We start from the raw sequence: 115,343 nt of genomic DNA, 5'->3' as shown, positions 1-115,343 counted from the left end.
CGGCGCAAACGATCAAGTCGCATCACAATGTCGGCGGACTTCCTGAAGATATGCAGTTTGAACTGATCGAGCCGCTGAACACCCTTTTCAAAGACGAAGTGCGCGCGCTTGGCACAGAGCTCGGCCTTCCGGATGATATCGTATGGCGTCAGCCGTTCCCGGGCCCTGGACTTGGCATCCGCGTACTCGGCGAAGTAACGGAAGAAAAACTTGAAATCGTTCGTGAATCAGACGCGATTCTGCGTGAAGAAGTGGCGAATCACGGCCTTGAGCGCGACATCTGGCAGTACTTCACGGTTCTTCCTGACATCCGCAGCGTCGGCGTCATGGGAGATGCGAGAACGTATGATTACACAATCGGTATCCGTGCCGTAACATCAATTGACGGCATGACATCTGACTGGGCGCGTATCCCTTGGGATGTGCTTGAAGTGATTTCTACACGGATCGTCAACGAAGTGAAACACATCAACCGCGTCGTGTATGACATTACGAGCAAGCCGCCTGCAACGATTGAGTGGGAATAAATGAAGATAAAAAACGTCTCTTTTTAAAAAAGAGGCGTTTTTTTTTATCTTTTTGAAACCGTTTTGCCCCGATTTATATCTAACAGCATAGGAGGTGGATAAGGTGAAGGAAGAACGATTGATCAAAAAGGCGAAAAAAGGCGATGCCGCAGCCTTTGAAAAACTGATCACAGCACACCAGGATACTTTATATAAAACAGCTTATCTCTATTTGCATCACAAAGAAGATACGCTGGACGCAGTGCAGGAAACGGCTTACAAGGCTTTTCTTCATATCGCGCAGCTGAAGGAGCCGAAATATTTTAAAACGTGGCTGATCCGGATTCTGCTTCATACGATTTTTGCGATGAGGAAAAAGCACGGAGACGTCATTCCGTTTGAGCCGCAGCATGATACGCGCGCGGAGAATAAGAACATTGAAGAATACATAGATCTTCGGAATGCCCTTGAAACGCTTGACGAACATATACAGCTGACCATTCAGCTTTATTATTTTCAAGATTTCTCGATTGCTATGATCGCTGAACAGACCGGTATGGCGGAAGGCACTGTAAAAACGCATCTCCACAGGGCGAGAAAAGCATTGAAGCAGGAACTGGAAAAGGAGGATAAACACATATGGAAAAGCATCAAATGAAGCAATTGTATCAGGACATTGACGTGCCGAAAGCTGAGTTGAAAAATGTGATACACAGCGCTGCTGTCCGTGCCGGAAAAGAAGGCGCCGTCAGACGGAGATGGGGACGAAAAGTGATAAACGGCCTCGCGGTTGCTGCTGCTTTGTTTATTCTGTATCTGTCCTCAGGCTTGTTCATGCCCTCCGTTAACACGGCTATGGGAAACATTCCTGTTGCCGGACAAATTTACAGTCTGTTTCAGGATAAGGCAGGTTCTGCGCTGTTTAAAAGCAATTTGGTGACAAAACTGAACGAAAAAGCGGAATCACGCGGAATCACGGTGACAGTGAAAAGTGTGTATTACGACAGCGGACAGCTCGTTTATAACTTTATCGTTGATAATTTGAAATCAGATGAGGAGAGCATCTCTTTTCAAGTCGATTATAAAGATCCACGGAATATGTTAGCAGAGGATTATGACAGCAGTGATATGAAAAAAATGAAAGACGGGCGGTACGCGGGGCAGCTTCGCCTGTTCATGGACGGCTCAAAGCTGAAAGACGGTGATAAGCTTCCGCTTGTCATTACACAAATCAAGGATATCCCCGGAAACTGGCGCTTTACACTCCCTATTAAAAAACAAAAGTCCGTTTCTCTTGAAGGAACGAAAGCTGTGAATGTAAATCACGGATTATACCGCTTTTTCGATATCCGGGCGGAAAACGGAACGATGGGATCGGCCCTACTGTATTCTATCGACTTCTATGATGCAGCCAAAAATGATGCCATCTCGATTTACGAAGCAACGGATGATGCTGGAAACCATTATGAAATGACGATGTCGAATATTGAACTTGGCGGCAGGAAGAATCTTCCCGGCGGTGGGAAAAGAATACGCGGCCAAACTCAATTCAGCAAACCGATAGACCCGAAAGCGAAAACACTTTTCATAACGGGCGATATAAAAACAGAATCAGAGCCGGGAGAAATCGTGCCTCTGAAAACAAAACTGCCCGTCAGTTATAAAACGAAACATCATCATGTCGGCATCACCATCAAAAAGATCAAACAGCAAGACAGACGGGTGATCGTCGATTATCAATTCACAGGAATTAATTACAGCAAAGCGGATAAAGATCAGCTGATGAATGTCGGTGAATCAATCGGTCTCGGCAATACGAAAAAAATGAAAACTTGGCCATCGCTTAATGAGTATGAAAAAGGCTATTATCTGAAAGGGAATAAGGCGAAAGTCACGAATCTTAAAACGGGTGAAATGGAATCCGTTTTTGAATTGGATGATTCATCAAATAAAGATTATTCATTGCGCGGTTTCTCATTCGATTCATATGCTTTGTACGTCAATCAAACGGTTATGAACTTGCTGGCGGATGACAAGGGGATTACATTCGCGGTGCCGGTTCGGCCTGCGGACGGAAAATGATGCCGGGAAGGCGGCTTTTGCCGTCTTCCATTTTTGGTCAATTAACGAATAAACCAAATTTTTTTAACGGGATTGTTCGTTTTTTTTATTGAGTTTTCAAAATTGAATTGATACAATAGACTCAGAAATCAAATATGCAGATATCGTATAATGGCGGGGATATGGCCCGCAAGTTTCTACCAAGCTACCGTAAATGGCTTGACTACGGATCAATCTCAATCGTTTGATATAAATAATCCATTCTTATTTATTCAGACTGAACGTATGTAGTCAAGCGTCCCAAAATGTTATTTGGGGCGTTTTTTATTTGGCGGATAACGGGCAGAATAAATGGGAGAGAATGAAGGAGGCAATTGGCTTGAAGCAATTTTTTCAGTTTGATGAGCTGGGGACAAGCTATCGTAATGAAATCATCGGCGGTTTAACGACCTTTTTGTCAATGGCGTACATTCTGTTCGTCAATCCGCTGACATTGTCTTTAAACGGTGTGAAAGGATTTCCCGAAGCATTGAAAATTGATCAGGGCGCGGTGTTCACCGCTACAGCCTTGGCATCTGCGGCCGGCTGTATTTTAATGGGGCTCATTGCAAAGTATCCGATCGCGATTGCGCCGGGTATGGGATTAAATGCGTTTTTTGCTTTCTCTGTCGTACTCGGCATGGGGATTTCATGGCAGGCTGCGCTTTCCGGCGTCTTGATTTCCGGAATTATCTTCGTGGCGCTTTCACTGACGGGATTGCGGGAAAAAATCATTAATGCGATTCCGCCTGAGCTGAAATTGGCGGTCGGCGCGGGTATCGGTTTGTTTATCACATTTGTCGGTTTGCAGGGTTCGGGCATTATTGAAGCGAACTCATCGACTTTGGTGTCTATCGGCAATATTCACAGCGGCCCTGTGCTGCTGACGGTTTTCGGTGTTATTGTGACGGTCATTCTGATGGTGCTTCGCGTAAACGGCGGCGTGTTTATCGGAATGCTTCTGACGGCGGTTGCCGGTATGATCTGCGGGCTGATTCCGGTTCCGACACACATTGTCGGCAGCGTGCCGAGTCTTGCGCCGACTTTCGGACAGGCGTGGATGCACCTTCCGGATATCTTCTCCGTACAAATGCTGATTGTCATTTTAACTTTCCTGTTCGTCGGATTTTTCGATACGGCCGGTACGCTGGTAGCTGTAGCGACACAGGCCGGACTGATGAAGGAAAACAAACTTCCGCGCGCGGGAAGAGCGCTTCTGGCAGATTCAACATCAATCGTTATCGGAGCCGTGCTCGGTACGTCTACAACGACTTCTTATGTTGAATCCAGCTCAGGCGTTGCGGCGGGGGCGCGCTCCGGCTTCGCGGCTGTTGTGACGGGCATTCTCTTTTTGCTGGCGATGTTTTTCTCGCCGCTTCTGTCAGTTGTTACCACGAATGTGACGGCTCCGGCTTTAATTATTGTCGGCGCGCTGATGGTGGCGCCGCTCGGTAAGATCGCCTGGGATAAATTCGAGGTGGCTGTTCCGGCATTTTTAACGATGATTATGATGCCGCTGACGTACAGTATTGCGACGGGGATTGCGATCGGTTTTATTTTCTACCCGATTACAATGATCTGCAAAGGAAAAGGAAAAAGCGTTCACCCGATTATGTACGGGCTGTTCGTCATCTTTATTCTGTATTTCATCTTCTTGAAATAACGGAAAAACCGGCTGAGGACAGCCGGTTTTTTGTTTTTGTCCTATTCCGTAAAACCAATACATACTATAAAACGTCATGTGGGTGTCCGGGTGAAGAAAACCGCTTGACTGTTTAAGGCCGCTTCGGTACCTTATATAAGTGTTTTATTTTCTTGCTAAACAAATTCCGCCGTATTTTTTTGATAGGAGTTGCTGACATGACGGAAGAAAGAAAAGAAACGTTGGAAGAAGAAAAACAGCATCAGGGAACTGATGAAGAACCGCTGTCGAGAATGTCCAGAAATGCGGGACGTTATCAAAAGCAAAAGAAAAAAGAAAAGGAACGGCGCCCGGCTCCGGCTTTTACGGAAAAACTCGCTTCTGCATGGGCCGCGGTCAAACGTTATTGCCGTTTCGCGCTGCGCATTTTGACATCACCGGTGAAGGTCGTTGGGGAAGACGGCTTTTCCCGCTTTAAATATGCTCTTATTTCAATGCTTGTATTCAGTATCTTTTTCTCAATCGGAAATTGGTTTCAGCTGAGGGCAAGCCAGCAAAGGCCTCTCGGATACGGGGAGCGGCATCATACGTTTTTTGACGGCTTTACCGTCGTTCTCGTGTATACGCTCGTCTTTTTTGCCGCTGCGGCGGGAGCGGTCTGGCTTGTATCACGTTATATGATGAAGCAGAAAATTACGATGCGGGATGCGGCCGCGGGGGTCGGATCGCTTTTGGTTCCGGCTGTCGCCTGCTCTATCGTGTGGATGATTTTCGCGATATTGAATCTGCCGGTCATCACCGTGGTGTTTACGGCGCTGACCTTGTTTCTGGCCGCCTCGGCGATGGTGCAGTTTGTGCAGATTCTATACAAATCGGCTGAAAAGCCTGCGGCTGACGTGATGTACTGTATTTCCGCGGCGGTCATCATCATGCTCGTTTTTACGGCTGTGACATGGCCGCTCATTTCCGAGTACTTTACTGCTTCGCTGATTCCTTTATAAGTCGAAATTTGTCTTTCACAATGTTTACAAATTTTTCTAATGAAGCGTGTTGTTTTGAGGACCCGGCCGAGATATGATGAGAGCAACAGCAATTCGAAAGCGGCACTACTCTTTATGATTCGGAAAGGGATGATGAAGATGGCCCCGTTGTTGCGAGAAGCCATTAATCGGAAAAAACAGCACCTGAGGACAAAACTGATCCGCTCTGGGTTTTATCAAGACCATGTTCAGGAACTGTCCGGATACACGCTGAGTGAACTTGAGAAGGAATATGAAGCTGTCAAACGATTGAAAAAAGCCGAGCTTCACTGATAAGAGCTTGAAAGTCTGCCTTGCGGGGCGGGCTTTTTTTTCTTTTGAAAATGATGAAAAGAGGGTAAACTATCCTTAATTGAAAGATTGGCTTTTCAAAGTCAGAGGAGGGGAATCAGTGATGCAGACAATTTTATCCAACAGTATAGGTATGGTTCTCATTATTCTCATCATTAACATTATATATGTCTCTTTCTTTACGATCAGGATGATTCTGACATTAAAGGGACAGCGCTATTTCGCCGCAGGCATCAGTACGATTGAAATCCTTGTGTATGTGACCGGCTTGAGTCTCGTTCTCGGCAATCTGAATCAAATTCAAAACGTCATTGCCTATGCGCTCGGCTACGGCCTCGGCGTCATAGTGGGAATGAAAATTGAAGAAAAACTGGCGCTCGGCTACATAACAGTCAACGTCATTACGAAAGAGCTTGATCTGGACCTGCCGAAACAGCTCCGGGAAAAAGGATACGGTGTTACAAGCTGGGTTGCGGGCGGACTTGAAGGAGACCGGACCGCCATGCAGATTCTGACGCCGCGCAAATATGAGCTTCAGCTTTATGATACGATTAAAACGCTTGATGAAAAAGCGTTTATCATCGCCTTTGAGCCGAAAACGATCCACGGCGGATTCTGGGTGAAAGCAGTGAAGAAGAGGAGAATTAAGGAATGACAAAGCCAAAAAAGAAACGGTTTGAAGTAACGGAAGATGAAACGATTGACACCATTCTCACTTTAATGAAGGAAGAGGGTTATATGCCCGTCCGGCGGATGGAAGAGCCGATCTTTACAGAAAAGAAAGAAAATGGATCAATTCAAGTCGTTCCTTGCGGGAAAAAAATCGTATTTGAAGGGAAATTGATCTAAACACGAACATTAAAAGAAAGAATTTTTATATCGTTCGATAATGTCGTTGACATTATCCAAGTCCGTTGTTAAGATAAACATGAAATCAAAACACGACCTCATATAATCTTGGGAATATGGCCCATAAGTTTCTACCCGGCTGCCGTAAACGGCCGGACTATGCAGGAAAGTGATAAACAGCTGACATGGATATCGCAGAAGCGAACGACTGACGATACGCGCGCCATGCCCGGTTTGTATTGCTTCCTCATAGTTGCAATATAAGCCGGGCTTTTTTTTCTGAAAAACAAAGCATGAGAAGGTGGGAACAGAATGCAGCCGCTAGCAGGAATCATCATGGGAAGCACCTCCGATTGGGAGACAATGAAACATGCATGCGACATACTTGACGAACTTCACATTCCTTATGAAAAACAGGTAGTATCCGCGCACCGGACGCCTGATTTGATGTTTGAATATGCAGAAAGCGCCAGAGACAGAGGCTTAAAAGTCATTATTGCCGGAGCCGGTGGAGCGGCGCATCTGCCGGGTATGACGGCGGCCAAAACGACACTGCCGGTGATCGGCGTACCGGTTCAGACAAAATCGCTTAACGGGCTTGATTCTCTTCTGTCTATCGTACAGATGCCCGGCGGCGTGCCGGTCGCGACGACGGCGATCGGAAAAGCGGGCGCAGTGAACGCGGGTCTGTTAGCCGCGCAAATTTTGTCGGCATTTGACGGTGACATTGCGGATAAACTAGAGGCGAGAAGAAATGCGACAAAACAAACGGTGCTGGAAAGCAGTGATCAGCTTGTCTGATAAAAAAACGATTTATCCCGGCGCCGTCATCGGCATTATCGGAGGCGGACAGCTCGGAAAAATGATGGCTGTCGCCGCAAAACAGATGGGCTATAAAGTCGCAGTCGTCGATCCCGTGAAAGACTCGCCATGCGGACAGATCGCCGATATTGAGATTACCGCCCAGTATAATGACCGTGAAGCGATTCAAAAATTGGCCGGAGTCAGTGACATCATTACGTACGAATTTGAAAATATCGATTACGAGGCGCTCAACTGGCTCAAAGAACATGCATATCTTCCCCAGGGAAGCGAGCTGCTGCTCATCACCCAAAACAGGGAAACGGAAAAAAAGGCGATCCAGTCAGCAGGCTGTCAAGTCGCTCCTTATCGGATCGTGAACAGCGGACGGGAGCTTGAGGAAGCTGTTCAGGCACTGGGGCTCCCGGCTGTGCTGAAAACATGCCGCGGCGGATATGACGGCAAAGGCCAATTTGTCATTAAGGAAGAAGGACAGACAGACGAAGCGGCCGCGCTGCTAGAAAACGGCACGTGCATACTGGAAAGCTGGGTATCATTCCGGATGGAGCTTTCCGTTATCGTGACGAGATCGGTGCACGGTGAGATTTCAACCTTTCCGGCTGCTGAAAATATCCACAAAAATAATATTCTGTTCCAAAGCATCGTGCCCGCGAGAGCGGAGGAAACGGTTCAAAAGCGGGCAGAGGCGCTTGCCGTCCAGCTCGCGGAGAAATTGGAGCTTGTCGGGCCGCTTGCGGTGGAAATGTTCGTCACGGAAGACGGAGACCTTTTGATCAATGAACTGGCGCCGCGTCCTCACAACTCCGGGCATTATACGCTCGACCTTTGTGAAACGAGCCAGTTCGAACAGCACATCAGAGCGGTCTGCGGACTTCCTCTCGGCAGAACCGATCTTCTCAAACCGGGAATGATGGTGAATCTGCTCGGTGATGAAGTGAAGCTTGCGGAGGAGCATACGGAGCTTTTAAAAGAAGCCAAACTGTACCTGTACGGAAAACATGAGATTAAAAAAGGCCGCAAAATGGGGCATATGACATTTTTGCGGAAGCCTGATGAAACATGGATTCAGGACATCACGAACATATGGATGAAAAGAGACGGAGGACGAGCATAATGATCGAACGTTATTCAAGACCTGAAATGTCCGCGATCTGGACGGACGAAAACAGATACCAGGCATGGCTGGAAGTCGAGATTTTAGCCTGTGAAGCCTGGGCTGAGCTTGGCGTCATTCCGAAAGAAGACGTCAAGGTCATGCGCGAAAACGCGTCTTTTGACATCAACCGCATTTTGGAAATCGAGCAGGATACGCGCCATGACGTCGTTGCATTTACCCGGGCGGTTTCAGAATCATTAGGCGAAGAAAGAAAATGGGTCCACTACGGCCTGACGTCAACAGATGTCGTGGATACCGCTCTTTCCTATCTATTAAAACAGGCGAATGAGATCTTGCTCAAGGACATTGAGAGATTTGTTGACATTATAAAAGAAAAAGCGAAAGAACATAAATACACGGTCATGATGGGCCGCACGCACGGCGTACACGCGGAACCGACGACTTTCGGCCTGAAACTCGCGCTTTGGCACGAAGAAATGAAACGCAACCTTGAACGTTTCAAGCAGGCAAAAGAAGGGATCGAAGTCGGGAAGCTTTCCGGCGCGGTCGGCACATATGCAAATATTGATCCGTTCGTAGAGCAGTATGTCTGCGAAAAGCTCGGCCTGAAAGCGGCGCCGATTTCCACTCAGACATTACAGCGCGACCGTCATGCGGATTACATGGCGGCACTGGCTTTGATCGCGACGAGCATTGAAAAATTCGCAGTGGAAATCCGCGGTCTGCAAAAGAGTGAAACACGTGAAGTGGAAGAGTTTTTTGCAAAAGGACAAAAAGGCTCATCGGCTATGCCTCATAAACGGAATCCGATCGGGTCGGAAAATATGACGGGCATGGCGCGCGTGATCCGCGGGTACATGCTGACGGCATACGAAAATGTACCGTTATGGCATGAGCGTGATATTTCTCATTCATCAGCTGAGCGCATCATTCTTCCTGACGCGACAATCGCGCTGAATTACATGCTGAACCGATTCAGCAACATCGTCAAAAACTTAACGGTATTCCCGGAAAATATGAAACGCAACATGGACCGCACACTCGGTTTGATCTATTCTCAGCGCGTGCTGCTCGCTTTAATCGACACGGGTCTGCCTCGTGAAGAAGCATATGACACGGTTCAGCCGAAAGCGATGGAAGCGTGGGAAAAACAAGTGCCGTTCCGCCAGCTTGTCGAAGCGGAGGAAAAAATCACGTCCCGCCTCACACCGGAACAGATTGCCGATTGCTTTGACTACAATTATCATCTGAAAAACGTCGACTTGATCTTTGAGCGTTTAGGTTTATAGAAGAAGCCAGCCGGAGGCGGCTTCTTCAGCCGCCGCAGATTGAATATTCCCAACATTCGGGTTAGGAGGCCTTCCGTGAATATTGTGAACAATAATCTTCTTTATGAAGGAAAAGCGAAACGAATTTATCAAACTGAAGACGAACAGATTCTCCGCGTGGTCTACAAGGATTCCGCAACAGCCTTTAACGGTGAGAAAAAAGCGGAGATCAGCGGAAAGGGCCGTCTGAACAATGAAATTTCAAGCCTGATTTTCAAACATCTGCACGCCAAAGGAATTGACAACCACTTTGTGGAGCGTGTTTCAGAATCAGAGCAGCTCATCAAAAAAGTGAGCATCATTCCGCTTGAAGTCGTGGTCAGAAACATTGCCGCCGGAAGCATGTCGAAACGTCTCGGCATCCCGGAAGGAACAGAGCTTCCGCAGCCGATTATCGAATTTTACTACAAGGATGACGCACTGGGCGATCCGCTCATCACAGAAGATCATATCCGGCTCTTGAAAGCTGCGGCTCCTGAGCAGGTCGAAACGATCAAATCGATTACAAACCAGGTGAATCAAGAACTGCAGCATATTTTTGAAGACTGCGGCGTCAGATTAATAGATTTTAAGCTGGAATTCGGCTTAGACGCAGAGGGACGGGTGCTTTTAGCGGATGAAATTTCTCCTGACACGTGCCGTCTGTGGGACAAAGACACAAACGAAAAGCTCGATAAAGATTTGTTCAGACGGAACCTGGGAAGCTTAACCGACGCATATGAAGAGATTTTCAAAAGACTGGGAGGCATTTCATAATGTATAAAGTGAAAGTTTATGTCAGCTTAAAAGAAAGTGTGCTCGATCCTCAAGGAAGCGCAGTGCAGCATGCATTGCACAGCATGACCTACAATGAAGTGCAGGATGTGCGCATCGGAAAATACATGGAGCTGACGATCGAAAAATCTGACCGCGATCTTGACGCGCTCGTGAAAGAAATGTGTGAAAAGCTCCTTGCCAATACAGTCATTGAAGACTACCGATATGAAGTTGAGGAGGTTGTCGCACAGTGAAATTTGCGGTGATTGTGTTACCCGGCTCCAACTGTGATATTGATATGTTCCACGCCGTAAAGGACGAACTCGGCGAAGAAGTCGAGTATGTCTGGCACGAGGAAACAAGCCTTGACGGATTTGACGGCGTGCTCATTCCCGGAGGGTTTTCATACGGCGACTACTTGAGATGCGGCGCCATTGCCAGATTCGCAAACATCATGCCGGCCGTGAAAAAAGCGGCTGCCGAAGGAAAACCGGTTCTCGGCGTCTGCAACGGATTCCAGATTCTGCAGGAGCTCGGACTTCTGCCAGGCGCGATGAGACGCAACAAAGATTTAAAGTTCATCTGCCGCCCGGTTGAATTAATCGTGCAGAACGGCGATACGTTATTCACATCTTCATATGAAAATGGACAATCGATTACGATTCCGGTTGCCCACGGCGAAGGCAATTTCTACTGTGATGACGAAACGCTTGAAAGATTAAAAGAAAACAATCAAATCGCCTTCACATACGGCGGCGATATTAACGGAAGCGTCAGCGGCATTGCCGGCGTCGTGAATGAGAAAGGCAACGTATTAGGCATGATGCCTCACCCTGAGCGCGCAGTCGATGAACTGCTCGGCAGCGCAGACGGTCTTACATTGTTCCGGTCTATCGTGAAAAATTGGAGGGAAACTCATGTCGCTACTGCTTGAACCAAGTAAAGAACAAATAAAAGAAGAGAAACTCTATCAGCAAATGGGTGTCAGTGATGACGAGTTCGCACTCATTGAATCTATTATCGGAAGATTGCCGAACTACACGGAAATCGGGATTTTTTCCGTGATGTGGTCAGAGCACTGCAGCTATAAAAACTCAAAACCGGTTTTACGCAAATTCCCGACTAACGGCGAACGCGTGCTGCAGGGTCCCGGAGAAGGCGCGGGAATCGTTGACATCGGTGACAATCAGGCGGTCGTGTTCAAAATTGAATCGCATAACCATCCGTCAGCGCTTGAGCCATACCAGGGTGCTGCGACCGGAGTGGGCGGTATCATCCGTGACGTTTTCTCAATGGGCGCCCGTCCGATAGCTGTATTAAACTCTCTTCGATTTGGTGAGCTCACTTCACCTCGTGTGAAGTACTTGTTTGAAGAAGTAGTGGCGGGAATCGCGGGATACGGAAACTGTATCGGCATCCCGACGGTCGGCGGAGAAGTGCAGTTTGACGCTAGCTATGAAGGCAATCCGCTTGTCAATGCAATGTGCGTCGGCTTGATTGATCATAAAGATATTAAAAAAGGCCAGGCGAAAGGTGTCGGCAACACGGTCATGTACGTCGGCGCTAAAACGGGCCGCGACGGCATACACGGCGCTACTTTCGCATCAGAAGAAATGTCAGATTCATCTGAAGAAAAACGTTCTGCGGTGCAGGTCGGCGATCCTTTCATGGAAAAACTTCTCCTGGAAGCATGCCTTGAAGTCATCCAATGCGACGCCTTAGTCGGCATTCAGGATATGGGGGCGGCCGGTCTGACAAGTTCGAGTGCTGAAATGGCAAGCAAAGCCGGCTCCGGCATTGAAATGAACCTTGATCTCATTCCGCAGCGGGAAACGGGTATGACCGCTTACGAAATGATGCTTTCCGAGTCTCAGGAACGCATGCTTCTCGTCATTGAACGCGGACGTGAACAGGAAATTGTCGATATTTTTGATAAATATGACCTTGAAGCGGTTTCCGTAGGTCATGTTACGGATGATAAAATGCTCCGCCTCCGCCATAACGGAGAGGTTGTTTGCGAACTTCCGGTCGACGCACTGGCGGAAGAAGCGCCTGTATACCACAAACCGTCAGCAGAACCCGCGTACTACCGCGAGTTTCAGGAAACGGAAGTTCCCGCGCCTGAAGTGAAAGATGCGACAGAGACGCTTTTTGACCTGCTGCAGCAGCCGACAATCGCCAGCAAAGAGTGGGTGTATGATCAATATGACTACATGGTGCGCACAAATACGGTGGTCGCTCCCGGCTCTGACGCGGGAGTGCTCAGAATCCGCGGCACGAAAAAAGCGCTGGCGATGACGACGGATTGCAACGCCCGTTATTTATATCTTGATCCAGAAGAAGGCGGAAAAATCGCCGTTGCCGAAGCGGCGCGCAACATCGTATGCTCCGGCGCCGAACCGCTTGCGGTCACGGATAATCTGAATTTCGGAAACCCGGAAAAACCTGAAATTTTCTGGCAGATCGAAAAAGCGGCCGACGGCATCAGCGAGGCGTGCAATGTTCTCAGCACACCCGTCATCGGCGGAAACGTATCACTTTATAATGAATCGAACGGAACGGCCATCTACCCGACGCCTGTTATCGGCATGGTCGGCTTAATTGAAGATACCGCTCATATTACGACACAGCATTTCAAACAAGCGGGGGATCTTGTATACGTGATCGGCGAAACAAAACCTGAGTTTGCCGGAAGCGAACTGCAAAAAATGACAGAAGGCCGCATTTACGGCAAAGCGCCGCAAATCGATCTTGATATAGAGCTGTCACGCCAAAAAGCATTGCTTGACGCGATTAAAAAAGGCTTCGTTCAATCCGCGCATGACGTATCAGAAGGCGGCTTAGGCGTAGCGATCGCAGAAAGCGTCATGACGACGGAAAACCTTGGCGCCAACGTGACTGTTGCAGGGGAAGCGGCGTTATTATTCTCTGAATCTCAATCCCGCTTCGTCGTTTCGGTCAAAAAAGAACACCAAGCGGCCTTTGAAGCAGCTGCGGCTGATGCGGTTCATATCGGTGAGGTAACGGCTGACGGACTTCTGGCGATTCAAAATCAGGACGGACAACAATTGGTTCACGCGCAAACGAAAGAACTTGAGCGCGCGTGGAAAGGAGCTATTCCATGCTTGCTGAAATCAAAGGCCTGAATGAAGAATGCGGTGTGTTTGGCATCTGGGGACATGAAGAAGCCCCGCAAATTACGTATTACGGCCTCCACAGCCTCCAGCACAGAGGACAGGAAGGCGCGGGAATTGTCGCGACTGACGGTGAAAAACTGACGGCGCACAAAGGCCAAGGACTGATCACTGAAGTATTTCAAAACGGCGAGCTCAGCAAAGTAAAGGGAAAAGGCGCGATCGGGCACGTTCGTTACGCAACGGCTGGAGGGGGCGGATATGAAAATGTTCAGCCGCTCCTGTTCCGTTCGCAAAACAACGGCAGCCTCGCGCTCGCCCATAACGGCAACTTGGTCAACGCCACACAGTTGAAGCAGCAGCTTGAAAACCAAGGGAGCATTTTTCAGACTTCCTCCGATACGGAAGTGCTGGCTCATCTGATTAAACGCAGCGGACACTTTTCGCTGAAGGATCAGATCAAAAATTCGCTATCTATGCTGAAAGGCGCTTATGCCTTTTTAATCATGACAGAAACAGAGATGATTGTAGCGCTTGACCCGAACGGACTCAGACCGCTGTCAATCGGCATCATGGGCGATGCTTATGTGGTCGCTTCAGAAACGTGCGCATTTGACGTCGTCGGCGCAACGTACCTTCGCGAGGTAGAGCCGGGCGAAATGCTGATCATCAACGATGAAGGCATGAAATCAGAGCGCTTTTCCATGAATATCAACCGTTCCATCTGCAGCATGGAGTACATTTATTTCTCAAGACCTGACAGCAATATCGACGGCATTAACGTGCACAGCGCCCGGAAAAACCTCGGGAAAATGCTTGCCCGGGAGTCAGCGGTTGAAGCGGATGTCGTCACAGGCGTGCCTGATTCCAGTATTTCTGCGGCCATCGGCTATGCCGAGGCAACGGGCATCCCGTACGAACTCGGTCTCATTAAAAACCGTTATGTCGGCAGAACGTTTATCCAGCCGTCACAGGCTCTCCGTGAGCAAGGCGTCAGAATGAAGCTGTCCGCCGTCCGCGGTGTTGTCGAAGGAAAACGGGTCGTCATGGTTGATGATTCCATCGTGCGCGGGACGACAAGCCGCCGGATTGTCACAATGCTCAGAGAAGCGGGGGCGACAGAGGTGCACGTCAAGATCAGTTCACCGCCGATCGCTCATCCGTGCTTCTACGGCATCGACACATCAACCCATGAGGAGCTGATCGCTTCCTCTCATTCCGTGGAAGAAATCCGTCAGATCATCGGAGCCGATACACTTTCTTTCTTAAGTGTAGACGGATTGTTAAAAGGAGTCGGCCGAAAATTTGAAGACACCAATTGCGGACAATGCCTCGCTTGTTTTACGGGCAAATATCCGACGGAAATTTATCAGGATACAGTGCTTCCTCACGTAAAAGAAGCGGTGCTGACAAAATAAAATGTGAAAATGACATAAAGGCAGCGGGAATTCAGGCTGCCTTTCTCTTTCTGCCTTTTAAGGAGAAACGAATTGACAAGGAGTGATAGGGATGTCTGATGCTTATAAAAATGCCGGAGTTGACATCGAAGCCGGATACGAAGCCGTCAAACGAATGAAAAAACACGTGGAGCGCACGAAAAGGCTCGGCGTTATGGGAAGCCTGGGCGGTTTTGGCGGAATGTTTGATCTGTCAGAGCTTCCGTATCAAAAGCCTGTTTTAATTTCCGGAACAGACGGTGTCGGCACCAAGCTGAAACTCGCATTTTCAATGGATAAGCATGACACGATCGGCGTCGATGCGGTCGCGATGTGTGTAAACGATGTGCTTGCCCAGGGAGCGGAGCCGCTGTTTTTCCTTGATTATTTGGCGGTCGGCAAAGCTGATCCTGTGAAAATTGAGCAGATCGTTCAGGGTGTGGCGGACGGATGCGAGCAGTCAGGATCAGCGCTTATCGGCGGTGAGACGGCGGAAATGCCGGGGCTTTATACGTCTGATGAATACGATATTGCGGGCTTTTCAGTCGGCGTCGCGGAAAAAGACGAAATCGTCACCGGTGAACATATCGAAGAGGGGCATCTCTTAATCGGACTTACTTCAAGCGGCCTTCACAGCAACGGATTCTCCCTTGTGAGAAAAGTGCTTCTTGATGACGGCGGACTAGATTTGGATACTGTCTATGAACCGTTTGCGCGTCCTCTCGGAGAAGAATTGCTGGAACCGACGAGAATATATGTGAAGCCGGTGCTCAAGGCGGTGAAAAGCGGTAAGGTGGACGGCATGGCGCATGTGACAGGCGGAGGATTCATCGAGAACATCCCGCGGATGCTGCCGGACGGATTGAGCGCGGAAATTGATCACGGATCATGGCCGATCCCGCCGATTTTTCCGTTTCTGCAGGAGCACGGCAAGCTGAAAGAAGAAGAAATGTTCAATGTTTTTAATATGGGCATCGGTTTTGTCCTTGCCGTTAAAGAAGAAAACCTGACAGACGTCATCGGCACGCTTGAAGCTCAGGGCGAGAAGGCTTATCTGATCGGCCGGGTCAAGCGGGGCGAAGGCATTTCTTTCGGCGGTGCGGCTCTTTCATGAAAAAGTTTGCGGTATTTGCTTCAGGAAACGGATCGAACTTCGAGGCCATTGCCAAACGCATGAGAGAAGAGAAGTGGGATGCGGAGCTCTCGCTTCTCGTGACGGATAAGCCTCAGGCAAAGGCGGCGGAAAGGGCGGAGGCTTTACATATCCCGTCATTCGCCTTTGAACCGTCATCTTTTGAAAACAAAGCGGCCTTTGAACAGGCCATTATTGAACAGCTGCGCCTGCACGGGGCGGAATTAATCGTTCTCGCCGGCTATATGAGACTGATTGGAGATACGCTGCTTGAAGCATACGGGGGCCGCATTATTAATATACATCCCTCGCTTCTTCCGGCATTCCCTGGGATTGACGCTGTCGGACAGGCGTATCGGGCCGGTGTGAAAGTGGCCGGCATTACCGTTCATTACGTCGACGAAGGCATGGACACCGGACCGATTATCGCGCAAAAAGCATTCGAAATACAGGAAAACGATACGCTTGAAGACATAGAGCATACAATACACGAGCTTGAGCACAAATGGTATCCGAGCGTTGTGAAGCGGCTGCTGGGACTAAATAACAGAGGTGAAAAGGCATGACAATCAAACGCGCACTAATCAGTGTTTCTGATAAAACAAATCTCGTACCTTTCGTAAGGGAACTGACAGAGCTCGGCGTCGAAGTCATTTCGACCGGAGGAACAAAAAAACTTCTTCAGGAAAACGGTGTGGATGTCATCGGCATTTCAGAAGTGACCGGATTTCCTGAAATTATGGACGGACGGTTAAAAACGCTCCATCCTAATATTCACGGCGGACTGCTTGCCGTAAGAGATAATGAAGAGCATATGGCGCAGATCAATGAGCACGGCATTGCACCGATTGACCTTGTGGTCGTCAACCTTTATCCGTTTAAAGAAACGATTTCAAAAGAAGACGTAACATACGATGAAGCGATAGAAAACATTGATATCGGCGGTCCCGGCATGCTGCGCGCCGCATCGAAAAACCATCAGGATGTGACGGTCATCACAGATCCGGCCGATTACAGCTCCGTGCTCAATGAGATGAAAGAACACGGCGGCGTTTCGCTCAAAAGAAAACGCGAGCTTGCGGCCAAAGTATTCCGCCATACCGCGGCATACGACGCTTTAATCGCTGATTACTTAACACGCGAGGCCGGTGAGAAAGACCCTGAGCAATTCACCGTTACATTTGAGAAAAAACAATCGCTCCGCTACGGTGAAAACCCTCACCAAGAGGCTGTTTTCTATCAAAGCGCACTTCCTGTCTCCGGTTCCATCGCGGCGGCAAAACAGCTTCACGGCAAAGAGCTTTCTTACAACAATATTAAGGACGCGGATGCGGCCGTTCAAATCGTCCGGGAATTTACAGAACCCGCAGCTGTTGCCGTTAAACATATGAACCCGTGCGGAGTCGGTACGGGAGCTTCAATTGAGGAAGCATTCAATAAAGCGTATGAAGCTGATAGAACCTCCATTTTCGGCGGCATCATCGCGCTGAACCGTGAAGTTGATCAGGCAACGGCTGAAGCCCTTCACGGCATCTTTTTAGAAATCATTATCGCCCCTTCTTTCAGTGAAGAAGCGCTGAACGTGCTGACGGCGAAGAAAAACCTTCGTCTGCTCACGCTTGACGTGACCGCATCAGGAAAGAAAGAAAAACAGCTGACTTCCGTACAGGGCGGTCTTTTGATTCAAGATTTAGACGTCCATGGATTTGATGACGCCGACATCAGCATTCCGACAAAAAGAGAGCCGAGCGAGCAGGAATGGGAAGATTTGAAGCTGGCCTGGAAAGTCGTCAAACACGTGAAATCCAACGCGATCGTCCTTGCAAAAGACCATATGACGGTCGGTGTGGGCGCAGGACAGATGAATCGCGTCGGTTCAGCCAAAATCGCCATTGAGCAGGCCGGAGAAAAAGCAAAAGGCAGCGCGCTCGGATCAGACGCGTTTTTCCCGATGCCGGATACAGTCGAAGAAGCCGCAAAAGCCGGTGTCACGGCGATTATCCAGCCCGGCGGATCGGTCCGCGATGAAGATTCAATTAAAAAAGCGGATGAATACGGCATCGCCATGGTATTCACCGGCATCAGACATTTCAAACATTAAGGGGAGGGGAACGAAGCGTGAATGTATTGATTATCGGAAAAGGCGGCAGAGAGCATACATTGGCTTGGAAAGCGGCGCAAAGCCCGCTTGTTGACACGGTGTACGCCGCGCCCGGAAATGACGGTATGGCAGACTGCGCGACACTGGTCAACATTGAAGAAAGCGATCATGCCGCACTCATTGCGTTTGCGAAAGAACATCATGTCGGCCTGACGATTATCGGCCCTGAAGTTCCTCTGATTGAAGGGATAGCCGACCAGTTTGAAAAAGCCGGACTGCTTGTTTTCGGACCGTCTGAAAAAGCGGCTATTATTGAAGGAAGCAAACAGTTTGCCAAGGATTTAATGAAAAAACACGGCATTCCGACGGCGGAGTACGAGACGTTTACTTCATTTGAAGAGGCGAAAGCATATGTACAGCAAAAAGGCGCGCCGATTGTCATTAAAGCGGACGGACTTGCCGCCGGAAAAGGTGTCACGGTCGCGATGACGGAAGAAGAAGCGATTGAATGCCTGCACGATTTTCTTGAGGATGAGAAATTCGGGGAGGCGAGCGCATCTGTTGTCATTGAAGAGTTTCTCGCCGGCGAAGAATTTTCTTTAATGGCGTTTGTAAAAGGGGAGACCGTCTATCCGATGGTCATCGCTCAAGACCATAAACGCGCCTTCGATGGAGACAAAGGGCCGAATACGGGCGGAATGGGCGCCTACTCACCGGTGCCGCACATTTCCGATAATATCGTCAGAAGCGCAGTCGAAACGATTGTGAAGCCGGCGGCAAAAGCAATGGTGAAAGAGGGGCGCTCCTTCACGGGCGTGCTGTACGCGGGGCTGATTCTGACGGAAGACGGATCAAAGGTCATTGAATTCAACGCGCGCTTCGGAGATCCGGAAACACAGGTCGTCGTGCCGAGAATGGAATCTGACCTCATTCAGGTGCTCTTAAATCTTCTGCATGAGAAAGATGTTGACCTAAGATGGAAGGATACGTCCGCGGTCAGCGTTGTCCTGGCTTCTGAAGGCTATCCGGAAGGCTATGCGAAAGGGACGCCGATCGGCAGTTTGACGTCCGCTGAAGACGGGATCGCCGTTTTTCATGCCGGAACGAAAAAAGACGGCGGACAATTTGTTACGAACGGCGGCCGGGTCGCCAATGTCACGGCATTTGCTGAGACATTTGAAGCGGCGAGGGATAAAGTGTACAGCGCCGTTTCAGGGCTGACAAAACCCGGACTGTTTTACAGAAGCGATATCGGCGCCCGTGCGCTGAAAGCATCGCAGCGATAAAGAGGAAACCCCCGCGTCTTAAAAGATGCGGGTTTTCTTCTGAATGACGACTAAGATTGTCATGCAGTCTTGAATTCTGTCCCGGCTTTTGTGATGCCGGGATCGCCGGCAGATTCTTCTCATACTCGCGGGACAGGAGAAAAAAATAACAAGCCGAAACGGCTTGTTATTTTTCTTGCTGATGGCTGTCATCATGATTCATTCCGGCTTGGAACATATATGTCACCGGACAGAAGCGGAGGATGCCGGACGCCGCTTTCATCGCGCCCATCATCATACAGAAGAGATGCATCTTGCACCAAGGTTTTCTCGTGTATTTCGCTGAAGCGGCAGACAAAATGGTGAGGCCGCAAGTGATACGCATAACGGCGTTTAATAAACTGATATTCGGTTTCATCATTTCAGCTCCCTTAGAAAAAGTTTTTCATTCATCTTCAATAATTTGTAACGTTTTAGCCGTGCGATAATTGTGCGGATGTGATACGATGGGTCTAATATAAGCGAAGGAGAGTATGTGAATGTCCGAACGTACCTTTAACTGGAAAAATAAAGACATCAGATCACAGGCGGATGTTGTAGACTCAAAGCTGCTTCCAACGCTACTTTTACGGGATGCTCTCGTATTAAATCCTTTTTTAAAACAATGGCTGAAAAAGAACGTCTGGATTTACGGAGACCGAATTGTATATGTTGGTCATGAGCTTCCTGATGCAGCAGAGCACATTCATACCATAAATTGTGAAGGAAAATACATTGTGCCAGGTTACATTGAACCGCATACACATCCTTTTCAAATATATAATCCCCAAACGCTCGCCGAATATGTGTCTCAATTCGGAACAACGACGTTTGTTAATGATAACTTGTTTTTTCTTTTGCACAGCGGTAAAAAGAAAGCGCTTACTATATTGGAAGAACTGAAAAAACAGCCGGTGCAATATTTCTGGTGGTCCAGATATGATCTGCAGACTGAAGTGCTGAATGAGGATCAGCTCCTTTCTTTTGATGTCCGCAAGCAATGGATTGAGCACCCGGATGTCATTCAAGGCGGAGAATTGACCGGATGGCCGCGCCTCATGGACGGCGATGACTTGATGCTTCATTGCATGCAGGCGACAAAGAAACTGCGCAAGCGGATAGAAGGGCATTTTCCCGGAGCCTCTGAAAAAACACTGACGAAGATGAAACTGTTCGGGGCTGATTCTGACCACGAGGCGATGAATGGCGATGAGGTGATGAGACGGCTTGAATTGGGTTACTATGTTTCGCTCAGACATTCATCCATCCGCCCTGATCTGAGAACGATTTTGCAGGATCTCCATCAAAAAGGCTTCCGGCATTATGATCATTTCTTTTACACGACGGATGGAGCGACGCCGCATTTTTATAAAGGCGGCATGACGAATGAATTAATCAAAATCGCTTTGGAGGAAGGAGTTCCGGCGATTGACGCCTACAATATGGCCTCCTTTAATATCGCGAAGTATTATCAGATGGACGACTTTCTCGGTGTGATCGGTCCGGGCCGGCTTGCTTCATTGAACATTCTCGATGACCCGATGAATCCTGACCCGGTCACGGTGATCTCCAAAGGTATCCTGGTGAGGGAAGACGGCCGAAATATGAATGCGTTTACAGAAACGGATTGGAAAAAGGGCGGTCTTGTCCCTCTTGAGCTTTCATATGATATGACGATGGATGATTTACAGTTTTCAATGCCGATGGGTGTGTCCATGCGCAACGCGGTCATTATGGAGCCGTATATGATTGCGATTGATAATTCTGTTGACCAGCTTTCTTTTGATCATGATGAATGCTATCTCACGCTTCTCGATAAGCATGGAAAATGGCGGGTTAATACAATGCTGAAAGGTTTTGCCGATCGGGTGCAGGGCTTTGTCAGTTCCTACACGACAACAGGAGATATTATCGCTGCCGGAAAAAATAAGGAAGATATCCTGCTCGCTTTCTCACGGATGAAAGAAATCGGCGGCGGAATCGTGCTTGCCGAAAACGGGAAGATTCTGCATGAGATTCCCCTCGCCTTAAACGGTTCTGCATCTGCGGAGAATTATGAAGAAGTGCTTGAGAGAGAGCAAAAACTGAGGACGTTGCTGGAGGAGCGGGGCTACCGATTCTGCGATCCGATCTATACGCTGCTCTTTTTGCAGAGCACACACCTGCCTTATATCCGCATTACGCCGAGAGGAATATTCGACGTGATGAAAAAAACTGTACTCTTTCCGTCGATAATGCGTTAAAATATAAAAGCAGGGAGCCGACATATGAAAAGATGGAAAACCGTTTGTATGCTTTGTTTTGCGTTTTTGCTGCTTGCCGCCTGCCGGCAGAACAATGCCGATCAGGTGCAGCCGAAAGAAGCGGAAGCTCCTTTAACGGGGCTGAAAACTGAGCAGAAGCTTGCAGAACGCCGTCCGATTGCAGTCGCAGTGAACAATCATCCGAAGGCGAGGCCCCAATCCGGGCTGTCAAAGGCGGATGTTGTCATCGAAGCGCTCGCGGAGGGCCGGATTACGCGGTTTCTCGCGATTTTTCAAAGTGAGATGCCGGAAACGGTCGGGCCTGTGCGGAGCGCGAGGGAATATTTTGTCACGCTCAGCAGCGGGTTTAACAGCATATTTGTCCATCATGGCTGGAGTCCCGGCGCTAAAAAGCAGCTGGAGTCCGGAACTTACGATTATATAAACGGTTTGGATTTTGACGGAAGCCTGTTTTGGAGAGCCGATTTCAGCAAGCCGCCCCACAATTCCTACACGTCGTATGACAATATCAGGAAGGCGGCGGAACAAAAAGGATACAAGCTGAACGGAAAAACAGAACCGCTCCCATTTCAGACATCAGATGCAAAACCCGGAAACGAAACCTACAACATTCGGATAGATTATGGAACACAAAACGTTACAAATCTTGTCGAATACGATTATGATAAAAAAGCTGATGCTTATACAAGAAGCTCTGATGGTGTGAAAGCGACAGACCGGGAGACCGGAAAGCCTTTAGCCATGCACAACATTTTTATTGTTGAAGCCGGCCATCGCATGACAGACAAAGATGGAAGGCGGGCCATCGATATTCAGTCAGGGGGGAAGGGCCTCCTGCTTCAGCACGGCGATGTTATGGAGTCAGACTGGGAATATAAAGACGGCCGTATTCTGCCCGTAAAAGGCGGTGAGATTCTTCCGTTTGTGCCAGGAAAGACATGGATTAATATCGTGCCTGATCTCGATGCAGCTTCCATTAGTAAAGGAGAAGGTGTTTGACGATGCAAATCGATAAATTACGCGGAAAAGAACTGGACCAGTTATTTTTATCTATTTTATCGCTAAAAGATCTGGAGGAATGCTATCGTTTCTTTGATGATCTTTGTACGATTAATGAAATCCAATCGCTGGCGCAGCGTTTGGAAGTGGCGAGAATGCTCCGCGAAGGAAATACGTATCACAAAATAGAAAGCGAAACGGGTGCTTCCACAGCGACGATTTCCCGGGTGAAGCGCTGCTTAAATTACGGTAACGACGCCTATGAAATGGCGCTTGACCGCGTAAACAAAGGAGAATCCTCCTCAGCTACGTAAAAAACCGCTCTGCCGATGACGGCAGGCGGTTTTTTTATGCGTGCTGATTCAAAAGGCCGGAAAGTTCCCTCAAGCTTCCGTCTTCCTCCCGGTATACGATGTGTTCAGCTGAGAAATGAATCGGCGAGCTGATACCCGCCGCCGCGGCAAGGTGAAACAGCCCTTCACGCAACGAGAGCACGTAGTTGCAGACGCGGTGCTGTTTATCCTCGATACTGAGCGCACGCTGAAGTTTTGGATCGGTTGTCGCCACTCCGACAGGACAATGATTGGTGTGGCATACTTGAGCGCGGATACAGCCGACTGAAAACATCATTCCCCGGGCAATATTGACAAAATCCGCGCCTAACGCGAGGGCAACGGCAATCTTATCCGGAGTGAGCAGCTTTCCGGATGCGAAAATTTTCAGCTTATCTCTTATACCGTATGTCTTCAAAAGGCCGTCAACAAGGGGGAGGCCGGTCAGAATCGGCAGGCCGACGGAATCCGCCAGTTCATGGAAAGAAGCTCCCGTTCCCCCTTCACTGCCGTCAATCGTAATAAAGTCGGGAAGTTTGCCTGATGAACTCATACAGGAAATAAGGTCTTCAAGGTCTTTGCGGCTGCCCGGGACAATTTTGATGCCGACCGGTTTTTCACCGACAGTTCTTAATTTCTCAATGAAATCAAGCATGTCCGGAACATTTGAGAATTCGTTGAAGCGGTTTGGGCTGTCAATGGATTGTCCGGGCTGCACATTTCTGATGGCGGCAATTTCTTCGGTCACCTTTGAACCGTCAATATGACCGCCTCTTGCTTTCGCCCCTTGCGCAAGCTTTAATTCAAAGGCTTTAATCTGCTCGAGGCGGCTTTTTTTCTTGAATTCTTCCCATGAAAATTCTCCATCTTCAGTGCGCACGCCGAACAGCCCGGGGCCGATTTGGCAGATAATATCCGCGCCGCCTTTCAAGTGATACTCAGACAGGCCGCCTTCGCCTGTATTCATCCATGTGCCGCCGGCCTGGTGCAGCCCTTTTGACAGGGCGGTGATTGCCCGGTCGCCAAGTGAGCCGTAGCTCATCGCTGATTGTCCGATTAACCCTTTTACATAAAACGGTTTCTTGCATGTGTCGCGGCCGATCACTTGCACATCGTCCGGATGCAGGTAATAAGGGTCCGCTTTTGCTTTTTCGCGGTGTTCGCTGCGTTTCAGCAGGTTGTCTTTGTCAATCTTGTATACCATCGTGTCGATCTTCGGCGTCTGATCTGCGCGCAGCTCCTCCCTTTGTTTCGGGAAGAGGGCGTTACGGATATAATAGCCCGGCTGATCGAAATCCCGTTCTGAGCCGAAGCCCATCATTCTGCTTTTATACTTTCCCGACATGACCGTCTGTTCATATTCTCTCCGGGAAAACGGCTGTTCTTCGTTATCATTGCTGAATAAATACTGCCGCAGCTCAGGTCCGATTTTTTCAAATATATAGCGCAGTTTTCCCGCTGCGGGATAATTGCGCAGCACTGAATGTTCTTCCTGCTTTTCGTCTCTTATGTATATCCAGAGAAACAATGCGGCGGGAACTAAAATAATAAAAATCAATATACAAATCAGTACGATAATGGCTTGTTCCATTGAGACCAGACTCCTTGCCTTTTTTCTCTTTGACATTCCACATATTGTCTGTTTTCAAACATAGACGTTTCCCGTCGGGCGGAGCGCAATCTTTTTTTGTGAATCAGGTGAATGACGTCTTTTTCCGTTTTTCCGGGCCAAACGAATTTGTTATAATGTTTAAATGGCAAGAAACGAATGGAGGAACGAAAACGCATGTACGATGTTAACGAGTGGAAGCATGTTTTTAAACTCGATCCGAATAAAGATTTACCGGATGAACAGCTGGAACGGCTTTGTGAATCAGGGACTGACGCCATTGTGATCGGAGGAAGCGACAATATCACCGAGGACAATGTGCTGAGACTGATGTCAAAGGTGCGGCGGTTTTTAGTGCCGTGCGTACTTGAGGTGTCGACGATTGATTCCATTGTGCCCGGGTTTGATCTTTATTTCATTCCGAGTGTGCTCAACAGCAAAAAGGCGGACTGGATTGTCGGCATGCATCATCAGGCGATGAAAGAATACGGAGAGCTCATGTCAATGGAGGAAATCGTGACGGAGGGCTACTGCATCGTCAACCCTGATTGTAAGGCGGCCGCTTTGACGGAGGCGGATACACATATAGAAACAGAAGATATTCTCGCCTATGCGCGGGTCGCGGAACATTTGCTTCATCTCCCGATTTTTTATCTGGAATACAGCGGGATGCTGGCGGACATAGAAACGGTGGAGAAAACGAAGGCTGTGCTGGACAAGTCCGTCCTGTTTTACGGAGGCGGGATTAAAGACGCGGAAACGGCGGAACGGTTCGGCCGTCATGCCGATGTCATCGTTGTCGGAAATGCCGTATATGAAGATTTTGATCAGGCGCTCAAAACGGTGGCGGCTGTAAAGACAAAGTAGCCAAGCGGACGAAATTGATTTATGATAGAACATATGTTTGATAGGCGGTGAACGGATATGAATTACATTAGCAATCAATTATTAAGCGGATTAAATCCCGTTCAGCAGGAAGCGGTCAAGACGACGGACGGTCCGCTGCTTCTGATGGCGGGCGCGGGAAGCGGAAAAACACGTGTGCTGACGCACAGAATCGCATACTTAATGGCGGAAAAACACGTGGCGCCATGGAACATTCTGGCGATTACCTTTACAAATAAAGCAGCCAGAGAAATGAAGGAGCGGGTGGAGAGCATTCTCGGACCCGGCGCGGATGAAATCTGGATATCCACCTTCCACAGCATGTGCGTGCGGATTCTGCGCAGGGATATTGACAGAATCGGCATCAACCGAAATTTCTCCATTCTTGATACGGCTGATCAGCTTTCCGTTATTAAAGGGATTTTGAAAGAGCGGAATATCGATCCGAAAAAGTTTGATCCGAGAAGTATTTTAGGCTCCATCAGCAGCGCAAAAAACGAGCTGATCGAACCTGAGGAATTCGCAAAAACGGCCGGCGGCTACTACGATCAGGTCACGAGTGACGTGTATACCGATTATCAGAAAAAACTGCTGAAAAACCAATCGCTCGATTTTGATGATTTAATCATGACGACGATTAAGCTTTTCGATCGTGTGCCGGAAGTGCTTGAGTTTTATCAGCGCAAATTCCAGTACATTCACGTAGACGAGTATCAGGATACGAACAGGGCGCAATACCTGCTTGTAAAGCAGCTTGCGGCCCGCCTTGAAAATATCTGCGTCGTCGGTGACTCCGACCAGTCCATTTACAGATGGCGCGGGGCGGATATCGCGAATATCCTTTCCTTTGAAAAAGATTATCCGAGCGCAAACGTGATTCTGCTCGAGCAAAACTACCGCTCAACAAAGCGGATTCTGCAAGCGGCTAACGAAGTGATCAAAAACAACTCAAACCGCAAGCCGAAAAACCTGTGGACGGAAAATGACGAAGGCATCAAGCTTTCTTATTACAGCGGCGACAATGAATTCGGCGAAGGCCAATTCGTCGCGGGCAAAATTTATGAGCTGCACAGCTCGGGCCGGCGGAAGCTTTCCGATATCGCGATTTTATACCGGACAAACGCCCAGTCGCGCGTCATTGAGGAAACCCTTTTAAAATCCGGTCTGAACTACAATATCGTCGGCGGAACCAAGTTCTACGACAGGAAAGAAATTAAAGACATTCTTGCATACCTGCGCCTTGTGTCAAACCCGGACGACGACATCAGTTTTACGCGGATCGTCAATGTGCCGAAGCGTGGCGTCGGCGCCACTTCGCTAGAAAAAATCGCGTCATATGCGGCGATGAACGGAATGTCAATGTTCCAGGCGATCAAACAGGTTGATTTCATCGGAGTCAGCGCAAAAGCGGCAAACGCGCTTGACGGCTTTGGCGCGATGATTGAAAATCTGACGAACATGCAGGATTATCTGTCCATTACGGAACTCACGGAAGAAATTCTCGAGAAAACGGAATACAGAGAAATGCTGAAGGCTGAAAAATCAATCGAAGCCCAAAGCCGCCTTGAAAATATCGACGAGTTTCTTTCCGTGACGAAAAACTTCGAACAAAAAAGCGAAGACAAGTCTCTCGTCGCGTTTCTGACTGATCTGGCGCTGATCGCGGATATTGACCAGCTCGACCAGAAGGAAGAAGAATCAGGCGGAAAGGATGCCGTCACTTTAATGACACTGCACGCCGCTAAGGGGCTTGAATTTCCTGTCGTGTTCTTAATGGGCATGGAAGAAGGCGTGTTCCCGCACAGCCGCTCCCTGATGGAAGAAGCCGAGATGGAAGAAGAACGCAGGCTCGCATATGTAGGCATTACGAGGGCGGAAGAAGAACTGTATTTAACGAATGCCAAAATGCGAACCTTATTCGGCCGCACCAATATGAATCCGGAATCCCGCTTTATCAGGGAAATACCTGGCGATTTATTGGAGAACCTAAATGAGAAGAAAACACCTCGCATGCAGCCGGGACGAAAAGTGCAGCCGAAACGCGGGCCCGTATCCCGTCCCGTTTCCTACGCGAACAAAACAGGCGGCGACTCGCTCAGCTGGGCGGTCGGCGATAAAGCGGGCCATAAAAAATGGGGCACCGGAACGGTTGTCAGCGTAAAAGGAGAAGGCGAGAGCACCGAGCTTGATATCGCATTCCCGAGCCCAGTCGGCGTGAAGCGTCTGCTTGCCGCTTTTGCGCCGATTGAAAAGCAGTAACCTGAAGAGGAAAGGAAGAACATGATGGACAAAGAAACAGCGAAACACCGGGCAGAAGAATTGCGCCGCACCATCGATCAGTACAGTTATGAATATTACACCTTAGATGAACCGAGCGTGCCGGATTCCGAGTACGACAGACTGATGCAGGAGCTGATTGCCATAGAGGAAGAGCACCCGGAGCTCAGAACGCCTGATTCGCCCACACAGCGGGTCGGGGGAGCGGTGCTTGAATCTTTTCAAAAGGTGCAGCACGGCACGCCGATGCTCAGTCTCGGCAACGCATTTAACGATGATGATCTCCGCGATTTTGACCGCCGCGTCCGTCAGGCTGTCGGTGACGGCGTCGCTTACAATGTGGAGCTGAAAATAGATGGTCTTGCTGTTTCTCTCCGTTATGAAGACGGCTATTTCGTCAGAGGCGCGACAAGAGGAGACGGAACGACGGGCGAAGATATCACGGAAAACTTAAAAACGATCCGCAACATTCCGCTGAAAATGAAACGTAATCTTTCCATAGAAGTGCGCGGAGAGGCGTACATGCCGAAACAGTCATTTGAAGCGCTCAATGAGGAAAGGCTGAAACATGAAGAGGAGCCGTTCGCCAATCCCCGGAACGCGGCTGCGGGCTCACTCAGACAGCTCGATCCGAAAATTGCAGCGAAACGAAATCTTGACATCTTCGTCTACAGTATAGCGGAGCTTGACGAGATGGGTGTGGAAACACAGAGTCAGGGCCTGGATTTTCTGGATGAGCTCGGTTTTAAAACAAACCAGGAACGGAAAAAATGCGACACGATAGATGAAGTCATTGAAATGATCGAAGAGCTGCAGGCGAAGCGGGCCGATCTCCCTTATGAAATTGACGGAATCGTCATCAAAGTCGATTCGCTCGACCAGCAGGAAGAACTCGGGTATACGGCAAAAAGCCCGCGCTGGGCGATTGCTTACAAATTCCCGGCGGAAGAGGTCGTGACAAAACTGCTCGATATCGAACTGAATGTCGGAAGAACGGGCGTTATTACGCCGACCGCCGTTCTGGAACCGGTAAAAGTCGCGGGAACGACGGTCTCAAGAGCATCCCTTCATAACGAAGATTTAATTAAAGAGAAGGATATCCGCATTCTCGATAAAGTGGTCGTCAAAAAAGCGGGCGACATCATCCCTGAGGTCGTCAATGTCTTAATTGAACAGCGGACCGGGGAGGAAAAAGAATTCAATATGCCGACCAGCTGCCCTGAGTGCGAAAGCGAACTTGTCCGCATTGAAGGGGAAGTCGCGCTGCGCTGCATCAATCCGGAATGTCCGGCGCAGATCAGAGAAGGCCTGATTCACTTTGTCTCACGCAACGCGATGAATATTGACGGACTCGGAGAACGTGTCATCACACAGCTTTTCCGTGAACATCTCGTCCGTAATGTCGCTGATTTGTATAAGCTGACGAAAGAACAGGTCATCCGGCTTGAGCGGATGGGGGAAAAATCAACTGACAATCTGATCAGCTCCATCCAAAAGTCGAAAGAGAATTCGCTGGAACGCCTGCTGTTCGGTCTCGGCATCCGTTTTATCGGCTCAAAAGCGGCCAAAACACTGGCCATGCATTTTGAAAGCCTGGAAAATCTGAAACAAGCCACGGAAGAAGAGCTGCTTGCGGTAGATGAAATCGGCGAAAAGATGGCCGATGCTGTTATCACCTATTTCCGCAAAGAGGAAATGCTTGAGCTTTTGAATGAACTTGAGGAACTCGGTGTGAACACACTCTACAAAGGCCCGAAAAAAGTAAAAGCGGAGGACAGCGACTCTTATTTTGCCGGCAAAACCATCGTGTTAACCGGAAAGCTTGAAGAGCTGTCCAGAAATGAAGCCAAGGCGCAGATTGAAGCGCTCGGCGGAAAGCTGACGGGATCTGTCAGCAAAAAAACAGACTTGCTGATTGCCGGAGAAGCGGCCGGAAGCAAGCTGACAAAAGCGCAGGAATTAAACATTGAAGTATGGAATGAAGCACAGCTATTGGGAGAGCTAAAGAAATAAGAGGAGTGTTTTCTATTGAAAAAGATGTTGGCATTGGCGGCGACGGCAACGGCGGCAGTACTCATGCTGTCGGCCTGTTCGCCGAGTTTCGGGGGAAAAAAAGAGGAAGAGATCACGCAGAAAACGGCAAAGTCTTCTGAAAAAGCGATCATACCGAAATATAATATCTCTGATTCCTACTATAAAATGGTGCTCCCGTTTAAGGCCGGAAAAGCGCGCGGCCTGACCGCGGACCGGCTGAACACGAGGCTGGACATCGATGAATTCGAGACGGGGCTGATGCGGCTCGCTCAAGACACGTTCCCGACGGATGACTATTTGTATCAGGAAGGCCAGTATTTAGATGAGGACACGGTACTCAGCTGGCTTGACCGCAAAAAAGAGGGCAGTGATCTGAAAAAGGCGAAAAAGGCAGACGCCAATTTCCAGAATCTCGGCTTAAACCCGGTGCTGCCAAGCTCGGGATCAGCAAAAGAGAAAAACGAAAACAGCCCGATTTACTTAGCGTCCATGCTTGAGCAGGATTACTTAGTAAGAAAAGATAAAAATTCCATCCAGCTTGGCGGTGTCATGATCGGTCTCGCTCTCAACTCTGTATACTATTACCGCGAAAACACAGGTGATCCGCAGCAGGAAGTGGAGCTCAGCGACAAAACGATCCGCAGCCACGGTGAAGAAATCGCACAGGAAGTCGTTAACCGCCTTCGGAAAATGGATAACCTGAAAAATGTGCCGATTACCGTCGCCCTTTATAAACAAGCGCCGAAAACATCAATCGTACCGGGGAATTACATTGCGAAAACAGAAGTCAAGGCCGGCTCATCCACCATTTCAAACTGGGATGATGTCAAAGAAAAGTACGTCTTCTATCCGGCGGATACAGACACGGCAAAGAAATACCCTGATGATTCCGAAGTATTTAAACGCTTCAAAAACGCCATCGACAGCTACTTCCCGAATTACACCGGAGTCGTCGGAACGGCAATGTACGAAAACGATGAAATGAGAAAAATGAAGATTGAAATCCCGATGCAATTTTACGGGAAAAGCGAAGTCATCGCCTTTACCCAATACTTAACAGGTGAGCTGATGGATTATTATTCAAAAGGCTCAGTTGATGTCGAAATTAACATTACCTCGTCTGACGGGCAGGAAGCGCTGATCGTCCGCAATGCGGGTGACAAAGAACCGACCGTCCATATTTACGATTAACCAAGATGCCCTTGTTCATTTCTGTATGAGCAAGGGTTTTTTATTGTGAATATCGTTGGAGAGAGGAATGAGGTATGTTAAGATATTTGTATAATTAGGAATTAACAGGAAAACACATTTCATTTCTAAGCGGATGTTACGAATCTGCTGTGAAAAAAGAAGGGCAGGAATGTTGATGAATGACATTTGCTGAGTACACACACCGCCTACAAACGTTATGAAAAGGGTGAATCAGCATGCATAAAGATATTAAAGCGATTTTTGAGGAAGATAAGGTGCTCGCTGAAGCAGGTGAAATATACGGATTTACCAAGTTTCAATTTATCGCGGACGCAGAGAACTACGTATATGAAATTGTGAAAGATAACGAACCGTATATCTTAAAAATTACGCATACGATCAGAAGAACGCCGGAATATATTCTCGGAGAAATGGAATGGCTTCATCATCTGGCAAAGGGAGGGCTTTCAGTAGCAAAGCCGATTCCTTCATTAAATGGCAGAGATGTCGAAGAAGTGCCGGACGGAAAAGGCGGAGCGTTTTTATTAAGAGTCTATGAAAAAGCGCCCGGACGCAAAGTGGAGGAATCAGACTGGAACGGAACTCTGTTTTACCAGCTTGGAAAGTACACGGGGAACATGCACCGGCTGACGAAAAGCTACCGTCTGAGCGATCCGGCATATAAAAGGCAGGAATGGGATGAAGAGGAGCAGCTGAAGCTGAGAAAATACGTGCCCGCAGATCAGCATCTCGTATTTGAGCGGGCGGATGCTCTAATGGAAAAACTGCGCCGTTTGCCGAAGAATCCTGAAAACTACGGCCTTGTGCACGCCGATCTGCACCATGGCAATTTCAATTGGGACAACGGAAAAATCACTGCATTTGATTTTGATGATATCGGCTACAATTGGTTTGTGAATGATATCAGTATTCTGCTGTACAACATGTTGTGGTATCCGGTCATCCCGTATGAAGACAAGGCCGCGTTTACGGGTGAATTCATGACTCACTTTATGAAAGGCTACAGGGAAGAAAATGACCTTGATTCCGCATGGTTTGAACATATCCCGGATTTCCTCCGGCTGCGCCATATGCTGATCTACGGATTATTGCATCAGGCGTTTGACCTCAATTCACTCGGGGACGAGGAACTCGGGATGCTGAAAGCCTTCAGGCGCGATATCGAAAATGAAACACCGATTACGGAGTATCAATTTTCTGCATTCGTATAAATAGAAAAACGCCGGCTGAATCCAGCCCGGCGTTTTTTATAACGTATCACATTTCACTCCGACGACGCCCTGAATTTCTTTAATATCATAATAGACGTCAGTGGTGTAGCGGTTTTTATGAACACTGACTTTCACTTCCATAATCGGAAATTCTTTTTCACCCAGATCATCAATCCGGACGGAGTGAATGCGGAGCTGTTTGCTTTTCATTTCCTTTAAAATCTCAGTCATTTTGTCTTTATCGGAAAGAGACATTCTCACGCGGATATCCTTTTCCTTCAAGCGGTTGGGACCGATTTTTCTGATCAGCCACGGAAGAAATTCGACACTGATCAGGATAAACAAGAGGCTTGCGAACGCCTCTTTATAAAAGCCGGCGCCTGTAGCCAGACCCAGCCCGGCCGCGCCCCAGATGATAGCCGATGTCGTCAGGCCGGATATGACGTCATTGCTTTTACGCAGGATCACGCCCGCGCCGATAAAACCGACGCCGGAAATGATTTGGGCGGGAAGGCGGAGCGGATCCATCATGATACGGTAATATTTTGGGAAATGATATGCCGCATTAATGCTGACGATCGTCAGCATACAGGAGCTGACGGCGATGACGATACAGGTTTTCAGTCCGAGCGGTTTGTTTTTCAGTTCGCGTTCAAGACCGATGATCATGCCGATCAGCGTGGCAATGCCCAGCTTTAATAAAATGTCTGGTTCGATAGGCCAGCTCAATTTGCACAGCACCTCCGCAATTTTTCTTATAATAAATTGATATGATTTTCTCACAGTATTTATAGCAGGACAAGTGCGGAAGAAAAAAGCCGTCAGGGATAAAATCTGACGGCTTTTTGTCTATTTCTTGTTTTTCAAAAGAGCTTCCATCCGGCTGAACAGCTGATAAGAAGCATCGGCCGGTTTTTTGGTCAGCAGGCTGACGGCAATACCGGCAATCAGACTGAGGAAGAATCCCGGAATGATTTCGTATACGCCGGTTGAAGCGGCAAGCCCTGTGGTGATCCAGATTAAAACGGCCGCTGCCCCGGTAATCATCGCCGCAAGCGCTCCCCATTCATTCATCCGTTTCCAGTACAGACTGAGCAAGAGCGCCGGGCCGATAGCCGAACCGAAGCCAGCCCACGCATATCCGACCAGATCAAGAATGGTGCTGTTCGGATTCATGGAAAGCAGGATGGCGATAACGGCCACGATCAATACCGACAGGCGTCCGGTCATGACCAATTCTTTATCGCTCGCTTCCCGTCTGAAAAAGGCGCGGTATAAATCTTCCGTAATGGCGCTTGCCGTTACGAGAAGCTGTGAGGAAATGGAACTCATGATCGCCGCTAAAATCGCGGACAGCAGGAAGCCCGTAATCAGCGGGTGGAACAAAATTTTAGAAAAAATAATGAAAATCGTTTCCGGATCTTTTACGGAGACCCCGAAGTGATGAGAATACGCAACCCCGATAATCCCGGTCAGCAATGAACCGACAACTGAAATAACCATCCAGCTCATCCCGATTCTGCGGGCGGGTTTTAAATCTTTCACTTCTTTAATCGCCATAAATCGTACGATGATATGAGGCTGGCCGTAATAGCCGAGTCCCCATGCCAAATAAGAAATAATGCTAATGACGCTCGCGCCTTTAAAGATATCCAATAGTTTCGGGTTAACGGCGTTGATCGAATCAATCATCGTTGAAACGCTCCCGAGCTGGGTAAAAGCAACGATCGGCACAAGCACTAATGCCGCAAACATGATCGCTCCCTGTACAAAGTCAGTCAGACTGACAGCGAGGAAACCGCCAAACAGCGTGTAAAGGACAACAACACCGGCCGTTAAAAACAAACCGAATTTGTAGTCGGCGCCGAATGCCGATTCAAATAACCTGCCTCCGGATACCATCCCGGACGATGTGTACAGTGTGAAAAAGATCATAATAATCACGGCGGAAACAATTTTCAGCAATGATGACGAGTGGCGGAATCGTTTATCGAAAAAATCGGGAATCGTAATCGCATCATCCGCAACTTCCGTGTAAGCGCGCAGCCTCGGAGCAAGCAGCAGATAATTTGAATACGCGCCGATCGTCAAACCGAGCGCCAGCCATAAGGTCGATAACCCCGTTGCGAACATTGCGCCGGGAACTCCCATCAGCATCCATGCGCTCATATCCGCCGCACCTGCGGACAGCGCCGTTACGAACGGGCCGAGCCCTCTTCCGCCCAGCATGTAATCATTAATATTCGTTGTCTTCCTGAATGCGTACCAGCCGATTAACAGCATGGCAGCAAAGTAAATGCCAAGAGATATAATTAATTCAATACTCACGTTTTTGGACCCTCTCTTCTTTCATGTAAATGTTGCATCACCTCTGTAGATTAGTAGTGCCGGAATATGCGCCGGCGATCCAGCCTTTAGTCATCATTCCATGCGAATCACATATTTAGTGCCGGCTATGGTTACTAAACCTAACAAAGTATCCCCGATCAATCAACTCTCGAAACCTGGCCCGCTCAAGGAAAAAATCCCCGCCAACATAGAACAGCTTAGAGATGAAAACGCTACCAATAAATTATAAAAGTAAAAATTTTCTGACATATAATTCGTTTCTCTTTCTCCCCGATTTAGGATAAAATAGAAAGGGTTTCATCATGCCTCAGAAGGCGGCGTTTTGTTGCTTTAGAGGGCTCGTTTTTGATATGATCAGTATTATATGACGAAACGGAGAATTATGCGGAGGTGGATCTTATGTCACGAATTTCTATAGAAGAAGTAAAGCATGTCGCTCATTTGGCGAGACTCGCCATTACGGATGAAGAAGCTGAAATGTTCACAGAACAGCTTGACAGCATCATCTCGTTTGCCGAGGAGCTTAATGAAGTGGACACGGATAACGTGGAACCGACAACACACGTGCTGAAAATGAAAAACGTAATGAGAGAAGATGAAGCGGGTAAAGGCCTTCCGGTCGAGGATGTCATGAAAAATGCTCCCGATCATAAAGACGGCTATGTCCGTGTGCCATCTATTCTGGATTAAAGGAGGGAGACAGTATGTCATTATTTGATCACAAAATCACAGAACTGAAACAAATGATACATAAAAAAGAAATCAAGATTTCCGATCTTGTTGATGAATCTTACAAACGGATCGCATCCGTGGATGATAAGGTGCAGGCATTTTTACAGCTTGATGAAGAAAGAGCCCGCGCTTACGCGAAAGAACTTGACGAAGCGGTTGACGGACGGTCTGAACACGGTCTTCTCTTCGGAATGCCGATCGGCGTCAAAGACAACATCGTGACCAAAGGGCTTCGCACAACATGCTCAAGCAAAATCCTCGAAAACTTCGATCCGATTTACGATGCGACGGTTGTGGAGCGTCTTCAAGCCGCTGAAGCCGTCACGATCGGAAAGCTGAATATGGATGAGTTCGCGATGGGTTCTTCTACTGAAAACTCCGCGTACAAAGCGACGAAAAACCCTTGGAATCTCGATACGGTTCCCGGCGGATCAAGCGGCGGTTCCGCAGCTGCGGTTGCAGCCGGCGAAGTGCCGTTTTCACTCGGATCTGATACGGGCGGCTCCATCCGTCAGCCGGCTTCTTTCTGCGGCGTCGTCGGATTAAAGCCTACATACGGACGCGTGTCACGTTACGGTTTGGTCGCTTTTGCGTCTTCACTTGACCAGATCGGACCGATCACAAGAAACGTAGAAGATAACGCATTCCTGCTTCAGGCGATTTCAGGACCGGACAAAATGGACTCTACGAGCGCCAATGTCGAAGTGCCGGACTTTCTTTCTTCATTAACTGGCGATATTAAAGGCTTAAAAATCGCCGTGCCGAAAGAATATCTCGGAGAAGGCGTCGGCAAAGAAGCGAAAGAATCGGTTTTAGCCGCTTTAAAAGTGCTTGAAGATCTCGGAGCGACATGGGAAGAAGTATCTCTGCCGCACAGCAAATACGCGCTTGCGACATATTATCTGCTGTCTTCTTCCGAAGCGTCTGCAAACCTTGCGCGCTTTGACGGCATCCGCTACGGATACCGCTCAGACAATGCGGACAACCTGATCGACCTTTATAAACAGACACGCTCAGAAGGCTTCGGCAACGAAGTGAAGCGCCGCATCATGCTCGGCACCTTCGCGCTCAGCTCCGGCTACTATGACGCGTATTACAAAAAAGCGCAAAAAGTGCGCACGCTTATTAAAAAAGATTTTGAAGACGTATTTGAGAAATACGATGTCATCGTCGGACCGACAACGCCGACACCGGCATTCAAAATCGGCGAAAAAACCAGCGATCCGCTCACAATGTACGCCAACGATATTTTAACGATCCCTGTCAACCTCGCGGGTGTGCCGGGAATCAGCGTGCCGTGCGGATATGCGGACGGACTGCCGCTCGGACTGCAAATCATCGGAAAACACTTCGATGAAGGCACTGTATACCGCGTCGCTCATGCTTTTGAGCAGGCAACAGATCATCATAAAGCGAAACCTGAACTGTAAGGGGTGAAATGAAGTGAACTTTGAAACGGTAATCGGACTTGAAGTCCATGTGGAATTAAAAACAAAATCTAAAATTTTCTCAAGCTCACCGACGCCATTCGGCGCGGAAGCGAATACCCAAACAAGCGTCATCGACCTCGGCTATCCCGGCGTGCTGCCCGTTTTGAACAAAGAAGCGGTCGAATTCGCGATGAAAGCCGCAATGGCTTTGAACTGTGAAATCGCAACGGATACGAAGTTTGACCGGAAAAACTATTTCTACCCGGACAACCCGAAGGCATATCAAATTTCTCAATTTGACAAGCCGATCGGCGAAAACGGCTGGATTGAAATCGAAGTCGGCGGAAAAACGAAAAAAATCGGCATTACCCGTCTTCACCTTGAAGAAGATGCGGGAAAACTGACGCATACGGGCGACGGCTATTCCCTCGTTGACTTCAACCGCCAGGGCACGCCGCTTGTCGAGATTGTATCTGAGCCGGATATCCGCACACCGGAGGAAGCTTACGCATATCTCGAAAAGCTGAAATCAATTATCCAATACACAGGCGTTTCCGACTGTAAAATGGAAGAAGGTTCACTGCGCTGTGACGCCAACATTTCCCTCCGTCCGATCGGCCAGGAGAAATTCGGCACAAAAACGGAGCTGAAAAACCTGAACTCCTTCGCGTTCGTGCAAAAAGGACTTGAGCATGAAGAAAAACGCCAAGAGCAGGTGCTTCTGTCAGGCGGAGTCATTCAGCAGGAGACGCGCCGCTACGATGAAGCGACGAAAAAAACCATTTTGATGCGTGTCAAAGAAGGTTCGGACGACTATCGTTATTTCCCTGAGCCTGACCTTGTCGAGCTCTGCATTGATGACGAATGGAAAGAACGCGTAAGAGCAACCATTCCTGAGCTTCCGGACGAGCGCCGCAAGCGTTATATCGAAGAGCTCGGTCTGCCGGCTTATGACGCAATGGTTCTGACGCTGACGAAAGAAATGGCTGATTTCTTCGAAGAAACGGTCAATAAAGGCGCGGAAGCCAAGCAGGCATCAAACTGGCTGATGGGTGAAGTCTCAGCTTACCTGAACGCCGAACAAAAAGAGCTTGAGGATGTCGCACTGACTCCTGAAGGCCTTGCCGGCATGATTAAGCTGATTGAAAAAGGAACCATCTCGTCAAAAATCGCGAAGAAAGTCTTTAAAGAATTAATTGAAAAAGGCGGCGACGCAGAAAAAATCGTCAAAGAAAAAGGCCTCGTGCAGATTTCTGACGAAAGCGTGCTTCTGAAGCTGGTAACAGATGCGCTTGACAGCAACCCGCAGTCAATTGAAGACTTCAAAAACGGAAAAGACCGCGCGATCGGCTTCCTTGTCGGGCAGATTATGAAAGCCTCAAAAGGACAGGCCAACCCGCCGATGGTCAACAAGATCTTACTTGAAGAAATCAAAAAACGATAAAAAAAGCAGCCGCCTCTAAGGGCGCTGCTGACACGGAGACCGGTAAGCGCCGGTCTCTTTTTTATAAGCTGAAATAGGTTTCAATGGAAGCCCGCAGCGTTTCAATCTGCTCATTTCCGCTGCCTGCCAAGTTGGACAGCATTCCTTTAATAATCGGTTTTCGCGGCTCTTCCTTTGCGTATTCCTCTTCAATGACTTCAAGCGATACGAGGACGTCCTCAGGCAGCCCCTGCTGTGCTTTTATCTTTTGAATATCCGCCAGCAGTCTTTCTCTGTCCGCCGCAGGCTGAGTGAAGATATCCTCCGGCAGCAGCGGATCGGGATTGTCTCTTATCAGTCCCGTAATCAGATCATCGATTCTGGCAATCAGAAAGGCCGCCACGTTTTCCGTCCGGAATGCCGTATGTTCATTAAAAATCAAGAAATGAATATAGGAGCTCACTATTCCTTGCGCCATAACGGACGCATCCGCTATAAACGGTATGACGGCATCTCCGTAAACGGAGAGCAAAGCATCCCGGTACAGCATGTTAAATTGAATATTGGCCTCATGAAAATACTGTTTGACCTTTTGATTTTCAGGAATGACCTTTTCGCTCAGCAAGAGAATGATAAAGTCCTTGTGCTCCATAAATTCCTGGAATTGATAAGCGATTTGTTTTCGGAATACGTCCTTAGGCGATTTATGCTGATGTTCTGTTTTGATTTTCTTTATTTCTTCCATAGACATGCCGATGTAATACTCACATGCTGAGAGCAAAAGGTCTTCTTTTGATTTAAAATGAAGATAGAAGGCCCCTTTTGAAATTCCGCATTCACCGGCGATTTCCTGAATGGTTGTTGAAGAAAACCCTTTTTTGGCAAATAAATGGATGCCTGTTTTTATGATTTTCTCTTTTTTTTCGTTCATGACGTGCTTCCCCTTAATCCTGAAAAATTTAGAAAAATTTACTGCCTTATTAGTTGACGATGTTGAGTTATACCGTTTAGTATTATATAGAATGACCAGTCAGTCAATAAAAATTAACGGAGGACATGATGAACCACATTATTAACTTTGTACTGAAGAACAAATTCGCAGTTTGGCTGATGACGATTATCGTTACTGTAGCAGGGCTGTATGCCGGTATGAATATGAAGCAGGAATCCATACCGGACGTCAACATGCCTTACCTCTCAGTAAATACGACTTATCCCGGAGCTGCTCCGAGTCAAGTTGCGGATGACGTGACAAAACCGATCGAGCAGGCGGTCCAGAATTTAGAAGGAGTGAGCGTCGTAACGTCCACATCTTCTGAAAACGTCTCATCGGTTATGATTGAATATGATTACAGCAAGGATATGGACAAGGCGAAAACCGAAGTCGCTGAAGCGCTGGACAGTGTAAGCCTTCCTGACGACGCGAAAAAACCTGACATTTCCCGTTACAGCCTCAACTCTTTCCCTATTTTGACGCTCAGTGTGACAAGCGGCAAAAGCTCGCTTGAAGACCTGACCAAAAATGTGGAAAACACTCTCGTTCCTAAGCTTGAAGGCATTCAGGGCGTTGCGTCCGTGCAAGTTTCCGGACAGCAGGAAGAGCAGGTGGAGTTCTCTTTCAAAGACAAAAAAATGAAAGAGTACGGACTCGATGAAGATACCGTCAAGAAAGTGATCCAAGGCTCTGACGTCAATACGCCGCTTGGATTGTACACATTCGGCAACAAAGAAAAATCAGTTGTCGTTAATGGAAATATTACGTCAATTAAAGATCTGAAAGATATGAGAATTCCGGTCACATCTTCTTCTGCCGCTCAAGGTCAAGCGGGCGGAGCCGGTGCGGCATCTGCGGCGGACGCTCAGGCTATGCAGCAGGCACAGCAAAGCGCGGCAGCAGGGGTGCCGACAGTCAAGCTTTCTGACATTGCCGACATTAAAGATGTGAAAAAAGCTGAATCCATTTCCCGCACGAACGGAAAGGACAGCATCGGAATTAATATCGTAAAAGCCAATGACGCCAACACGGTAGAAGTGGCCGATGCGATTAAAGATGAACTGAATCAATACAAAAAAGACCACAAAGGGTTCAAGTACAGCTCGACTCTTGATATGGCAGAGCCGATTACAGAGTCGGTGGATACGATGTTAAGCAAAGCGATTTTCGGCGCGATTTTTGCGGTCGTGATCATTCTCTTATTCTTAAGAGATATTAAATCAACGATGATTTCTATCGTTTCCATCCCGCTGTCACTGCTGATTGCGCTTCTTGTGCTGAATCAGCTTGATGTCACATTGAACATAATGACGCTCGGTGCGATGACGGTCGCCATCGGACGGGTAGTCGACGACTCGATTGTCGTGATTGAAAACATTTACCGCCGCATGAGGCTGAAAGATGAACCTTTACGCGGGAAGCAATTGGTGCGTGAAGCGACGAAAGAAATGTTTAAACCGATCATGTCATCAACGATCGTAACCATTGCCGTATTCCTGCCGCTTGCCATGGTCGGCGGACAGATCGGCGAACTGTTTATGCCGTTTGCCTTAACAATCGTCTTCGCGCTTGCCGCATCACTGTTGATTTCGATCACACTGGTGCCGATGCTTGCGCACAGCTTATTCAAAAAATCGCTCACAGGCGCGCCTGTTAAAGCGAAAGAGCATAAGCCGGGCAGATTGGCCAATTTCTATAAAAAAGTGCTGAATTGGTCATTAAGCCATAAATGGATTACATCTATCATCGCGGTTCTGATGCTTGTCGGCAGTTTGTTCCTCGTACCTCTGATCGGCGCGAGCTACCTGCCTGCGCAAGCGGACAAAACAATGCAGCTCACATACACGCCTGAACCGGGCGAAACGAAAAGCGAAGCTGAAAAAGCTGCGCAAAAAGCGGAAGACATGCTGCTTAAACGCAAACATGTCGATACCGTTCAGTATTCTTTAGGCTCGCAAAGTCCGCTCGGCGGAAGTTCAAACGGCGCATTGTTCTACGTGAAATACGAGGATGACACGCCTGATTTTGACAAAGAAAAAGACAATGTCTTAAAAGAAATCAAAAAAACATCGAGCCGCGGCGAATGGAAATCACAAAATTTCAGTTCGTCAGGCAACAACAACGAATTAACGTACTATGTGTACGGAGATTCAGAGTCTGATATTAAAGGCACGGTCAAAGACATCGAAGGCATCATGAAAAAGGAGAAGGATCTGAAAGACGTCAACTCAGGCCTTTCCAGCACATATGACGAGTACACGTTCGTCGCTGACCAGGAGAAACTCAGCAAGCAGGGCCTGACGGCTTCGCAAATCTCCCAAGCCCTGATGTCCCAAACGTCACAGTCTCCTTTGACAACGGTGAAAAAAGACGGCAAAGAGCTTGACGTCAACATCAAAACAGAAAAAGACCAGTATAAGAGTGTAAAAGAATTAGAGGATAAAACCATCACATCGCCTGCAGGCCAAGAAGTAAAAATCGGCGATGTGGCGAAAGTGAAAAACGGCACGACATCCGATACCATTTCCAAACGCGACGGCAAAGTGTACGCTGACGTAACGGCAACCGTCACTTCTGACAACGTCACGAAGGTGTCATCAGCCGTTCAAAAGAAAGTTGACAAACTGGATAAGCCGGACAATGTATCGATTGATACCGGCGGTGTATCAGCGGATATTGCAGATTCCTTTACGAAACTCGGGTTAGCGATGCTTGCCGCAATCGCCATCGTATACCTCGTTCTTGTGATCACGTTCGGCGGAGCATTAGCGCCGTTTGCGATTCTGTTCTCGCTTCCGTTTACAGTCATCGGCGCATTAGTCGGACTGTATGTATCCGGAGAGACGGTCAGTCTGAATGCCATGATCGGTATGCTGATGCTGATCGGAATCGTCGTCACAAACGCGATTGTCTTAATTGACCGCGTCATCCATAAAGAAGCGGAAGGCCTATCGACGAGAGAAGCGCTCCTGGAAGCCGGCTCTACGAGATTGCGTCCGATTCTGATGACGGCGATCGCGACAATCGGCGCCCTGCTTCCATTGGCATTGGGCTTTGAAGGCGGAAGCCAGGTCATTTCTAAAGGACTCGGTGTCACCGTTATCGGCGGTTTAATCAGTTCGACTCTGCTGACTCTTCTGATTGTGCCGATCGTATATGAAGTATTAGCGAAATTCCGTAAGAAAAAACCTGGAACGGAAGAAGAGTAAGACAGCGGGCCTTGGCTCCTTAAACGGAGCCGGGGCCTTTTTTCTTCTGGCAATTCCTGTACATATTGTTGCGATTTTCTCAAGTCATAGTATAATTAAAGGTTGTTAGTGTTAATAATGGATCGGATACTCTTAAGTAGGATGATGAGATAATGAAACGTGCACGCATAATATACAATCCGACTTCAGGACGGGAGCTTTTCAAGAAAAATCTTGCCCAGGTCCTGCAAAAATTTGAACAAGCCGGTTATGAAACCTCCACCCATGCCACCACATGCGCGGGGGATGCCACCCACGCCGCAAAAGAAGCCTCTTTGCGGGAGTTTGACCTGATTATCGCAGCCGGCGGAGACGGAACGATTAATGAAGTCGTCAACGGTCTTGCGCCGTTAGACAAACGCCCGACACTCGGCATCATTCCGGTCGGCACGACAAATGATTTCGCCAGAGCGCTGGGCATTCCGAGAGAGAATATACTGAATGCCGCTGATACCGTCATTAACGGCGTGGCCCGCCCGATCGACATCGGACAGGTGAATGGTCAGTATTTTATCAACATCGCCGGCGGAGGCCGTCTGACGGAGCTGACGTATGATGTGCCAAGCAAACTGAAAACGATGCTCGGCCAGCTTGCTTATTATTTAAAGGGAATGGAAATGCTGCCTTCACTTCGACCGACAGAAGTCGAGATTGAATATGACGGCAAGCTGTTTCAAGGCGAAATTATGCTGTTTTTAGTGACGCTGACCAACTCGGTCGGCGGATTCGAGAAGCTGGCCCCTGATTCCAGCCTGAATGACGGCATGTTTGATTTAATTATTTTGAAAAAAGCCAATCTCGCGGAATTTATCAGAGTCGCGAGCATGGCGCTCAGAGGCGATCATATTAACGATCAGCACATTATCTACACAAAAGCGAACCGTGTGAAAGTCAATGTATCAGAAAAGATGCAGCTGAACCTGGACGGCGAATACGGCGGCATGCTGCCCGGCGAATTCGTGAATCTGTACCGGCATATTCACGTCATCATGCCGAAGGAGAAAGCGGAACAGCTGGATGACTAATACGCGGACAAAATCCTAAAACAGTATTCGTTTTAGGATTTTGTCATCTTTTCAGCGTGATCGGAAACCTTTGAAGGCTGACATTGAATTTGAAGGTTTGCCAGCACGCTGAAACAAGGCTTTTGGTAAAACGAGAGGTGATTATAGATGAAAATGAAACCCCCGATAGAAAAAAATGAATACTATGACGTGACATTTGAGGATTTGACGCATGAAGGAGCGGGCGTCGCAAAGGTTCAGGGCTTCCCGATCTTCGTGCCGAACGCCCTGCCTGAGGAAAAAGCGCAAATCAAAGTGACACGCGTCAAAAAAGGCTTCGCTTTCGGCCGCTTGATTGAGCTGAAGGAAGAAAGCCCGCACAGAACGGATGCCCCGTGCCCGATCTACAAGCAATGCGGCGGCTGCCAGCTTCAGCACATGACCTATGAAGGCCAGCTCTTGTTTAAACAGAAACAAGTCAAAGACGTCTTAGAACGGATCGGCAAGCTGGACCTCTCAAAAGTCACCGTGCACCCGACGCTCGGCATGGAAGACCCGTGGAATTACAGAAACAAAGCGCAGGTGCCGGTAGGAGAAAGAGAAGGCGGGCTCGTCGCCGGATTCTATCAGCAAAGAAGCCATGACATCATCGACATGAGCGCCTGCCTGATTCAGCAATCCAAAAACGACGAAGCCGTCCAAGCCGTCAAAGACATCTGTGCAGCATACGGTGTCAAAGCCTATAACGAAGAACGCCACAAAGGCTGGCTCCGTCACATCATGGTCAGATACGGCGTCGTCACGGGCGAAATGATGATCGTCTTCATCACAAGAACAAGTGATTTTCCGCACAAAGCGAAGATCATCGAAGACATTACGGCGCAATTCCCGCACGTTAAATCAATCGTGCAGAACATCAACCCAAATAAAACAAACGTCATCTTTGGGGACGAAACAAACGTCATCTGGGGAGAAGAATACATCTACGACCTCATCGGAGACGTCAAATTCGCCATCTCCGCCAGATCATTCTATCAGGTCAACCCGGAACAGACAAAAGTGCTCTACGACAAAGCGCTTGAGTACGCAGAGCTGCAAGGAGAAGAAACCGTCATCGACGCCTACTGCGGCATCGGAACCATTTCTCTCTTCTTGGCGAAGCAGGCGAAAAAAGTGTACGGCGTCGAAATCGTGCCGGAAGCCATCGAGGATGCGAAACGCAACGCTGAGCTGAACGGCATCACAAACGCGGAATTCGCCGTCGGAGAAGCGGAAACCGTCATTCCGAAATGGTATGAAGAAGGCATCACGGCCGACACCCTCGTCGTCGACCCGCCAAGAAAAGGCTGTGACGAAGCCCTCCTGCGGACAATCATCGAGATGAAACCGAAGCGGGTGGTGTATGTGTCCTGCAATCCAGGAACGCTTGCAAGAGACCTGCGGGTGCTTGAGGATGGCGGGTATCAGACGCTTGAAGTGCAGCCTGTGGATATGTTCCCGCATACGAATCATGTGGAGTGTGTGGCTGTGCTGGAATTAAGAGAAGGCAACTAACCCTTAGGGATGGTTGCCTTTTTTAATCCGCATTTTTTTGTATTCAGGACGAACTCGTGACATGAGAGGAGTACCAGAAGATGTTTGGTTAACGTCTATAATATAGCTTTCTATACATCTCTTTATTAATATTCACTCTAGAGGGGCAGCTTTTTTAATACACTTTCATATCTTGTTTTTTCTCCTTACTAATCATTACTTTTTCTAAATAACTCTTAAGAAATACATTATCTATCCTATCCGGGATGTAACCCAGACGTTTATTTAATATATTCTCTATGATATACATTTTCTTTGTGTAATATTGGTAATTATCCGTTGCGATTTGAACACTTTCTGATTCATTTCCCTTTTCTGATTCAAGTCGAGATTTATATAGTTGATCATACTTCTGTTTGCGTATTTTTCTTGAGAGCCGCAGTAAATGAAATAATTCAATTGTTGGCATAGTCATTAGTTCTGGTGTAGACTTATCCAAATCTAATTCAGAAGTATGCTCACGATAATCTATGATTTCACGTTTGCCATCTCTCTGAACATTATGTATGTACATTAAGCAAAAACTACAGTAATACTGATTATCCTTTTGAATTGAAGTTGCACAATAAGGGCATGTTTCCATTATGTTCTCCTTTCTTAATGTTCTAAGATAGTATGTATTTCGGTTATAAACAGGAGTTTTAAATAGTATTGAAATTCTTAACCAATAAAAACCCTTTTAATGATAAAGAGTTTATTGAATACAGCATGTATAAATTTCCTGCAAAATCAATAGTGATCCCCTTGTATAGAAAATCCACCGATCCCTAAATCCAATAACAAAACCCGAAAATAATAAATTATATCGTTATATTTAAGATAATTATTTATAAAAAGATATAAAGTTGGATAAAAATGAGGAAAATCCTGGCGGGAATGACGATATAAAGTTAGTGAACAACGGTATAGAATCTTACTTTTCGAGGTGAACAGAATGGGAGAAGAACAAGACATTATTACAGTAACCGATCTGCGCAAAAAATATGGATCATTTGAAGCAGTGAAAGGGGTATCCTTTTCTGTCAAACGCGGCGAGCTGTTTGCATTTCTGGGAACGAACGGTGCAGGGAAATCGACCACTATCGATATTCTCTGTACGCTGATTAAAAAGACATCCGGAAAAGTGGTAATAGACGGTTATACGCTTGGTGAGGGGAAAGAGAATAATCATATCCGCAAAAAGATCGGAGTCGTTTTCCAAGAGAGCATTTTGGATGAACGATTGACCGTTTATGAAAATATCATGAACCGCGGACAATATTATCATTTAAGCAAGGTACAAGTGCAAGAGAACTATCAGTTTGTAACAGACTATTTAAAATTGGATGATATTAAGGAGAAAAAATACAGCGATTTGTCAGGCGGACAAAGAAGAAGAGCGGATATTGCCCGTGCCATCATCCATAAACCGACTATATTATTTTTAGATGAGCCTACTACAGGTCTTGATCCGCAAACGAGAGTATTTGTTTGGAATGCGATTAAAAGGCTGCAGGAAGAAACAAACATGACGATCTTTTTAACGACCCATTACATGGAGGAGGCCGCTGTGGCTGATAACGTTGTGGTCATCAAAGAAGGACGCCTGATCGCAGAGGGCACACCGAGTCAGCTGAAAGATCAATATGCGTTTGACAGTCTGCATATGATGTTTAAGCAAGGCGTTGATCCGACGGCATGGTTTGAAAATAAACAACTGGATTTTACGGTTAAAAACTCTATTTATTCCCTTCGTGTTGAGTCTACTCTCCATACGCTGGACATTTTGAAAGGTCTTGAAGGAAAAATTGAATCTTTCGAGGTGATTAAAGGAAATATGGATGATGTGTTTATCCATATTATCGAAGAACAAGGAAGCAGTTTGCCAGTAAAGGGGAGCATTGCATAAATGAAGTCTTTATCCAGTTTAATCAGCAGAAATATAAAAATATACTTCCGTGATCGAACGCTTTTGCTTCTTTCTTTGCTGTCAGTATTTATCGTTATTCTGTTATATGCCGTGTTCTTACAGCAGACACAGCTGGACGCCATTAAGGCCCTGGTCGGTTCGACAGATGATTCCAAAGCAATGGTGAACGAATGGATGGTGGCGGGATTGCTGTCCATTACAGCTGTGACAACGACTTTAGGCGCTTTCGGAATTATGGTGAAAGATAAAGAAAGCAAGAGAACGTATGACTTTTTAACAGCTCCTTTATCAAGGGCGACCATCCAATTGAGCTATGTCATTCATTCATTTGTCATCGGCTTGATCTTTTCTTTCATCGCCTTTTTAGGCTGTGAAATTTTTCTCGTTTCAACAGGCAGCAAGCTTTTAAGCGGTACAGATATACTTGAAGTATTGGGGATCATTATTCTTTCAGTTGCACTCTCAAGTTCCATAAATTTATTTTTAACGCTGTTTATTCACACACAAAATGCATTTTCGACGTTAAGTACGATTGTCGGAACAGCCATCGGTTTTTTATGCGGAGTATATGTACCGATCGGGGGCGTACCGGTGTTTGTGCAGAAGATTATTATGTATTTCCCTATCAGCCACACCGCCGTTCTGTTCAGAAAAGCGTTTATGACAGACTCAGTTGATAAAGTGTTTAAACATGCTTCTGCGGACCAAATACAGGAATATGAAAAGCATTACGGGATCGTCTACAAGTTAAACGGCCATTTTATCAGTACGGCTGCGAGCTTGTGGGTCATTGTCATTACAGCCATCATATTTACCGTCATATCTATTTTCATATTTAAAAAACAAAATAAATGACTTCTTCAGACGATACATAACGATGTAACAGGCAGCATCCGTTTACTGGATGCTGCCTGTTTTGTTTATCATTATTCTTTTTGTGCTCAATTCTTAATTCCTCAAAAAGTTCTCGGATTTCTCTTAAAAAAGTGTTGAAGATATCTTTATTTACACTGTATCAGGCTGGTAGATCTTGCGAATAAATCAGTTGACGTTTTTCTGGTGTCTTGAAGTGAAAGAGAACCATGGTAGAGTCATCTAATACTTCTGCATAAAGATAAATTTTTGTCCATTCACAAGGTATGATGTCATTTAATTTCTCACCAATAATCTGGTACAGATCTTGCATTTTCCAACCTTTTCACCTTCAATCGTCGAGAAATCCTAGTTATAAAAAATAGCCCAGCAAGGAAGTGCTGAGCCATTATTGTTTTATAGACTGCAGTAGCTTATTACAAATTCTTTATCGTCCTCATCTTCAGGCAAAATCCCCAAGTTTTGATATTCCCATACCACTTGCCGTTGTGTTCCGTTTAAGTCTGAGGAGATGACATCGGTGTAATCGTAGTCAATTGAGAATTTACCGGTATTCTCTAGTTTAAGCGTTAAATTGGTCCAACAATCTGGGTTATTTGCTTTAAATTCTTCTCTTAACTCCTCGAATAACTCTTGAAGTTCAATTAATAAACTCACGTAATCAGAAACTAATTTAAATTTTTCCTTCGTTAGTCTTAATATAATCCTCTAAAAAGTCTCTGACCGTTTTCCTTTTTGGCAGTAAACCCAGGTTTTTATACACCCAAATAGCTTTTCTTTGAGATCCATTTAGCTCTGAAGCAATTACATCTTCATAGTTATAATCTATAGAAAACTGGCCTGTCCTATCTAGTTTCAAAGTCAAGTTTGTCCAAATTTGCGGATTATTTTCCTTGTACTCTTCGCGTAATTCTTCGAATGATTCTTGAAGTTCGATTAATAAATCATCATAGATATCTTCGCTTACATTAAAATGGTCTGGAATGTTATGTGAATATAAGAATTCACTCTCGCCCGGTATATTAAAATAAAAATATACTTCGGAAGAATCCTCTAATATCTCGGCGTAAAGATATACTTTTTCCCATTCAGATGGAATCATTTCATTTATCTGAGTTGCTATTCTTTGATACAATTCACCCATTTTTGGTGTGTCCATGACCTCAACCTCCAGATTGATTTTTTATTGTTACTTTTTCGAAATCAGCATCTCCAATGCTGTACTTAACGATGAATTTGTCTGGTCTTAGTGAATCACCTTTATATATGGCTTTTATATTAACGTTAACTTTTTGCGGTGGTTCTTCTTTAAGAGCCTTTGCCCATTCTTGCTCCATTTCATACCATCTGCCGCCGCTCCTATTAATCTGAGAATTCATTGGCACGATGTTGTCGAATTGGCCTGAGCCTTTGAATTGGGTGGCGATTAGGTGGCCTCCGTCGTCATCTGTCAGACGGTCTGGTTTACCTGCTTTTGACTGTGCATATTGGTTGCGTTTTGCTTCTCCCAGCTGCAAGTCTGCTTTGACACTTGTAATTCTACCATAGTTGTCAGTGGTGTACGTGTAGCCTTCTTTTGTTTTGTAGATGACATTCGGCTTTAATACTTTCTTTCTGGTCCATTTCGCAAAATGCTCGCCGTATTTGACCGTTACCGGCGGTACATGCGGTGCCGGTGTCCGTCTGCCGCTTGCGGAGGTTCCGTACGGTTTCGGCAGGATGACTTTGGCGAATTTCTGCAGTCCCTCTTTAAGTGTGACCCCGTTGACTGCGTTGTAAGGCACGCCCGCCGGCACTAAGTCGTGACGCGGATGATACGGGAGAATATCAGCCAGGGTGAGATCTCCGATTTGATTTAACTTGGTTTTGACACGTTTTTTTGATACTTCCATGCCTGTGTTGACCTTTTGCTTGATGTGGTCAACGGTTTGTTTTGAGACCGTTATCGCTTTTTGTGCTGCGGCGGATTTGCTTGCTGCTGTTTTGACTTTGGTTGTCACTTTGGCGGCTGTGCCTGTTTTTGAGACGGCGCCGACGCCTTTTGTGCCGACGACTGATGTCACAACGGTGCCCACTGCATATGATACCCATCTTGCTCTGGAGTAGGTGTCGCCATTCACCATATCTTTTTGGTACGATTCTTCGATTGCCGCTGAAATGGCTTCATACGTTTTGATCGGGTGAGCCACCGCTCCTGTAATGGCTTCAACCGTTCCGCCCGGATCTGTGACCATATCCCATAAGCCTGTGACCGCGTCTTTTCCGGAATCATAAAGGCCGACGGCAACGCCTTTGAATCCGTCTGTGAGTTCACGCGTGTTTTCAATTTGAGTGAAGTAGCGCTTCTGTTCTTTTGTCAGGTTTTTATAGCCGATTGTTTTGGCCATTGAGTAGAATTCATCGGCATTCGCATAATCGTAGTTTTTCAGTCTTTCTTTCAGTTTTTCAATCTCTCGTTCTTTCGCTTCCTCTTTCTTCATCTTCAAATAAGCATCCGAATGTCTTGCAATCTCGCCTTTTTTCTTATGGATGTCGCTTTCTCGGTACGCCTTGGCATTGTAGTGAAGCGGCGTGGCGTTTTTTCCTTTGCCCGTAGCGTTTTGGAGCTGCTGAAAGTCGGTTTGAATGAACTGTTCGTTCGCTTCGGTTTCTGCGTATTCTTTCGTTAGATCGTGATCAAGTTTGCCGAGCTTATGTATCGTTTCGCTTCTTTTTTTGTCAGCTGAAGACAGCTTTTGATCTGTGCTTTCGGTTGAAAACAGATCAAGCGAGATGATGTCATCGATCTCACCGAGGATGGAGCGCATGTCCTTTTTCTGCTCTTCCATAATCGCTTTTGATTTACTGAGGGCATGGGTGAGCTCATGCTCCAGGAAAGATTCCTCCACATGCGAACTGGAAAGTCCGGCATCTTCGACCTTGCCGGGAAGGCTTGTGAGAAATGCGATTTTCATATCGATCAGATCAAGCCAGCTGTCAGTAACGCCGGCGTGGTCCTGGAAAAAAGCTTTGATGTTATTTGCGCCCCGGCCTGAGAAATCATTGTCACCAAGATCAGCCATACCTTGAAACGCTTTTTTCAGATTGACCATCTGGCCGCGCAGTTTTTTGTATTCACCCGCGCGCTGTTTGGCGGCGGCCAGGAGGGTGTTTGCTTCAAAAACTTTCATGACCATATCCTTTCATTCGGGGTTATTTTTTCAGTTTATAGAGGGAAAGATTAAGAAACTTATCAGAGACTGTGCAAACATAGGAATAGGGTTTCTCTGAATCTATAAAGCCTCAATATTCTTTTCGATTTTTTGAATGACTTGTCCGAGCCATAGTATTGGGGATATTCCGTAACTATTGATATCTACACCATCTGCAGACTCATCTATAAAATTATTTTTTTCTTCATCTGGGTAATCGCTATTTATAAATGTTTTGAGTGCTACTACATCGTTTTCTTGTTCTTTTTTAGGTATCTCTGCTAAGTATTCTTCAAGAGCTGACTCAGGAGTGTCTATATCTTGATGGAAAATACCTCCTAAAAATTGAAATACAGGTTCAGAAATATTTGTTTCAATCATTGATTTCACCTCGTGGGATAGCCTGTTAATATAAAGCTACCATCATTATTCTTTTTCAATATAATTTTAGCATTAGTTAAGTCAGAAATTTCGTCTGAGCCTTTGGTAATTCCTCTGCCTAACACTTCTGATCCTTTATAGGAGAGTACTAAAGGTTTTTTCACATCATAATTATTTAACCATTTTTCTATTTTATCTTTATTAGTTGATAAAGTAATATTAGCAACCTTTTCTGCAGTTGCTCTATCCTTAAAAGATGATGATCCGGATATTTTCTTGTTACTCATTTTGCTTTTTTCAAGCCTTTTCAGGAGTTCTTGGTCAGTCTTCCCAACATGCCTTTCTATAAGGTGTCCGCCTTTTGCTTCGTGAGCAGCTAAGCCACCGCCCGGTGCGAGAGGACTGCTGTCTCCTTGTTTAACACTATGTATGCCGTTATTGTCAGAAGTCACAGATTTTCTGAGCACACTTTCTTTCTGATCTTCAATAATACTTTTCAACAAAGGAGTATTCTTCACATTGTGAGTATTTTCAATATCCTGTGCTATTCCGGCAAGCGCGGGTTCATATTTGTTTTTCGAAACGGAATTAATATAGTCTTTTCCTTTTTCAATCCTGGTTTTTACATGTTTTGCAGCCGCTTTTTCACTGGCTTCCAAGACGTTATCCACTTTGGCGGCGCCTGTTTTGGCGAGCTTGCTTGATACTTTTACAGCTGAGCCGGAACCTTTTAGTCCGACGATGCTCCCGATGGCGTAAGTGATGTAATGGGATCTTGAATACGCATCCCCGTTAACCATTTTATCATTCCACGAATCCGCCAGGTTTGTCCATATGATTTTTGCGTAGGAGGGCGTGTTCAATACACCCGATATGGTTTTAGCGACTTTTTGTTCATCAGAGAGATGGTAAAAATCCCATGCGCCGACAGCGAGATCTTTGACGCCTGTTATGGTGTCTTTCCCGACATCATAAAGGCCGACGCCTATTCCTTTGACGATATCCCAAGCCGTTTCTCCGACTTCTTCGAGCTGTTTTGCTTGTTCAAGCTGCAGCACATATTGCACCTGAGCGGGTTCAAGGTTTTCATAGCCGATCTTCTTCGCGATTTCCAAATACTCATCCGGATCGGTGACACCATCGGCCAGCTTTTTCTTTAGGTTCTTAATCTCCCGCTCTTTCGTCTCTTCCTTCTTAATCGTCAAATAAGCATCCGAATGTCTTGCGATATCGCCTTTTTTCTTATGGATGTCGCTTTCTCGGTACGCCTTGGCATTGTAGTGAAGCGGCGTGGCGTTTTTTCCTTTGCCCGTAGCGTTTTGGAGCTGCTGAAAGTCGGTTTGAATGAACTGTTCGTTCGCTTCGGTTTCTGCGTATTCTTTCGTTAGATCGTGATCAAGTTTGCCGAGCTTATGTATCGTTTCGCTTCTTTTTTTGTCAGCTGAAGACAGCTTTTGATCTGTGCTTTCGGTTGAAAACAGATCAAGCGAGATGATGTCATCGATCTCACCGAGGATGGAGCGCATGTCCTTTTTCTGCTCTTCCATAATCGCTTTTGATTTACTGAGGGCATGGGTGAGCTCATGCTCCAGGAAAGATTCCTCCACATGCGAACTGGAAAGTCCGGCATCTTCGACCTTGCCGGGAAGGCTTGTGAGAAATGCGATTTTCATATCGATCAGATCAAGCCAGCTGTCAGTAACGCCGGCGTGGTCCTGGAAAAAAGCTTTGATGTTATTTGCGCCCCGGCCTGAGAAATCATTGTCACCAAGATCAGCCATGCCTTGAAACGCTTTTTTCAGATTAACCATCTGGCCGCGCAGTTTTTTGTATTCACCCGCGCGCTGTTTGGCGGCGGCCAGGAGGGTGGTTGCTTCGAAAACTTTCATGACCATATCCTTTCTTTTGTTCGATATCAAAATTTTACCACGTGAGTCAGGATATACAGTGTAGGAAATAGGTAATAAGAATAAAATGAATCTTTTGGCTTGCGACTTCCTTCCTGTATGAAGGGGGCTTTTTTATGTTTTGTACAATAATCCTCAAATTCGGCTTACTGCGCTCCGGTGATTTTAAGCGTGCCTGTTTTTTCTAATGTCTTACACTCGAAACAACCCAACCGCTGAGGTATAATAGAAGCAGAGTATTTATCATACAGATTCAATTCGTGAAAGAGAGTGGAACAAAATGGGCCGTAAGTGGAACAATATTAAAGAAAAGAAAGCATCAAAGGACGCAAATACGAGCCGGATTTACGCGAAGTTCGGCCGTGAGATTTATGTGGCGGCAAAACAAGGCGAGCCAGATCCGGAATCGAACCAGGCGTTAAAAGTGGTGCTTGAGCGCGCAAAGACGTACAGTGTGCCGAAAAATATTATTGAGCGTGCGATTGAAAAGGCGAAAGGCGGCGCAGAGGAGAACTTTGACGAGCTGCGTTACGAAGGTTTCGGGCCGAACGGTTCAATGATCATCGTTGATGCGTTAACGAATAATGTAAACCGCACGGCACCTGAAGTGCGCGCCGCATTCGGGAAAAACGGCGGAAATATGGGTGTGAGCGGGTCTGTCGCTTACATGTTTGATGCGACCGCCGTTATCGGCGTTGAAGGCAAGACGGCGGATGAAGCGCTGGAATTGCTGATGGAAGCTGATGTGGACGTGCGCGATATTTTAGAAGAGGATGACAGTGTTATCGTGTATGCTGAGCCTGATCAATTCCATGCCGTACAGGAGGCATTCAAAAATGCCGGCGTTGAAGAGTTCACGGTTGCGGAGCTGACGATGCTTGCGCAAAATGAAGTCGAGCTTCCGGAAGATGCGAAAGCTCAATTTGAAAAGCTGATCGATGTGCTGGAAGACCTCGAAGACGTACAGCAGGTTTATCACAATGTGGATTTAGGCGAATAAAGACAAAAAGGCCGGGACGGCATAAGTTCCGGCCTTTTTATTTTGCTTATGAGGCCGGTCTGTATCGTATTTCTCCGTAAGCAATTATTGATTATTTCACCAAAACTGGGCGGATGCCCATACGTTTCCTTCCGCATGTCATAAACTGGACTGTAACCTATGTGAAGGAGCGATAAATCATGAATGAAAGAAGACCGATTTACGGCGGCTATGGAGGCTACGGAGGCTACCCGGGGTACGGTTTTGGCGGCTACGGAGGCTACGGTGGCTACGGCGGCTTCGGAGGATATCCGGGATACGGTTTCGGCGGAGGCTACGGCTACCCGGGATACGGTTTTGGCGGTTACGGCGGTTTTGGCGGCTACGGCGGCTTCGGAGGATATCCGGGGTACGGTTTTGGCGGCTATGGCGGAGGCTACGGCGGCTACCCGTTCCATCATCATCATCATCGGGACAGCCAATATATCTGACCATTCGGGAAAAGCACTCTTGGAACAAGCAAGAGTGCTCTTCTCATGTTCTTGCAGCTGTGTTACGATTGGAGCAAAATCATCAAGTACATAGGACTTTTCTGTAAATCATGAGCAAGTTGTTTATAAACTGAAAAGCATGATCTGTAAAAATCTCTTTATCGGGAGGTTTTACATGTGAGAAGTGAAGACGAAATGATGAAATTGATTCTTGATATTGCGATGAAGGACGAGAGAATCCGTCTTGTCACTTTAGAGGGATCAAGAACCAATAAAAATGTACCGAGAGACAAATTTCAAGACTATGATATTTCTTATTTTGTGACCGATATGGACTCTTTCACATCTGACGAAAGCTGGCTGGATCAGTTTGGCGAAAGAATGATGATGCAAAAACCTGAAGATATGGAACTTTTCCCTCCGGAACTCGGAGACTGGTTCTCCTATCTCATGCTTTTTAAAGATCATCATAAAATCGACTTAACTTTGATCCCTCTGAGTCAAACAGAGGATTATTTTACACAAAGTGATGGTTTGGCGGAAATATTATTAGACAAGGATGACCGAATCAACAGTAAGATGATTGCGAGTGATGAACAATATCATATAAAGAAACCGACCCCCGGAGAGTTTGATGATTGCTGCAATGAATTTTGGATGGTTTCAACCTATGTGATTAAAGGATTAATGCGTAAAGAAATACTGTTTGCGCTGGATCATATGAATGACATTTTAAGGCCTAATATTTTGCGTATGATTGCGTGGAATATCGGGATAGAGTATCAGTTTTCATTAAGTGTAGGGAAGAATTATAAGTATATTCAACATTACATGAATGCGAAAGATTGGGAAATTCTGCTGAATACTTATGTCGGCAATACTTATGAAAGCGTGTGGAAGGCATTATTTGACTGCCAGGATCTCTTCAGAGCATATTCAACGTCAGTGGCTGTTTTATTGAGATATGAATATCCTGAATATGATCAGCAAATTACGGAATATACAATTAAACATTATCAGCGCTTTCAATCAGATTTTTCATTATGATTTTTTACTTCAAATTCCAGATGAGCTGCATTGAGTCCGTTTTTAACGGGCTTTTTTTATTTTCTTACAGGGCATAAATGCCGATACGGATTCATACCTATTAAGGTCATGTGTTTAGGAAAGGAGGATCGTAATGAAAGAAAATCAGCCGTTTACACCGGTCAAATCCTATAAACCCTTCCACAGCCGGTTTGATCCCTGCCCGCCGATCGGAAGAAAATACTACAGAACGCCGCCGCATCTTTATATGCGGTTTCAGCCGTATCACTTGGAGCAGTTTTCTCCGATGGAGGCATTGAGAAAAGGAACCCTTTGGAAGGATCTTTACGATTTCTATGATAATCCTTATCGGGGGGGAATCGAATATGGCGAAAAAGATTGATGATGAATACTATCGGCTGCTGGAACAAATCCAGGCGGCGGACTTTGTCTTGGTGGAGCTGACGCTTTATCTGGATACGCATCCCCATGACCGTCTCGCGCTTCAGCAGTTTCATGAATATTCCCGGTACTCAAGGCAGCTGAGAAAACGGTTTGAACCTGAGTACGGACCGCTTCTGCAATTCGGCGTGAGTCAGGCTGGCGCTCAATGGGACTGGGGCCGCGGTCCTTGGCCATGGCAAGTATAAGGAGGGATCTGTAAATGTGGGTATATGAAAAAAAGCTGCAGTATCCGGTTAAAGTGAGTACATGCAACCCGATGCTGGCTAAGTTTCTCATTGAACAATACGGCGGGGCGGACGGCGAATTGGCCGCAGCGCTCCGGTACTTAAACCAGCGCTACACGATTCCTGATAAGGTGATCGGCCTGCTGACGGATATCGGCACGGAGGAGTTTGCGCATTTAGAAATGATTGCGACGATGATTTATAAGCTGACAAAAGATGCGACACCGGAGCAGCTGCGTGATGCAGGGCTCAGTGATCATTACGTCAACCATGACAGCGCGCTGTTTTATCACAATGCGGCCGGAGTTCCGTTCACAGCGTCTTACATACAGGCGAAGGGAGATCCGATTGCTGATTTATATGAGGATATTGCGGCTGAAGAAAAGGCGAGAGCGACGTATCAATGGATTATTGATATTTCCGATGATCCTGACCTGAATGATTCACTCCGTTTTCTGCGTGAGCGTGAAATCGTTCACTCTATGCGTTTCAGGGAAGCGGTTGAGATTTTAAAAGAAGAACGTGATAAGAAGAAAATTTTTTAAACGGCCCTCAAACATGACGGCTGTTTTTTTCCTTTCTGCGTTTGGTCTATAATAAAGGTGTCGAATATTCTGATTACAGGAGGATTTTATGACACCATTTACGATTACGGAGGAGAAGGCGGGGGCATTCCGGGTCACCTCCGCCCGGAAGGATGATGAAGAAGAGGTTATGGATCTGCTCGTGCAAGCGGCAGAATGGCTTCGCGATAAAGGATCGAACCAGTGGAGCGGCCTTCTGCAAGGGGAAGATACCCACAATATGCGGGAGGCGATCGCCAAAGGGTATGTTTTTTTATTCAGGCAGAATGAAGAGCTGGCAGGCGTCGTCATGCTGCTTCCCGAAGCAAGCGGGTGGGACAGACGTCTATGGGGCGATGAAGGACATGAGGAGTCCGTATATCTCCACCGGCTGGCGATTAACAGGCGGTTTGCAGGCGCGGGGCTCGGCCGGACAATCATGACTTGGGCGGAGACGGGTGTGTCTTGTCCGGGAAAAACGAAAATCCGGCTCGACTGCGTGGCCGAAAACAAGGCGCTTCAGTCGTTTTACAGCGGAATGGGGTACGAATCAAAAGGACTCGCGCCGGGTTATCATTTGTTTGAAAAAAAGGTGAGTAAATAAAAAGCTCCTCATGACGGAGGTGCAAAAGACATGGGGTTTTTTTATCTGATCTGTCTGGCCGCATTTTGTCTTAACTTTGCCGTATCGGCTGTGCTCCGTAAGAAATGGCCGAAAAAGATGTGGCCTGAGTGCCTTTTGGCGGTGCTGGGCCTGACTGCTTTCGGTACGGTTGTTTACAGCATTTTCGGTGTCGGCGGCTGGGAAGGAATGGGCTTGGGGCTTGCCGCGATGTTTGCGGGTTCCGGAGCGGCAGCCGGTTATGCCGCTGAGGTGTGCTTACGGGTCGTCAGATCGAATCAAAAACAGTAAGCAGAAGTGAAAAAACGCGGCCTCGGCTGCGTTTTTTTGTGTATTGCCGGCCGCTGTATAGAAAACAGGCGGATGTCCATAATGGTAATGACTTTTAAGAAGAAGGTGCGAATATGGGACATTTACTTACAGTGGCTTGGGAGTTAGTATGCGGCTTGGGTATTTTATTTGTGATTTTAAAATTGCTTGGAAAAACCCAATTCTCGCAAATTACGCCGTTTGATTTTATTTCCGCGCTCATCCTCGGCGAACTGGTCGGAAATGCGGTGTATGATAAAGGCGTCAGGATTATTGAAATCATTTTTGCTTCTCTGTTATGGGGGGTTTTAATTTATCTCATCGAACTGATTACGCAGAAAGTAAAAAGCTCCAGAAAGCTGTTGGAAGGCGAGCCGAGTATTATCATACATAAAGGAAAACTGAAATATGATGTGCTGAAAAAGAATAAGCTGGACATTAATCAATTGCAAAGCCTTCTCAGACAGGCGAATTGCTTTTCCATACAGGAAGCGGAGTACGCGATTTTAGAAACAAACGGGATGGTCAGCGTCCTGCCGAAATTCCAATATGACACGACGAAAAACGGCGACATGCAAATAAAGCCGAAGCAGGTCTCTTTACCGGTCACGCTGATTATTGACGGTGAAGTGCTGTATGAAAATCTGAAAGAAGCCGGGCTGGAAGAAAAGCAGCTGACTCAGGAGCTGAAAAAGCTGAACATCAAAAAAACGGAGGACGTGCTGTATGCGGAATGGAAGCCCGATAAACCACTGTTTGTCCTGCCGTATGAGGAGAAAAAATAAAAAGAGCATTGCCCTGGGGCAAATGCTCTTTATTATTTTTCGTGTACGCCTGTTTTAACGGCTCTGACATGATACATACCGACATCCGTTCCAAGCATATAATCAGGTTTCGGCTTGCCTTGGTTTGCTTTGTGGGCCGCGATGTGGTCTTCGCTTTTTTCCCATTGTTTCCAATGGTCTTCAGACTCCCAGCGGATTAACACGACGACTTCTTCATCACCGCGGCGGACTTTTTTTTCCAGGACTGTTACGTCTATCAAACCTTCCTGCTTTTCAATCACGCCTTCTGAACTGAAGCGTTCGATTACTTTGTCGGCATGTCCTTCTTTTACGGTCATTTTTCTGATTTGCACAAACATCTGGCAGCTCTCCAATCATTTTCACGCTTTATCAACATTTTAAATGAAAATGATTCTCAAAGTCAATTGAGATGCCTGACGGATTACGATTTCAGGAGAAAGACATGACCATCCTCATCTTTAAATTGCACGAAGCTGCCCCATTCCATTTGTTTCGGTTCATCTAAAAAGGTGATGCCGTTCTTTTTCATCTGTTCGTATGCGGCAAAGACATCTTCACACTCAAATACGATAGAAGCCTTCATATGCTCGGCCCCTTTCATCATCGATTTCGGATAAATAACCAAATGAGTGGCGGCCCCTTTGGGCGCTACCTCAAGCCAGAAGGCGCCCGGTCCCATCGGATGCTCGGCAACGGTTTCAAACCCCGCTTTTTCCGTCCAGAATGTTTTCGCTTTTTGCTGATCATCAGTGTATACGGCGACTGTCGCGATTTTTTTGATCATCATACTGACCTCCTGTTTCATTTCTTTTATAGTGTATCCTCCTGCCGGAAAAAGCAATCAAAAGCTTTAATGTGCCGGCTTTTTTTAATTTCTCTAGTGCGATCGGCGATTCCGATTTATAATTTAGACAAAAGTACATTCTTGAAAGAGGAGACGGCAGTGAACAAAGACCAATTACTTCATGATTATATTATTACACATTCGGCAGAGCTGACGGAAAAATGGCTCAAGCTGAGACGGAAGCTGAGAGGGCGTTTTTATTCTGCGGATCAATTAAGTGAGGAAATGAAACGGCTGCTGATCGAGCAGCATACCTTTACAAACACGGTCATCGCAAGCGCTTTTTTGGAAGATCCGGCCGTTTTTCAGCATAATAAAGAAAAATGGGCCGCACAGGTAGCGAAAAGCAGAGTGGAGCAAGACGCGGAGGTTCATGAGGTCGTTGAGGCGATCGGCAATTCAAGAACTGTCTTTTGGGAGGCGGTCACCCGTTTTATGGATGAGCATCAGGACATCGTAACAAACGAGGATGCCCGCCGCTGGAATCACCTTGTCAACGGCTCGTTTGATCAGCTGATGACGGATTTTACTGAACAGTTTCAGAAATTAATGATCGCGAGGCTGTCATCTCAGCAGGAGCTTATTTCCGAATTGAGCTGTCCGGTTATTTTGATCGCGGATACGATCGGCACTCTGCCGCTCATCGGCGCGATTGATACGAGACGGGCGCGTGTGATTTTGGAGTCGGTGCCGGAAAACTGTGTCGCCAAACGGATCACAAACCTTGTGATTGATCTGTCCGGTGTGCCCATTGTCGATACGATGGTGGCGCAGCAATTGTATATGCTGTCGAAAACGTTATTTCTCCTCGGCATCAGAACCGTGTTTTCCGGCATTCGGCCTGATGTGGCACAGACTTCTATCCAATTGGGACTTGATTTTTCAGAGTATCAAACTTACGGCTCCCTGGAGCAGGCGCTCGCCAGCATGGGTGTCACATGTGTGATCGAGGAAGCAAAAGCATAGAAAAAAGGTGCTCCGGCCAGAGGCGGGGCGCTTTTTTTTGTCAGCGGAAAACAATTTAAATATTCTAAAACTTAGTTGACAGCTAGGGATAGTTTGAATTATTCTTATACACATCGAACCGGCACAAATAGCTGATCGTACACAAACGAAAGCTGGCCGTTCTGCCCAAATCTGATACCGGTATAATTGCCCATCAGTCAACTGAAGGCATATTATTTCCCTTTTTTGAAAGGGGATAATATGCCTTTTTTTATGCGGAAAAAGAGAGGAGAAATCAGGCACATGAAAAAAACAGCGGCATTTTTAGTATTGATCTTATTGGCAGGGGCGCTGTCAGCCTGTCAATCTGAGTCCGGCAGCGCGTCATCAGACGGAAAGACCGTTCAGCTGCTGAATGTATCGTATGATCCGACACGGGAGCTGTATAAAGAGTATAATCAGGCCTTTTCTTCCTACTGGAAAAAGAAAACGGGTCAAGATGTAACCGTTCAGCAGTCACACGGAGGTTCGGGGAAGCAGGCCAGATCCGTAATAGACGGACTCGATGCTGATGTCGTAACGCTTGCTTTAGGTTATGACATTGATTCGATAGCAGAAAAAGCCCGGCTCATTGATCAAAACTGGCAGTCACGTCTGCCGGATCAATCAACTCCTTACACGTCAACCATCGTATTTTTAGTCAGAAAAGGGAATCCGAAACACATCACTGATTGGGCTGACTTGGTGAAAAAGGACGTTTCGGTCATTACGCCCAATCCGAAAACATCGGGCGGAGCCAGATGGAACTATTTAGCGGCATGGGCATATGCCGATGAAACGTATCATCATGACGACACGAAAATCAAACAGTTTATGAAAGACCTCTACGGCAATGTGGAAGTGCTTGATTCAGGGGCGCGCGGAGCCACGACCAGTTTTACAGAAAGAGGGATGGGGGATGTGCTGATCGCCTGGGAAAATGAGGCCTATCTCACACTGAAGGAATTCGGCAAGGAGAAATATGAGATTGTCAATCCTTCAATCAGCATTCTGGCTGAGCCTCCTGTCTCTGTTGTCGACAAAACCGCCGATAAAAAAGGAACAAAAAAAGCGGCTGAAGCATATTTGTCCTACCTCTACAGCAAAAAAGGGCAGGAGATCGCCGCGAAGAATTTTTACCGGCCCCGCGATAAAGAGGTTCTGAAAAAGTATGAAAAACAATTCCCGCAGATTAAAACGGTGACGGTCGAAAAGGAATTCGGCGGCTGGAAAAAAGCGCAGGAAACCCATTTCAATGACGGCGGAACCTTTGACAGCATCTATGAGAAATAGAAAGAGGAAACGAGTATGAGAACGTTACTTTTCAAAAAAACAAAACCGTCCGTGATTCCGGGGTTCGGATTAACGATGGGATTTACATTTTTATATATGGCCGTTTTGGTTATCGTGCCGCTGTCCATGGTGTTTTTTCATACGATGTCAATGGGGCCCGGGGGCGTCTGGCATATCATTTCTGAGCCGAGGGCCGCGGCTTCCTATCGGCTGAGCTTCTTGACGGCGGGCTGCGCCGCTTTGATCAATGCGGTTTTCGGCGTTGTCATCGCCTGGGTGCTGACGAGATATGACTTTCCGGGGAAAAGGCTGGCTGACGGCCTGGTTGATCTGCCGTTTGCCCTGCCGACCGCCGTCGCAGGCATTACATTAACGGCAATGTATTCACCGGACGGCTGGATCGGACAGTTGTTTCCTTTCCGTATTTCCTTTACACCGATCGGCATTGTCATCGCATTGACGTTTATCGGGCTGCCTTTTGTCGTCAGGATGGTTCAGCCCGTCTTAGAAAATCTCCAAAAGGAAACGGAAGAAGCATCTGCGTCACTTGGAGCTTCGAAATGGAAAACCTTCCAAAAGGTCATTCTGCCGGAGCTTTTTCCTTCTATTATATCGGGTTTCGCATTATCTTTTGCCCGCGCCCTCGGGGAGTATGGTTCTGTTGTATTTATCGCGGGCAATATGCCGTTTAAAACCGAGATTTCCCCGCTGATCATTATGACGAAATTAGAGCAATACGATTATGCCGGGGCAACAGCTGTTGCGGCAGTCATGCTTGTCATCACATTTTTCATTTTATTCATCATCAATGGATTGCAATGGCTCACCGCGAGAAAATACGCAGGAAGGTAGGGGATATGCCATGCAGCTGGAAACAGCGAAAACAGCCGTGCCTAAGCGGGAGATACGGGAATCACCCGTTGTGAAATGGGTGCTGATCTCAGCAGTTCTGCTCTTTTTGTCCATATTTTTAATCATGCCGCTTGCATTCATATTTATTGAAGCTTTTAAAAAGGGAGCGGAAGCATATATCCTCTTTGTCACGCATCCGGATTCCCTTGCCGCGATGAAATTGACGCTCCTCGTCGTTTTTATCACGGTTCCGCTGAATACGCTGTTCGGCGTCGCCGCGGCGTGGACTGTGACCAAATATGAATTCAGGGGGAAAAGTCTGTTTATGACACTGATTGATCTGCCGTTTGCCGTGTCTCCGGTAATCGCGGGCTTAATCTTTGTCCTTTTGTTCGGGCTTCACGGCTGGCTTGGTCCATTTTTACTTGATCACCAGATAAAAATCGTATTCGCAGTCCCGGGAATCGTGCTTGCATCCTTGTTTGTGACGCTCCCTTTTATCGCCCGGGAATTAATACCGCTTATGCAAAGCTTGGGAAATGCTGAAGAAGAAGCGTCCGTCACCCTTGGTGCTGGTGGCTGGAGAACGTTCTGGCATGTGACGCTGCCTAATATCAAATGGGGGCTGATCTACGGCGTGATTTTGAGCGCGGCCCGGACAATCGGCGAATTCGGCGCCGTATCAGTCGTTTCCGGTCATATCAGGGGTGTTACCAACACGCTCCCGCTTCATATCGAAATTTTGTACAACGAATATCAGTTTACGGCCGCTTTTGCGGCGGCCTCCGTCATGTCGGTTTTTGCGATTGTGACACTGTTTTTGAAAAACATCATTGAATGGAAAGCCGGTTATCGTTCTGTCAAAGCCGGATGAGGAAGGAGTCATTATGGAGATTACGATCGACAGTATTTCTAAGCATTACGGAAACTATCAGGCATTGCGGGATATCAATCTTCACGTCAATAATGGCGAGCTGGTTGCGCTTCTCGGCCCGTCAGGCTCAGGCAAAACGTCATTATTGAGAGTCATTGCCGGCCTCGAGCAGGCAGATGGGGGACGTGTCCTGTTCGGAAAACAAGATGTGACGGATACGCATGTAAAAAGCAGGCATGTCGGTTTTGTGTTTCAGCACTATGCGTTATTCAGCAAGATGACGATTTTTGAAAATGTCGCCTACGGATTAAAAGTCCGTCCGCGAAAGCAGCGTCCCGCCAAAAAGGAAATTGCCGAAAAGGTGAGAGAGCTTCTGGCGCTTGTGAAACTGGAACCTTATGAAAAGCGCTATCCCTCGCAGCTGTCAGGCGGACAAAGACAAAGAGCCGCCCTCGCACGCGCCTTGGCCGTAGAACCGAACATTCTGCTGTTGGATGAACCGTTCGGCGCGCTTGACGCCAAAGTAAGAAAAGAGTTAAGGCAATGGCTCAGACGGCTTCATGATGAATTCGGCATGACAAGTATTTTCGTCACTCACGACCAGGAAGAAGCGCTTGATGTGGCCGACCGCATTGTCATTATGAATGAAGGTGCGATTGAACAGATCGGAACGCCGCAGGAGGTGTATGATCACCCCGCAAATCCGTTTGTGTACGACTTTCTCGGCAGTGTCAACGTATTTGAAGGAAGAGTGGAGGAAGGAAAGCTGATCACCGGAAACGCAGCAATACCTGTCGGGCATGCTGATCAGGACAAGGGGATCGCTTATGTGAGGCCGCACCATTTTACCGTAGAAAAAAAACCGTCCGGTCTGCATTCATTTGAAGCAAAGGCGGCTCATATCCGTGCCATCGGACCGTCCGTCAGATTGGAAGCCATCCGTACCGACACAGGCCAGCACTTGGAGATTGAGCTCTCAAAAGAGCAATATGACGCCTTGGGGGCGGGCGTCGGCGACACGGTTTATGTCAAAGCGAAGGAAGTGAAAGTTTTCGCAAAGAAAACATATCCGAAAATTGTGTAAATGCTGTTGATTTCTGAATGAAAACATAATAGTATAATTATATATTTCTTATCAGAATAGTATGAATTAAAACACTCATTGTCAAAAGACGAACGGCCAGACATAAAGGGGGAGCATGATGACGTCCAAAGGAAACGTAGATCCGCATGTGATCGAAAAGATTATCAGTGCGCTGGAAACGCTCGATTTCGGGACTGTTCAGATTACGGTTCATAATTCCCAAGTGACACAAATTGATAAGGTGGAGAAATATCGATTTTCCCTGAAGAGCAAAGAATTAAAACAATCTTAAAAAACAGCCAATGACAGGAGGCGGTACATATGAAGCATTCAACTGTTCCTTTCCGGGAGAGCCGGTATCTGCACCTGCCCGAAGTGCGCTTTCTGCATTGGTGCACGAAGCAATACGGCATAAATAAAGGCGTGCTCAATACAATTGACGGCTGGTTTTATGATGCGGGCGTCATTCCGATTCCCGTCAGGCGTCTTTATGTGCTGGCATTCCTTGATTTCGTGAAAACGCCGGGGCAGAAGGGGAATATCCGATTCGGGCACGGCGGATTGACGAAAAAACTGCATGATTTCATGGATATGCAGGAGTGCGCAGCAAAACGTCAGGCCTGACATCCTTAAAATCTTCTTAAAATCATGCAAATTTCTCCCATTTTATTTATAATAGACCTATCACGATCATTTTTTGGGAGGACTTTTGACATGCAAACTGCTGCTTATGAGAGCAAACAATCTATTATGCAGCGCATTATAACGGTATTTGTGTTTACACTGTTAGTTGCGACAATCGGCCTGTATACGGGCCAGTTCATTCCGCCGGCATTGATACTGCCGCTGTCGATCTTAGAGGTCGTCATGATCATCGCCGCATTTTGGCTGCGCCGAAAAAAAGCCGTCGGATATGTGTTTGTCTTTTCATTCGCTTTTATTTCCGGAATGACGCTGTTTCCGATCATCAGCCATTATGCGTCCGCAGCCGGAGCCTATGTCGTATTGGAGGCATTCGGTTCTTCGTTTGTGATTTTTGCGGTGCTCGGCACGATCGGCGCTAAAACGAAAAAGGACTTGTCGTTTTTATGGTCCTTCTTGCTTGTCGCTGTTATCGCGCTTCTCGCAGTGGGGATCTTTAATATTTTCAGCCCGCTGAATTCCGCCGCCATGATGGCGTATTCCGTCATCGGAACGATTGTGTTTTCAATGTACATCTTATACGATCTGAACCAGATCAAGCACCGGGACATCACGGCTGACCTGATTCCTTTGATGGCATTGACGCTTTATATCGACTTTATCAACTTGTTTATCAACCTGCTTCGGTTTTTCGGGATTTTAAACAGTGATGATTAACCGCGCGAAAAAGGCGCCCTGCTGAGAGGGACGCCTTTTTATGTTCTGTCTCCGGAAAACAGCAGAAGCTTATCAAATAAAACTTCAAGCATTTTTGTCAATTCCGCTTTTTCTCCAGCAGTGAAGCTTTCCATGACTGCTGAAATGTTGGAGAAGTGGCCGGGAAGAAACAGCATCAGCTTTTCTTTTCCTTCCCTTGTAAGTTCGATGCTGATTTTTCGTCTGTCACCGGTATGCCGGCTGCGGTTTACAAAGCCGTCCCGTGCGAGTCCGTCGATCAATCCGGTGATGGTCGCTTTGGTGACATTGGATTTTTTCGCCAGCTCCGTCGGACTCAGGCTGTGGCCGGGTTCGTCAAACAGAAACATTAAAATTTTGAATTTCCCTTCGGACAATCCGTGACTTGAGAAATAATGCTCCATGACCTGATTCATTTTTTTAGACATATCAAATAACGTCAAAAATGTTTTCAATGATTCAGCATCCATACCGGCGTAAATCTCAGCGCGTCCGGCAATCTGCGAGTAATCCGGCAAATGTCTCAACTCCATTTTTGTAAGCCTCCGTACCATTTTAGTGATTCAAAGTATAAGCTTGCCGGATTCAAAAGGCAACCTATAAAGATTGACAGTTTTTCAGCCTGTATAGTAAGGTGGCTAATAGTTAATGAATGATAAATAAATAGAGAAGGCGGTATCGTGATGAACCATGAAGTGAAAAAGATCATCATAGCGGGCGGAGGGATCGGCGGCCTGTCCGCAGCGATTTCTCTCGGCAGAGCGGGTTTTGAAGTGACCCTTTGCGAGGCGGCGTCCGACATGCGAAAAAGCGGAGCGGGCATTCTTCAGCCTCAAAATGCGCTTCGGGTGCTTCGGGAAATCGGTGTGTATGATGAATGCTGTCTACACGGCTTTCAAACGGAATGGCTGAAGCAGCATGATGAAAACGGAACGCTGCAGTTTAAAGTGAGTGAGGCGTTTTTAGATGATACATTGCCGGGGCGGAATAATATATTGCGGCAAACATTAAACGATATCCTCAGCAAGCATGCTGAAGCGGCGGGAGTCACGATTCTGCCCGGTAAAAAAGTCGTGTCTTACGAAGAAACGGCAGATGAAATAACGGTGCATTGTGGAGACGGAACCGCGATGACGGCTGACATTCTCGCCGGCTTTGACGGCATCCGCTCCGCTGTCCGCGATCACATGCTGCAAAGGGAAGTGAAAACAGAGTATCTCGGCATGGGAGCGCACAGATTTTACATTTCTTTTCCCGAGCCGGTTTTTCATGATTCGACACTGATGTATAAAAAGGGGCAGACGCAGGTCGGGGTCGTGCCGCTCTCTGAAAAAACAGGATACGTATTTATCATCCGGCCGTATGACGCTGACTTCAGGGATGACGAGGACACACGTTTTGAACGGGTGAGAGACTTGCTGCGCGGAATTCCGGGAGTAAAGTTTGTGACAGAGAATATGTCAAAGGAATATCCCGTTTTGTTTCATAAGATTGAGCAGATGGCGGTCAAAGAACCGTGGCACAGAGGCCGCGTCGTTCTGGGCGGGGATGCCGTCCATGCAGGAGCGCCGACATTGGCGCAGGGAGCGGCAATGGCGATTGAAGACGCGATTGTGCTTAGTGAAGAACTGCAAAAACACGAAAACCATGAAACTGCATGTCAAGCATACTTTGAAAGACGGGCGGAGCGGGCATTACAGGTGCAGAATCTCTCATCTGAAATCGTCCGCCGCGAGATAAAGGGAACGCCTGGCGTCCAAGACATCATCGGTGAATGCTATCGATTGCTCAAAGAGCCTTATTAAATAAAGAAAGTCCAGAACATGGCGTCTGGACTTTTGTCAGTCTTGTTCAGCTTTATTCCGTATCCGCTCAATCACCTCATGCAGCCCCTCAGGCTTGTGAAACTCCACCGGCGAACTGCCTTTTTCAAACGAGATCGTCTCCGCCTCAATGAGCGCGACATAGCGCCCGTTCACTTTTGCGAGATGGATGGATTCGCCGAAATCAGCCAGTAATCCTTTAATCTCTGTTTCTCCGACTTTCATTTTCAGCTCGGCTTCCGGCGTGTGTTCAATGATCTGCGCGGATGCCTCGATGACTTGATGGGTGTCGAGGCGCTCCTGAATTTCCCGCTTTTCACTCGCTTCCCAAATTTCAATGTCGTGCTCAAACTGCTGAAGCTCTTCGCTGTTTTCTTCAAAAGTTTCATACACGTGTTCCTGCACCATGTTCATGACTTGGTTTTTCATGATTTCCGGCATCGATTCGCCATATTCGACAAATTTGAGAAAATCTTCGAAATAACGGGCGTGCGAGGCCTGGTGGATTTTCAGCTCATGCTCTTCCGTCATGCCTTCTTCCGGCATATACGGATATTGAATGCTTTTCATGTTTTTTGTCGTGATGGCCATTTCGACCTTTTTAATGAGAGACGAGGCGTCTGAGATGCGGGCGACCTTCGGCTCGAAATCGCATTTCATCATAAAGACGAATTTGTCCTCAAAATATTTACGCGGAACGGCCGATGCCACGATAAAAACACCGCCGCGCACGGCGCTCGTGTCAAGATAAGTACGGACGAACTGCTCGCTTGCCTCGATAAATGCTTCCTTCGTATCCGCAAGTCTGGCGCGGTTGAAAAGGTTGTAATTCGGATTTGAATCAAGCTCATGGCCCGGCTCCGTGATAAAATGGCCGATTTTTGTGGGGACCTGCTCGGATTGCGGATGCCGTTCGGCTTTCCGTTTGACGATTTTCTTCAATTCCCCGTCAAGAAAATCCTTCAGCTCGCTTTCTTCAAATTCTTCCGTGTCAAGGGTCTGGAAATGTTTGAACTGTTTATTTGCCTGTTCGTCTTTTCCTTCCACTTGAATGACATAAAACGATAAAAACTTGATTTCAAAATCCATATGTGAACTCACCTTATTTCTGTATTTAACAAGCCTCTCCAGTATAGAAAAAACCGTTATTGATCGTCAATCCGGGGATTGATCCGTAACGGCGGATAATCGGCCGGTGAAAAGGGCACTGTAGTTGGAAGGAACGCATCAATGTGTAAGAAAGGGTGTTATTCATGAAGGAAACAGGTCCGATTCCGCAGCCGAAGACATTCGGTCCGCTCGGCAATCTTCCTTTGCTTGATAAAGACAAGCCTACAATGTCGCTGATCAAACTGGCAAACGAGCAAGGGCCTATTTTTCAGCTGCATACCCCGGCGGGCGCCATTATCGTCGTGTCCGGACATGAACTGGTGAAAGAGGTTTGTGATGAAGAGCGGTTCGATAAAAGCATTGAAGGGGCTTTGGAGAAAGTCCGGGCGTTTTCCGGTGACGGGCTGTTTACAAGCTGGACGCATGAGCCTAACTGGCGAAAGGCGCATAATATTCTGATGCCGACCTTCAGCCAGCGCGCGATGAAAGATTATCATTCGATGATGACTGATATCGCGGTGCAGCTGATTCAAAAATGGGCTAGGCTGAATCCGGATGAGGCCGTTGATGTGCCTGCTGATATGACCCGCCTGACGCTTGATACGATCGGGCTTTGCGGCTTTAACTATCGGTTTAACAGCTATTACAGGGAAACGCCTCATCCGTTTATCAACAGCATGGTGCGCGCCCTTGATGAAGCGATGCACCAAATGCAGCGCCTTGATGTTCAGGATAAGCTCATGATCAGGACGAAGCGCCAATTTCATCATGACATTCAGGCGATGTTTTCGTTAGTAGACAGTATTATCGCAGAGCGCCGGTCAGGCGGACGGGATGAAAAGGATCTGCTGGCCAGAATGCTGAATGTGGAAGACCCGGAAACGGGCGAAAAACTTGATGATGAAAATATCCGGTTTCAAATCATCACGTTTTTAATTGCCGGCCACGAAACGACCAGCGGCCTGCTTTCCTTTGCCATCTATTTTCTGCTGAAACATCCCCGTGTTTTGGAAAAAGCCTATGAAGAAGCCGATCGGGTTTTGACCGATCCCGTTCCTTCTTATAAACAAGTACTGGAGCTTACTTATATCCGAATGATTTTGCAGGAGTCATTGCGCTTATGGCCGACCGCTCCTGCGTTCAGCCTTTATGCGAAAGAGGATACGGTGATCGGCGGGAAATATCCGATCACGCCGAAAGACAGAATTTCCGTCTTAATTCCCCAGCTTCACCGTGATAAAGACGCGTGGGGAGACAATGCGGAGGAATTTTATCCGGAGCGGTTTGAACATCCTGGTCAAGTGCCTCACCATGCGTACAAGCCGTTCGGAAACGGTCAGAGGGCGTGTATCGGTATGCAGTTCGCCCTGCATGAAGCAACTCTTGTTCTGGGAATGATTCTGCAGCATTTTACCTTTATCGATCACACCGATTATGAGCTCGATATTAAACAGACCCTGACGATCAAGCCCGGCGACTTTCATATCCGGGTGCGGCCGAGAAACAAAGGAGCCGTTGCGGCAGCTCTCCCGGCGGCTGAAAAAGCGGCGGAAGACGTCGAAAAAGAAAAACGGGAAACAAAAGGCGCATCCATTATCGGGCTTGATAACCGACCGCTTCTGATTTTGTACGGCTCAGATACGGGAACCGCAGAAGGCGTGGCGCGGGAACTTGCCGATACTGCCGGGATGCACGGCGTCCGGACTGAAACGGCGCCTTTAAATGACCGGATCGGAAAATTGCCGAAAGAAGGAGCTCTCTTGATCATTACGTCCTCTTATAACGGAAAGCCTCCGAGCAACGCGGGACAATTCGTTCAATGGCTTGAAGAAGTCAAACCCGGGGAACTGGAAGGCGTCCGATATGCCGTCTTCGGCTGCGGTGATCATAACTGGGCGGCGACATATCAGGCTGTGCCGAGACTGATTGATGAGAAGCTTGCCGAAAAAGGGGCGGAACGCTTCTCCTCCCGGGGTGAAGGGGACGTCAGCGGCGATTTTGAAGGAAATCTTGATGAATGGAAAAAAAGCATGTGGACGGACGCCATGAAGGCATTCGGTCTCAAGCTGAATGAAAATGCCGAAAAAGAGCGAAGTGCGCTGGGCCTTCAATTTGTCAGCGGGCTTGGCGGGTCTCCTTTGGCAAAGACGTATGAAGCGGTTTACGCATCCGTTGCGGAAAACAGGGAACTTCAGGCGCCGGAAAGCGGCCGGAGCACAAGGCATATCGAAATCACTCTGCCGAAAGAGGCTGCCTATCATGAAGGGGATCACCTCGGCGTGCTGCCGGTAAACAGCAAAGAGCAGGTCAGCCGTGTTCTCCGCCGGTTCAATCTGAACGGGAATGATCAAGTGCTGCTGACGGCCAGCGGACAGAGCGCGGCTCATCTCCCGCTCGATCGGCCGGTCAGGCTGCATGATCTTCTGAGCAGCTGTGTCGAATTGCAGGAAGCGGCATCAAGGGCTCAAATCCGGGAAATGGCCGCTTATACGGTCTGTCCGCCGCACAAACGGGAATTGGAAGATTTTCTTGAGGAGGGCGTCTATCAGGAGCAAATCTTAACATCGCGCGTCTCGATGCTCGATCTCCTTGAAAAATATGAAGCGTGTGAACTTCCGTTTGAGCGATTTCTGGAGCTTTTGCGCCCGCTGAAGCCGCGGTATTATTCGATTTCAAGTTCGCCGCGGAAACATCCCGGGCAGGCCTCAATTACCGTCGGTGTCGTTCGCGGCCCCGCCCGGAGCGGTTTGGGTGAGTATCGCGGAGTTGCTTCGAATTATTTAGCGGACCGCCGCCCTGAGGATGGTATCGTGATGTTTGTCCGCACTCCGGAAACACGATTCCGGCTGCCGGAAGATCCGGAAAAACCGATTATTATGGTCGGTCCCGGCACAGGAGTCGCCCCGTTCCGCGGATTTCTGCAGGCCCGCGCGGCGTTAAAAAAAGAAGGAAAAGAGCTGGGCGAGGCTCGTCTGTATTTCGGATGCAGAAACGATCATGATTTTATTTACCGTGATGAGCTTGAAGCTTATGAAAAAGACGGAATTGTGACGCTTCATACGGCTTTCTCCCGCAAAGAAGGCGTACCGAAAACGTATGTGCAGCACTTAATGGCGAAAGACGCCGGCGCTTTAATTTCCATCCTCGGCCGGGGAGGGCACCTCTACGTATGCGGCGACGGCAGCAAAATGGCGCCCGATGTAGAGGCAACGCTGCAAAAAGCGTATCAGTCAGTCCACGAAACAGACGAACGGCAAGCGCAAGAATGGCTTTTGGACCTCCAGACAAAAGGCATTTACGCAAAAGATGTTTGGGCGGGGATTTGACCGATGTGATGAAAAGGACTGGATGACTCCGGTCCTTTTTCCTTCAATAAAATGAATTGCTTTCCAATCGATATACATTCGGCTTGTCCAACCACACCTGGTCAAGATATCTTCCCTGCTTGACTCCCGGACCTTCTATTTTGGTCATTTCTAAAACCTGCAAAAATTGTCATCAGAAGTGTGGCTTAAAAGTTTTACCGTATGTTCCTCCGTTAGCCAGAAATTCAGACAGCCATTGCATGCTATCTATTGAGTTGAAGATCAGCAGGCTTCTCTTTTTTATTAGGATGCTTATATAAAGGACGTCTCATGCTGTAATGGAAGCATACCGGCGCAAAGAGTCCCATCTGCTGTTCCCAAGACTAAATAGTTGCGCCTATTTTGAATAAAACCTCTTTACAAATATATGGAATTAGAATATACTCTGTTTCACAAAGTACTTTGCGAAAAGAGGAGCCTGTCTTATGTCAAATCAGAATTTTCGTGAATCAGAGATAGCTGAAAACTTATCTCATATCAAAGTCTTGACGAATTACAAGACTGAGTACTCAAGGCAAACCAGTCCATATTTCATTATTTGGGGCTGTATATGGATTATTGCGTATTCCGTTTCTTTATTTAAGGTACTTTCTGTAGTCCTTGCTTGTGTCTGGTTAATACTGGCAGTACTAGGATGGATACTGACTTTGAAGACATATCTTAAGCAGAAACAATTTGATCCTATGCCCACTTTCTTAAAGAATCAATTAAAATATGCTTGGATTGGATTCATATTAGTGGTATGCATTTTTGTTTTCCTGTTTTTAATGGGATTATTGCCGCGAACAGGAGAATTTCTATCGTTTTTGATTGTTTTAATGGTGTCTATTATGTACATATTCTTAGGCATCGTGTTAACAAAAGAGATTTTTGTTATGGGATTTTGGCTGAGCATACTCGGTATGCTTACATTCTGTCTATTTCCTGATGCAATGAATATTGTTTTTGCATTTATTGGCGGAGGCAGCCTATTACTTACAGGAATGATTTTGAAAAGAAAAGGGCAAGGAAATGAGTAATGTTAACAATATCAATGATTTAATACATGCCAAAGTGCGGTTGGGAATTATGAGTTTATTGATGACTTATGATCAATGTGATTTTACTTTCCTGAAAAAGTCATTAGACATCACAGATGGGAATTTAGGTTCGCATCTGAAAAAGTTAGAAGATGCAGCTTATATAGAACTAACCAAGAAGTTCGTATCCAAAAAGCCGAAGACTATTGTTCAGATCACGAAAGAAGGGAAAGCAGCCTACAAGGAGTACATTAATACGATTGAATCCATATTTAAAATAAATAACAGTGGGGGCATGGTGTAAATGCTGCAAGTTGAACTTATAAGTAAGCGCTATGGCACGACTCTGGCTTTGGACAATGTTGCTTTAACAATTCCGAAAGGAGTCTGCTATGGACTTGTTGGACCGAACGGATCCGGCAAATCTACCTTAATTAAGATCATCTCGCGCATCATCCGGGAATATGACGGTAAGGTTGAATTTGTCGGCAAGGAAAATGGCAGGCTGGGTTATGTTCCGCAGGATATCAGCCTTGAAGAAAAATTAACCGCAAAAACCAATATGGAATTTTTTGGAAAGTTACACGGACTGAATGGCTTAAAACTAAAGCAAACAACAAAAAAACTGTTAGAAGATATCGGGTTGTTAGAAAGGGCAAACGACGTTGTGGAGAACTTTTCTGGAGGAATGAAGCGCCGTTTAAATATCGGGTGTGCATTAATGCACGATCCAGACTTAATTATTCTAGATGAGCCGACGGTAGGTGTGGACCCGCAATCACGCCGCTACATTTTTAAAATCGTAAATCGACTCAAAAAAGCCGGTAAAACCATTATTTATGTGAGTCATTACATGGAAGAGATTGAAACTCTTTGTGACTATGTAGCTTTTATCGACAGAGGGCAAATTATCGATGAAGGAGAAATAAATGAACTGCTTAAACGACATGAAGAATCATCTATTATGTTTAACTCCTCATTGTCTCCTGAATTAATAAAGAGCCATGGTTTTGAGTTTTCAGTCGTTAATTCGGGGTTGATAATAAAAACCAAAGAACCTTTAGAAACCATGGAGCGCTTAATTAGGGTCAGTAAGGAAAACAATATTGTGCCTCATCAGTTGTTTTTATATAAGCCAAAATTAGAAGATGTATTCTTTAAACTTACCGGCACTGATTTGCGTGATGAAGAATAAAGGGGGAATTTATCATGTTACCGCTCGCTCAAATTGAAACGCTAAAACAGTTAAAGGATAAGTCTCTGTTTTTTTGGACGATTATATTACCCATTGTGTCCATCATATTGCTGATTGAGCTATTTACGACAGACAGTGCAAACAAAACTTTAGTAGCTTCTCAATCTGTAACCGGCATGAGCGTATTCTTTTCAACATTCATTATTATCTCCATCGTTATAAGTTTTGTAAAGGATCGGGAAAAAGGAATTGTATCAAGACTGGCAAGTACTCCTTTAAAGCCTTATAACTTCTTCTTAGGAAAAAGTATCCCTTTTTTAGTCATAACTTTTATGCAAATTCTTCTCCTTTCCGTTCTGGGAATATTTCTGTACGATATTGAAATTAATAATTTTCCGGCGTATTTGTGGGTTGTTGTGTTGATATCTTTACTAGTTACATCCTGGGGAGTTGCTATTTCAGTCTTTGCAAAGACTGAAAATACCGGCTTGGTCATGACAAATGTGATTGCATTAGGTACCGCTGTTGTATGTGGTTTATGGACTCCTTATGATCAATTGCCAAGCTATCTTCAAACTATTGGAATGCTCTTTCCTCAGTACTGGGCGCATCAAGGGTTAATTCAATCGGTCTCGACGATATCGGGAGGAGAAAGTCTAGTATGGGTAACATTTGTTGTACTGGGCTATACAATACTAGGATTTATAGTTTCTCTAATTGGATACAGACATTACATTAAAATGGCGAGAAATTAAACCTCCGTGAGAATTAAGATATTAAAACGCAGCTGGGACTAAAAGGAGAGCGGGAAATGATTAGTGAAAAACTAAAACTGTATGTCGAGGCTCAATTTAAAAAGTATGAAAAAAACTCGTTATTGAACAGAAAAAAAACGGAGCTTTTAACTAAGATTCATGATAGAAGTATTAGCCTGGAAGCAGAGGGTATGACAAAGCTGGACATTGAGAAGTTGCTTATACGCGAAATAGAATCCAAAAGCTTGGCGATCGATACCAGTGACCTGAATATAGATAAATCCAATGTATTAAAACTCAAAAAAAAGACGTTTGTAAATAAGAATTTGCAAAAAACGGAGGATTTTGAGCCGGTAAATGCCGAGTACTATCTCAGTGACTTTAAAAGTGCAACTCTTCAGAATATCGATGTCAAACACTCTGTCTTCAAAAACTGCTACTTCAAGAATTTCTCATGTGAAGACTCCGCCATCATAGAATCGACATTTAAAAAAAGTGATCTCAGCCAGTCAAATTATGACACATGTAAACTTGAGTATATGCTTTATACTGGTTGTCACCTGCCAAAAGTCAGTTTTACAGACACCTCCATCCTGCATACGTTCTTCAAGAACTGCTATCTAAAGAAAGTATCCTTTACGAACTGCAATCTAATTAATATTCGATTTGAATCTTGTGATATTGCAAACGTTAAAATTACAGGAGGCAAAATGGATAAAACAACATACCGTATACTGCAAGAAGAGGGGGCTTCATTACATTCAGTAGAATTAATTGAAATTTAATATAAAGAAGCATAGACCAATAAGAATCATCTTATTGGTCTATTTGTCTTAGAGGTTAGAACGTAGATGAACTAGAGATGATTGTGGTACAGGTACAGCGTGCAGCCATTGGCTCGAATAGATGTTGACCTTCTCCGTGTACACTTGCAATTAGAGCAGTTGGCACTTTAATTTGAGTCATGATTGTTACCTCCTCCATAAAATTTATCGACAAAGAATTCATCGATATGTACCATATTGTGATTTATATGGACAATATTGTCAACCTAAATATGGAATTTTGTTGTGACATAGATAATGAATTTATAATGAGCAATTTGGTTTAAGAAGCTGAATCACTCTAAATTTAGTTAAAAATGAAAATTAATAATTCTGAATTTTATATTTGATCAGAGAGATAGTATGTGTTTTAATAGGGTTATGGGAATAAATACTATTTTTAAGTAGGATAACCCAATTTGTTAGGAAAAAGGAAACGTTGTTTGAAGTTAAAGCAATGCCAATTCAGGCGAATCGCATAGGCTGATCGGGTCTCTGGGAGGATTTTTAACAGGAAATGTAAAACTTCAAGGGAGCTTGAGCTTTGTCTGTTGGACAAAAGGGGGGGCTGCCCGACTGCTCAGAAAAAAGCTTAGGTTTACTCAGGGATTTTTGCACCCCCATTCGTATTGTAATGATTCTGGTGTCACCTACGAAAGGTTTACTCTTCTTTGTATTACCTCAGCAAACTTCCGAAGCTTCTTCAGATAGTATTACAAAATTAATAATTGATCTAATGATATTTTGTGTATTCGTAACTCGTTGTATTATCTCGTCGTAGAGGTATGACCAGGCCTGATCCTGGGGATTAGGGTAGGAGGAAGTGATACGCTATTATCTTATTTGTTTTTTTAGGACACCATCCCTTTGTTTGCTTTTAAGAAATTCTAAACTGTATGATTATGGGTATTTATCTTCTAATCCTACTAACTTAACCTTTTATGCTGATTTATATTCGCTGCATTGTCCCAACTGCTATGATTCAACCTACCTTTTGTTAAGACAGTTGTTTTAAGGGGACTTATCAAAACTTCTTTTTCCATATTAATGATTTTTTTGATCATATTTACTTTTCGCTTATCTTTTTGAAATAAATCGAGTGAGATTATTGATTAGGAGGTATTGGACGTGAAAATTCACTACATGGGAGTCAGGGAACCCCTAAAACAAATATTGGAGGATAAGGCGGCTGAGCTCCATGATTATCCATTGCAGATTGTAGATTTAGGCGGATCAATAAAGTACGAAAGTGATTCTTTCATCAACTCTTTTGACTTGGATGCCGAAACAATCATACTTTCAAACCGGAGATATAATTTAAATGATGAATTAGGTTACGTGGAAACAGAGTTACTACAAAAATATAAAAAAAGTATTTTATACAGAACATCCCCTTTGGATATCGGAATCGAGTTGTATAGAGGATGGGCCGCAGCCACAGGAATACTGCTCACTGCTTTTTCTCCGGTAGGCGTAAATTGGATTTCCACTCAAGATGTTGCATCTGCATGCTTAATCTCAAAAAAAGATGTAAATGTTCGCGCAGGGAAAGCCTTTGACCTAACCGGAGCGGAAGTTATTAGTATGGAAAGACTCAAAGATATATTTGAACAAGATTTGGAGATGCAGATAGATTTACAATGTAAAAATAAAGAGGAAGCGATTAGTATGCTGATGCAAAATAACATGCCATTGGATCTAATAGAATGGTTGGTAGATTATCAGATACTGTCTTCCGATGACCGACTAGAACCAACTACTAATATTCTGGAACAGATAATTGGGCATCCGCCAAATGCAGCTCAATTATTTGAAAATAAACAAATTAATTAAGGAGGAATACACATGTCTCAACAAACTCAATCCATTCAAACGTTTGTAAGGTTCAAATTAGCTCCCCATATTACTTTGGGAGAATTGGAAGGAAGCCTGTTAAGCTTTAAAGCACAATCCATTACAAAAGTTGATGGAGAAGGAATCGTTGAATTCTTTGAGGCAATTTCAGAATACCTTATATGTGAGAATGGAGTCTCAATTGAAGAGCTGCATCAAAGGTTTAATCTCGAGAAAGATCAGTTAAGAAACGTCTTCGATTTCCTGCTGACGAATGGATTGTGTATACAATCAACTTCGAATTTTGACATGACTGCTTTTTTGGCATATGAGAGGGCAGGGGGACAAGTGGAAGTCAACCAGATTTTACATAGATTAAAGACAGGCATGGTGGAAGTAGTAGCCCATGGGGAAAATAACCTAGCAATGACCCTTACTAATAGCTTGCAGGAAACAGGGTTAAACATAGCTCGGAAAGAAAAATTAGATAATGAGAAGCCTTCTATACGTATTGCTGTAGCAGCTTCGCATTTGGACCCGCTACTAGAACAAGTAAATGATCAGTCATTAGACGATCATGTCCCTTGGTTGTGTGTTATTCCATACGATGGTCAGACAGCTTGGGTTGGTCCATTTTTCATCCCGCACAAGTCTGCATGTCTCCATTGTTATAACCTACGTAAATCAGCAAACTTTTCAGATGAGGTATTTCGTTCAGAATTGATGAAGGTCAAGCCAGTCAACGCTGCGAAACAACCGGTATATAATCAGCCAGTTCATTTGGTACAGGCAGGAATAGCGAATAATCTTGTCACAGAGTGGATTACACTAAGAGATTATGCACCAAGCGCCGTTCCAGGTGGTTTTATAACTGTCAATTTGGATGACAGGGGAGTTTCAGTTGATAATCATCGTGTATATAGAGTACCAAGATGCCAAAAGTGTTCTCCTGCCGCTGACACAGGGTTTCCTCAAGTATGGTATCACGGCGAGGTGGCCAAATAATTATGATAAGTAAATGGACGACATTAGAAGATTCATGGAAAATCCTTGATAGTCTGGCTGATCCATATGTAGGTATAGTGAGAAGAGAGTATCGGAAATTACGCGATGTGGATGACGTTTGGGGACACTCGTACGGTGCTCATGGGACAGATAGTGAAATTTTATTCGGAATCCCTTCTAATTCTTATAATGGAGGCGGATCGGATAATGCTGCTGCGGCAAGACTAGCTGCTATTGGGGAAACGGTGGAAAGATATAGTGCAGCTTATCTTCCATTGGATTCCGATGTTGTATGTTTTGGCTCACAAAAGGAATTAGAGAAGGAGAATAAGCGTTTCATTGGATATAAAGATTGGGAATTGTACGCTCCAACTCAATTCAAAGATCCTATATTTCCTCATGAAGTTTGGAATGAAAATACTAAGCTGTGGTGGAGAAAAGGGACATATGCGAAAACAAATGAAGAAGTATGGACCCCTGGGCAACTAATCCATATCGCCAATCATACGGAATGGCCTGGGGACACTAATATAGGTCATGCTACAAGTAATGGTCTTGCTTGCGGAATTACCTTTGTAGAAGCAGCAATATCCGGTTTATTTGAAACGATTGAACGGGATGCTTTTATGCTTACCTGGTATAACAAGCTGAGCTTGCCTCAGATTGATGTGAATTCTTCTCCAAGATTAAAACGCTTTTATGAAAGATATATTAAACCAACATCATTGCGGCTGCACTTAGTTGATATGACTGTATTTTCAGGTATTCCTTCTGTGCTGGCAGTTGTCAGAAACCCTCATACGAATTTAGCCCCTTTTGCAATTGGAGCCGCCTCCTCCTATTCGATAGAAAAGGCTTGTGAAAAGGCAGCAATTGAAGGTATGTATACAAGAACTTGGGTCAAGACAGAACAGCGCTTAGGTAACGCATTAGTGAATGCGGATTTTAATAGGGATATCAATAGTTTTGAGGACCATATCAAGCTTTACGCAGGAACCGATATCGTTAAGGAAGCGGATTTCCTTACAAGCAACAGCACTTTAGTTGATGTAAACCAATTTGAATCATTCGATGATAGTTCTCCAGATGCACTTTGGAATAATCTAAATATTCACCTATATGAAAAAGGTTTTAAAGTAGCCACATTTGATTTAACAAGTCCTGATATAAAAGATGCCGGAGCTTATGTAGTAAAGTCCATCATTCCAGGGTTTAAACCTATAGATGTTCTTTACAGAGGACGAATGTTGGGTGGAGAACGTATATTAAGACATTCTTACGATTTAGGGTTAGTACCAGAGCCGTTTACAATCGAAACACTTAATCCAGTACCTCATCCATTCCCGTAAATCCTAAGGTGAAAGGGGTTAACAAAATGAAAGAGATTGAAAGGCATGCCACTAATTTGGTTGATGTAGTCTATGGCAACGAAAAACTAAGATTTGATGATCCTTCTGAGAACTGGTTTGAGGCTTCGAAAGTTTATCGAAACTCTATGGCGTGGGACGCGCCAGGAGTAGCAGGCCTAATGAGATCTACAACATTACAGAAAATCGCTACGCATGCAGGTAAACGGTTTGATGACTTGCCATTGATTACATTACCTTCCCCATTAAGGACAAGTGCATCATTAGATGAAGTTATTCAAAATAGGAGAAGTATCGAACAGTTTAACGGCGGTAGTACAACATTAGCACAGCTTTCTACCATTCTGCAGGGAAGTTATGGATTAGTAGAGCGTCCTGAAGGTCCTAGACGCCCTATTCCTTCTGGCGGAGCTCTTTATCCGTTGGATCTGTACGTTGTTAGCAACAAGGTGGATTCTTTGGAAAAAGGTTTATATCATTTTGATCCCTATCGAAAGGGTCTAGTTCATCTAGGTGAGTACTCTGAAGAGGATTTCGGAGGAATAATGTTACAAGAAGAAGCTGTAAAGGACTTTTCTTTCGCTGTAATCATATCGGCTAGCTTTTGGAGATCAAGGTTTAAATATGGCCATCGTTCATATCGCTTTATATTTATTGAAGCGGGTCATCTGATGCAGAATATGATTTTATTGGCTACAGCCCAATGTATCCAGAGCCGGCCATACGGAGGGTTTATAGATGATGAACTCATGGATCTTATTGGTGGCCACAATGGAGTAGACGATGCCCCTATATATACTTTAGTTGCAGGAACATGATGGAGTTAAGGGTATGCATCTTTATAGGGATCCTGATTCATTTGATGGGTCCCTATGTTTCTAAGCTAACAGTTATGTATCAAATCAAGCATAGAACTCGGGAATATAAACTGACGCGTCATATAACACCGCAGCGCAGTTATGATATTGTCACCATTGTTGGTGGAATTATATGTTTCAGCATCTTCTTCTTAGATGGTAACTATTTTTTAATACATAGCAATAATCCGTACGGTGTTTTATTATTCAGTGCCCTAGGTTTCTTTTTTCCTTATGTTATCTGGAAGAGGAAAAACAAATCTGTTGTATTTGTTAAAAGAAAAGTAAATAAACTTGATACATTGATGTTCCTTCCTTTGTGCGCAGTTTCAGAGGAATTAATATGGAGAATTTACATTCCCTTTCTATTTGAATTACACTTCTTTGATTCTGTCTTATTGTGTACGTTTATAAGCTCAATAGGATTTTTACTGCTCCATATTCCCCTTGGGGGTGTAAAGTCAGCCCCTTATATGACTGTATTTACTGTAATAGCAGTAATAGCTGCACACTTTGATTTTTTATCAGCAGCCGTGTTCCATATTGTGCATAATTTAACTATCCAGTATTTTCGTCCTGTCAGCAAAAAGAAAATAAATACATCTTCGCCTACAATGTCTCAAGCAGAGTGGTAAACTCTTTGGAGGTGTCACGGTTATATGGAAATTGAAACAATAGTCAGAGAATCAGAAGCCAACAGAATTCAAGCACAAACATGGTTTTCTCATCCTAAGAAAAGTAAAGTGAGCTTTCGGTATGATGAGAGGGAAACCTCATCCATTAGAAGTATTTCAATTGAAACATTTCTGTCATTTTACTCCAGTAATTTTAATAGAGAGCCGTATTCAGTATTAGATATTGGTTGCGGACAGGGGCAAGTAATCCAATATTTGAACAGTCGGCTTCAAAAGATCGAACTGACAGGTATTGATTCCTCTGCCCAAGCAATTTCTTCAGCAAAAAAACTCGGTATTAATGCATCTTTTATATGTTCAAATGCAGAAAATATTATGCAATATGTGTCTAAGAAGCAAGACATTATATTCATACATCTATGTTTTGGACTCTTTAAGAATCCTATTGCTATTGTAAATACACTCATCCATCTATTATCAGATCAATCATGTATCTATATTGTAGACTTGGACAGGGACTGTTTGGGAGAGGGCCTTAACACAGCGCAATCTCGTGAGGAAGAAGCCTATTTAAAAGATCAATATCGTGCTTCTTTAACACTGGAAGAATTTAAACAGCTGCTGCATAGTGTGACCAAAGACCAACATGGGGTGTCATTTCATGTAGGTAATTCCTTTATTGGCGGGTTTGATGAAACCAGTTCACAATTTTTTTCGCTAATGAGAAACAGAAATTTGCAAGACGCGTTAAGGACCAGTGTTGGAGAACAGTTTAAGCAGTCACAAATGCCAGCTCTGCTGCATGGTTGGATTATAAAAAACAAAAGGTATACGTGAAGAAAGCATTTTTGTATATCTTTAGGGTCTAAGCGATAATTTGACAGGGAAAGGACTGGATGACTCCGGTCCTTTTTTACATCAGCCAAAAAAACCTTCAAGTTTTTCAGTCCCTTTGCATACAATAACTTCAGCCCGCCTGTTGGGCGGCTGTCTTTGATATTCATTTTTCGTTTTTAGAAGTTTGTGTTATTCTTATATTTGGTATCTCCTATTTTCAGACCGGGTCTGATACGGTACCTTTTAATGCCAGAAAAAAATGTGAAACGAAGAACGGATATCCTGCGTCTAATGGCTGGCGGGATAAGATGTTCAATGGGCATGACACGAATGATAAATATATCGTTTTTTAAAATGGTGTGTTTATGGGGCTGTGTGATGCTTTCGTTTTGCTCGGAAAGCAGGAATTGAAGCAAAAAGTAAGAATACAGATTTAAAGTGTTTAGGAAAGTAGAGGTTGCCATGAAGAAATTATTTTCTTACAGACTTAGTTTTTTTGTACTGGCTATTATTTTGTTTTGGGCCAAAACGTATTTAGCCTATCATGCTGAATTCAACCTTGGGGTGAAGGGTCCGACGCAGCAGTTTCTGCTTGTGATCAATCCGTTCTCAAGCGCCATTTTCTTTTTAGGACTGGCATTGTTTGCGAAAGGCCGCAAATCAGCGATTATCATGGTGATTATTGATTTCATCATGACGTTTATTTTGTATGCAAATATCCTATTCTATCGATTCTTCGATGATTTCTTGACATTCCCGAACTTAAAGCAATCCGGTAATGTCGGAAATATGGGAGACGGCATCTTCAGCATTATGTCCGGCCATGATATTTTATACTTTGTTGATATTATTATTTTAATCGCGCTTCTGGTGTGGAGACGTGAGCTGAAGGAATTCAAGCTGAAAAAACGGTATACGTCATTAATTATCGTGACGGGTATTGTGTTGTTCTTCGTGAACCTGGCGATTGCCGAAGAGGACCGCCCGGAGCTGCTGACAAGAACGTTTGACCGCAATTACATTGTAAAATACTTAGGCCTTTATAATTACACGATTTATGACGGCGTACAGACGGCGCAGACGGAATCACAGCGGGCATATGCCAGCAGCGATGACCTGACGAGCGTTGAAAACTACACATCGTCGCATTATGCGAAGCCGAACGCCGAGTATTTCGGCAAGGCCAAAGGCAAAAATATCATTAAGATTCACCTGGAGAGCTTCCAATCATTTTTGATCAATTACAAACTTGACGGAAAAGAAGTCACGCCGTTCCTGAATAAACTCGCCCGCGGCGGAGAGGACATGACGTACTTTGATAACTTTTTCCACCAAACAGGCCAAGGTAAAACATCTGACGCCGAGCTGATGATGGATAACAGCCTGTTCGGACTGCCTGAAGGGTCAGCCTTCGTGACAAAAGGGGAAAACACGTATCAATCGCTTCCTGCCATCCTTGACCAAAGTGAGGGCTATACAAGCGCCGTTTTACACGGTGACTACAAATCATTCTGGAACCGTGACCAGATTTACAAACATATCGGCTACGATAAATTCTTTGACGCCAGCACATACGATATGTCTGATGACAACCTTGTCAATATGGGACTGAAGGATAAACCGTTCTTCAAAGAATCTATACCGAAGCTTCAGTCGCTGAAACAGCCGTTCTACGCGCATCTGCTCACGCTGACGAACCATTATCCGTTTACGCTTGATGAAAAAGACGCAACGATCGAAAAAGCGAAAACGGGCGACGCGACTGTGGATGACTATTTCCAGACGGCGCGTTATCTCGACGAAGCGCTTGAACAGTTCTTTAAAGATCTGAAGTCATCCGGTTTATATGACAACTCGGTGATTATGCTTTACGGAGACCATTACGGAATCTCTGAAAACCATAACCGCGCGATGAAAGAAATTCTCGGCAAAGAAATTACGCCTTATCAAAACGCGCAGAATCAGCGTGTGCCGCTTATGCTTCGCATCCCCGGCAAAAAAGGCGGGGTGAACCATACGTACGGCGGTGAAATGGACGTTGTGCCGACGATCCTTCACTTGGAAGGCATCGATTCTAAGAAATATATTAATTTCGGCACCGATCTCTTCTCGAAAGACCATGATGATACGGTGACGTTCCGCAACGGAGATTACGTCACGCCGAAATATACTTCCATCTCCAATGTCGTATACGATACGAAGACAGGGAAAGAACTGAACGGCAATCAGGAAACGAAAAACCTGAAAGCCAGAGTCACAGAGCAGCTGAAGCTGTCTGACAGCGTGATGTACAAAGACTTGCTCAGATTCCACAAATTGAGCGACTTTACGCCGGTTGATCCGTCTAAATATCATTACGGCAAAGAAAAGCTGAATCAGGATAATAAATAATAGAAAGAGCCTTACGGAATTTCCGTGAGGCTCTTTTTTTGTGTGTATCTTCACCAATCTGAAAAAAGAGAGAGCTTTTGGTCACAAAGGGCGCCAATCTCTCATATCTTACAGTAGATTTTGAAACCGGTGGTAGAGAATCGGACAAATTATCGGGTTGGTTTCTCTTATACGGGCGGTTTCGAATCCAATATTCACAGAGAAGAGGGGTAGAGATGAAAGCAGTCATTCTCTGCGGCGGAAAAGGAACGAGAATGAGCGAAATCACCAATGAACGTCCCAAACCGCTCGCCATGATAGGCGGCAAACCGATTCTATGGCATATTATGAAACTCTATCAATACTATGGCGTGAACGAATTTATCCTGCTTCTTGGTTTCAAAGGAGAGATGATTAAGGAATATTTCTTAGATTATGACTGGAAGAATCACAGCATGACGCTGGACAGCTCTACCGGAGAAGTGCGGATATTGGGAACATCCGAGCCGTGGAAAATCACTTTTTTAGACACGGGGGAACACACGCAGACAGCGGGGCGGCTTCTACAGGCGAAGGACATCATCGGTGATGAAACCTTTCTTATGACGTACGGGGACGGACTGGCCAACATCAACCTGTTTCATCTGATCAGCTATCATCAATCAAAAGGGGCTGCGGCGACCGTCACCGGTATAGAAAAGACCTCGCAATTCGGAACGCTGACGGTTGAAGACGGTATGGCGAAAAGCTTTTCTGAAAAAACCTCAAGTGACGGCATCATCAACGGCGGATTTTTCGTGCTCAGCCCGAAGGTATTTGATTATCTGCCGAAAGACAGGGACGTCATGTTTGAAGAAGAACCGCTGAAGGAGCTGGCAAAGGACGGCGAATTGGCGGTATATCGGCATTACGGTTTCTGGACGGCGATCGATACGTATAAAAACCTGCTGGAAATCAACAAGATGTGGGACCGGGGACAACATGTATGGAAGGTATGGTGATCAAGTTTGAGTTTCTGGAAAAATAAAAATGTGTTTGTGACGGGATGTACAGGTCTTTTAGGAAGCTGCTTGGTGAAGGAACTGATCGATCAGGGGGCTAATGTGACGGGACTTGTCCGTGACACTGTGCCCAAGTCGAACCTGTATCAGGGAGAACAAGTGAAGCAAATGAATATCGTGCAGGGCGCGCTTGAAGATCTGGATGTGATTGAGCGGGCGCTGGGCGAATATGAAATTGACACGGTCTTTCATTTAGCCGCTCAGGCGATCGTCGGCGTCGCAAACCGCAATCCGATTTCCACATTTGAAGCCAATATTCTCGGAACATGGAACATCCTTGAAGCGTGCCGCAGGCATCCGCTCATCAAACGGGTGATCGTCGCGTCCAGTGATAAAGCGTACGGCGACCAGCCGACACTGCCGTACGATGAAAACATGCCTCTTCAGGGCAAACATCCGTATGACGTATCAAAAAGCTGTGCCGATTTGTTAAGCCACACATATTTTAATACGTACGGACTTCCGGTCTGTATTACGCGCTGCGGCAACTTGTACGGCGGCGGAGATTTGAACTTCAACCGGATTATTCCGCAGACGATTCAGCTCGTGCTGAACGGTGAAGCGCCGGAAATCCGCAGCGACGGCACATTTATCCGTGATTATTTTTACATCGAGGATGCGGTCGAGGCATACCTTTTGCTGGCGGAAAAGATGGAGGAGCTCAATCTTGCGGGAGAAGCGTTCAACTTCAGCAATGAGATTCAGCTGACGGTGCTGGAACTTGTAGAAAAAATTCTTAAGGCGATGGACAGTGACCTCAAGCCGAAAGTGCTCAACCAGGGAAGCCACGAAATCAAGCACCAATATTTATCAGCGGAAAAGGCGAGGAAGCTTCTGAATTGGACGCCCGCGCATACCATTGATGAAGGATTGGAAAAAACGATCGAATGGTATAAAGCCTTTTTTCAAAAGTAACAGAAACAGAGGTGAGAGAAAGACGTGACAAGCGCATATTGCACAGTTTTATCAAAAGGAAGGCTGTATCAGGCTATCGCTTTGTTCGGCTCATTGAAAGCGGTTCAGGCGGACGCCCCCATTTTTACTTTGTGTATGGATCAAGACACCTATGACGTGCTTCAGGCAATGCGCCCGGATAATGTCACCTTGATTCAGGTGTCCGCACTGGAAAATGAGGAGCTCCTTGAACTGAAGCGGACGAGGAATCAGAGCGAATACTGCTGGACGGTGAAGCCGGTATTTCTCGAATTCGTGCTGGACGGACATCCGGAATTAGAGCGTGTCACGTACATTGATGCCGATTTGTTTTTCTTCGCTGATCCGCGCGCGATTTTTGACAATCAGCCGGATTGTTCGGTGCTTCTGTCACGGGGTGATATCGTCATTCCCTCATTTGAAAAACAGGAAATCGACATGCTGCAGCGTCTTTTAGGCCGGTATAATTCCGGTTTTCTCAGCTTCAAAACCGACAGTGCCGGAACAGATTGTCTCAGATGGTGGAAAGAACGCTGCCTGGAAGAATGCAAAAATGCGCCGGGCGAAGGAAAATTCGGAGATCAAGGCTACTTGGATTACATGTCCGGCCTGTTCCCGAATGTGTGTGACATCACCACGCCCGGCGTGAATATCGGCCATTGGAATTACGGCCGCCACACGTTTTCATGGAAGGATGGGCGTCTTGTGCTCGAAGACGGAAATCCGCTGATTTTCTATCATTTCAGCGGATACCGGATCGTCACAGCCGGCGACATTCGGCAGATTCATGAGACGGACCGGACCGACCTGCCGTTTGTCCATCAGCTTTATCAGGACATTCTGAAGCGGGTGATCGGGACGGTCAGCGCCGTCTGCCCGGAGTTCAGCGGCTTTGCATCTGAGGATGATAACAAATAAATGATCATATACAGGAAGTGAACGAAAAGTGAAGGCAAGCGTCATTGTTCCCGCATATAATTCCAAGGAGAGGCTTTATAACAGCCTGCTGTCCCTGAATGAACAGGAATGCACAGAGCCGTTCGAAGTGATTGTGGCTGACAACGGTTCGGAAGACGGAACCTTATCCATGCTTGAATCATTCAGCGCGAATTTTCCGCTGATTTTTGTGAGAATTAAAGAAAACAGAGGGATCGCTTACGGCCGGAATCAGGCGGTCCGCAATGCCAGAGGCGATATTTTGATTTTCCATGACAGCGACATGCTTGCCGAAAAGGATTTGGTGGCGAAGCATATCAAGGCTCATGAGAACCGGGACGATCTTGTCGTATGCGGTATGTTCTGGAAGCGGATTTACAGCTTTTATTATGACCGTTTTGAAAAAGAGCATAAGGAAAAACTCGCCGAACTGTATGAAGAGCTGCCGGGCGATAAAGAGCCGCTCCTTGATGAAAGTCACATCAGAGATGGAAGCTTTCTTGACCGATGCTTTGATTTAGATACCGACTTTATCCGGGTGCTGAAAAGCATTTTGGAAAAATACGGAGATGATTTGAACGGCTACCGTCTGCCGTGGCGTTTTTTCATTACGAACAATTCATCAGTTAAGAGGCAGCACGTGGCAGATCTCGGCCTGTTTGATGAAGGCATTGTCAGATACGGCTTTGAAGATTATGATCTCGGCATCAGGCTTCATCAGTCGGGAATGAGCTTTCAGCTGCGGCGCGATATCATGAGCGTCCATCAGGAGCATCCGAGCAACTGTGCTTCCGTTGATGACATCAGGGCGAATATCGCGTACATGTGCGACAAGTACAATGACATTCATTCGCTTGACGTGCACCTCGCGTTTAACGGCCCGTTTGACGCGGAGTTAACCAACAGTATAATGGCAGACATCGAGGTGCTGCTTGATTATGAGAAATATGAAAGCCTGCTGCACATTTTTCTCGAGCTGCTGCACGCGGTTAAAGACCGCAACCTCGATCCGGACTGGAAGACGAAAAGCCCGCGGATCACGGCGAACAGCTTCCAGCTGCCGGAGGTCGGAAAGCTTTTGGCAAAAGCGGAAAAAAAGCTGGGCGTCACGCACTTTGCAAGGGCGTTTAAAGCGCTGACTGCTGATTTACTGCATGTGGATCTTAAATAAATTGGATGTGATATGGTGAGTAAATATCATTTTTCAACCATTGTTTCCAGAACGCATATCTTTAAACTGATGCCGATGATTCATTCTCTCCATGAGCATTGCCGGGATTTTCATCTGTATGTGCTGTGTGTCGATCAGAAAGCGTACGAACTGCTTCAGCAGGTGCCGTGGGAACATGTCACGGCGGTTCAGCTCCATGAAATGGAAGACCCGGAGCTGCTTGAAGCAAAGGGCGGCCGGACGTTTCATGAATATTGCTGGACGCTGAAGCCGGCTTTTCTGTTTCATGTGATGACGGAGTATGATGAAGCCGAATATTTTGCCCATTTGGACACCGATCTCTTTTTCTTCTCAGATGCGGGCGAGCTGTTTGCGGAAAAGCCGGATGCTTCCCTTTTTCTGACGGATCACCGCAATTCAGAACGGTTTGCGTCTTATTACAAGCTGACGGGGCAGTACAACACCGGGTTTGTCGGCGCGCGGAATACCGGGGAAGCGTACCGGGCGGTCTGGCAGTGGAGACAGGATTGCATCTCCTATTGTACGGTGGAGATGAATGAAGAAAAAAAGACATACGGTGACCAAAGGTATGTTGAAAAGTGGCCCGCGCAGTTTGAACACGTTCATGTCACGGAGTCGATCGGCGCGAATGCGGCGCTGTGGAATATTGAGCAATATGACGTCAGCCTGCGCGACGGGGCTGTATATGTCAATGACACCCCGCTGATTTTTTATCATTTTTCAGGCTTTACGCTCGTCACGGAGAACGAATTCAATCTCTGCTGGTACTATCACATTGATGACGAGGCGACAGTCAGTATGATTTACGTCCCGTACATCAAAAACGTAAAAAAATGGATTGATGAAATTCAAAAAGCGTTTCCTGATTTCAGAGACGGGTTTATTCCGAAATATGCGGTTCCTGACACTCATTTTTATACGGTTGAAACATAAAATCCCTGCCTTTTCGGCAGGGATTTTTTTATGAATGCCATTCTTTTAATGTTTTGTCGCTCGGCAGGACAAAGGCGAGCAGACCTAAAACGGGCAGAAAGGCGACGGCTGTCATGGTCGGCGTCAATCCCGCTGAATCAATAAGAGCTCCGAGCGCAACCGCTCCGATCGCGCCCATTCCGAAGGCGAGCCCGACCGTAAGCCCTGACATCGTTCCGATTTTGCCGGGAACAAGCTCCTGCGCGTAGACAACCGTCACGGAGAAGCTGGACATCAGAACAACGCCGATCAGCGCCAGTACGCCATAGGCGATGACAGGTCCCGCAAACGGAAGGAAAATCGTCAAGGGAGCCGATGCTGTCATGGAAACGATGATGACGTTCCGCTTTCCGAAACGGTCTGCAAGCGGCCCGCCGAGAAACGTTCCGACAGCTCCGAAAAATAAAAAGACGAAGATGTAGCTCTGTGCCTGCTGAATGCTGACATGATAGGCATTCATCGCATAGAACGTATAAAAGTTGCCGATCGCGCTCACATACCAGGAGCGCGCGAAAATTAAGAAGATAATCATGATAAGTGCGAGAATAATCGGTTTTGTAATGACGGTCTGCACAGCGGCGGCCGATGATTTTTTACTTGCGGCGCGCAAATGAATAAGGCGGCCTTTATACCATTTGGCGATATAAATGAGAAACAGCACAGCGATTGCGGCGACTAGCGTAAACCAGACAGAGCCGAATTGACCGAGCGGAACGAGAATCAGCGCGGTAATCAAGGGCGCCATCGCCTGGCCGGTATTCCCTCCGACTTGGTAAATCGATTGCGCCAATCCGCGCTTTTCGCCGGCGGCCATGTAAGCGACACGCGATCCTTCAGGATGAAAGACGGCGGAGCCAAGGCCGATAAAAAAGACACAGCATAAAATCGTCAGAAAAGACGGGGCGAACGCGAGACCTAAAATGCCGAGCATGCTTGCGGTGAGTCCGAGCGGCAAAGCATACGGCATCGGGCGTTTATCCGTATACCAGCCGATGACGGGCTGCATCACGGAAGACACCATATTCAGCGTAAAGGCGATAATTCCGAGCTGCGTAAATGTAAGATTCATGGAACGTTCCAAAATCGGAAACATCGCCGGAATCACCGCTTGCAGTGAATCGTTCAGCAGATGACAGATCCCGATAATGAACAGAATAGAATACATGGTTGTCTCGGGACGATGGACAGGTTTTTCTTTAAGCGGGGCGGCAATTGCCAAAGTGATTCTCCTCCTTTTTATGTAAACGAAGCATACACCATATTATTCATAAGGTGAATGAATTATCAAGTGCAAAAAAGGCTCTTCTTTCTCAAACAGAAAAAAGAGCCTCCCTTTTTATTTATTTAACAAACTGTGTTTTCTCGAATACATCATATAAACGACGATCCCGGCGGCGATCCAGATGACAAAGGCGAGCCATGTCACACCCGGCAGGCTGCTTGCGAGATACAGGCATAAGCATGCGCTGATGATCGGCACAAAAGGCACGAAAGGAACACGGAAGGAAGATTTGATCTCCGGATGTTTCTTTCTTAAAACGATGACGGCGATCGCAATGACCGTAAAGGCCGCCAAGGTTCCCATATTGACGAGATGCGCCAAGGTTCCCAGATCAATAAAACCTGCGATCCCGGCGGCAACGATCCCCGTCACCCATGTGTTTTGAAACGGTGTTTTAAAACGCGGGTGAACCTTGGAAAACATGCGGGGCAAGAGGCCGTCTCTGCTCATCGCAAATGTAAGGCGCACCTGAGCGTAAAGCAGAGCGAGCATGACCGTTGTAATCCCGATAATCGCGCCGACGGAAATAATGCCTGCTATTTTGTTCTGGCCGACAAATTGGAGCGCGAAAGATACAGGGTCTCCGACATTCAGCTTGGTGTACGAAAGCATTCCCGTCAGGACAAGCGATACCGTAATGTAAAGGACGGTGCAGATGGCAAGCGCGCCGATGATTCCGACCGGCATTGATTTCTGCGGGTTTTTCACTTCTTCCGACGCGTTTGACACGGCATCAAATCCGAGATACGCGAAGAAAACGGTCGCGGCGCTCGTGATGACGCCTTTCATTCCGAACGGCATAAACGGCGACCAGTTTTCCGGTTTCACGTAGCCGAAACCGACGACGATAAACAGCAGAATGATCGCAATTTTCATCAATACAATGACATTGTTAAAGCGGGTGCTTTCTTTCACGCCCCTGGAAACAATCGCGGTAATGACCAAAATAATGATAACGGCCGGCAGGTTGAACCCGGCACCCGTTTTGCTGCCGGGTGCGGCGGTCAGCGCCTCCGGAAGATGCAGCCCGAAGCCTGCAAGAAGCGACTGGAAATAAGATGACCAGCCGGTTGCGACGGCGGCGAGCGCGATGACATATTCAAGCATTAAGTCCCATCCGATTAAAAACGCGAGACACTCCCCGAGAGTGACATATGAATACGTATATACGCTGCCTGAAATCGGAATGGATGAAGAAAATTCCGCATAACAAAACGCGGCGAGCGCGCAGGCAAGGCCCGCGAGCACAAACGACAGAATCAAAGCCGGTCCTGCGCCTGTCGCGGCCACAGTCCCGGTAATCACAAAAATCCCCGTGCCGACAACACAGCCGATTCCGAGCAAAACCAAGTCAAAAGCGCTTAACGAGCGGGACAGGCTGGTCTGTTTGCTCTGGGCCTTTAAGTCGGCCAGCGGCTTTTTCCGAAATAGTAAAGACATATGGGTCCTCCTGAAAATTCATAATATTCTTATCATTATATACACTGACGTTTGTATTATATTGTCGAAATTTCCCGCAGTCAATTAAAGAATTTTCCACTTTAAAAGGACAAAGCTAAAAAGCGTCGATGCACGGAAGGAAAGGGAATTTTATTGTGAAATAGTTCAATTTTCTCACCTTAAGACCGATACAAAAGATGACTCATCAACTAATTTCAAGTTTCGGTGAAAGGGAGATGTTTACATGTTTCAATATGAAGAACTAAATAAGCAGTTTATCGGCGGCCGATGGAGGGATGGGAGCAGCCGGAACGTATTGGAAAACAGAAATCCTTATACTCAAAAAGTCATCACCTCATTCCGAAAAGCGACGCCTGATGACGTGGATGCGGCATATCGCGCCGCGGCTCTTGCGAAACAAGAATGGGACAAAGTAAACCCTTTTAAAAAGCGGGCCATTTTGGAAAAAGCCGTTTCTTTCATTGAAGAGCACGAAGAAGCGATTATTTACTTAATCATGGAGGAGCTTGGCGGAACACGGCTGAAGGCTGAGTTTGAAATCGGACTTGTCAAAAATATGATAAAAGAAGCCGCAACATTTCCGGTGCGGATGGAAGGGAAAATTCTCCCGTCCACGATTGACGGAAAAGAAAACAGGCTGTACAGAATACCCGCCGGAGTCGTGGGGGTGATCAGCCCGTTTAATTTCCCGTTTTTCCTTTCGATGAAATCTGTTGCGCCGGCACTCGGCGCGGGGAACGGCGTCGTGCTGAAGCCTCATGAAGAAACGCCGATCTGCGGCGGAACGCTTATCGCGAAAATTTTTGAAGCGGCCGGCGTACCGGACGGGCTGCTGAATGTCATCGTGACGGATATCGGGGAGATCGGCGACAGCTTTGTTGAGCATCCCGTGCCGCGGATAATCTCATTTACAGGTTCAACCGGAGTGGGCAGCTATATCGGACAGCTTGCGGTCAAACACTTTAAAAAACCGCTGTTGGAGCTTGGCGGAAACAGCGCGCTGATCGTGCTTGAGGATGCTGATCTTGAATACGCCGTCAATGCGGCCGTATTCAGCCGGTTTACGCATCAAGGCCAGATCTGTATGTCGGCGAACCGCGTGCTCGTTCACACATCTGTATATGACAAATTTACAGAGCTTTACGAAGCGAAAGTGTCATCGCTGAAAGTCGGCGATCCGATGGACCCTGATACGGTTATCGGTCCTTTAATCAATGAGAGACAGGCGAAAGGTCTGAGACGGTCTGTCGAAAAAGCGATAGAAGAGGGAGCGGTTCCGGTGCTGTCCGGCCGATTCAGCGGAACGATCGCTGAGCCCGTCATTTTAAAAGATGTGAAACCTGAGATGAGCATCGCGAAGGAGGAGCTGTTCGGACCGGCCGTCTGCATCATGCCGTTTGAAACGGAGGATGAAGCGGTAAGCATCGCAAACGCGACACCGTTCGGTTTAAGCGGAGCCGTGCATACGGCAAACGTGGAGCGGGGCGTTGAGTTTGCTAAGCGGATCGAAACCGGCATGATTCACGTCAACGATACGACCATTAATGATGAACCGAACGTTGCGTTCGGCGGCGAGAAACAATCAGGTCTCGGCAGGCTGAACGGCGAATGGAGCCTTGAAGAATTCACCACGCTGAAATGGATTTCGGTTCAGCATGAAAAACGTCAATTCCCATATTAAGAAGGAGTGAAAGAAATGAGTATACAGACGGAGCAGCAAACGCACAGCCTGCTTGACGCTTTTGTCAAAGTTGCGCCTTTTTTAAACAGCCTGATCCAAGATGACATCACCATCGGAATTTATGATACAGAAAAATTAATCGTGAATATTCCGGCTAAAACGTTTTCTCTTAATGTAAAGCCGGGAGATCCGCTGCAAAAAGGGGACATCATTACAGACGCGATCCGCATGAATCAGAAGAAGACAAGCATGGTGCCGAAAGAGCTGTTCGGATTTCCGCTGATCGCCAGAGCGATTCCGCTTCATGATGAAAACGGAAAAGTCATCGGCGGCGTCGGTCTCGGCACGAGCCTTGAAAAATCAGCCAAGCTTCATGATGTCGCTGAAAGCCTGTCCGCCGTCGTGGAACAGACCGCTTCGGCGATCGCGGATATCTCAGAATCTATCAGCGGTTTCTCAGCACAGATGACCGGAATTTCCGCTCAGGCGAAACAAGTCAGTGAAAGCGCGGGAGAAATCGCCGACATTTCCGTCACTGTCAAGGGCATCTCGGATCAAAGCAATCTGCTCGGTTTGAATGCGGCCATTGAAGCCGCGAGAGCAGGAGAATCCGGCAAGGGCTTTTCCGTGGTGGCGGATGAGATCCGCAAGCTTGCCACTCATTCAAAAGACAATGTCGGCCAAATTGACCAGATTACGAAAAAAATCCACAGCCTGCTGAAAGGGCTGGAGGACTCAATTGAATCCATCAACCAGAACACGGACGGCCAAGCGGCGGCGGTTGAACAAATTTCTGCCACGATGCAGGAGATTTCAGGAAGCGCCCAGCATTTAGCGAAAATGGCTGAAAACGTTCTCGGAGAATCATAAAAAAAGGGGAGCTTACGGGCTCCTTTTTTGTTTTCCCTTTATCAAGCGGAAACTGCACTTACACGTTTGATCCGTCATGCTCAGGGGTACACATACGAATACATCACCAATGATAAAGGAGAGTCTTGTATGTCTGATGTAAATCTGCACAACCCGCTGACGAAATATGATCATGATGAATTTCCAAAACAATATCAAGAACCGCCCGGTTTGCAGAAAGAGATGAAGCCTGTGCCGGATTGCGGTGAAACAAGCTATAAAGGAGCCGGCAAGCTGAAGGGAAGAAAAGCCCTCGTCACCGGCGGCGATTCAGGTATCGGCCGGGCCGCCGCAATTGCTTATGCCCGGGAAGGGGCGGATGTGGCCATTAACTATCTGCCTGAGGAACAGCCGGATGCAGAAGAAGTGAAAGCGTTAATTGAAAAAGAGGGAAGAAAAGCCGTTCTGCTGCCGGGAGATTTAAGCGATGAAGCGTTTTGCGGAGAATTGGCGGAAAAAGCGTATCAAGAGCTTGGCGGTCTTGACACGCTCGCTCTTGTCGCCGGCAAACAGCAGGCAGTGGATGATATCAGCGATCTTACTACAGAACAAATCTATCAAACATTTGAAGTCAACGTATTCTCGCTGTATTGGCTCGTCAAAGCCGCGCTTCCGTATCTGCCGGAAGGCGCGTCTATTATCACGACAACGTCCGTAGAAGGGTATAATCCAAGCCCGATGCTGTTGGATTATGCCGCGACGAAACATGCCATTATCGGCTTTACCGTCGGCTTAGGAAAGCAGCTGGCGAATAAAGGAATCAGAGTCAACTCTGTAGCGCCGGGGCCGATCTGGACGCCGCTTCAGATTTCCGGAGGACAGCCTGGTGAAAACATTCCGAAATTCGGCAAGGAAACACCGGCCGTGCCATTACAGCGTGCCGGCCAGCCCGCGGAGCTTGCAGGGATTTATGTCTTTTTGGCCTCAGAAGAATCGAGCTATGTGACATCTCAGATCTACAGTGTCAGCGGAGGTATTCCGACGGCGTAATGAATAAGGAGCTGCCCTCTTACAGGGGGCAGCTCTTTTTTTGATGTTATGTGCCGAGCACGTTTTGATTATACAGGACGCTCGGATGTGACGGGTGATAGGAGGCGGCTTTGTCGTTATGAATCTTCGCTTTTTCTCTGTCGCCGAGCTGCCAGTGGCAGACGCAGAGCTGCAGATGAGGATACCAGGTGGAATATTCGAGCTGGGTAAAGCCTGAATCGCTGTATGTGGCGGATAGGGCGAGCTCATACCAAAACACGCCCTGCCGGTATTGCCGTTTCTCCGCAAAATAGTCGCCGAGCCTGCAGCAGAACTCCGGCCGCGGACAATCAATCAAAAATGATTTTAAGAGAGACGTCATGGCGGCCTCTTCATGGCCGACCGCCCTGTAGCAATCGAATAGATATTGGCACGTTCTGATCTCGTCTTCGATCCAGCACTGTTTAGTGGAAAGAAAATGATGATAATACGTAATGGCGCGCTGATACTGGCCGTGATCCTTTAATTCATTCGCGAAATAAAATAAATCGCGAGGTGTCATCGTTTCACTGTTTTCCGCCATTTTCTCGTAAATCCTCAGGTTGCGGTCTGAGGGAGGCGAGTGCTTTTTCTCGGATTTGCGGTGTGTGACGGCGATATCGGTTTCTATAATGTTTCCGTATACTTCCAGATACTCATGCACGGCTCCGATCCAGCGGAACCCTTTTTCCCGCTTGACGAGACGGTTGCGGCGGTATCTGAAGCTGACCTCTCCCCGATCATCAAAGCCGACGTGATAATACATGGATACCGCGTCCACCTCTTTTGAAAGCGACGCCTTCAGTTCAATCAGCTTTTCACGGTCCTTTTCCGTCAGCATATCGTCGGCGTCCAGCCACAGAATATAATCCATTTCCGCTTTCGAAAACACAAAATTACGGGCGGCCGCAAAGTGATCGATCCATTCAAAATCATAAATCTTATCCGTATAACGGGCCGCGATTTCTTTCGTCCGGTCGGTCGAGCCCGTATCAGCAATCACAATTTCATCCGCAATGTCTTTGACGGAATCAAGACAGCCCGCAAGCACCTCCTCTTCATTTTTCACGATAACGCACAAACTGACGCTGATCATGTCATCACCTCTTCCCCTCCAGTGTATAAAAGGAGAGGCGGAAACATTCTTCGGACAAAATGATCGCTTCCAAGAAATTTGTCTGTCCTTTTACTAGTTTTATTCCAGCGCCTGATTTAAAATGAACACATGAACTTACGTGAGGATTGATAGGAACCATGAGCATCATAAAAGCGGAAAACCTTTATAAAACATACGGAGATAAGACATTATTCGACCATATCTCCTTTCATATTGAAGAGAATGAAAGAATCGGTTTAATCGGCCCGAACGGAACGGGGAAGTCTACGCTTCTGAAAACCATTGCCGGCCTTGAATCAACGGAGGAAGGCGGGATTACGGCTTCAGGAAACGTGAATATTGAGTTTTTGCATCAGGACCCTGAGCTTCCGGCCGGACAAACTGTCCTTGAACATATTTATTCCGGCGGATCAGCCGTCATGAGAACGATGAGAGAATACGAAAAAGCGCTTCAGGCGCTGAATGAAGAACCGGAAAATGACCAGCGCCAGAAACAGCTGCTTGATGCGCAGGCCCGAATGGACGCGAATGATGCGTGGGAGGCGAATACGTTAGCCAAAACGGTTTTAACCAAACTTGGCGTCACCGATCTGATGAAGGATGTCAGCGAGCTGTCCGGCGGTCAGAGAAAGCGCGTCGCGATTGCGAAAAACGTCATCCAGCCGGCTGACCTGCTCATTTTGGATGAACCGACAAACCACTTGGACAATGAAACGATTGAATGGCTGGAAGGCTACTTATCGCAATATCCGGGCGCCGTTATGCTTGTCACGCACGACAGATATTTTCTGAACAGGGTGACGAACAGAATTTACGAGCTTGAGAGAGGCAGCCTTTATACGTATAAAGGAAACTATGAAGTATTCCTGGAAAAACGGGCCGAACGGGAGGCGCTGGCGGAGCAGAAAGAAACAAAACGTCAAAACCTCCTGCGCCGCGAATTGGCGTGGCTCAGAAGAGGAGCGAAAGCGCGCTCGACGAAACAAAAAGCGAGAGTGGACAGAGCGGAGGCGCTCAAGGAGCAAAAAGGGCCGGCAGTCTCCGGATCACTCGATTTCGCGATCGGTTCCCACCGTCTCGGAAAACAAGTAATCGAAGCCGATAACGTCTCCATTACCTATAACGGCCAAGCGCTGATCAGCCGGTTTAATGAGCTTGTCATCCCGGGGGAACGAATCGGCATCATCGGGCCGAACGGAATCGGGAAAACGACACTTTTAAACAGCCTCGCCGGCAGAATTCAGCCTGACAGCGGCAATATCACCATCGGGCAGACGGTCCGGATCGGCTACTACACCCAGGATCACAGCGAAATGAACGGCGATATGAAAGTCATTGAATATATAAAAGAGACGGCTGAAATCGTCAAAACGGCGGAAGGCGATGTCATCACCGCGGAACAAATGCTTGAGCGTTTTCTGTTCCCGCGTCCGATGCAGCAGACATATATCAGAAAGCTGTCGGGCGGGGAAAAGCGCCGTCTGTACTTGCTGAATGTACTGATGCAGGAACCGAATGTGCTGTTTTTAGATGAGCCGACCAATGATCTGGACACAGAAACATTAAGCGTGCTCGAGGATTATATCGAACAGTTCCCGGGCGTCGTCATCACCGTATCCCATGACCGCTATTTCCTTGACCGCGTCGTGGACCGCCTGATCGTATTTGAAGGACACGGTGTCATTTCCCGTTTCCAAGGTTCGTACAGTGAATACATGGAACAAGCAAAAGCGAAGAAGACGGCGGTAAAACAGCCGGCCGAAGAGAAAAAGGCGGAAGAGGAGCCGAAGAAAAAGCGCAAAAAGCTTTCATATAAGGATCAGATCGAATGGGACGGCATCGAAGACAAAATCGCCGGCCTTGAAGAAAAGCATCAGCGTCTGGAAACGGAAATCGCTGAAGCGGGAAGTGATTTCGGAAAGATACAAGAACTGATGGCCGAACAGGCAAAAACGGCTGAAGAGCTTGAAGCGGCGGTGGAGCGCTGGACCGAATTGTCACTGATGATTGAAGAACTTGAGAATTAAGAAAAGCCGGTACGGCCCCCGAGAAGATGGCGGGTCATACCGGCTTTTTGTTTTAAACAAATGTCTCCCGGCGCTTTAAAGACAAAGGTCAAGTTTATCCGGCATAGAAAGTTTACGTTTACGTTAAGGTTCAAATGGTGTATAATAGAAACAGATACGACAAGAGGGGGATTCACCTTGGAATGGATGAAGATTGATCAAGTTGCCAAGCGAAGCGGACTGACAAAACGAACCATTCGTTTTTACGAGGAGATTGGTTTGATTCCTGCTCCTAAACGGACAGAAGGCGGCGTCCGGCTTTACTCTGAAGATGATATGGAGGAGCTCGAAAAAGTCACCAGCACAAAAGAAGTGCTCGGTTTTTCCCTTCAGGAACTTCAGCAGTTTATGGAGATGAGCCGTCAGCTGGAATTAAACAAAGAGGGGTACTTGTTGTCACTGGATCCGAAGGAACGGAAAGAAAAGCTGGAAGAGATTCAGCACGCTTTGAACCACCAGCTTGAGATGATTGATGAGAAGATCAGCACATTTCAGCATTTTAAAACGCGCCTTAACGGAATGAAAGAAAAAGCTGACCGCGCCATTCAATCAATCGAATGATTTTGCTGTAAACGCTATGGATATAGCGTTTCTTTTAATGGATAAAACAGGAGGTCTGGTCAAATGGATACATCATCACAACAGAAAACAGGCTTATTCAGCCAGCCGAAAGCCGTTTGGGCGGTTGCGTTTGCCTGTGTGATTTCTTTTATGGGAATCGGTCTTGTCGATCCGATTCTTCCGGCAATCGCCGCACAATTACATGCTTCACCTAGTGAAGTATCTCTGTTATTTACAAGTTATTTGCTCGTTACCGGTTTTATGATGTTTTTCTCCGGCGCGATTTCCAGCCGGATCGGCGCAAAATGGACGCTGCTTCTCGGACTTATTTTTATCATCGTGTTTGCCGCTCTCGGCGGAAGCTCAAGTTCAATCGCTCAGCTTGTCGGCTATCGCGGCGGCTGGGGGCTTGGGAATGCTCTCTTTATTTCAACCGCGCTTGCCGTCATCGTCGGGGTATCTGTCGGCGGCAGCGCCAAAGCTATTATTCTGTATGAGGCCGCGCTCGGACTGGGAATTTCCGTCGGGCCGCTTGCCGGCGGAGAGCTGGGCAGCCTTTCATGGCGCGCTCCGTTCTTCGGAGTGTCTGTCCTGATGTTTATAGCGCTTTGCGCGATTTCACTCATGCTGCCGAAGCTGCCGAAACCGGCGAAACGCGTCGGTGTGTTTGATGCGATGAAGGCGCTCAAATATAAAGGCCTTTTGACAATGGCAGTATCTGCATTCTTATACAACTTTGGATTTTTTATTTTGCTAGCTTATTCTCCGTTCGTGCTGGATTTAGATGAACACGGTCTTGGATATGTCTTCTTCGGCTGGGGCCTTCTGCTGGCAATTACGTCAGTCTTTACGGCGCCGCTCGTGCACAAAGCGCTGGGCACAGTGCGTTCGCTCGTCGTTCTCTTTATCGCCTTTGCGGCCATTCTCGTTATTATGGGGGTCTGGACTGACCATCAGACGTTGATCATTACATGTATCGTTGTTGCCGGTGCCGTTCTCGGTATGGTGAATACGATCATGACAACCGCTGTGATGGGTGCTGCGCCGGTTGAACGTTCAATCGCGTCTTCAGCCTACAGCTCAGTCCGCTTTATCGGCGGTGCGCTCGCTCCGTGGATTGCGGGAATGCTGTCAGAACACTTCACCGCAAGCACACCATATACAGTAGGCGGGATTGTCGTTTTTGTCGGCATGCTTGTCCTTCTCATGGGACGCAAACATCTCGCCGGAATAAAAGCCGGACATTAAGAAAAAAAGGAACTTCCGCATGGGCGGGAGTTCCTTTTTGTGTTTACAGCACTTTCGTCGTCCAAGATTCACAATTCCATGTTTCCGTCGCGATATCCATGTAGAACTCGGGTTCGTGGGAAATCAGCAGAATGGAGCCTTTGTATTCTTTCAGCGCGCGTTTCAGCTCTTCTTTCGCATCGACATCCAGGTGGTTTGTCGGTTCGTCAAGCACAAGTAGATTTGTTTCTGAATTGATCAGCTTGCACAGTCTGACCTTCGCTTTTTCTCCTCCGCTGAGAACGGAGACGCGGCTTTCAATGTGTTTGGTCGTCAGGCCGCATTTGGCGAGGGCGGCGCGGATTTCGTACTGGGTAAAGGAAGGAAATTCGCTCCACACTTCTTCGATGCACGTATTGTTATTGGTTTCTTTCACTTCCTGCTCGAAATAGCCCGTGTATTGATGCTCGCCGCGCTCCACCGTGCCTTCCAGCGGCTGGATTTCACCGAGCAGGCTTTTTAACAGCGTCGTTTTCCCGATGCCGTTTGCGCCGTACAGGGCGACTTTCTGTCCGCGCTCCATTCTGAGATTGAGCGGGCGTGACAGCGGAGTATCGTAGCCGATGACTAAGTCCTTCGTTTCAAAAATGAGCTTGCCTGACGTTCTCGCAGGCTTGAAATGGAATTCCGGTTTCGGTTTTTCGGCCGCCAGTTCGATCATATCCATCTTATCAAGCTTTTTCTGACGGGACATCGCCATATTTCTCGTGCTGACCCGGGCTTTGTTGCGGGCGACGAAATCTTTCAGCTCAGCCACTTCCTGCTGCTGTTTTTTGTAGGCGGCTTCGAGCTGCTGTTTTTTCACTTCGTAGACTTCCATAAACTGATGATAATCACCGACATAACGCGTCAGCTCCTGGTTTTCCACATGATAAATCAAATTGATCACGCTGTTTAAAAACGGAATGTCGTGAGAAATTAAGATGAACGCATTTTCATATTCCTGCAAATAGCGTTTCAGCCATTCAATATGCTGCTCATCAAGGTAGTTGGTCGGTTCGTCCAACAGAAGGATTTCCGGTTTTTCCAAAAGCAGCTTGGCGAGCAGCACTTTCGTCCGCTGTCCGCCGCTTAAGTCAGTGACGTCGCGGTCAAGGCCGACTTCCTGCAGGCCGAGGCCGCGGGCGATTTCTTCAACTTTGCTGTCAATCACGTAGAAATCATTGTTTGTCAGGGCGTCTTGAATGACACCGACATCTTCAAGCAGCTGCTCAAGCTCATCAGGGTCCGCTTCGCCCATTTTGTTGTAAATCTCGTTCATTTCTTCTTCCATCGCAAATAAGTAATGGAACGCATCTTTCAGCACGTCGCGGATCGTTTTTCCTTTTTCAAGCACGGTATGCTGATCGAGATAGCCGACACGCACGTTTTTCGCCCATTCAACCTTACCCTCATCAGGCTCAAGCTTTCCGGTAATAATATTCATAAACGTTGATTTACCTTCGCCGTTTGCTCCGATTAAGCCGACGTGTTCCCCTTTTAAAAGACGGAACGATACATTGTTAAAAAGCGCACGGTCACCGAAGCCGTGGCTTAAATCTTTTACGGATAAAATACTCATCATTACACCTCTATCGTTATCAGACACGCTTTTTTTATCATGTGTCTTTCTCATTTATGATTATAAAGGAGGAGACCGTTTGTTAAAAGGCTTGGAAGGAAAAAGAAAATTGCGTTTGGCGCGTGCATTTGAGATACTATGGAGTAGATTTTAAGAATTGAGGAGAACGACATGACCCAAACATGGCCATTTTTACAGCATACACAACCATTTATCGTCGAAAACTGGGAGGCGTCAGGCTTTCAGGAGCCGACCGTTATTCAGGAAAAAGCCGCTCAGGTGATTATGGAAGGGAAAGACGTCATTGCCGAATCCCCGACGGGAACGGGAAAAACATTGGCGTACACGCTTCCGGTTCTGGAGCGGATCAACCCGGAACAGAAACATCCGCAAGTGATCATTTTAGCGCCGTCCCGCGAGCTTGTGATGCAGATTTTTCAAGTGATTCAGGAGTGGAAAAAAGGCTCCGATCTTCGCGCTTTGTCTTTGATCGGCGGGGCAAACGTGAAAAAGCAGGTGGAGAAGCTCAAAAATAAACCGCATATCATTGCAGGCACACCGGGCAGGGTGCTCGAATTGATTCAGGCGAAAAAGCTGAAAATGCATGAAGTCAAGACGATCGTTCTTGATGAAGCGGATCAGCTCGTGACGAAGGAACACCGCGAAACGATGAAAAAAATCATTAAAACGACGCTGAAAGACCGACAGCTTCTAAGCTTTTCCGCTACGCTGCAGCCGGAGACAGAAGAGGTGCTGAATGCCATCGCACATGAACCGGCCGTTTTGAAAGTGGAGCGGAATACGGCGGAAAAAGCGCGCGTCACGCATCAATATCTCGTCTGCGATCAGCGGGATAAAGTGAAGCTTTTGCAAAAGCTGTCACGGCTGAACGGCATGCAGGCGCTCGTGTTTGTCAGAGATATCGGAAATTTAAGCGTCTATGCGGAAAAACTCGCCTATCACCATGTGGATCTCGGCATCCTGCACGGAGAAGCGAAAAAAATGGAGCGGGCAAAGATATTATCAGCGTTTGAACGGGGAGAATTTCCGCTGCTTCTGGCGACTGACATTGCGGCGCGCGGACTCGATATCGATGATCTTCCGTACGTCATTCACGCGGACATCCCGAATGAAGACGGATATATCCACAGATCCGGCCGGACGGGGCGGGCCGGTAAAGAAGGAACCGTACTCAGCCTTGTCACGCCGATGGAAGAATCCAAATTGAAAAAAATGGCCAAATCACTCGGAATTGAGCTGAAAGAGGCGGTTTATTCAGGCGGAAAATTATCTGAGAAATAAGAAACGGAGGGCGGGAAGCCCTTCTTTTTTTATTGTAAAATAATAGAAAAGGTTCGGGCGGGGGAGTGGGAAGATGGGTTCAATAGACCGATTTCAAATATTGAAGGAACGTGAGCTGAAAATACTTGAACACTGGTTTAAGAACGATAACATCAGACGGAGAATGGATGCGATGCTGCCATTAGACGCGTGGTATGCACGATTGAATAAAGATGAAGACGATACTGTGATTATGGCATATGACGGGCAGCTTCCGGCAGGAATGGTCTCTAGAGTTTGTGGAGGAACGGGCGTATATCGGATTGATCGTCAATCCTTTGTACCAGCTTCAAGGGTACGGAAAACAGATTTTGCAAAAACTGCTGACTGATCCTAGGTTTACCGGCGTGCGGGAATGGGCGGCAAGCATCGAAATAGACAATCAAATCAGTTTAGCCTGCTTTCAAGCAGCGGGATTCACTTTGGAAGATACGGAGCCTGATGAAGACGGTTTTCTGACTTTGATTCTTCGCGGCTGATGCGAAAAAGCAAAAGGAGGGGACAAAGCCCTCCTTTTTTCATCATCATGTTAACTTAGATCACTGACTTTGATGATCTGTTTGCCTTTGTTTTCTCCTTTAAACAGGCCGAGAAAGGCGTCTGGAATATGGCTGAATCCTTCCGTAATCGTTTCTTCATAATGAAGCTTCCCGTCCTTGAGCCATTCGGCCAATTGTTTCGCGCCTTCGGAAAAGCGGTCAGCATAATCACCGACGATGAATCCCTGCATCAGCGCTTTTGTTTTGATCAGCTTCGGCTGTACGCGGGGGCCCATGTCTTCCTCTTCACTTTCGGTATTATATGAAGAGATCGCTCCGCATACCGGAATGCGGGCGAATTCATTCAGCAGGTTTATCACCGCATCTGAAATCGGTCCGCCGACATTGTCAAAATAGACATCGACGCCGTCAGGGCATGCCTGTTCAAGCGCTTTTTGAATATTATCCGCCGTTTTGTAATTAATGGCTTCATCAAATTGAAGCTCCTCTTTCAGGTACGCGATTTTTTCGTCAGAACCGGCGATGCCGACAACCCGCGCGCCTTTGATTTTTGCAATCTGCCCGACTGTTGAGCCGACGGCGCCCGCAGCCCCTGAAACGACGACGGTTTCGCCCTTTTTCGGACGGCCGATATCGAGCAGCCCGAAGTAAGCGGTCAGTCCGGTCATCCCTAAAATGCCGAGATACGCCTGGGCGGGTGCAATATCCGTATCCAACTTGCGGAGGGCGGACTCATTGACGGCTGAATATTCCTGCCATGCGAGATTTCCGATCACAACATCTCCTTTTTTCAGCTTATCGCCGTCTGTCAGAACTTCGGCAATCACTCCGCCTGTTATGGCTTCATCTAAAGCGAACGGCTCTACATATGATTTTGTATCCTGCATCCGTCCGCGCATGTACGGATCAACGGACACATAACTCGTTTTCACAAGCACTTCGCCGTCTTTCGGTTCGGGAACGGCAATCGTTTCAAAGCGGAAATCGTCATGGACGGGAACGCCTTTGGGGCGTCTTGCCAATTGAATCTGCTGCTGATTTTTCGGCATGATGCATCCTCCTTCAACATGAGTGTTTGTTCCAAATGTAACACGAACCATTTCCCGAATACAAAATCAAACCGTCCGCCGGCAACAAAAAAAGAAGGGCCAGGGCCCTTCTTTCCTTATATGCGTATTTAAAAGAATAACCGGTACACATCGGTGTTTTTCTCATGTTCCAAATATTCATAGGCATTCGTTTTTGAAGAATGAAGCATGTCAGCGGTAATGACGGGCTGAAGCGCGGTCAGATAAGAACCCAGCTTATTTTCAATTTCTTTCGGCAGAACGGATTCGATATCACCGATATTGATAATGATAGAGAAAACGAAATCGATATTAATATGAAAAGTATCTTCAGCAAAGACCGTAAGCTCTTTTATTCCATCCGGGCAGCGGGTATGCCGGCGGAATACCTGCTTCACTAAATCACTGACAACCCAAGCGTTAAATCGCTGTTCCGGTGAAAAGTAATGAATAGGAACCACCTCCCTGCTTAATCGGCTCATGAAGATTTTTATTTTTCTGATAAATGTAGCTTTCCCTACTGTAACATGTCCCGCCGGAAAATATCCACCGACAATCTGCCCGTTTTTTCCCGGAACTCTCTTTCTTTTGTTTGACCTTTGGTTGAGCGGGTAAACATCCAATATACAAAAACAAAAGGGAGGACTTATCAATGAAACCGGTAGTAAGAGAATATACAAATGATCAAAAACTGATGCAGGACGTAAAAGAGCTTCAGCAATTGGGTGTCGCAAAAGAAGACGTATATGTGCTTTCACATGATGACGACAGAACGGACCGCCTGGCAGATAATACTGATGTCAATACCATCGGAGCGAAAGAAACGGGCATTAAACACGCGGTCGGCAATATGTTTAATAAAAAAGGCGACGAGCTCCGCAACAAAATTCACGAAATCGGCTTTTCAGAAGAGGAAGCATCACAATTTGAAAAGCGCTTAGATGAAGGAAAAGTTCTTCTGTTTGTCACGGATAACGAAAAAGTAAAATCATGGGCGTAAGCTGAACAGATCCCAAGGGGTTTTCGGTCCCTTGGGATTTTTTTGCGGTTTCCGCAATAAAACCGAAAGGCACATGCTGTACATTTTCGGTGCCGTTTCTCAAATGATTTGATAGAATTCAATTGTAATAAATTGGAATGAAAAATCAGGAGGAGCACAATTCATGAAAAAAATGTTATTTATGCTGGCGGTTTGTTTATGTATGATCCCTGCGGACGTCTATGCCGCTGACCTGGGACGGCAGACGTTAGGAACAAATGACGGCTGGGGAGCCGCTTCCGGCGGGACAACCGGCGGCGCGAAAGCCTCTTCGTCGAATGTCTACACCGTATCAAACAGACAGCAGCTCGTTTCTGCATTAGGGGGAAGCGCCAACAGCACGCCGAAGATTATTTACATACAAGGCACAATCAATATGAATACGGACGACCGCAATAAAACGCTCGGCTTTAATGATTATAAAGATCCGGCATATGATCTCAACGCTTATCTGAAGGCGTACGACCCGGACAAATGGGGGAAAAAAGCGCCGTCAGGCACCCAGGAAGACGCCAGACAGCGATCTCAAAAAAACCAGAAAGCACGGGTCGTGATTGACATTCCTTCCAATACGACGATCATCGGTTCGGGTTCAAATGCCAAAGTGACAGGCGGAAGTTTTAATATAAAGAACGGCGTCGACAATGTCATCATCCGCAACATTGAATTTCAAGACGCTTACGACTATTTTCCGCAATGGGACCCGACGGACGGCAGCAGCGGCAACTGGAACTCGGAATATGACAATATCACCATTAACGGCGCGACGCATATCTGGATCGATCATTGCACCTTTAATGACGGATCGAATCCCGACAGCGGTTTTCCCTACTATTACGGCAGAAAATATCAGCACCATGACGGCCAGACGGATATAGCCAACGGGGCGAATTATATTACATTGTCCTATAATAAATATCATGACCATGATAAAGGCTCCGTCATCGGAAACAGCGACAGCAAGACGTCGGATGAAGGAAAACTGAAGGTGACCCTTCACCATAACTATTACCAGAACATCGTCCAGCGCGCACCGCGGGTCCGGTACGGGCAGGTTCATATTTATAATAATTTTTACGCAGGCTCTAAAAGCGCCGCATACCCGTTCAGCTATGCGTGGGGCGCGGGCCACGCGTCAAAAATATATGCCCAGAATAATGTCTTTGAAGTGCCGGGACTGGCTGCTGATAAAGTCATCAGCGTCTTCAGCGGCGGAAAAGCGCTTCATGAAGACGGCACTCTTTTAAACGGCGCCTCCATCAACGCGTCAGCCGCCAACGGATTAAGTCAGTCCGTCGGCTGGACACCGTCATTGCACGGTTCCATCGGCTCATCATCAAATGTAAAATCAGATGTTATATCTAAAGCCGGGTCGGGTATATTAAAATAATAAACAAGAAGCACAAAGGAAAATATTCCTTTGTGTTTTTTTAATTAACAAAAACGTTTATTAACTTAGTTAAGTAGTAAAATGGGATAGGGGATGGAAGACAACAAAATAGGAGGAGACCTGTAATGGCTTCAGAAAAAGACGCAAAAAAACAGCAGGCAGTAAAAATCATTCCTTTGCTTATTACTGTTGCTGTGGGATTAATCATTTGGTTTATTCCCGCGCCGTCCGGACTTGAACCTAAAGCATGGCATTTGTTCGCTATTTTTGTCGCAACAATTATCGGCTTTATCTCCAAGCCCTTGCCAATGGGCGCAATTGCAATTTTTGCATTGGCAGTCACCGCGTTAACGGGAACGCTATCTATTGAAAATACGTTAAGCGGATTTGGAAACAAGACAATCTGGCTGATTGTCATCGCCTTTTTTATTTCCCGGGGATTTATCAAAACCGGGCTCGGCGCCAGGATTTCTTACGTATTCGTACAACGGTTCGGGAAGAAAACACTCGGCCTTTCTTATTCACTGCTTTTCAGTGATTTAATTTTATCACCTGCCATTCCGAGCAACACGGCACGGGCGGGCGGCATTATTTTTCCTATTATCAGATCATTATCCGAAACTTTCGGATCAACGCCGGCAGACGGAACAGAGCGGAAAATCGGCGCTTTCTTATTAAAAACCGGTTTTCAAGGAAACTTAATTACGTCTGCGATGTTTTTGACGGCAATGGCGGCGAACCCGCTGATCGCCAAGCTGGCCCACGATGTCGCAGGGGTGGACATCACATGGACAAGCTGGGCAATCGCGGCCATTGTACCGGGATTGGCGAGCTTAATCATTACGCCGCTGGTCATTTATAAGCTGTATCCGCCGGAAATTAAAGAAACACCGGACGCGGCTAAAATCGCAACGGAAAAATTGAAAGAAATGGGTCCGTTTAAAAAATCCGAACTCTCCATGGTTATCGTCTTTTTATTGGTGCTTGCGCTGTGGATTTTCGGAGGAAGCTTAAATATCGACGCAACGACGACGGCCCTGATCGGATTATCCGTTTTGCTTTTGTCACAGGTATTAACATGGGAGGACATCAAAAAGGAACAAGGTGCATGGGATACGCTGACTTGGTTCGCGGCGCTTGTGATGCTGGCGAATTTCCTGAATGAGCTCGGCATGGTGTCTTGGTTCAGCGATATGATGAAATCATCTGTTTCCGGTTTTTCATGGATTGTGGCATTTATGATTCTGATTGTCGTGTATTATTACACGCATTACTTCTTTGCGAGCGCAACCGCGCATATCAGCGCCATGTATGCGGCATTTCTCGCCGTCATCGTGGCGGCAGGCGCTCCGCCGCTGTTGGCGGCGCTCAGCCTGGCGTTTTTCAGCAACCTTTTCGGTTCGACGACGCATTACGGATCAGGAGCGGCTCCGGTCTTTTTCGGAGCGGGTTATATATCGCAAAGCAAATGGTGGTCCATCGGCTTTATCCTGTCAATCGTCCATATTGTGACATGGCTTGTGATCGGCGGATTATGGTGGAAAGTATTAGGGTCATGGTAGAAGAAAAAAGGCAGACTCAGGTCTGCCTTTTTTTATTTCTGTAAGGAATGGGAAGGGCCTGCACATGATGACTTCAGTGCGAATAGAATATTGCCGGGGTGATAATATGAGCAGCGGCCGTAATCAATACATGATATTGAAACAGAAACCTTACAAATATATGAGCAGACATATGAAACGCCGGTATGAACAATTACCATGTGAACTTGAAAGTCCGGAAACAGGGACGGAAAAACGGTTTCCGTCTTCAGATGAAAATCGATCTGCCTTGTGCGTACCCGGGCTGCGAGGTCCGGAAGGCAAAAGAGGACCCGCCGGCTCCCGCGGTCCGCAAGGGGAGGCGGGTCCGCCCGGTCCCCCGGGGCCTGAGGGGCCGCCGGGAGCGGTTCCTGCGGTAGCTTTTCAAAATACAGCAGAACTAATGACGATTCCGTTAGAAGGAACACCGATAAACGTGTTAAGCGCAGTGATAGCTGCGCCGACAGATCAATTGGTGAAAACGGATGCCGTCATACAAGTAAATGTGGAATTAGATCCGCTCGCGTCTCATTTCTCATTGGTCTTAGCTGTCGAGCTGCAAAGAAATGGCGTATCGATACAAACACAGAGACAAGAGAGGAACCTCTTTTCTTCAGGCGGGCAAATCATAGGAATTCCTTTTACGTACATCGACGAAATGAAGGCGGATGAAACAGCCGCGTATCAGCTCTATTTATCCGTCCTTTCTTCGAACTACGTAACACAAGTCGCAGCGGCAAACCGCTCCCTCATTGCGACGGGATTCCCCATTCAAGGATCGGATTAAGGTGATGAAAAGAAATCACCTTTTTTATTTAGGTTGTCAAAACACAGCCCGTATTAATATGCTGTCTTAATAAGTAAGACGGTCAACAACGGGAAGGAGAGGGAAAAAGATTGAATGAATAATCCGATTATAAACGGGAGCTTTGAAACCGGCACATTAGCGGGCTGGAGTTCGGCAAATACCCAGATTAACAGTTTGTTTGCACATTCAGGGAGATATTCTGCGCAATTTATTGGAGCTCAGCCATATGCTTACCTCAGTCAAATCGTTCCCATTTCAGCCAAGTCAGTGACTCTATTCGTATCACTCGCAACGCTCGGAAATGAGCCAAGTCCCCAAGTCACTCTCCAGATCATCTATGTCAGCGCAGCAGGTGAACAAATCAGTTCCATTCAAGAAAATATCACACCCGGAAATTTGCCGAACGTGCTCTTTCACACATGGTCTGAAATCTATAAAACAAGCAGTGTGCCTTCTGGCACGGCCTCTGCCGTCATTGTATTAAGTAAAGTTTCTTCCGGAACGGTTTTAATAGATGACGTTTCATTGGCGCAAACCGGGGGTGAACCTGGCGTAACAGGAATTACAGGTCCCACAGGAGTGACGGGTCCCACAGGAGTGACGGGTCCCACAGGAGTGACAGGAGCAAGAGGAGCGACCGGAGTAACTGGTGCAACGGGATCAACTGGTTCAACCGGGGCAAGAGGAGCGACCGGAGTAACGGGTCCAACTGGCGCGACTGGCTCAACAGGAGCAACCGGTGCAACGGGATCGACAGGAGCGACTGGGGTAACTGGGACAACAGGAGTAACTGGGGCGACAGGCTCAACCGGCCCAACCGGTGAAACGGGTGTAACGGGAGTAACAGGAGCGACCGGAGTAACTGGGGTAACGGGTGTAACGGGAGAAACCGGTCCAACCGGATCTACAGGCTCAACCGGAATAACAGGGGCAACGGGATCTACAGGCTCAACCGGCCCAACAGGGGCAATGGGTGTAACTGGAGAAATCGGCGCAACTGGAGAGACCGGTCCAACTGGATCTACAGGCTCAACCGGAGCAACTGGTGTGACTGGCCCGATTGGGGTCACGGGAGCGACAGGAGAAACCGGGGCGACGGGGATAACCGGCTCAATCGGAGTAACAGGTCCAACGGGAGTGACTGGCGCAACGGGAGTGACTGGAGCAACAGGTGTAACTGGCTCAACAGGCCCAACTGGTATAACCGGATCAACCGGCCCAACCGGAGCAACGGGGGTAACAGGCGCGACGAGCCCAACCGGTGTGACTGGACCAACAGGGGTTACTGGCTCAACAGGAGAAACCGGCGCAACGGGCCCAACAGGAGTAACAGGCCCAATCGGTCCAACGGGTGTGACTGGAGCAACGGGAGTAACTGGGGCGACCGGAGAAACCGGCCCAACCGGAATCACGGGTCCAACCGGAGTAACCGGGGCGACCGGAGAAACCGGAGCAACGGGATCGACAGGCACAACCGGCCCAACCGGTGTAACGGGAGTGACTGGGTCAACGGGTCCAACAGGAGAAACCGGCGCAACCGGAGAAACTGGCTCGACCGGGGATACTGGAGCTACTGGCGTAACCGGCCCAGCAGGAGCAACGGGATCAACAGGAGAAACCGGAACCACGGGCTCAACTGGAGTAACTGGGGTAGCAGGAGAAACCGGTCCAACTGGAGTTGCTGGGGCAACCGGTGTAACTGGAAAAACCGGTGTAACAGGGCCAACAGGAGAAACAGGCTCGACCGGGGCAACCGGAGCTACTGGAGTAACCGGCCCAGCAGGAGTAACGGGCTCAACCGGCCCAACTGGCGCAACAGGAACAACCGGAGTAACAGGAGCAACAGGATCGACTGGCATAACGGGTTCAACCGGCCCAACAGGTGTAACAGGTTCGACCGGAGCAACCGGCCCAACTGGAGTAACAGGTTCAACGGGAGAAACGGGTCCAACCGGAATCATGGGTCCAACAGGAGTAACAGGTTCAACGGGATCGACAGGCTCAACCGGAGCGATCGGTGTAACTGGGTCAACAGGAATAACCGGAGCGACTGGCGCAACAGGAGTAACAGGTTCAACCGGAGCAACTGGTGTAACGGGAATAACTGGTGTAACAGGACCAACTGGACCAACTGGAGCAACGGGAGTAACAGGAGCAACGGGGATAACCGGAGCGACTGGTGTAACCGGCGCAACAGGGCCAACAGGAGAAACCGGAACCACGGGCTCAACCGGAGTAACAGGGGCAGCAGGAGCAACCGGTGTAACTGGAGAAACCGGCCCATCAGGGGCAACGGGGGTAACAGGATCAACAGGAGCAACCGGAACCACGGGTTCAACCGGAATGACTGGAGTAACAGGCTCAACCGGTTCAACTGGTGTAACCGGTGCAACGGGAGAAACTGGCCCAACAGGAGTAACAGGTTCAACGGGAGAAACGGGACCAACCGGAGCCACGGGAGTAACTGGTTCAACTGGAATAACCGGAGCGACCGGTCCAACCGGCCCAACAGGTGTAACAGGAGAAACCGGAGCAACGGGATCGACAGGCACAACCGGCCCAACCGGTGTAACGGGAGTGACTGGGTCAACGGGGATGACCGGAGCGACTGGTGCAACAGGGCCAACAGGAGCAACCGGAGAAACCGGAGCGACCGGTGTAACTGGGTCAACAGGAATAACCGGACCGACTGGCTCAACGGGAGAAACCGGTTCAACCGGAGCAACGGGTGCATCCGGGGCGACCGGCGCAACGGGAATAACTGGAGAAACCGGAGCAACAGGATCGACTGGGGTAACTGGTGTAACCGGATTAACAGGCTCGACCGGAATAACAGGGGCAACTGGTGCAACAGGGTCAACTGGTTTAACGGGAGTGACTGGTTCAACCGGAGAAACCGGCCCAACTGGGGTCACGGGCTCAACTGGTGTAACAGGTCCAACTGGATCGACTGGCGCAACCGGAGCGATCGGTGTAACTGGTGTAACAGGTCCAACTGGATCGACTGGCGCAACCGGAGCGATCGGTGTAACTGGTGTAACAGGTCCAACAGGAGAAACAGGCTCGACCGGGGCAACCGGAGCTACTGGCGTAACCGGCCCAACCGGAGCCACGGGAGAAACTGGCCCAACCGGCGTAACAGGTTCAACCGGAGTGACTGGGTCAACAGGAGAAATCGGAGCGACCGGTGTAACTGGCCCAACAGGAGAAACTGGGGCAACGGGAGAAACCGGAGCAACCGGTGTAACTGGAGAAACCGGCCCATCAGGGGCAACGGGGGTAACTGGAGAAATCGGCCCAACGGGAGAGACCGGTCCAACCGGAGTAACAGGATCGACTGGCATAACGGGTTCAACCGGCCCAACTGGTGTAACAGGTTCGACCGGAGCAACCGGCCCAACTGGAGTAACAGGTTCAACGGGAGAAACGGGACCAACCGGGGCAACAGGAGCAACCGGCTTGACCGGTGTAACAGGCCCAACAGGTGTAACAGGATCAACAGGAGCAACCGGTGTAACTGGAGAAACCGGCCCAACCGGAGAAACGGGTGCAACAGGACCGACAGGAGCAACCGGTCCAACTGGAGTTACTGGGTCAACCGGAGAAACTGGCTCGACCGGGGATACCGGAGCTACTGGAGCAACCGGAACCACGGGTTCAACCGGAATGACTGGAGTAACCGGCTCAACCGGTTCGACTGGTGTAACCGGTGCAACGGGAGAAACTGGCCCAACCGGCGCAACAGGGGCAACGGGGGTAACTGGAGCAACCGGCCCAACGGGAGAGGCCGGTCCAACCGGATCAACAGGCTCAACCGGAATAACAGGAGCAACCGGAGAAACTGGCTCGACCGGGGATACTGGAGCTACTGGAGCTACTGGAGTAACCGGCCCAGCAGGAGCAACGGGATCAACAGGAACCACGGGCTCAACTGGAGTAACAGGGGCGACTGGAGAAACCGGCCTAACCGGAGTAACGGGTCCAACTGGTGTAACGGGATCAACCGGTGTAACAGGGTCAACAGGTGTAACAGGTTCGACCGGAGCAACCGGCCCAACGGGAGAAACTGGCCCAACCGGAGAAACGGGTCCAACTGGTGTAACGGGAGCAATAGGTGTAACAGGAGAAACCGGTGCAACTGGAGCGACTGGCGCAACCGGTACAACCGGAATGACAGGCCCAACAGGAGTAACAGGCCCAACCGGTCCAACGGGTGTGACTGGAGCAACGGGAGTAACTGGGGCGACAGGAGAAACCGGCCCAACCGGAATCACGGGTCCAACCGGAGTAACAGGAGCAACGGGAGAGACCGGTCCAACCGGAGTAACAGGAGCAACGGGAGAGACCGGTCCAACCGGAGTAACAGGAGCAACGGGAGAGACCGGTCC

105 protein-coding genes, 3 pseudogenes and 2 riboswitches (1 of these 110 cut by a window edge) are annotated in these 115,343 nt (G+C 47.1%); of the genes and pseudogenes, 85 read left to right on the top strand and 23 right to left on the bottom strand.

Annotated elements, in window-relative coordinates; translation table 11 throughout:
- The 20 genes from guaA to purD form a co-directional block, all read left to right on the top strand.
- Nucleotides 1-527, top strand: the 3' portion of a protein-coding gene (guaA, locus tag G9F48_RS16235) for a glutamine-hydrolyzing GMP synthase (protein WP_007408887.1). The gene continues 1,015 nt to the left of window position 1, outside the view; the window shows 527 of its 1,542 coding nt (coding positions 1,016-1,542); the start codon falls outside the window, past its left edge; its stop codon occupies nucleotides 525-527.
- Between the two features lie 103 nt (nucleotides 528-630).
- Nucleotides 631-1,164: a sigma-70 family RNA polymerase sigma factor gene (locus G9F48_RS16230; protein WP_021495186.1), complete on the top strand. Its 534-nt coding sequence runs from the start codon at nucleotides 631-633 to the stop codon at nucleotides 1,162-1,164.
- Nucleotides 1,146-2,588 carry a DUF4179 domain-containing protein gene (locus G9F48_RS16225; RefSeq protein WP_103527100.1) on the top strand — a complete coding sequence of 481 codons (1,443 nt, stop codon included), beginning with the start codon at nucleotides 1,146-1,148 and terminating at the stop codon, nucleotides 2,586-2,588. Before G9F48_RS16230 ends, G9F48_RS16225 begins: the two co-directional genes overlap by 19 nt.
- Before the next feature lie 123 nt (nucleotides 2,589-2,711).
- A riboswitch (purine riboswitch) is annotated at nucleotides 2,712-2,813 on the top strand.
- Nucleotides 2,814-2,946: 133 nt separating this feature from the next.
- Nucleotides 2,947-4,269, top strand: a complete 1,323-nt coding sequence (locus G9F48_RS16220; RefSeq protein ID WP_003155780.1) for an NCS2 family permease — start codon at nucleotides 2,947-2,949, stop codon at nucleotides 4,267-4,269.
- Between the two features lie 197 nt (nucleotides 4,270-4,466).
- A complete protein-coding gene (locus G9F48_RS16215; RefSeq protein ID WP_014304542.1) occupies nucleotides 4,467-5,249 on the top strand; it encodes a hypothetical protein in 783 nt (260 codons plus the stop codon).
- A gap of 138 nt (nucleotides 5,250-5,387) precedes the next feature.
- Entirely contained in the window at nucleotides 5,388-5,561 is a 174-nt protein-coding gene (locus G9F48_RS16210) for a Fur-regulated basic protein FbpA (RefSeq protein ID WP_003155777.1), read from the top strand.
- Between the two features lie 118 nt (nucleotides 5,562-5,679).
- On the top strand, nucleotides 5,680-6,234 hold the full coding sequence (locus G9F48_RS16205; RefSeq protein ID WP_014469850.1) for a DUF2179 domain-containing protein: 555 nt from the start codon (nucleotides 5,680-5,682) through the stop codon (nucleotides 6,232-6,234).
- Nucleotides 6,231-6,428 (top strand): NETI motif-containing protein, encoded by a 198-nt coding sequence (locus tag G9F48_RS16200; protein ID WP_007609843.1) that lies wholly within the window; start codon nucleotides 6,231-6,233, stop codon nucleotides 6,426-6,428. The genes G9F48_RS16205 and G9F48_RS16200 overlap by 4 nt, the downstream gene beginning before the upstream one ends.
- 78 nt (nucleotides 6,429-6,506) lie before the next feature.
- Nucleotides 6,507-6,608, top strand: a riboswitch (purine riboswitch).
- 132 nt (nucleotides 6,609-6,740) lie between these two features.
- Complete coding sequence (purE, locus tag G9F48_RS16195) at nucleotides 6,741-7,229, top strand: 5-(carboxyamino)imidazole ribonucleotide mutase (protein ID WP_003155768.1); 489 nt, start codon at nucleotides 6,741-6,743, stop codon at nucleotides 7,227-7,229.
- Nucleotides 7,183-8,364 carry a 5-(carboxyamino)imidazole ribonucleotide synthase gene (gene purK / locus G9F48_RS16190; RefSeq protein WP_042634928.1) on the top strand — a complete coding sequence of 394 codons (1,182 nt, stop codon included), beginning with the start codon at nucleotides 7,183-7,185 and terminating at the stop codon, nucleotides 8,362-8,364. The genes purE and purK overlap by 47 nt, the downstream gene beginning before the upstream one ends.
- Complete coding sequence (gene purB, locus G9F48_RS16185) at nucleotides 8,364-9,656, top strand: adenylosuccinate lyase (RefSeq protein ID WP_007408896.1); 1,293 nt, start codon at nucleotides 8,364-8,366, stop codon at nucleotides 9,654-9,656. The genes purK and purB overlap by 1 nt, the downstream gene beginning before the upstream one ends.
- A 75-nt stretch (nucleotides 9,657-9,731) precedes the next feature.
- Nucleotides 9,732-10,451, top strand: a complete 720-nt coding sequence (purC, locus tag G9F48_RS16180) for a phosphoribosylaminoimidazolesuccinocarboxamide synthase (protein WP_156736033.1) — start codon at nucleotides 9,732-9,734, stop codon at nucleotides 10,449-10,451.
- Entirely contained in the window at nucleotides 10,451-10,705 is a 255-nt protein-coding gene (gene purS, locus G9F48_RS16175) for a phosphoribosylformylglycinamidine synthase subunit PurS (protein WP_003155758.1), read from the top strand. Before purC ends, purS begins: the two co-directional genes overlap by 1 nt.
- A complete protein-coding gene (gene purQ, locus G9F48_RS16170; protein ID WP_007609853.1) occupies nucleotides 10,702-11,385 on the top strand; it encodes a phosphoribosylformylglycinamidine synthase subunit PurQ in 684 nt (227 codons plus the stop codon). The genes purS and purQ overlap by 4 nt, the downstream gene beginning before the upstream one ends.
- On the top strand, nucleotides 11,369-13,597 hold the full coding sequence (gene purL, locus G9F48_RS16165; RefSeq protein ID WP_165409791.1) for a phosphoribosylformylglycinamidine synthase subunit PurL: 2,229 nt from the start codon (nucleotides 11,369-11,371) through the stop codon (nucleotides 13,595-13,597). The genes purQ and purL overlap by 17 nt, the downstream gene beginning before the upstream one ends.
- A complete protein-coding gene (gene purF, locus G9F48_RS16160) occupies nucleotides 13,573-15,003 on the top strand; it encodes an amidophosphoribosyltransferase (protein WP_032872540.1) in 1,431 nt (476 codons plus the stop codon). The genes purL and purF overlap by 25 nt, the downstream gene beginning before the upstream one ends.
- A gap of 91 nt (nucleotides 15,004-15,094) precedes the next feature.
- Entirely contained in the window at nucleotides 15,095-16,135 is a 1,041-nt protein-coding gene (purM, locus tag G9F48_RS16155; protein ID WP_003155753.1) for a phosphoribosylformylglycinamidine cyclo-ligase, read from the top strand.
- Nucleotides 16,132-16,719, top strand: a complete 588-nt coding sequence (gene purN, locus G9F48_RS16150) for a phosphoribosylglycinamide formyltransferase (protein WP_165409790.1) — start codon at nucleotides 16,132-16,134, stop codon at nucleotides 16,717-16,719. Before purM ends, purN begins: the two co-directional genes overlap by 4 nt.
- Nucleotides 16,716-18,254 (top strand): bifunctional phosphoribosylaminoimidazolecarboxamide formyltransferase/IMP cyclohydrolase, encoded by a 1,539-nt coding sequence (gene purH, locus G9F48_RS16145; RefSeq protein WP_165409789.1) that lies wholly within the window; start codon nucleotides 16,716-16,718, stop codon nucleotides 18,252-18,254. The genes purN and purH overlap by 4 nt, the downstream gene beginning before the upstream one ends.
- A gap of 17 nt (nucleotides 18,255-18,271) precedes the next feature.
- A complete protein-coding gene (purD, locus tag G9F48_RS16140) occupies nucleotides 18,272-19,540 on the top strand; it encodes a phosphoribosylamine--glycine ligase (protein ID WP_165409788.1) in 1,269 nt (422 codons plus the stop codon).
- A gap of 166 nt (nucleotides 19,541-19,706) precedes the next feature.
- Here purD and G9F48_RS16135 read toward each other — a convergent pair whose 3' ends face one another.
- Entirely contained in the window at nucleotides 19,707-19,937 is a 231-nt protein-coding gene (locus G9F48_RS16135) for a YgaP family membrane protein (RefSeq protein WP_165409787.1), read from the bottom strand.
- Nucleotides 19,938-20,058: 121 nt separating this feature from the next.
- Here G9F48_RS16135 and G9F48_RS16130 point away from each other — a divergent pair, with 121 nt between their 5' ends.
- The 3 genes from G9F48_RS16130 to G9F48_RS16120 are packed head-to-tail and all read left to right on the top strand — an operon-like array spanning nucleotide 20,059 to nucleotide 23,135.
- Complete coding sequence (locus tag G9F48_RS16130) at nucleotides 20,059-21,801, top strand: adenine deaminase (RefSeq protein ID WP_165409786.1); 1,743 nt, start codon at nucleotides 20,059-20,061, stop codon at nucleotides 21,799-21,801.
- A 24-nt stretch (nucleotides 21,802-21,825) separates the two neighbouring features.
- The gene (locus G9F48_RS16125; RefSeq protein ID WP_014304551.1) at nucleotides 21,826-22,821 is read left to right on the top strand and encodes a DUF3048 domain-containing protein; all 996 of its coding nucleotides are present in this window, start codon (nucleotides 21,826-21,828) and stop codon (nucleotides 22,819-22,821) included.
- Between the two features lie 2 nt (nucleotides 22,822-22,823).
- Nucleotides 22,824-23,135, top strand: a complete 312-nt coding sequence (locus G9F48_RS16120) for a YerC/YecD family TrpR-related protein (RefSeq protein WP_003155745.1) — start codon at nucleotides 22,824-22,826, stop codon at nucleotides 23,133-23,135.
- Nucleotides 23,136-23,169: 34 nt separating this feature from the next.
- On the opposite strand, the gene G9F48_RS16115 is transcribed toward G9F48_RS16120, so the two are convergent.
- On the bottom strand, nucleotides 23,170-24,744 hold the full coding sequence (locus tag G9F48_RS16115) for an FMN-binding glutamate synthase family protein (protein WP_156736039.1): 1,575 nt from the start codon (nucleotides 24,742-24,744) through the stop codon (nucleotides 23,170-23,172).
- A gap of 195 nt (nucleotides 24,745-24,939) precedes the next feature.
- Here G9F48_RS16115 and G9F48_RS16105 point away from each other — a divergent pair, with 195 nt between their 5' ends.
- From G9F48_RS16105 to G9F48_RS16085, 5 genes are all read left to right on the top strand, one after another.
- Nucleotides 24,940-25,629, top strand: a complete 690-nt coding sequence (locus G9F48_RS16105) for a heptaprenylglyceryl phosphate synthase (protein ID WP_003155740.1) — start codon at nucleotides 24,940-24,942, stop codon at nucleotides 25,627-25,629.
- Between the two features lie 57 nt (nucleotides 25,630-25,686).
- Entirely contained in the window at nucleotides 25,687-27,906 is a 2,220-nt protein-coding gene (pcrA, locus tag G9F48_RS16100; protein ID WP_071391407.1) for a DNA helicase PcrA, read from the top strand.
- A gap of 24 nt (nucleotides 27,907-27,930) precedes the next feature.
- Nucleotides 27,931-29,937, top strand: a complete 2,007-nt coding sequence (ligA, locus tag G9F48_RS16095; RefSeq protein WP_003155738.1) for an NAD-dependent DNA ligase LigA — start codon at nucleotides 27,931-27,933, stop codon at nucleotides 29,935-29,937.
- Between the two features lie 15 nt (nucleotides 29,938-29,952).
- On the top strand, nucleotides 29,953-31,149 hold the full coding sequence (locus G9F48_RS16090; protein WP_003155737.1) for a CamS family sex pheromone protein: 1,197 nt from the start codon (nucleotides 29,953-29,955) through the stop codon (nucleotides 31,147-31,149).
- Nucleotides 31,150-31,385: 236 nt separating this feature from the next.
- On the top strand, nucleotides 31,386-32,381 hold the full coding sequence (locus tag G9F48_RS16085) for a phosphotransferase enzyme family protein (RefSeq protein ID WP_063174591.1): 996 nt from the start codon (nucleotides 31,386-31,388) through the stop codon (nucleotides 32,379-32,381).
- Between the two features lie 36 nt (nucleotides 32,382-32,417).
- Here G9F48_RS16085 and G9F48_RS16080 read toward each other — a convergent pair whose 3' ends face one another.
- Nucleotides 32,418-33,110 (bottom strand): MgtC/SapB family protein, encoded by a 693-nt coding sequence (locus G9F48_RS16080; RefSeq protein WP_003155735.1) that lies wholly within the window; start codon nucleotides 33,108-33,110, stop codon nucleotides 32,418-32,420.
- A gap of 120 nt (nucleotides 33,111-33,230) precedes the next feature.
- Nucleotides 33,231-34,709: a sodium/proline symporter PutP gene (putP, locus tag G9F48_RS16075; RefSeq protein WP_165409785.1), complete on the bottom strand. Its 1,479-nt coding sequence runs from the start codon at nucleotides 34,707-34,709 to the stop codon at nucleotides 33,231-33,233.
- 420 nt (nucleotides 34,710-35,129) lie between these two features.
- Between putP and gatC the strand changes: the two genes are divergently transcribed.
- The 3 genes from gatC to gatB are packed head-to-tail and all read left to right on the top strand — an operon-like array spanning nucleotide 35,130 to nucleotide 38,336.
- Nucleotides 35,130-35,420, top strand: coding sequence for an Asp-tRNA(Asn)/Glu-tRNA(Gln) amidotransferase subunit GatC (gatC, locus tag G9F48_RS16070; RefSeq protein ID WP_003155732.1), 291 nt, complete (start codon nucleotides 35,130-35,132; stop codon nucleotides 35,418-35,420).
- 14 nt (nucleotides 35,421-35,434) lie between these two features.
- Nucleotides 35,435-36,892: an Asp-tRNA(Asn)/Glu-tRNA(Gln) amidotransferase subunit GatA gene (gatA, locus tag G9F48_RS16065; RefSeq protein WP_165409784.1), complete on the top strand. Its 1,458-nt coding sequence runs from the start codon at nucleotides 35,435-35,437 to the stop codon at nucleotides 36,890-36,892.
- A gap of 13 nt (nucleotides 36,893-36,905) precedes the next feature.
- Nucleotides 36,906-38,336 (top strand): Asp-tRNA(Asn)/Glu-tRNA(Gln) amidotransferase subunit GatB, encoded by a 1,431-nt coding sequence (gene gatB, locus G9F48_RS16060; RefSeq protein WP_015388583.1) that lies wholly within the window; start codon nucleotides 36,906-36,908, stop codon nucleotides 38,334-38,336.
- Nucleotides 38,337-38,397: 61 nt separating this feature from the next.
- Here the strand turns inward: gatB and G9F48_RS16055 are convergent, their stop codons facing one another.
- Nucleotides 38,398-39,246 (bottom strand): TetR/AcrR family transcriptional regulator, encoded by an 849-nt coding sequence (locus tag G9F48_RS16055; RefSeq protein WP_060674470.1) that lies wholly within the window; start codon nucleotides 39,244-39,246, stop codon nucleotides 38,398-38,400.
- Between the two features lie 128 nt (nucleotides 39,247-39,374).
- Here G9F48_RS16055 and G9F48_RS16050 point away from each other — a divergent pair, with 128 nt between their 5' ends.
- The 3 genes from G9F48_RS16050 to rlmD all read left to right on the top strand — a co-directional run bounded on the left by G9F48_RS16050 (nucleotide 39,375) and on the right by rlmD (nucleotide 45,115).
- Nucleotides 39,375-42,518, top strand: a complete 3,144-nt coding sequence (locus G9F48_RS16050; protein WP_165409783.1) for an efflux RND transporter permease subunit — start codon at nucleotides 39,375-39,377, stop codon at nucleotides 42,516-42,518.
- Nucleotides 42,519-42,670: 152 nt separating this feature from the next.
- Nucleotides 42,671-43,582, top strand: a complete 912-nt coding sequence (locus G9F48_RS16045) for a diacylglycerol kinase (protein ID WP_165409782.1) — start codon at nucleotides 42,671-42,673, stop codon at nucleotides 43,580-43,582.
- 147 nt (nucleotides 43,583-43,729) lie between these two features.
- Complete coding sequence (rlmD, locus tag G9F48_RS16040) at nucleotides 43,730-45,115, top strand: 23S rRNA (uracil(1939)-C(5))-methyltransferase RlmD (RefSeq protein WP_165409781.1); 1,386 nt, start codon at nucleotides 43,730-43,732, stop codon at nucleotides 45,113-45,115.
- A gap of 154 nt (nucleotides 45,116-45,269) precedes the next feature.
- Here the strand turns inward: rlmD and G9F48_RS16035 are convergent, their stop codons facing one another.
- Nucleotides 45,270-45,737, bottom strand: a complete 468-nt coding sequence (locus tag G9F48_RS16035; RefSeq protein ID WP_156736044.1) for a hypothetical protein — start codon at nucleotides 45,735-45,737, stop codon at nucleotides 45,270-45,272.
- Nucleotides 45,738-46,088: 351 nt separating this feature from the next.
- Here G9F48_RS16035 and G9F48_RS16030 point away from each other — a divergent pair, with 351 nt between their 5' ends.
- Together G9F48_RS16030 and G9F48_RS16025 are read left to right on the top strand one after the other, a co-directional pair.
- Nucleotides 46,089-47,042, top strand: coding sequence for an ABC transporter ATP-binding protein (locus G9F48_RS16030; protein ID WP_165409780.1), 954 nt, complete (start codon nucleotides 46,089-46,091; stop codon nucleotides 47,040-47,042).
- A complete protein-coding gene (locus tag G9F48_RS16025; protein WP_003155719.1) occupies nucleotides 47,043-47,918 on the top strand; it encodes an ABC transporter permease in 876 nt (291 codons plus the stop codon).
- A 67-nt stretch (nucleotides 47,919-47,985) separates the two neighbouring features.
- Here G9F48_RS16025 and G9F48_RS16020 read toward each other — a convergent pair.
- From G9F48_RS16020 to G9F48_RS15995, 6 genes and pseudogenes are all read right to left on the bottom strand, one after another.
- Nucleotides 47,986-48,249 (bottom strand): annotated as a pseudogene (locus tag G9F48_RS16020) (TIGR01741 family protein); the annotation flags it as partial.
- An 83-nt stretch (nucleotides 48,250-48,332) separates the two neighbouring features.
- Nucleotides 48,333-48,596, bottom strand: a pseudogene (locus tag G9F48_RS16015) (TIGR01741 family protein); the annotation flags it as partial.
- Nucleotides 48,597-48,609: 13 nt separating this feature from the next.
- Nucleotides 48,610-49,095 carry an antitoxin YezG family protein gene (locus G9F48_RS16010; RefSeq protein ID WP_165409778.1) on the bottom strand — a complete coding sequence of 162 codons (486 nt, stop codon included), beginning with the start codon at nucleotides 49,093-49,095 and terminating at the stop codon, nucleotides 48,610-48,612.
- 4 nt (nucleotides 49,096-49,099) lie between these two features.
- The gene (locus G9F48_RS16005) at nucleotides 49,100-51,106 is read right to left on the bottom strand and encodes a T7SS effector LXG polymorphic toxin (protein WP_165409777.1); all 2,007 of its coding nucleotides are present in this window, start codon (nucleotides 51,104-51,106) and stop codon (nucleotides 49,100-49,102) included.
- Nucleotides 51,107-51,208: 102 nt separating this feature from the next.
- Complete coding sequence (locus G9F48_RS16000) at nucleotides 51,209-51,508, bottom strand: contact-dependent growth inhibition system immunity protein (protein ID WP_165409776.1); 300 nt, start codon at nucleotides 51,506-51,508, stop codon at nucleotides 51,209-51,211.
- A gap of 5 nt (nucleotides 51,509-51,513) precedes the next feature.
- Nucleotides 51,514-53,397, bottom strand: coding sequence for a ribonuclease YeeF family protein (locus G9F48_RS15995; RefSeq protein ID WP_165409775.1), 1,884 nt, complete (start codon nucleotides 53,395-53,397; stop codon nucleotides 51,514-51,516).
- 298 nt (nucleotides 53,398-53,695) lie between these two features.
- Here G9F48_RS15995 and G9F48_RS15990 point away from each other — a divergent pair, with 298 nt between their 5' ends.
- The 9 genes from G9F48_RS15990 to G9F48_RS15950 all read left to right on the top strand — a co-directional run bounded on the left by G9F48_RS15990 (nucleotide 53,696) and on the right by G9F48_RS15950 (nucleotide 58,879).
- Nucleotides 53,696-54,415: a YebC/PmpR family DNA-binding transcriptional regulator gene (locus G9F48_RS15990; RefSeq protein WP_003155709.1), complete on the top strand. Its 720-nt coding sequence runs from the start codon at nucleotides 53,696-53,698 to the stop codon at nucleotides 54,413-54,415.
- A 179-nt stretch (nucleotides 54,416-54,594) separates the two neighbouring features.
- A complete protein-coding gene (locus G9F48_RS20100) occupies nucleotides 54,595-54,885 on the top strand; it encodes a hypothetical protein (RefSeq protein ID WP_063174334.1) in 291 nt (96 codons plus the stop codon).
- Between the two features lie 177 nt (nucleotides 54,886-55,062).
- Nucleotides 55,063-55,932: an aminoglycoside 6-adenylyltransferase gene (gene ant(6), locus G9F48_RS15980; protein WP_165409774.1), complete on the top strand. Its 870-nt coding sequence runs from the start codon at nucleotides 55,063-55,065 to the stop codon at nucleotides 55,930-55,932.
- A 133-nt stretch (nucleotides 55,933-56,065) separates the two neighbouring features.
- Nucleotides 56,066-56,314, top strand: coding sequence for a spore coat-associated protein CotJA (gene cotJA / locus G9F48_RS15975; RefSeq protein ID WP_003155704.1), 249 nt, complete (start codon nucleotides 56,066-56,068; stop codon nucleotides 56,312-56,314).
- A complete protein-coding gene (cotJB, locus tag G9F48_RS15970) occupies nucleotides 56,298-56,561 on the top strand; it encodes a spore coat protein CotJB (protein ID WP_003155702.1) in 264 nt (87 codons plus the stop codon). Before cotJA ends, cotJB begins: the two co-directional genes overlap by 17 nt.
- Nucleotides 56,562-56,575: 14 nt before the next feature.
- The gene (gene cotJC, locus G9F48_RS15965) at nucleotides 56,576-57,145 is read left to right on the top strand and encodes a spore coat protein CotJC (protein ID WP_003155700.1); all 570 of its coding nucleotides are present in this window, start codon (nucleotides 56,576-56,578) and stop codon (nucleotides 57,143-57,145) included.
- A gap of 88 nt (nucleotides 57,146-57,233) precedes the next feature.
- Nucleotides 57,234-57,767, top strand: coding sequence for a GNAT family N-acetyltransferase (locus G9F48_RS15960; RefSeq protein ID WP_060674483.1), 534 nt, complete (start codon nucleotides 57,234-57,236; stop codon nucleotides 57,765-57,767).
- A 30-nt stretch (nucleotides 57,768-57,797) separates the two neighbouring features.
- Nucleotides 57,798-58,076: a YesK-like family protein gene (locus tag G9F48_RS15955; RefSeq protein ID WP_017419062.1), complete on the top strand. Its 279-nt coding sequence runs from the start codon at nucleotides 57,798-57,800 to the stop codon at nucleotides 58,074-58,076.
- Between the two features lie 113 nt (nucleotides 58,077-58,189).
- Nucleotides 58,190-58,879 carry a YetF domain-containing protein gene (locus G9F48_RS15950; protein WP_156736048.1) on the top strand — a complete coding sequence of 230 codons (690 nt, stop codon included), beginning with the start codon at nucleotides 58,190-58,192 and terminating at the stop codon, nucleotides 58,877-58,879.
- A gap of 32 nt (nucleotides 58,880-58,911) precedes the next feature.
- On the opposite strand, the gene hmoA is transcribed toward G9F48_RS15950, so the two are convergent.
- Both hmoA and G9F48_RS15940 read right to left on the bottom strand, forming a co-directional pair.
- The gene (gene hmoA, locus G9F48_RS15945; protein ID WP_003155696.1) at nucleotides 58,912-59,238 is read right to left on the bottom strand and encodes a heme-degrading oxygenase HmoA; all 327 of its coding nucleotides are present in this window, start codon (nucleotides 59,236-59,238) and stop codon (nucleotides 58,912-58,914) included.
- An 83-nt stretch (nucleotides 59,239-59,321) separates the two neighbouring features.
- Nucleotides 59,322-59,684: a VOC family protein gene (locus G9F48_RS15940; RefSeq protein WP_007408938.1), complete on the bottom strand. Its 363-nt coding sequence runs from the start codon at nucleotides 59,682-59,684 to the stop codon at nucleotides 59,322-59,324.
- A 159-nt stretch (nucleotides 59,685-59,843) separates the two neighbouring features.
- On the opposite strand from G9F48_RS15940, the gene G9F48_RS15935 reads away from it, so the two are divergent.
- The 8 genes from G9F48_RS15935 to G9F48_RS15900 all read left to right on the top strand — a co-directional run bounded on the left by G9F48_RS15935 (nucleotide 59,844) and on the right by G9F48_RS15900 (nucleotide 66,190).
- Complete coding sequence (locus G9F48_RS15935; RefSeq protein ID WP_015416994.1) at nucleotides 59,844-60,710, top strand: STAS domain-containing protein; 867 nt, start codon at nucleotides 59,844-59,846, stop codon at nucleotides 60,708-60,710.
- Between the two features lie 282 nt (nucleotides 60,711-60,992).
- The gene (locus G9F48_RS15930; protein WP_063174337.1) at nucleotides 60,993-62,021 is read left to right on the top strand and encodes a sulfate ABC transporter substrate-binding protein; all 1,029 of its coding nucleotides are present in this window, start codon (nucleotides 60,993-60,995) and stop codon (nucleotides 62,019-62,021) included.
- Nucleotides 62,022-62,036: 15 nt separating this feature from the next.
- Nucleotides 62,037-62,873 carry a sulfate ABC transporter permease subunit CysT gene (cysT, locus tag G9F48_RS15925; protein ID WP_156736051.1) on the top strand — a complete coding sequence of 279 codons (837 nt, stop codon included), beginning with the start codon at nucleotides 62,037-62,039 and terminating at the stop codon, nucleotides 62,871-62,873.
- 10 nt (nucleotides 62,874-62,883) lie between these two features.
- On the top strand, nucleotides 62,884-63,747 hold the full coding sequence (gene cysW / locus G9F48_RS15920; protein ID WP_165409773.1) for a sulfate ABC transporter permease subunit CysW: 864 nt from the start codon (nucleotides 62,884-62,886) through the stop codon (nucleotides 63,745-63,747).
- A gap of 13 nt (nucleotides 63,748-63,760) precedes the next feature.
- The gene (locus G9F48_RS15915) at nucleotides 63,761-64,831 is read left to right on the top strand and encodes a sulfate/molybdate ABC transporter ATP-binding protein (protein ID WP_156736053.1); all 1,071 of its coding nucleotides are present in this window, start codon (nucleotides 63,761-63,763) and stop codon (nucleotides 64,829-64,831) included.
- A 118-nt stretch (nucleotides 64,832-64,949) separates the two neighbouring features.
- Complete coding sequence (locus G9F48_RS15910; protein WP_070081483.1) at nucleotides 64,950-65,123, top strand: YezD family protein; 174 nt, start codon at nucleotides 64,950-64,952, stop codon at nucleotides 65,121-65,123.
- A 29-nt stretch (nucleotides 65,124-65,152) separates the two neighbouring features.
- Nucleotides 65,153-65,455 carry a hypothetical protein gene (locus G9F48_RS15905; protein ID WP_003155691.1) on the top strand — a complete coding sequence of 101 codons (303 nt, stop codon included), beginning with the start codon at nucleotides 65,153-65,155 and terminating at the stop codon, nucleotides 65,453-65,455.
- A gap of 90 nt (nucleotides 65,456-65,545) precedes the next feature.
- A complete protein-coding gene (locus G9F48_RS15900) occupies nucleotides 65,546-66,190 on the top strand; it encodes a Bax inhibitor-1/YccA family protein (RefSeq protein ID WP_165409772.1) in 645 nt (214 codons plus the stop codon).
- Between the two features lie 38 nt (nucleotides 66,191-66,228).
- Here the strand turns inward: G9F48_RS15900 and G9F48_RS15895 are convergent, their stop codons facing one another.
- Nucleotides 66,229-66,741: a MarR family winged helix-turn-helix transcriptional regulator gene (locus G9F48_RS15895; protein ID WP_146283737.1), complete on the bottom strand. Its 513-nt coding sequence runs from the start codon at nucleotides 66,739-66,741 to the stop codon at nucleotides 66,229-66,231.
- 150 nt (nucleotides 66,742-66,891) lie between these two features.
- Here G9F48_RS15895 and G9F48_RS15890 point away from each other — a divergent pair, with 150 nt between their 5' ends.
- Entirely contained in the window at nucleotides 66,892-68,013 is a 1,122-nt protein-coding gene (locus G9F48_RS15890) for an FAD-dependent oxidoreductase (RefSeq protein ID WP_165409805.1), read from the top strand.
- A 36-nt stretch (nucleotides 68,014-68,049) separates the two neighbouring features.
- Here the strand turns inward: G9F48_RS15890 and G9F48_RS15885 are convergent, their stop codons facing one another.
- Nucleotides 68,050-69,120: a DUF3900 domain-containing protein gene (locus G9F48_RS15885; protein WP_165409771.1), complete on the bottom strand. Its 1,071-nt coding sequence runs from the start codon at nucleotides 69,118-69,120 to the stop codon at nucleotides 68,050-68,052.
- A gap of 164 nt (nucleotides 69,121-69,284) precedes the next feature.
- Between G9F48_RS15885 and G9F48_RS15880 the strand changes: the two genes are divergently transcribed.
- The 6 genes from G9F48_RS15880 (at nucleotide 69,285) to G9F48_RS15855 (ending at nucleotide 76,260) form a co-directional block, all read left to right on the top strand.
- Nucleotides 69,285-72,467, top strand: coding sequence for a bifunctional cytochrome P450/NADPH--P450 reductase (locus G9F48_RS15880; RefSeq protein WP_165409770.1), 3,183 nt, complete (start codon nucleotides 69,285-69,287; stop codon nucleotides 72,465-72,467).
- A gap of 464 nt (nucleotides 72,468-72,931) precedes the next feature.
- Nucleotides 72,932-73,525, top strand: a complete 594-nt coding sequence (locus G9F48_RS15875) for a hypothetical protein (RefSeq protein WP_077721924.1) — start codon at nucleotides 72,932-72,934, stop codon at nucleotides 73,523-73,525.
- Nucleotides 73,518-73,829: a winged helix-turn-helix domain-containing protein gene (locus G9F48_RS15870; RefSeq protein ID WP_007609957.1), complete on the top strand. Its 312-nt coding sequence runs from the start codon at nucleotides 73,518-73,520 to the stop codon at nucleotides 73,827-73,829. Before G9F48_RS15875 ends, G9F48_RS15870 begins: the two co-directional genes overlap by 8 nt.
- Nucleotides 73,830-74,720 (top strand): ABC transporter ATP-binding protein, encoded by an 891-nt coding sequence (locus G9F48_RS15865; protein WP_103527084.1) that lies wholly within the window; start codon nucleotides 73,830-73,832, stop codon nucleotides 74,718-74,720.
- Nucleotides 74,721-74,734: 14 nt separating this feature from the next.
- Nucleotides 74,735-75,475: an ABC transporter permease gene (locus tag G9F48_RS15860; RefSeq protein ID WP_077721926.1), complete on the top strand. Its 741-nt coding sequence runs from the start codon at nucleotides 74,735-74,737 to the stop codon at nucleotides 75,473-75,475.
- A gap of 56 nt (nucleotides 75,476-75,531) precedes the next feature.
- Nucleotides 75,532-76,260, top strand: coding sequence for a pentapeptide repeat-containing protein (locus tag G9F48_RS15855; RefSeq protein WP_103527083.1), 729 nt, complete (start codon nucleotides 75,532-75,534; stop codon nucleotides 76,258-76,260).
- A gap of 55 nt (nucleotides 76,261-76,315) precedes the next feature.
- Here the strand turns inward: G9F48_RS15855 and pznA are convergent, their stop codons facing one another.
- Nucleotides 76,316-76,441 (bottom strand): TOMM peptide plantazolicin, encoded by a 126-nt coding sequence (gene pznA, locus G9F48_RS15850; protein WP_157662605.1) that lies wholly within the window; start codon nucleotides 76,439-76,441, stop codon nucleotides 76,316-76,318.
- Nucleotides 76,442-77,427: 986 nt separating this feature from the next.
- Between pznA and G9F48_RS15845 the strand changes: the two genes are divergently transcribed.
- The 12 genes from G9F48_RS15845 (at nucleotide 77,428) to G9F48_RS15790 (ending at nucleotide 90,258) form a co-directional block, all read left to right on the top strand.
- Entirely contained in the window at nucleotides 77,428-78,132 is a 705-nt protein-coding gene (locus G9F48_RS15845) for a hypothetical protein (protein ID WP_103527082.1), read from the top strand.
- Nucleotides 78,133-78,144: 12 nt separating this feature from the next.
- Nucleotides 78,145-79,137 carry a TOMM precursor leader peptide-binding protein gene (locus G9F48_RS15840; protein ID WP_103527081.1) on the top strand — a complete coding sequence of 331 codons (993 nt, stop codon included), beginning with the start codon at nucleotides 78,145-78,147 and terminating at the stop codon, nucleotides 79,135-79,137.
- Nucleotides 79,138-79,139: 2 nt separating this feature from the next.
- A complete protein-coding gene (locus tag G9F48_RS15835; protein WP_103527080.1) occupies nucleotides 79,140-80,486 on the top strand; it encodes a YcaO-like family protein in 1,347 nt (448 codons plus the stop codon).
- Between the two features lie 26 nt (nucleotides 80,487-80,512).
- The gene (locus G9F48_RS15830) at nucleotides 80,513-81,322 is read left to right on the top strand and encodes a SagB/ThcOx family dehydrogenase (RefSeq protein WP_103527079.1); all 810 of its coding nucleotides are present in this window, start codon (nucleotides 80,513-80,515) and stop codon (nucleotides 81,320-81,322) included.
- Entirely contained in the window at nucleotides 81,322-81,996 is a 675-nt protein-coding gene (locus G9F48_RS15825) for a CPBP family glutamic-type intramembrane protease (protein WP_231932023.1), read from the top strand. The genes G9F48_RS15830 and G9F48_RS15825 overlap by 1 nt, the downstream gene beginning before the upstream one ends.
- A gap of 24 nt (nucleotides 81,997-82,020) precedes the next feature.
- Nucleotides 82,021-82,833, top strand: a complete 813-nt coding sequence (locus tag G9F48_RS15820) for a class I SAM-dependent methyltransferase (RefSeq protein WP_165409769.1) — start codon at nucleotides 82,021-82,023, stop codon at nucleotides 82,831-82,833.
- A gap of 462 nt (nucleotides 82,834-83,295) precedes the next feature.
- A complete protein-coding gene (locus tag G9F48_RS15815) occupies nucleotides 83,296-85,224 on the top strand; it encodes an LTA synthase family protein (RefSeq protein ID WP_165409768.1) in 1,929 nt (642 codons plus the stop codon).
- A 215-nt stretch (nucleotides 85,225-85,439) separates the two neighbouring features.
- Nucleotides 85,440-86,204 carry a glucose-1-phosphate cytidylyltransferase gene (locus tag G9F48_RS15810; protein WP_003155676.1) on the top strand — a complete coding sequence of 255 codons (765 nt, stop codon included), beginning with the start codon at nucleotides 85,440-85,442 and terminating at the stop codon, nucleotides 86,202-86,204.
- A gap of 6 nt (nucleotides 86,205-86,210) precedes the next feature.
- Nucleotides 86,211-87,179 carry a GDP-mannose 4,6-dehydratase gene (locus tag G9F48_RS15805; protein ID WP_012117042.1) on the top strand — a complete coding sequence of 323 codons (969 nt, stop codon included), beginning with the start codon at nucleotides 86,211-86,213 and terminating at the stop codon, nucleotides 87,177-87,179.
- Nucleotides 87,180-87,203: 24 nt separating this feature from the next.
- Nucleotides 87,204-88,115, top strand: coding sequence for a putative nucleotide-diphospho-sugar transferase (locus tag G9F48_RS15800; protein WP_070081488.1), 912 nt, complete (start codon nucleotides 87,204-87,206; stop codon nucleotides 88,113-88,115).
- Nucleotides 88,116-88,143: 28 nt separating this feature from the next.
- Nucleotides 88,144-89,304, top strand: coding sequence for a glycosyltransferase family 2 protein (locus G9F48_RS15795; RefSeq protein ID WP_103527076.1), 1,161 nt, complete (start codon nucleotides 88,144-88,146; stop codon nucleotides 89,302-89,304).
- Between the two features lie 15 nt (nucleotides 89,305-89,319).
- Nucleotides 89,320-90,258: a putative nucleotide-diphospho-sugar transferase gene (locus G9F48_RS15790; RefSeq protein ID WP_003155671.1), complete on the top strand. Its 939-nt coding sequence runs from the start codon at nucleotides 89,320-89,322 to the stop codon at nucleotides 90,256-90,258.
- Between the two features lie 28 nt (nucleotides 90,259-90,286).
- On the opposite strand, the gene G9F48_RS15785 is transcribed toward G9F48_RS15790, so the two are convergent.
- The gene (locus tag G9F48_RS15785; protein ID WP_103527075.1) at nucleotides 90,287-91,516 is read right to left on the bottom strand and encodes an MFS transporter; all 1,230 of its coding nucleotides are present in this window, start codon (nucleotides 91,514-91,516) and stop codon (nucleotides 90,287-90,289) included.
- Nucleotides 91,517-91,633: 117 nt separating this feature from the next.
- Nucleotides 91,634-93,019: an amino acid permease gene (locus G9F48_RS15780; RefSeq protein ID WP_094247172.1), complete on the bottom strand. Its 1,386-nt coding sequence runs from the start codon at nucleotides 93,017-93,019 to the stop codon at nucleotides 91,634-91,636.
- 244 nt (nucleotides 93,020-93,263) lie between these two features.
- Here G9F48_RS15780 and G9F48_RS15775 point away from each other — a divergent pair, with 244 nt between their 5' ends.
- The 3 genes from G9F48_RS15775 to G9F48_RS15765 all read left to right on the top strand — a co-directional run bounded on the left by G9F48_RS15775 (nucleotide 93,264) and on the right by G9F48_RS15765 (nucleotide 96,620).
- Entirely contained in the window at nucleotides 93,264-94,721 is a 1,458-nt protein-coding gene (locus G9F48_RS15775) for an aldehyde dehydrogenase family protein (RefSeq protein ID WP_165409767.1), read from the top strand.
- 15 nt (nucleotides 94,722-94,736) lie between these two features.
- Entirely contained in the window at nucleotides 94,737-95,591 is an 855-nt protein-coding gene (locus tag G9F48_RS15770) for a methyl-accepting chemotaxis protein (RefSeq protein WP_003155664.1), read from the top strand.
- A 129-nt stretch (nucleotides 95,592-95,720) separates the two neighbouring features.
- Nucleotides 95,721-96,620, top strand: a complete 900-nt coding sequence (locus tag G9F48_RS15765; protein ID WP_156736063.1) for an SDR family oxidoreductase — start codon at nucleotides 95,721-95,723, stop codon at nucleotides 96,618-96,620.
- A gap of 46 nt (nucleotides 96,621-96,666) precedes the next feature.
- On the opposite strand, the gene G9F48_RS15760 is transcribed toward G9F48_RS15765, so the two are convergent.
- Complete coding sequence (locus G9F48_RS15760) at nucleotides 96,667-97,734, bottom strand: tetratricopeptide repeat-containing glycosyltransferase family 2 protein (RefSeq protein WP_165409766.1); 1,068 nt, start codon at nucleotides 97,732-97,734, stop codon at nucleotides 96,667-96,669.
- 158 nt (nucleotides 97,735-97,892) lie between these two features.
- On the opposite strand from G9F48_RS15760, the gene G9F48_RS15755 reads away from it, so the two are divergent.
- The 3 genes from G9F48_RS15755 to G9F48_RS15745 all read left to right on the top strand — a co-directional run bounded on the left by G9F48_RS15755 (nucleotide 97,893) and on the right by G9F48_RS15745 (nucleotide 101,630).
- On the top strand, nucleotides 97,893-99,782 hold the full coding sequence (locus G9F48_RS15755; protein WP_165409765.1) for an ABC-F family ATP-binding cassette domain-containing protein: 1,890 nt from the start codon (nucleotides 97,893-97,895) through the stop codon (nucleotides 99,780-99,782).
- A gap of 177 nt (nucleotides 99,783-99,959) precedes the next feature.
- Entirely contained in the window at nucleotides 99,960-100,382 is a 423-nt protein-coding gene (locus tag G9F48_RS15750; RefSeq protein WP_003155658.1) for a MerR family transcriptional regulator, read from the top strand.
- A gap of 63 nt (nucleotides 100,383-100,445) precedes the next feature.
- Nucleotides 100,446-101,630 (top strand): MFS transporter, encoded by a 1,185-nt coding sequence (locus tag G9F48_RS15745; protein ID WP_014304592.1) that lies wholly within the window; start codon nucleotides 100,446-100,448, stop codon nucleotides 101,628-101,630.
- Between the two features lie 43 nt (nucleotides 101,631-101,673).
- Here G9F48_RS15745 and G9F48_RS15740 read toward each other — a convergent pair whose 3' ends face one another.
- Nucleotides 101,674-103,230, bottom strand: a complete 1,557-nt coding sequence (locus tag G9F48_RS15740) for an ABC-F family ATP-binding cassette domain-containing protein (protein WP_003155656.1) — start codon at nucleotides 103,228-103,230, stop codon at nucleotides 101,674-101,676.
- Nucleotides 103,231-103,401: 171 nt separating this feature from the next.
- On the opposite strand from G9F48_RS15740, the gene G9F48_RS15735 reads away from it, so the two are divergent.
- Together G9F48_RS15735 and G9F48_RS15730 are read left to right on the top strand one after the other, a co-directional pair.
- Entirely contained in the window at nucleotides 103,402-104,532 is a 1,131-nt protein-coding gene (locus G9F48_RS15735) for a DEAD/DEAH box helicase (protein WP_165409764.1), read from the top strand.
- Between the two features lie 73 nt (nucleotides 104,533-104,605).
- A pseudogene (locus tag G9F48_RS15730) lies at nucleotides 104,606-105,050 on the top strand (GNAT family N-acetyltransferase).
- Nucleotides 105,051-105,100: 50 nt separating this feature from the next.
- Here the strand turns inward: G9F48_RS15730 and G9F48_RS15725 are convergent.
- Both G9F48_RS15725 and G9F48_RS15720 read right to left on the bottom strand, forming a co-directional pair.
- A complete protein-coding gene (locus G9F48_RS15725; RefSeq protein ID WP_165409763.1) occupies nucleotides 105,101-106,120 on the bottom strand; it encodes an NADP-dependent oxidoreductase in 1,020 nt (339 codons plus the stop codon).
- 128 nt (nucleotides 106,121-106,248) lie between these two features.
- Nucleotides 106,249-106,599 (bottom strand): DUF3212 family protein, encoded by a 351-nt coding sequence (locus G9F48_RS15720; RefSeq protein ID WP_050515827.1) that lies wholly within the window; start codon nucleotides 106,597-106,599, stop codon nucleotides 106,249-106,251.
- Nucleotides 106,600-106,790: 191 nt separating this feature from the next.
- On the opposite strand from G9F48_RS15720, the gene G9F48_RS15715 reads away from it, so the two are divergent.
- From G9F48_RS15715 to G9F48_RS20095, 5 genes are all read left to right on the top strand, one after another.
- Nucleotides 106,791-107,138: a general stress protein gene (locus G9F48_RS15715; protein WP_003155650.1), complete on the top strand. Its 348-nt coding sequence runs from the start codon at nucleotides 106,791-106,793 to the stop codon at nucleotides 107,136-107,138.
- A 163-nt stretch (nucleotides 107,139-107,301) separates the two neighbouring features.
- Nucleotides 107,302-108,567, top strand: coding sequence for a pectate lyase family protein (locus tag G9F48_RS15710; protein WP_165409762.1), 1,266 nt, complete (start codon nucleotides 107,302-107,304; stop codon nucleotides 108,565-108,567).
- A gap of 125 nt (nucleotides 108,568-108,692) precedes the next feature.
- The gene (locus G9F48_RS15705) at nucleotides 108,693-110,129 is read left to right on the top strand and encodes an anion permease (RefSeq protein ID WP_165409761.1); all 1,437 of its coding nucleotides are present in this window, start codon (nucleotides 108,693-108,695) and stop codon (nucleotides 110,127-110,129) included.
- A gap of 106 nt (nucleotides 110,130-110,235) precedes the next feature.
- The gene (locus G9F48_RS15700; protein ID WP_063174323.1) at nucleotides 110,236-110,934 is read left to right on the top strand and encodes a hypothetical protein; all 699 of its coding nucleotides are present in this window, start codon (nucleotides 110,236-110,238) and stop codon (nucleotides 110,932-110,934) included.
- Between the two features lie 114 nt (nucleotides 110,935-111,048).
- A partial coding sequence (locus G9F48_RS20095) for an NTTRR-F1 domain (protein WP_165409804.1) occupies nucleotides 111,049-115,343 on the top strand: 4,295 nt, incomplete at its 3' end.

Origin of the sequence: Bacillus sp. EKM420B, assembly GCF_011065565.1 — a bacterium.
GTDB classification, from domain to species: domain Bacteria; phylum Bacillota; class Bacilli; order Bacillales; family Bacillaceae; genus Bacillus; species Bacillus velezensis.
The sequence above is the reverse complement of the archived record's forward strand: the minus strand, read 5'-3'. Positions and strand labels throughout refer to the sequence as shown.

Coding starts and splice junctions, on each gene's coding strand:
- cotJC (WP_003155700.1), top strand. CDS start 56,576: ATGTGGGTATATGAAAAAAAGCTGCAGTATCCGGTTAAAGTGAGTACA.
- cysT (WP_156736051.1), top strand. CDS start 62,037: ATGAGAACGTTACTTTTCAAAAAAACAAAACCGTCCGTGATTCCGGGG.
- G9F48_RS15950 (WP_156736048.1), top strand. CDS start 58,190: ATGGGACATTTACTTACAGTGGCTTGGGAGTTAGTATGCGGCTTGGGT.
- cotJA (WP_003155704.1), top strand. CDS start 56,066: ATGAAAGAAAATCAGCCGTTTACACCGGTCAAATCCTATAAACCCTTC.
- G9F48_RS16120 (WP_003155745.1), top strand. CDS start 22,824: ATGCAAATCGATAAATTACGCGGAAAAGAACTGGACCAGTTATTTTTA.
- purF (WP_032872540.1), top strand. CDS start 13,573: ATGCTTGCTGAAATCAAAGGCCTGAATGAAGAATGCGGTGTGTTTGGC.
- purN (WP_165409790.1), top strand. CDS start 16,132: ATGAAAAAGTTTGCGGTATTTGCTTCAGGAAACGGATCGAACTTCGAG.
- G9F48_RS15700 (WP_063174323.1), top strand. CDS start 110,236: ATGAGCAGCGGCCGTAATCAATACATGATATTGAAACAGAAACCTTAC.
- G9F48_RS15760 (WP_165409766.1), bottom strand. CDS start 97,734: ATGATCAGCGTCAGTTTGTGCGTTATCGTGAAAAATGAAGAGGAGGTG.
- ligA (WP_003155738.1), top strand. CDS start 27,931: ATGGACAAAGAAACAGCGAAACACCGGGCAGAAGAATTGCGCCGCACC.
- G9F48_RS15860 (WP_077721926.1), top strand. CDS start 74,735: ATGTTACCGCTCGCTCAAATTGAAACGCTAAAACAGTTAAAGGATAAG.
- G9F48_RS15885 (WP_165409771.1), bottom strand. CDS start 69,120: ATGGATTTTGAAATCAAGTTTTTATCGTTTTATGTCATTCAAGTGGAA.
- G9F48_RS15990 (WP_003155709.1), top strand. CDS start 53,696: ATGGGCCGTAAGTGGAACAATATTAAAGAAAAGAAAGCATCAAAGGAC.
- hmoA (WP_003155696.1), bottom strand. CDS start 59,238: ATGTTTGTGCAAATCAGAAAAATGACCGTAAAAGAAGGACATGCCGAC.
- G9F48_RS15775 (WP_165409767.1), top strand. CDS start 93,264: ATGTTTCAATATGAAGAACTAAATAAGCAGTTTATCGGCGGCCGATGG.
- G9F48_RS15960 (WP_060674483.1), top strand. CDS start 57,234: ATGACACCATTTACGATTACGGAGGAGAAGGCGGGGGCATTCCGGGTC.
- purB (WP_007408896.1), top strand. CDS start 8,364: ATGATCGAACGTTATTCAAGACCTGAAATGTCCGCGATCTGGACGGAC.
- G9F48_RS15880 (WP_165409770.1), top strand. CDS start 69,285: ATGAAGGAAACAGGTCCGATTCCGCAGCCGAAGACATTCGGTCCGCTC.
- G9F48_RS15915 (WP_156736053.1), top strand. CDS start 63,761: ATGGAGATTACGATCGACAGTATTTCTAAGCATTACGGAAACTATCAG.
- G9F48_RS15895 (WP_146283737.1), bottom strand. CDS start 66,741: ATGGAGTTGAGACATTTGCCGGATTACTCGCAGATTGCCGGACGCGCT.
- purM (WP_003155753.1), top strand. CDS start 15,095: ATGTCTGATGCTTATAAAAATGCCGGAGTTGACATCGAAGCCGGATAC.
- G9F48_RS16010 (WP_165409778.1), bottom strand. CDS start 49,095: ATGGACACACCAAAAATGGGTGAATTGTATCAAAGAATAGCAACTCAG.
- G9F48_RS15745 (WP_014304592.1), top strand. CDS start 100,446: ATGGATACATCATCACAACAGAAAACAGGCTTATTCAGCCAGCCGAAA.
- G9F48_RS15820 (WP_165409769.1), top strand. CDS start 82,021: ATGGAAATTGAAACAATAGTCAGAGAATCAGAAGCCAACAGAATTCAA.
- G9F48_RS15865 (WP_103527084.1), top strand. CDS start 73,830: ATGCTGCAAGTTGAACTTATAAGTAAGCGCTATGGCACGACTCTGGCT.
- pznA (WP_157662605.1), bottom strand. CDS start 76,441: ATGACTCAAATTAAAGTGCCAACTGCTCTAATTGCAAGTGTACACGGA.
- G9F48_RS16035 (WP_156736044.1), bottom strand. CDS start 45,737: ATGGAAACATGCCCTTATTGTGCAACTTCAATTCAAAAGGATAATCAG.
- G9F48_RS20100 (WP_063174334.1), top strand. CDS start 54,595: ATGAATGAAAGAAGACCGATTTACGGCGGCTATGGAGGCTACGGAGGC.
- G9F48_RS15755 (WP_165409765.1), top strand. CDS start 97,893: ATGAGCATCATAAAAGCGGAAAACCTTTATAAAACATACGGAGATAAG.
- G9F48_RS15910 (WP_070081483.1), top strand. CDS start 64,950: ATGACGTCCAAAGGAAACGTAGATCCGCATGTGATCGAAAAGATTATC.
- G9F48_RS15905 (WP_003155691.1), top strand. CDS start 65,153: ATGAAGCATTCAACTGTTCCTTTCCGGGAGAGCCGGTATCTGCACCTG.
- G9F48_RS15995 (WP_165409775.1), bottom strand. CDS start 53,397: ATGAAAGTTTTCGAAGCAACCACCCTCCTGGCCGCCGCCAAACAGCGC.
- G9F48_RS15810 (WP_003155676.1), top strand. CDS start 85,440: ATGAAAGCAGTCATTCTCTGCGGCGGAAAAGGAACGAGAATGAGCGAA.
- G9F48_RS15890 (WP_165409805.1), top strand. CDS start 66,892: ATGAACCATGAAGTGAAAAAGATCATCATAGCGGGCGGAGGGATCGGC.
- G9F48_RS16135 (WP_165409787.1), bottom strand. CDS start 19,937: ATGAAACCGAATATCAGTTTATTAAACGCCGTTATGCGTATCACTTGC.
- purL (WP_165409791.1), top strand. CDS start 11,369: ATGTCGCTACTGCTTGAACCAAGTAAAGAACAAATAAAAGAAGAGAAA.
- G9F48_RS15735 (WP_165409764.1), top strand. CDS start 103,402: ATGACCCAAACATGGCCATTTTTACAGCATACACAACCATTTATCGTC.
- G9F48_RS15715 (WP_003155650.1), top strand. CDS start 106,791: ATGAAACCGGTAGTAAGAGAATATACAAATGATCAAAAACTGATGCAG.
- G9F48_RS16225 (WP_103527100.1), top strand. CDS start 1,146: ATGGAAAAGCATCAAATGAAGCAATTGTATCAGGACATTGACGTGCCG.
- G9F48_RS16030 (WP_165409780.1), top strand. CDS start 46,089: ATGGGAGAAGAACAAGACATTATTACAGTAACCGATCTGCGCAAAAAA.
- G9F48_RS16000 (WP_165409776.1), bottom strand. CDS start 51,508: ATGATTGAAACAAATATTTCTGAACCTGTATTTCAATTTTTAGGAGGT.
- cotJB (WP_003155702.1), top strand. CDS start 56,298: ATGGCGAAAAAGATTGATGATGAATACTATCGGCTGCTGGAACAAATC.
- purH (WP_165409789.1), top strand. CDS start 16,716: ATGACAATCAAACGCGCACTAATCAGTGTTTCTGATAAAACAAATCTC.
- purS (WP_003155758.1), top strand. CDS start 10,451: ATGTATAAAGTGAAAGTTTATGTCAGCTTAAAAGAAAGTGTGCTCGAT.
- G9F48_RS15835 (WP_103527080.1), top strand. CDS start 79,140: ATGATAAGTAAATGGACGACATTAGAAGATTCATGGAAAATCCTTGAT.
- G9F48_RS15815 (WP_165409768.1), top strand. CDS start 83,296: ATGAAGAAATTATTTTCTTACAGACTTAGTTTTTTTGTACTGGCTATT.
- G9F48_RS16025 (WP_003155719.1), top strand. CDS start 47,043: ATGAAGTCTTTATCCAGTTTAATCAGCAGAAATATAAAAATATACTTC.
- G9F48_RS15955 (WP_017419062.1), top strand. CDS start 57,798: ATGGGGTTTTTTTATCTGATCTGTCTGGCCGCATTTTGTCTTAACTTT.
- purE (WP_003155768.1), top strand. CDS start 6,741: ATGCAGCCGCTAGCAGGAATCATCATGGGAAGCACCTCCGATTGGGAG.
- purK (WP_042634928.1), top strand. CDS start 7,183: ATGCGACAAAACAAACGGTGCTGGAAAGCAGTGATCAGCTTGTCTGAT.
- rlmD (WP_165409781.1), top strand. CDS start 43,730: ATGAAAATGAAACCCCCGATAGAAAAAAATGAATACTATGACGTGACA.
- G9F48_RS15870 (WP_007609957.1), top strand. CDS start 73,518: ATGAGTAATGTTAACAATATCAATGATTTAATACATGCCAAAGTGCGG.
- G9F48_RS15840 (WP_103527081.1), top strand. CDS start 78,145: ATGTCTCAACAAACTCAATCCATTCAAACGTTTGTAAGGTTCAAATTA.
- G9F48_RS15770 (WP_003155664.1), top strand. CDS start 94,737: ATGAGTATACAGACGGAGCAGCAAACGCACAGCCTGCTTGACGCTTTT.
- cysW (WP_165409773.1), top strand. CDS start 62,884: ATGCAGCTGGAAACAGCGAAAACAGCCGTGCCTAAGCGGGAGATACGG.
- G9F48_RS15765 (WP_156736063.1), top strand. CDS start 95,721: ATGTCTGATGTAAATCTGCACAACCCGCTGACGAAATATGATCATGAT.
- G9F48_RS16055 (WP_060674470.1), bottom strand. CDS start 39,246: ATGAACGAAAAAAAAGAGAAAATCATAAAAACAGGCATCCATTTATTT.
- G9F48_RS15780 (WP_094247172.1), bottom strand. CDS start 93,019: ATGTCTTTACTATTTCGGAAAAAGCCGCTGGCCGACTTAAAGGCCCAG.
- G9F48_RS16005 (WP_165409777.1), bottom strand. CDS start 51,106: ATGAAAGTTTTTGAAGCAAACACCCTCCTGGCCGCCGCCAAACAGCGC.
- G9F48_RS15740 (WP_003155656.1), bottom strand. CDS start 103,230: ATGAGTATTTTATCCGTAAAAGATTTAAGCCACGGCTTCGGTGACCGT.
- G9F48_RS15830 (WP_103527079.1), top strand. CDS start 80,513: ATGAAAGAGATTGAAAGGCATGCCACTAATTTGGTTGATGTAGTCTAT.
- G9F48_RS16115 (WP_156736039.1), bottom strand. CDS start 24,744: ATGGAACAAGCCATTATCGTACTGATTTGTATATTGATTTTTATTATT.
- G9F48_RS15725 (WP_165409763.1), bottom strand. CDS start 106,120: ATGCCGAAAAATCAGCAGCAGATTCAATTGGCAAGACGCCCCAAAGGC.
- gatC (WP_003155732.1), top strand. CDS start 35,130: ATGTCACGAATTTCTATAGAAGAAGTAAAGCATGTCGCTCATTTGGCG.
- G9F48_RS15930 (WP_063174337.1), top strand. CDS start 60,993: ATGAAAAAAACAGCGGCATTTTTAGTATTGATCTTATTGGCAGGGGCG.
- G9F48_RS16215 (WP_014304542.1), top strand. CDS start 4,467: ATGACGGAAGAAAGAAAAGAAACGTTGGAAGAAGAAAAACAGCATCAG.
- G9F48_RS16050 (WP_165409783.1), top strand. CDS start 39,375: ATGAACCACATTATTAACTTTGTACTGAAGAACAAATTCGCAGTTTGG.
- pcrA (WP_071391407.1), top strand. CDS start 25,687: ATGAATTACATTAGCAATCAATTATTAAGCGGATTAAATCCCGTTCAG.
- G9F48_RS16130 (WP_165409786.1), top strand. CDS start 20,059: ATGTCCGAACGTACCTTTAACTGGAAAAATAAAGACATCAGATCACAG.
- G9F48_RS16200 (WP_007609843.1), top strand. CDS start 6,231: ATGACAAAGCCAAAAAAGAAACGGTTTGAAGTAACGGAAGATGAAACG.
- G9F48_RS15710 (WP_165409762.1), top strand. CDS start 107,302: ATGAAAAAAATGTTATTTATGCTGGCGGTTTGTTTATGTATGATCCCT.
- G9F48_RS15875 (WP_077721924.1), top strand. CDS start 72,932: ATGTCAAATCAGAATTTTCGTGAATCAGAGATAGCTGAAAACTTATCT.
- G9F48_RS16210 (WP_003155777.1), top strand. CDS start 5,388: ATGGCCCCGTTGTTGCGAGAAGCCATTAATCGGAAAAAACAGCACCTG.
- G9F48_RS16105 (WP_003155740.1), top strand. CDS start 24,940: ATGTACGATGTTAACGAGTGGAAGCATGTTTTTAAACTCGATCCGAAT.
- gatA (WP_165409784.1), top strand. CDS start 35,435: ATGTCATTATTTGATCACAAAATCACAGAACTGAAACAAATGATACAT.
- G9F48_RS15940 (WP_007408938.1), bottom strand. CDS start 59,684: ATGATCAAAAAAATCGCGACAGTCGCCGTATACACTGATGATCAGCAA.
- G9F48_RS15705 (WP_165409761.1), top strand. CDS start 108,693: ATGGCTTCAGAAAAAGACGCAAAAAAACAGCAGGCAGTAAAAATCATT.
- G9F48_RS16125 (WP_014304551.1), top strand. CDS start 21,826: ATGAAAAGATGGAAAACCGTTTGTATGCTTTGTTTTGCGTTTTTGCTG.
- G9F48_RS16045 (WP_165409782.1), top strand. CDS start 42,671: ATGAAACGTGCACGCATAATATACAATCCGACTTCAGGACGGGAGCTT.
- G9F48_RS15855 (WP_103527083.1), top strand. CDS start 75,532: ATGATTAGTGAAAAACTAAAACTGTATGTCGAGGCTCAATTTAAAAAG.
- G9F48_RS16085 (WP_063174591.1), top strand. CDS start 31,386: ATGCATAAAGATATTAAAGCGATTTTTGAGGAAGATAAGGTGCTCGCT.
- G9F48_RS15900 (WP_165409772.1), top strand. CDS start 65,546: ATGCAAACTGCTGCTTATGAGAGCAAACAATCTATTATGCAGCGCATT.
- G9F48_RS15825 (WP_231932023.1), top strand. CDS start 81,322: ATGGAGTTAAGGGTATGCATCTTTATAGGGATCCTGATTCATTTGATG.